Origin of the sequence: Microbacterium sp. 22303 (assembly GCF_052045265.1) — a bacterium.
Taxonomy (GTDB): Bacteria; Actinomycetota; Actinomycetes; order Actinomycetales; family Microbacteriaceae; genus Microbacterium.
Map to the genome: position 1 here is coordinate 1 of NZ_JBQEOQ010000001.1, position 112058 is coordinate 112058.

The 112058-nt window shown below is 68.9% G+C and carries 108 protein-coding genes (1 of these 108 running past the window's edge); 78 read left to right on the plus strand and 30 right to left on the minus strand.

What is annotated here, in order from left to right; translation table 11 throughout:
- Window positions 1-265 precede the first annotated feature (265 nt).
- The 6 genes from ACTJI8_RS00005 to ACTJI8_RS00030 all read left to right on the plus strand — a co-directional run bounded on the left by ACTJI8_RS00005 (window position 266) and on the right by ACTJI8_RS00030 (window position 4542).
- A complete protein-coding gene (locus ACTJI8_RS00005; protein WP_440731376.1) occupies window positions 266-778 on the plus strand; it encodes a sigma-70 family RNA polymerase sigma factor in 513 nt (170 codons plus the stop codon).
- A gap of 2 nt (window positions 779-780) precedes the next feature.
- Entirely contained in the window at window positions 781-1437 is a 657-nt protein-coding gene (locus tag ACTJI8_RS00010) for a hypothetical protein (protein WP_440731377.1), read from the plus strand.
- Complete coding sequence (locus tag ACTJI8_RS00015; RefSeq protein WP_440731378.1) at window positions 1434-2447, plus strand: ImmA/IrrE family metallo-endopeptidase; 1014 nt, start codon at window positions 1434-1436, stop codon at window positions 2445-2447. The genes ACTJI8_RS00010 and ACTJI8_RS00015 overlap by 4 nt, the downstream gene beginning before the upstream one ends.
- Before the next feature lie 67 nt (window positions 2448-2514).
- The gene (locus ACTJI8_RS00020; RefSeq protein WP_022894611.1) at window positions 2515-2670 is read left to right on the plus strand and encodes a hypothetical protein; all 156 of its coding nucleotides are present in this window, start codon (window positions 2515-2517) and stop codon (window positions 2668-2670) included.
- Between the two features lie 74 nt (window positions 2671-2744).
- Window positions 2745-3005 (plus strand): DUF3892 domain-containing protein, encoded by a 261-nt coding sequence (locus ACTJI8_RS00025; protein WP_440731379.1) that lies wholly within the window; start codon window positions 2745-2747, stop codon window positions 3003-3005.
- 277 nt (window positions 3006-3282) lie between these two features.
- Window positions 3283-4542: a hypothetical protein gene (locus ACTJI8_RS00030; protein ID WP_440731380.1), complete on the plus strand. Its 1260-nt coding sequence runs from the start codon at window positions 3283-3285 to the stop codon at window positions 4540-4542.
- A 1004-nt stretch (window positions 4543-5546) separates the two neighbouring features.
- On the opposite strand, the gene ACTJI8_RS00035 is transcribed toward ACTJI8_RS00030, so the two are convergent.
- The 4 genes from ACTJI8_RS00035 to ACTJI8_RS00050 all read right to left on the minus strand — a co-directional run bounded on the left by ACTJI8_RS00035 (window position 5547) and on the right by ACTJI8_RS00050 (window position 10067).
- Window positions 5547-6749, minus strand: a complete 1203-nt coding sequence (locus ACTJI8_RS00035; RefSeq protein ID WP_440731381.1) for an SGNH/GDSL hydrolase family protein — start codon at window positions 6747-6749, stop codon at window positions 5547-5549.
- Complete coding sequence (locus ACTJI8_RS00040) at window positions 6746-7534, minus strand: alpha/beta hydrolase (RefSeq protein ID WP_440731382.1); 789 nt, start codon at window positions 7532-7534, stop codon at window positions 6746-6748. Before ACTJI8_RS00040 ends, ACTJI8_RS00035 begins: the two co-directional genes overlap by 4 nt.
- A 34-nt stretch (window positions 7535-7568) precedes the next feature.
- The gene (locus tag ACTJI8_RS00045; RefSeq protein WP_440731383.1) at window positions 7569-8813 is read right to left on the minus strand and encodes an MFS transporter; all 1245 of its coding nucleotides are present in this window, start codon (window positions 8811-8813) and stop codon (window positions 7569-7571) included.
- 180 nt (window positions 8814-8993) lie between these two features.
- The gene (locus ACTJI8_RS00050; RefSeq protein WP_440731384.1) at window positions 8994-10067 is read right to left on the minus strand and encodes a LacI family DNA-binding transcriptional regulator; all 1074 of its coding nucleotides are present in this window, start codon (window positions 10065-10067) and stop codon (window positions 8994-8996) included.
- A 93-nt stretch (window positions 10068-10160) separates the two neighbouring features.
- Between ACTJI8_RS00050 and ACTJI8_RS00055 the strand changes: the two genes are divergently transcribed.
- The 5 genes from ACTJI8_RS00055 to msrA all read left to right on the plus strand — a co-directional run bounded on the left by ACTJI8_RS00055 (window position 10161) and on the right by msrA (window position 14353).
- Window positions 10161-10913, plus strand: coding sequence for a hypothetical protein (locus ACTJI8_RS00055; protein WP_440731385.1), 753 nt, complete (start codon window positions 10161-10163; stop codon window positions 10911-10913).
- 71 nt (window positions 10914-10984) lie between these two features.
- The gene (locus ACTJI8_RS00060; protein WP_440731386.1) at window positions 10985-11812 is read left to right on the plus strand and encodes an SDR family NAD(P)-dependent oxidoreductase; all 828 of its coding nucleotides are present in this window, start codon (window positions 10985-10987) and stop codon (window positions 11810-11812) included.
- Between the two features lie 120 nt (window positions 11813-11932).
- Window positions 11933-13207: an MFS transporter gene (locus ACTJI8_RS00065; protein ID WP_440731387.1), complete on the plus strand. Its 1275-nt coding sequence runs from the start codon at window positions 11933-11935 to the stop codon at window positions 13205-13207.
- A 112-nt stretch (window positions 13208-13319) separates the two neighbouring features.
- Window positions 13320-13799 (plus strand): peptide-methionine (R)-S-oxide reductase MsrB, encoded by a 480-nt coding sequence (msrB, locus tag ACTJI8_RS00070; protein WP_440731388.1) that lies wholly within the window; start codon window positions 13320-13322, stop codon window positions 13797-13799.
- The gene (msrA, locus tag ACTJI8_RS00075; RefSeq protein WP_440731389.1) at window positions 13796-14353 is read left to right on the plus strand and encodes a peptide-methionine (S)-S-oxide reductase MsrA; all 558 of its coding nucleotides are present in this window, start codon (window positions 13796-13798) and stop codon (window positions 14351-14353) included. The genes msrB and msrA overlap by 4 nt, the downstream gene beginning before the upstream one ends.
- A 108-nt stretch (window positions 14354-14461) precedes the next feature.
- Here the strand turns inward: msrA and ACTJI8_RS00080 are convergent, their stop codons facing one another.
- From ACTJI8_RS00080 to ACTJI8_RS00100, 5 genes are all read right to left on the minus strand, one after another.
- Entirely contained in the window at window positions 14462-14836 is a 375-nt protein-coding gene (locus ACTJI8_RS00080; protein ID WP_440731390.1) for a UBP-type zinc finger domain-containing protein, read from the minus strand.
- A gap of 20 nt (window positions 14837-14856) precedes the next feature.
- Window positions 14857-15330, minus strand: a complete 474-nt coding sequence (locus ACTJI8_RS00085; RefSeq protein ID WP_440731391.1) for a carboxymuconolactone decarboxylase family protein — start codon at window positions 15328-15330, stop codon at window positions 14857-14859.
- Window positions 15331-15423: 93 nt separating this feature from the next.
- Window positions 15424-16731, minus strand: coding sequence for an ABC transporter permease (locus ACTJI8_RS00090; protein WP_440731392.1), 1308 nt, complete (start codon window positions 16729-16731; stop codon window positions 15424-15426).
- Window positions 16728-17444, minus strand: coding sequence for an ABC transporter ATP-binding protein (locus tag ACTJI8_RS00095; RefSeq protein ID WP_440731393.1), 717 nt, complete (start codon window positions 17442-17444; stop codon window positions 16728-16730). The genes ACTJI8_RS00090 and ACTJI8_RS00095 overlap by 4 nt, the downstream gene beginning before the upstream one ends.
- Before the next feature lie 127 nt (window positions 17445-17571).
- The gene (locus ACTJI8_RS00100) at window positions 17572-18249 is read right to left on the minus strand and encodes a FadR/GntR family transcriptional regulator (protein ID WP_440731394.1); all 678 of its coding nucleotides are present in this window, start codon (window positions 18247-18249) and stop codon (window positions 17572-17574) included.
- A gap of 122 nt (window positions 18250-18371) precedes the next feature.
- Here ACTJI8_RS00100 and ACTJI8_RS00105 point away from each other — a divergent pair, with 122 nt between their 5' ends.
- From ACTJI8_RS00105 to ACTJI8_RS00135, 7 genes are all read left to right on the plus strand, one after another.
- Window positions 18372-19424, plus strand: a complete 1053-nt coding sequence (locus ACTJI8_RS00105) for an amidohydrolase family protein (RefSeq protein ID WP_440731395.1) — start codon at window positions 18372-18374, stop codon at window positions 19422-19424.
- Window positions 19425-19481: 57 nt separating this feature from the next.
- Window positions 19482-21125, plus strand: coding sequence for an ABC transporter substrate-binding protein (locus tag ACTJI8_RS00110; RefSeq protein WP_440731396.1), 1644 nt, complete (start codon window positions 19482-19484; stop codon window positions 21123-21125).
- A gap of 4 nt (window positions 21126-21129) precedes the next feature.
- Window positions 21130-22080 carry an ABC transporter permease gene (locus ACTJI8_RS00115; protein ID WP_440731397.1) on the plus strand — a complete coding sequence of 317 codons (951 nt, stop codon included), beginning with the start codon at window positions 21130-21132 and terminating at the stop codon, window positions 22078-22080.
- On the plus strand, window positions 22077-22964 hold the full coding sequence (locus tag ACTJI8_RS00120) for an ABC transporter permease (RefSeq protein WP_440731398.1): 888 nt from the start codon (window positions 22077-22079) through the stop codon (window positions 22962-22964). The genes ACTJI8_RS00115 and ACTJI8_RS00120 overlap by 4 nt, the downstream gene beginning before the upstream one ends.
- Window positions 22964-23815 carry an ABC transporter ATP-binding protein gene (locus ACTJI8_RS00125; RefSeq protein ID WP_440731399.1) on the plus strand — a complete coding sequence of 284 codons (852 nt, stop codon included), beginning with the start codon at window positions 22964-22966 and terminating at the stop codon, window positions 23813-23815. The genes ACTJI8_RS00120 and ACTJI8_RS00125 overlap by 1 nt, the downstream gene beginning before the upstream one ends.
- Window positions 23812-24642 (plus strand): ATP-binding cassette domain-containing protein, encoded by an 831-nt coding sequence (locus ACTJI8_RS00130; RefSeq protein ID WP_440731400.1) that lies wholly within the window; start codon window positions 23812-23814, stop codon window positions 24640-24642. The genes ACTJI8_RS00125 and ACTJI8_RS00130 overlap by 4 nt, the downstream gene beginning before the upstream one ends.
- A gap of 69 nt (window positions 24643-24711) precedes the next feature.
- On the plus strand, window positions 24712-25491 hold the full coding sequence (locus ACTJI8_RS00135) for a thioesterase family protein (protein WP_440731401.1): 780 nt from the start codon (window positions 24712-24714) through the stop codon (window positions 25489-25491).
- Between the two features lie 22 nt (window positions 25492-25513).
- On the opposite strand, the gene ACTJI8_RS00140 is transcribed toward ACTJI8_RS00135, so the two are convergent.
- Window positions 25514-26140 carry a GyrI-like domain-containing protein gene (locus ACTJI8_RS00140; RefSeq protein WP_440731402.1) on the minus strand — a complete coding sequence of 209 codons (627 nt, stop codon included), beginning with the start codon at window positions 26138-26140 and terminating at the stop codon, window positions 25514-25516.
- Between the two features lie 134 nt (window positions 26141-26274).
- On the opposite strand from ACTJI8_RS00140, the gene ACTJI8_RS00145 reads away from it, so the two are divergent.
- Together ACTJI8_RS00145 and ACTJI8_RS00150 are read left to right on the plus strand one after the other, a co-directional pair.
- Window positions 26275-26802 carry a flavin reductase family protein gene (locus tag ACTJI8_RS00145; protein ID WP_440731403.1) on the plus strand — a complete coding sequence of 176 codons (528 nt, stop codon included), beginning with the start codon at window positions 26275-26277 and terminating at the stop codon, window positions 26800-26802.
- A gap of 60 nt (window positions 26803-26862) precedes the next feature.
- A complete protein-coding gene (locus tag ACTJI8_RS00150; RefSeq protein ID WP_440731404.1) occupies window positions 26863-27240 on the plus strand; it encodes a hypothetical protein in 378 nt (125 codons plus the stop codon).
- Window positions 27241-27293: 53 nt separating this feature from the next.
- Here the strand turns inward: ACTJI8_RS00150 and ACTJI8_RS00155 are convergent, their stop codons facing one another.
- From ACTJI8_RS00155 to ACTJI8_RS00170, 4 genes are all read right to left on the minus strand, one after another.
- Entirely contained in the window at window positions 27294-30872 is a 3579-nt protein-coding gene (locus ACTJI8_RS00155; protein ID WP_440731405.1) for an error-prone DNA polymerase, read from the minus strand.
- Window positions 30872-32422 (minus strand): DNA polymerase Y family protein, encoded by a 1551-nt coding sequence (locus tag ACTJI8_RS00160; protein WP_440731406.1) that lies wholly within the window; start codon window positions 32420-32422, stop codon window positions 30872-30874. The genes ACTJI8_RS00155 and ACTJI8_RS00160 overlap by 1 nt, the downstream gene beginning before the upstream one ends.
- A complete protein-coding gene (locus tag ACTJI8_RS00165; protein ID WP_440731407.1) occupies window positions 32419-33195 on the minus strand; it encodes a hypothetical protein in 777 nt (258 codons plus the stop codon). The genes ACTJI8_RS00160 and ACTJI8_RS00165 overlap by 4 nt, the downstream gene beginning before the upstream one ends.
- Window positions 33196-33338: 143 nt before the next feature.
- Window positions 33339-33788 (minus strand): YybH family protein, encoded by a 450-nt coding sequence (locus ACTJI8_RS00170; RefSeq protein ID WP_440731408.1) that lies wholly within the window; start codon window positions 33786-33788, stop codon window positions 33339-33341.
- A gap of 112 nt (window positions 33789-33900) precedes the next feature.
- Here ACTJI8_RS00170 and ACTJI8_RS00175 point away from each other — a divergent pair, with 112 nt between their 5' ends.
- The 7 genes from ACTJI8_RS00175 (at window position 33901) to ACTJI8_RS00205 (ending at window position 39330) form a co-directional block, all read left to right on the plus strand.
- A complete protein-coding gene (locus ACTJI8_RS00175; RefSeq protein ID WP_440731409.1) occupies window positions 33901-34755 on the plus strand; it encodes a Rieske 2Fe-2S domain-containing protein in 855 nt (284 codons plus the stop codon).
- 79 nt (window positions 34756-34834) lie between these two features.
- Window positions 34835-35305, plus strand: coding sequence for a prepilin peptidase (locus ACTJI8_RS00180; protein WP_440731410.1), 471 nt, complete (start codon window positions 34835-34837; stop codon window positions 35303-35305).
- 78 nt (window positions 35306-35383) lie between these two features.
- Window positions 35384-35596, plus strand: coding sequence for a response regulator (locus ACTJI8_RS00185; protein WP_440731411.1), 213 nt, complete (start codon window positions 35384-35386; stop codon window positions 35594-35596).
- Window positions 35589-36203: a CYTH domain-containing protein gene (locus ACTJI8_RS00190; protein WP_440731412.1), complete on the plus strand. Its 615-nt coding sequence runs from the start codon at window positions 35589-35591 to the stop codon at window positions 36201-36203. The genes ACTJI8_RS00185 and ACTJI8_RS00190 overlap by 8 nt, the downstream gene beginning before the upstream one ends.
- A 125-nt stretch (window positions 36204-36328) precedes the next feature.
- Window positions 36329-37483 carry a type III polyketide synthase gene (locus ACTJI8_RS00195; protein WP_440731413.1) on the plus strand — a complete coding sequence of 385 codons (1155 nt, stop codon included), beginning with the start codon at window positions 36329-36331 and terminating at the stop codon, window positions 37481-37483.
- Entirely contained in the window at window positions 37473-38195 is a 723-nt protein-coding gene (locus ACTJI8_RS00200; protein WP_440731414.1) for a methyltransferase domain-containing protein, read from the plus strand. Before ACTJI8_RS00195 ends, ACTJI8_RS00200 begins: the two co-directional genes overlap by 11 nt.
- Window positions 38182-39330 (plus strand): FAD-dependent oxidoreductase, encoded by a 1149-nt coding sequence (locus ACTJI8_RS00205; protein ID WP_440731415.1) that lies wholly within the window; start codon window positions 38182-38184, stop codon window positions 39328-39330. The genes ACTJI8_RS00200 and ACTJI8_RS00205 overlap by 14 nt, the downstream gene beginning before the upstream one ends.
- A 73-nt stretch (window positions 39331-39403) precedes the next feature.
- Here the strand turns inward: ACTJI8_RS00205 and lpdA are convergent, their stop codons facing one another.
- Window positions 39404-40801 carry a dihydrolipoyl dehydrogenase gene (gene lpdA, locus ACTJI8_RS00210; protein WP_440731416.1) on the minus strand — a complete coding sequence of 466 codons (1398 nt, stop codon included), beginning with the start codon at window positions 40799-40801 and terminating at the stop codon, window positions 39404-39406.
- Window positions 40802-40916: 115 nt separating this feature from the next.
- On the opposite strand from lpdA, the gene ACTJI8_RS00215 reads away from it, so the two are divergent.
- The 3 genes from ACTJI8_RS00215 (at window position 40917) to ACTJI8_RS00225 (ending at window position 42748) form a co-directional block, all read left to right on the plus strand.
- Entirely contained in the window at window positions 40917-41393 is a 477-nt protein-coding gene (locus ACTJI8_RS00215) for an FHA domain-containing protein (protein WP_440731417.1), read from the plus strand.
- Window positions 41393-42070: a transcriptional regulator FtsR gene (ftsR, locus tag ACTJI8_RS00220; protein ID WP_440731418.1), complete on the plus strand. Its 678-nt coding sequence runs from the start codon at window positions 41393-41395 to the stop codon at window positions 42068-42070. Before ACTJI8_RS00215 ends, ftsR begins: the two co-directional genes overlap by 1 nt.
- Before the next feature lie 132 nt (window positions 42071-42202).
- A complete protein-coding gene (locus ACTJI8_RS00225; protein ID WP_440731419.1) occupies window positions 42203-42748 on the plus strand; it encodes a MerR family transcriptional regulator in 546 nt (181 codons plus the stop codon).
- Between the two features lie 86 nt (window positions 42749-42834).
- Here ACTJI8_RS00225 and ACTJI8_RS00230 read toward each other — a convergent pair whose 3' ends face one another.
- Entirely contained in the window at window positions 42835-43644 is an 810-nt protein-coding gene (locus tag ACTJI8_RS00230) for a ParA family protein (RefSeq protein WP_045252454.1), read from the minus strand.
- Between the two features lie 82 nt (window positions 43645-43726).
- On the opposite strand from ACTJI8_RS00230, the gene ACTJI8_RS00235 reads away from it, so the two are divergent.
- The 3 genes from ACTJI8_RS00235 (at window position 43727) to ACTJI8_RS00245 (ending at window position 49683) form a co-directional block, all read left to right on the plus strand.
- Window positions 43727-47140: a pyruvate carboxylase gene (locus ACTJI8_RS00235; RefSeq protein WP_440731420.1), complete on the plus strand. Its 3414-nt coding sequence runs from the start codon at window positions 43727-43729 to the stop codon at window positions 47138-47140.
- A gap of 126 nt (window positions 47141-47266) precedes the next feature.
- Window positions 47267-49192, plus strand: coding sequence for a nucleotide-binding protein (locus ACTJI8_RS00240; RefSeq protein WP_440731421.1), 1926 nt, complete (start codon window positions 47267-47269; stop codon window positions 49190-49192).
- Entirely contained in the window at window positions 49192-49683 is a 492-nt protein-coding gene (locus tag ACTJI8_RS00245; RefSeq protein ID WP_440731422.1) for a peptide deformylase, read from the plus strand. Before ACTJI8_RS00240 ends, ACTJI8_RS00245 begins: the two co-directional genes overlap by 1 nt.
- A 70-nt stretch (window positions 49684-49753) precedes the next feature.
- On the opposite strand, the gene ACTJI8_RS00250 is transcribed toward ACTJI8_RS00245, so the two are convergent.
- Window positions 49754-51610 (minus strand): AMP-dependent synthetase/ligase, encoded by a 1857-nt coding sequence (locus ACTJI8_RS00250; RefSeq protein ID WP_440731423.1) that lies wholly within the window; start codon window positions 51608-51610, stop codon window positions 49754-49756.
- Window positions 51611-51750: 140 nt separating this feature from the next.
- On the opposite strand from ACTJI8_RS00250, the gene ACTJI8_RS00255 reads away from it, so the two are divergent.
- Together ACTJI8_RS00255 and ACTJI8_RS00260 are read left to right on the plus strand one after the other, a co-directional pair.
- A complete protein-coding gene (locus ACTJI8_RS00255; protein ID WP_440731424.1) occupies window positions 51751-52455 on the plus strand; it encodes a lysophospholipid acyltransferase family protein in 705 nt (234 codons plus the stop codon).
- A 38-nt stretch (window positions 52456-52493) separates the two neighbouring features.
- Window positions 52494-53828, plus strand: coding sequence for a class II 3-deoxy-7-phosphoheptulonate synthase (locus tag ACTJI8_RS00260; RefSeq protein WP_440731425.1), 1335 nt, complete (start codon window positions 52494-52496; stop codon window positions 53826-53828).
- 98 nt (window positions 53829-53926) lie between these two features.
- On the opposite strand, the gene pknB is transcribed toward ACTJI8_RS00260, so the two are convergent.
- Both pknB and ACTJI8_RS00270 read right to left on the minus strand, forming a co-directional pair.
- Entirely contained in the window at window positions 53927-55855 is a 1929-nt protein-coding gene (gene pknB / locus ACTJI8_RS00265) for a Stk1 family PASTA domain-containing Ser/Thr kinase (protein ID WP_440731426.1), read from the minus strand.
- Between the two features lie 91 nt (window positions 55856-55946).
- Complete coding sequence (locus tag ACTJI8_RS00270; RefSeq protein ID WP_440731427.1) at window positions 55947-56969, minus strand: LysM peptidoglycan-binding domain-containing protein; 1023 nt, start codon at window positions 56967-56969, stop codon at window positions 55947-55949.
- Between the two features lie 173 nt (window positions 56970-57142).
- On the opposite strand from ACTJI8_RS00270, the gene ACTJI8_RS00275 reads away from it, so the two are divergent.
- Window positions 57143-57493, plus strand: coding sequence for an Rv2175c family DNA-binding protein (locus ACTJI8_RS00275; RefSeq protein ID WP_440731428.1), 351 nt, complete (start codon window positions 57143-57145; stop codon window positions 57491-57493).
- Between the two features lie 86 nt (window positions 57494-57579).
- Here ACTJI8_RS00275 and ACTJI8_RS00280 read toward each other — a convergent pair whose 3' ends face one another.
- The gene (locus ACTJI8_RS00280) at window positions 57580-58665 is read right to left on the minus strand and encodes a polyprenyl synthetase family protein (protein WP_440731429.1); all 1086 of its coding nucleotides are present in this window, start codon (window positions 58663-58665) and stop codon (window positions 57580-57582) included.
- Window positions 58666-58801: 136 nt separating this feature from the next.
- Here ACTJI8_RS00280 and ACTJI8_RS00285 point away from each other — a divergent pair, with 136 nt between their 5' ends.
- The 19 genes from ACTJI8_RS00285 (at window position 58802) to ACTJI8_RS00375 (ending at window position 77469) form a co-directional block, all read left to right on the plus strand.
- Complete coding sequence (locus ACTJI8_RS00285) at window positions 58802-59173, plus strand: DUF3040 domain-containing protein (protein ID WP_440731430.1); 372 nt, start codon at window positions 58802-58804, stop codon at window positions 59171-59173.
- Between the two features lie 263 nt (window positions 59174-59436).
- Entirely contained in the window at window positions 59437-59868 is a 432-nt protein-coding gene (mraZ, locus tag ACTJI8_RS00290; RefSeq protein ID WP_440731431.1) for a division/cell wall cluster transcriptional repressor MraZ, read from the plus strand.
- A gap of 108 nt (window positions 59869-59976) precedes the next feature.
- Window positions 59977-60930: a 16S rRNA (cytosine(1402)-N(4))-methyltransferase RsmH gene (gene rsmH / locus ACTJI8_RS00295; RefSeq protein ID WP_440731432.1), complete on the plus strand. Its 954-nt coding sequence runs from the start codon at window positions 59977-59979 to the stop codon at window positions 60928-60930.
- On the plus strand, window positions 60927-61502 hold the full coding sequence (locus ACTJI8_RS00300) for a hypothetical protein (protein ID WP_440731433.1): 576 nt from the start codon (window positions 60927-60929) through the stop codon (window positions 61500-61502). Before rsmH ends, ACTJI8_RS00300 begins: the two co-directional genes overlap by 4 nt.
- A gap of 59 nt (window positions 61503-61561) precedes the next feature.
- On the plus strand, window positions 61562-63340 hold the full coding sequence (locus tag ACTJI8_RS00305; RefSeq protein ID WP_440731434.1) for a peptidoglycan D,D-transpeptidase FtsI family protein: 1779 nt from the start codon (window positions 61562-61564) through the stop codon (window positions 63338-63340).
- 55 nt (window positions 63341-63395) lie between these two features.
- Window positions 63396-64808, plus strand: coding sequence for a UDP-N-acetylmuramoyl-tripeptide--D-alanyl-D-alanine ligase (locus ACTJI8_RS00310; RefSeq protein WP_440731435.1), 1413 nt, complete (start codon window positions 63396-63398; stop codon window positions 64806-64808).
- The gene (gene mraY, locus ACTJI8_RS00315; protein ID WP_440731436.1) at window positions 64805-65920 is read left to right on the plus strand and encodes a phospho-N-acetylmuramoyl-pentapeptide-transferase; all 1116 of its coding nucleotides are present in this window, start codon (window positions 64805-64807) and stop codon (window positions 65918-65920) included. The genes ACTJI8_RS00310 and mraY overlap by 4 nt, the downstream gene beginning before the upstream one ends.
- Window positions 65917-67473 (plus strand): UDP-N-acetylmuramoyl-L-alanine--D-glutamate ligase, encoded by a 1557-nt coding sequence (gene murD, locus ACTJI8_RS00320; RefSeq protein ID WP_440731437.1) that lies wholly within the window; start codon window positions 65917-65919, stop codon window positions 67471-67473. The genes mraY and murD overlap by 4 nt, the downstream gene beginning before the upstream one ends.
- Entirely contained in the window at window positions 67436-68668 is a 1233-nt protein-coding gene (locus tag ACTJI8_RS00325) for a peptidoglycan glycosyltransferase FtsW (RefSeq protein WP_440731438.1), read from the plus strand. Before murD ends, ACTJI8_RS00325 begins: the two co-directional genes overlap by 38 nt.
- Window positions 68665-69738 carry an undecaprenyldiphospho-muramoylpentapeptide beta-N-acetylglucosaminyltransferase gene (gene murG / locus ACTJI8_RS00330; protein WP_440731439.1) on the plus strand — a complete coding sequence of 358 codons (1074 nt, stop codon included), beginning with the start codon at window positions 68665-68667 and terminating at the stop codon, window positions 69736-69738. The genes ACTJI8_RS00325 and murG overlap by 4 nt, the downstream gene beginning before the upstream one ends.
- A gap of 67 nt (window positions 69739-69805) precedes the next feature.
- Window positions 69806-71206, plus strand: a complete 1401-nt coding sequence (gene murC / locus ACTJI8_RS00335; protein ID WP_440731440.1) for a UDP-N-acetylmuramate--L-alanine ligase — start codon at window positions 69806-69808, stop codon at window positions 71204-71206.
- Window positions 71207-71349: 143 nt separating this feature from the next.
- Window positions 71350-72240, plus strand: a complete 891-nt coding sequence (locus tag ACTJI8_RS00340; RefSeq protein ID WP_440731441.1) for an FtsQ-type POTRA domain-containing protein — start codon at window positions 71350-71352, stop codon at window positions 72238-72240.
- Between the two features lie 166 nt (window positions 72241-72406).
- Entirely contained in the window at window positions 72407-73570 is a 1164-nt protein-coding gene (gene ftsZ / locus ACTJI8_RS00345) for a cell division protein FtsZ (RefSeq protein ID WP_440731442.1), read from the plus strand.
- The gene (locus ACTJI8_RS00350; protein WP_440731443.1) at window positions 73567-74250 is read left to right on the plus strand and encodes a YggS family pyridoxal phosphate-dependent enzyme; all 684 of its coding nucleotides are present in this window, start codon (window positions 73567-73569) and stop codon (window positions 74248-74250) included. The genes ftsZ and ACTJI8_RS00350 overlap by 4 nt, the downstream gene beginning before the upstream one ends.
- Before the next feature lie 39 nt (window positions 74251-74289).
- Window positions 74290-74790, plus strand: coding sequence for a cell division protein SepF (locus ACTJI8_RS00355; protein ID WP_440731444.1), 501 nt, complete (start codon window positions 74290-74292; stop codon window positions 74788-74790).
- A 3-nt stretch (window positions 74791-74793) separates the two neighbouring features.
- Complete coding sequence (locus ACTJI8_RS00360) at window positions 74794-75099, plus strand: YggT family protein (protein WP_440731445.1); 306 nt, start codon at window positions 74794-74796, stop codon at window positions 75097-75099.
- A gap of 169 nt (window positions 75100-75268) precedes the next feature.
- Complete coding sequence (locus ACTJI8_RS00365; RefSeq protein WP_440731446.1) at window positions 75269-75844, plus strand: DivIVA domain-containing protein; 576 nt, start codon at window positions 75269-75271, stop codon at window positions 75842-75844.
- 9 nt (window positions 75845-75853) lie between these two features.
- Window positions 75854-76543, plus strand: coding sequence for a signal peptidase II (lspA, locus tag ACTJI8_RS00370; protein WP_440731447.1), 690 nt, complete (start codon window positions 75854-75856; stop codon window positions 76541-76543).
- A 2-nt stretch (window positions 76544-76545) separates the two neighbouring features.
- Window positions 76546-77469 carry an RluA family pseudouridine synthase gene (locus ACTJI8_RS00375; protein WP_440731448.1) on the plus strand — a complete coding sequence of 308 codons (924 nt, stop codon included), beginning with the start codon at window positions 76546-76548 and terminating at the stop codon, window positions 77467-77469.
- Between the two features lie 31 nt (window positions 77470-77500).
- On the opposite strand, the gene ACTJI8_RS00380 is transcribed toward ACTJI8_RS00375, so the two are convergent.
- Window positions 77501-78100, minus strand: coding sequence for a TetR/AcrR family transcriptional regulator (locus ACTJI8_RS00380; RefSeq protein WP_440731449.1), 600 nt, complete (start codon window positions 78098-78100; stop codon window positions 77501-77503).
- Window positions 78101-78219: 119 nt separating this feature from the next.
- Here ACTJI8_RS00380 and ACTJI8_RS00385 point away from each other — a divergent pair, with 119 nt between their 5' ends.
- From ACTJI8_RS00385 to ACTJI8_RS00400, 4 genes are read left to right on the plus strand one after another with little or no spacing between them, the layout of a single operon-like run.
- On the plus strand, window positions 78220-78834 hold the full coding sequence (locus ACTJI8_RS00385; RefSeq protein WP_440731450.1) for a DUF6230 family protein: 615 nt from the start codon (window positions 78220-78222) through the stop codon (window positions 78832-78834).
- 11 nt (window positions 78835-78845) lie between these two features.
- Window positions 78846-79394 carry a DUF6114 domain-containing protein gene (locus ACTJI8_RS00390; protein ID WP_440731451.1) on the plus strand — a complete coding sequence of 183 codons (549 nt, stop codon included), beginning with the start codon at window positions 78846-78848 and terminating at the stop codon, window positions 79392-79394.
- Window positions 79391-80110 carry a hypothetical protein gene (locus tag ACTJI8_RS00395; RefSeq protein WP_440731452.1) on the plus strand — a complete coding sequence of 240 codons (720 nt, stop codon included), beginning with the start codon at window positions 79391-79393 and terminating at the stop codon, window positions 80108-80110. Before ACTJI8_RS00390 ends, ACTJI8_RS00395 begins: the two co-directional genes overlap by 4 nt.
- 28 nt (window positions 80111-80138) lie before the next feature.
- On the plus strand, window positions 80139-80711 hold the full coding sequence (locus tag ACTJI8_RS00400) for a GNAT family N-acetyltransferase (protein ID WP_440731453.1): 573 nt from the start codon (window positions 80139-80141) through the stop codon (window positions 80709-80711).
- Window positions 80712-80733: 22 nt separating this feature from the next.
- Here the strand turns inward: ACTJI8_RS00400 and ACTJI8_RS00405 are convergent, their stop codons facing one another.
- Window positions 80734-81219 (minus strand): NUDIX hydrolase, encoded by a 486-nt coding sequence (locus ACTJI8_RS00405; protein WP_440731454.1) that lies wholly within the window; start codon window positions 81217-81219, stop codon window positions 80734-80736.
- Between the two features lie 191 nt (window positions 81220-81410).
- Between ACTJI8_RS00405 and dnaE the strand changes: the two genes are divergently transcribed.
- From dnaE to ACTJI8_RS00430, 5 genes are all read left to right on the plus strand, one after another.
- The gene (dnaE, locus tag ACTJI8_RS00410; protein ID WP_440731455.1) at window positions 81411-84929 is read left to right on the plus strand and encodes a DNA polymerase III subunit alpha; all 3519 of its coding nucleotides are present in this window, start codon (window positions 81411-81413) and stop codon (window positions 84927-84929) included.
- Window positions 84930-85075: 146 nt separating this feature from the next.
- Window positions 85076-86557, plus strand: a complete 1482-nt coding sequence (locus tag ACTJI8_RS00415) for a hypothetical protein (RefSeq protein WP_440731456.1) — start codon at window positions 85076-85078, stop codon at window positions 86555-86557.
- Between the two features lie 6 nt (window positions 86558-86563).
- A complete protein-coding gene (gene hisD, locus ACTJI8_RS00420; protein ID WP_440731457.1) occupies window positions 86564-87898 on the plus strand; it encodes a histidinol dehydrogenase in 1335 nt (444 codons plus the stop codon).
- A gap of 10 nt (window positions 87899-87908) precedes the next feature.
- The gene (nrdR, locus tag ACTJI8_RS00425; protein ID WP_440731458.1) at window positions 87909-88382 is read left to right on the plus strand and encodes a transcriptional regulator NrdR; all 474 of its coding nucleotides are present in this window, start codon (window positions 87909-87911) and stop codon (window positions 88380-88382) included.
- 45 nt (window positions 88383-88427) lie between these two features.
- The gene (locus ACTJI8_RS00430) at window positions 88428-89450 is read left to right on the plus strand and encodes a quinone-dependent dihydroorotate dehydrogenase (RefSeq protein WP_440731459.1); all 1023 of its coding nucleotides are present in this window, start codon (window positions 88428-88430) and stop codon (window positions 89448-89450) included.
- A 92-nt stretch (window positions 89451-89542) separates the two neighbouring features.
- Here ACTJI8_RS00430 and ACTJI8_RS00435 read toward each other — a convergent pair whose 3' ends face one another.
- Window positions 89543-90100 carry a DUF3043 domain-containing protein gene (locus ACTJI8_RS00435; RefSeq protein WP_440731460.1) on the minus strand — a complete coding sequence of 186 codons (558 nt, stop codon included), beginning with the start codon at window positions 90098-90100 and terminating at the stop codon, window positions 89543-89545.
- A gap of 54 nt (window positions 90101-90154) precedes the next feature.
- Here ACTJI8_RS00435 and ACTJI8_RS00440 point away from each other — a divergent pair, with 54 nt between their 5' ends.
- The 6 genes from ACTJI8_RS00440 to ACTJI8_RS00465 all read left to right on the plus strand — a co-directional run bounded on the left by ACTJI8_RS00440 (window position 90155) and on the right by ACTJI8_RS00465 (window position 95762).
- Entirely contained in the window at window positions 90155-91570 is a 1416-nt protein-coding gene (locus ACTJI8_RS00440; RefSeq protein ID WP_440731461.1) for a dipeptidase, read from the plus strand.
- A 117-nt stretch (window positions 91571-91687) separates the two neighbouring features.
- Entirely contained in the window at window positions 91688-92047 is a 360-nt protein-coding gene (gene erpA, locus ACTJI8_RS00445; RefSeq protein ID WP_233309172.1) for an iron-sulfur cluster insertion protein ErpA, read from the plus strand.
- A gap of 121 nt (window positions 92048-92168) precedes the next feature.
- Window positions 92169-93074, plus strand: coding sequence for an aa3-type cytochrome oxidase subunit II (gene ctaC, locus ACTJI8_RS00450; protein ID WP_440731462.1), 906 nt, complete (start codon window positions 92169-92171; stop codon window positions 93072-93074).
- 5 nt (window positions 93075-93079) lie between these two features.
- On the plus strand, window positions 93080-94807 hold the full coding sequence (gene ctaD / locus ACTJI8_RS00455; RefSeq protein ID WP_440731463.1) for an aa3-type cytochrome oxidase subunit I: 1728 nt from the start codon (window positions 93080-93082) through the stop codon (window positions 94805-94807).
- A 3-nt stretch (window positions 94808-94810) separates the two neighbouring features.
- Window positions 94811-95245 carry a cytochrome c oxidase subunit 4 gene (locus tag ACTJI8_RS00460; protein ID WP_440731464.1) on the plus strand — a complete coding sequence of 145 codons (435 nt, stop codon included), beginning with the start codon at window positions 94811-94813 and terminating at the stop codon, window positions 95243-95245.
- Window positions 95246-95387: 142 nt separating this feature from the next.
- Window positions 95388-95762, plus strand: coding sequence for a nuclear transport factor 2 family protein (locus ACTJI8_RS00465; RefSeq protein ID WP_440731465.1), 375 nt, complete (start codon window positions 95388-95390; stop codon window positions 95760-95762).
- Between the two features lie 70 nt (window positions 95763-95832).
- Here ACTJI8_RS00465 and ACTJI8_RS00470 read toward each other — a convergent pair whose 3' ends face one another.
- From ACTJI8_RS00470 to ctaE, 5 genes are all read right to left on the minus strand, one after another.
- Window positions 95833-96252 (minus strand): rhodanese-like domain-containing protein, encoded by a 420-nt coding sequence (locus ACTJI8_RS00470; RefSeq protein WP_440731466.1) that lies wholly within the window; start codon window positions 96250-96252, stop codon window positions 95833-95835.
- A gap of 85 nt (window positions 96253-96337) precedes the next feature.
- On the minus strand, window positions 96338-98149 hold the full coding sequence (qcrB, locus tag ACTJI8_RS00475; RefSeq protein WP_440731467.1) for a cytochrome bc1 complex cytochrome b subunit: 1812 nt from the start codon (window positions 98147-98149) through the stop codon (window positions 96338-96340).
- Window positions 98146-99219, minus strand: a complete 1074-nt coding sequence (gene qcrA / locus ACTJI8_RS00480) for a cytochrome bc1 complex Rieske iron-sulfur subunit (protein WP_440731468.1) — start codon at window positions 99217-99219, stop codon at window positions 98146-98148. The genes qcrB and qcrA overlap by 4 nt, the downstream gene beginning before the upstream one ends.
- A 33-nt stretch (window positions 99220-99252) precedes the next feature.
- On the minus strand, window positions 99253-100050 hold the full coding sequence (gene qcrC / locus ACTJI8_RS00485) for a cytochrome bc1 complex diheme cytochrome c subunit (RefSeq protein ID WP_440731469.1): 798 nt from the start codon (window positions 100048-100050) through the stop codon (window positions 99253-99255).
- 21 nt (window positions 100051-100071) lie between these two features.
- The gene (ctaE, locus tag ACTJI8_RS00490) at window positions 100072-100704 is read right to left on the minus strand and encodes an aa3-type cytochrome oxidase subunit III (protein ID WP_440731470.1); all 633 of its coding nucleotides are present in this window, start codon (window positions 100702-100704) and stop codon (window positions 100072-100074) included.
- Between the two features lie 181 nt (window positions 100705-100885).
- Here ctaE and trpD point away from each other — a divergent pair, with 181 nt between their 5' ends.
- Both trpD and ACTJI8_RS00500 read left to right on the plus strand, forming a co-directional pair.
- A complete protein-coding gene (gene trpD / locus ACTJI8_RS00495; RefSeq protein WP_440731471.1) occupies window positions 100886-101950 on the plus strand; it encodes an anthranilate phosphoribosyltransferase in 1065 nt (354 codons plus the stop codon).
- A gap of 20 nt (window positions 101951-101970) precedes the next feature.
- The gene (locus tag ACTJI8_RS00500; RefSeq protein ID WP_440732413.1) at window positions 101971-102957 is read left to right on the plus strand and encodes a PHP domain-containing protein; all 987 of its coding nucleotides are present in this window, start codon (window positions 101971-101973) and stop codon (window positions 102955-102957) included.
- A gap of 49 nt (window positions 102958-103006) precedes the next feature.
- On the opposite strand, the gene ACTJI8_RS00505 is transcribed toward ACTJI8_RS00500, so the two are convergent.
- On the minus strand, window positions 103007-103942 hold the full coding sequence (locus tag ACTJI8_RS00505) for a 5'-3' exonuclease (protein WP_440731472.1): 936 nt from the start codon (window positions 103940-103942) through the stop codon (window positions 103007-103009).
- Between the two features lie 311 nt (window positions 103943-104253).
- Between ACTJI8_RS00505 and rpsA the strand changes: the two genes are divergently transcribed.
- The 4 genes from rpsA (at window position 104254) to ACTJI8_RS00525 (ending at window position 108575) form a co-directional block, all read left to right on the plus strand.
- Entirely contained in the window at window positions 104254-105714 is a 1461-nt protein-coding gene (gene rpsA, locus ACTJI8_RS00510; protein WP_440731473.1) for a 30S ribosomal protein S1, read from the plus strand.
- A 205-nt stretch (window positions 105715-105919) separates the two neighbouring features.
- The gene (locus ACTJI8_RS00515; RefSeq protein ID WP_440731474.1) at window positions 105920-107149 is read left to right on the plus strand and encodes an MFS transporter; all 1230 of its coding nucleotides are present in this window, start codon (window positions 105920-105922) and stop codon (window positions 107147-107149) included.
- A gap of 35 nt (window positions 107150-107184) precedes the next feature.
- On the plus strand, window positions 107185-107793 hold the full coding sequence (gene coaE / locus ACTJI8_RS00520) for a dephospho-CoA kinase (RefSeq protein WP_440731475.1): 609 nt from the start codon (window positions 107185-107187) through the stop codon (window positions 107791-107793).
- Window positions 107790-108575: a GNAT family N-acetyltransferase gene (locus ACTJI8_RS00525; RefSeq protein ID WP_440731476.1), complete on the plus strand. Its 786-nt coding sequence runs from the start codon at window positions 107790-107792 to the stop codon at window positions 108573-108575. Before coaE ends, ACTJI8_RS00525 begins: the two co-directional genes overlap by 4 nt.
- 3 nt (window positions 108576-108578) lie before the next feature.
- Here the strand turns inward: ACTJI8_RS00525 and ACTJI8_RS00530 are convergent, their stop codons facing one another.
- Window positions 108579-109178: a DUF4126 domain-containing protein gene (locus tag ACTJI8_RS00530; RefSeq protein ID WP_440731477.1), complete on the minus strand. Its 600-nt coding sequence runs from the start codon at window positions 109176-109178 to the stop codon at window positions 108579-108581.
- A 306-nt stretch (window positions 109179-109484) separates the two neighbouring features.
- Here ACTJI8_RS00530 and ACTJI8_RS00535 point away from each other — a divergent pair, with 306 nt between their 5' ends.
- Together ACTJI8_RS00535 and uvrB are read left to right on the plus strand one after the other, a co-directional pair.
- The gene (locus ACTJI8_RS00535; RefSeq protein ID WP_440731478.1) at window positions 109485-110045 is read left to right on the plus strand and encodes a hypothetical protein; all 561 of its coding nucleotides are present in this window, start codon (window positions 109485-109487) and stop codon (window positions 110043-110045) included.
- A gap of 63 nt (window positions 110046-110108) precedes the next feature.
- Window positions 110109-112058 carry the 5' portion of an excinuclease ABC subunit UvrB gene (gene uvrB / locus ACTJI8_RS00540; RefSeq protein WP_440731479.1) on the plus strand. Its footprint extends 120 nt past the window's final position, so the window shows 1950 of its 2070 coding nt (coding positions 1-1950); its start codon is at window positions 110109-110111; its stop codon lies off the right edge, out of view.

The following is a 112058-nucleotide window of genomic DNA, read 5'->3' on the forward strand; positions in this document are numbered from 1 at the left end:
GGTGGCCTCGCTTTCGCCCGTCACTATGGCCTCGTTTTCAACCATCGCCGACAGCTTAGGCGCCTCGGCTCCGGCAGCTGCGAGCCGTTCAGCTCGGCGAGCTGCGCATCACGGCGAGGTGCACAGCGGACATGCGAACGCCACGTCACGACACGCCAACGCATCGCTAACTCTCCGCCGGTCTGTCCCGACTACATTTTGAAGCGACGACCATCGGCGCTGATGGAAGGTGAAGAGATGGGTGCAAGGGGCGAGGAGCCTGCGCATGGCTGACCCCTCTTACGACTGGGCGGCTCTGTATCAGAAGCATCGCGACGCGATGTACGGGGTCGCCTATGAAGTGCTGCGCGGAAGCGGACGAGTGGATCTGGCCGATGACGCGGTTCAGGCAGCGATGGTGTCCCTCATGAAGGCGCCGCCGCCGGAGCCGCCTCGCAGCTGGGAGGCACTGTTCGTGGTGACAGCGAAGCGCCGAGCGCTCGACATTGTTGGCTCGGCCGCCATGAAGAAGGGCGCCGAGTTCTCCGAGGAGTACGTCCCAGCTGCGAGACCGCCGGACGATGACGACGCGCTGGAGCGCCTCGAGAAGATGGCACGCGCGAGGCCGGTGATCGCGGGCCTCGATGCGCAGGAGCACGTTGTCCTGGCGCAGTACATCGTTCGGGATCGTCCGAGGGGCGACGTCGCTGCCGAGCTCGGCGTCACTCCGGGTCGCGTCAGCCAGATCAGTACGAGAGTCTTGTCAAAGATTAACGCAGCCGTGGAGGAAGGAGGGTGACCATGCATTCGGAAGACCGAAACCAGGAACTCGCGGACATTCTTGACGCGCGGGCAGGTCGGTCGGCGCTTGCCGCGGGCGCGGATGTGAATCGCTCCGAACTTCGCAAGCTGCTCGAGGCCGCTGATCTCACGTGGGTCAGTCAACAGACCGCTCCACCGCTTACTGATGATCCGGTCGCTGCAATGCTTGGCCTCGTGCCCGACTCGGAGCTGGAGCTCGACGGGAGGGTGCTGTCCAATGCCCGGAAACGTTCGGGTCTGACCGTGAGTGCATTGGCGAAGCGACTTTCCGATCGAGGGTGGGAGGTGACGGGCAGAGACATCTTTTCCTGGGAGAGTGGCAAGAACCTGCCCCGTATCCCGGCCCTGATCAACGCGCTTGCAGAGGAGGCCGGCGCGGACGCCGACAGGTTGCGACGTCCGTCTGGAACGGATCCAGAGCGCGCCCGGTTGGCGGCCGTCGTGGGATCCGAGACCTTCAAAGCGCTTGCGCAGCGTTGGGCGCGTCTTCAGGGAACGACCATCGCGTTGGCGTCGTCCGCGCTCGAGTCGAGAATGCTGGTCGCCGTGCATCGCGGTGGCGCACCTGAGTCAGAAGTTCTGCTTGAGTCACTTGAAGCGTTGGTGGACTCTGTCGAAGGCACCAAGGGCTCATGAAGGTTGGGCCGTGGATCGAGCGCGCCGTCAAGATTATCGATCCCGGGGTTCAGGAGCTGTTCGTCCTTGACCCGCTCGACGCGCTCACCAGCGGTATGCGGCTGACGGTGCGGGCGGTGGACTCGCTTTCCACCAGCCGTGGCGATGGCGGCTTCTGCGATGGGATGTCGTTTCTCGAAGACGGCGTCATCCTGTACGCACCGACGCCAAACAGTCGGCGTCAGAACTTCACCCTCGCGCATGAGCTTGGTCACTGGGTGGTCGAGCAAGATCAAGGCCTGTTCGACTGGATCGCTGATCAAGCGGATCCGCCCGCGCTGCTTGAAACGGTGTGCGATCATATCGCGCAACGCCTTCTGCTACCCGACGCTCTCACCAGCGAGATCGTCGGGGCGGATCTTGTCCGCGCGCAGCACGTGCAGGACCTATTCGACAACAGTCAGGCCAGCTATCAGGCATGTGCGATCGCGATCGCGCGGCGCATCCGTGGACTGGGCGCAGTCGTGCTTATCGATCGCTTCGACGGTCAAGTCGCGCACGCGAGTATCCAGCCTGAGCTTGACGATGGGTGGCCCGTCGTTTATCCATGGCACGGACAGATCCTTCCGCACGCCCATGCCCTCCTGCAGATCGCCCCGGGAGCGGTGTTCACGCGTCGGGTCACGTGGCGTGACTCGTGGGGGAGGACCGCCGACTTCTACGCCGACGCCATCGCCGATGACCGGCGAATCATTGCGGTACTGGCCGGACATGACATCTGGAAGGTCGACCCCGGCTACATGATCCAGCCGCGCGAGTTCGACACGCGCCCGCTATTGACCGTCTTCTGCTGCGGCCAGAGTCGAACATTCCGCGGCTTCCCCTGCCCCACGTGCGGCCAGGGATTCTGCCCCGCCTGCAAGAACTGTCAGTGCGACCGGGCTGCCAAGACCGAGGAAGCCTGCACCGGCTGCTACATGCTCTTCCAACGCCACCTGCTCGTCGACGGCCTCTGCGAAAGCTGCCGCTAACTCGATCGCCTCCTGCTCCGACTACTTCATGAGGGGCTGACCGTCAGTCCCAGAGATGGAGCCGGAAATGGCGAAGAACACGGGACGCGGCCACCGCGTCGGAGCGGTCAAGGGCCGCAGCGAGTTCCAGGTCGGTAAGACCTGGTTCAAGCGTGACACGTCGACGGGCCGCATCATGAACGGCAGCCCCAACCAGCACAAGGGCGTCCGCAACGAGAAGTGATCGAAGCGGAGCCGGTTTCGTGTCGGCTTCGCTCGTCACCGCTTCATCTCACCCTCATCAAGAGAGCAGGAATCATGGCAGATCGACGAGTAACCCATTCCCGCAAGAACCGCGACGGTGACATCACCGCCATCGGCACGCCCGGCCAGTCCTGGTCGCCGCGTGCGAAGGCGGACGCCGTCAGCGACATCGAGCTCCGCCTCCACACGTACTACGTGCAGTGGCCTGAGAAGCGCACGGAGATCCGCGTCGTGAACGGCACGACCGGCAAGTACCTCCGCACCGATCGCGACAACACGACCCGCAACAACCTGGACGACCCCCCGGACCTGTGACTGCGACGCCGAACAGGCGAAGGACCGCCCCGCCTGTGCGGGCGGTCCTTCACTTGTTGGGTGGCCGGGCGGCGAACGTTACGCTGTCTTCACTTTCGTCGGCGCACGCAGGACGACACCAGCTTTCCAGATGGTCATTCGCATCGTCTCCTGATTTACGTTGAGTCGTTTGGCGACTTGCGAGAGAGACAGCCCCGCCTCGTAGAGGTAGGGGCCACGCAAGTCGACGTAGAAGACGCAACGCGCTACCTACCCCGTCCGCGGTTGAATTGTCCTCGTGACTGAATCTGCGCCCACACCCCAGCCCGACGGCCTCGACGTGTACGTCATCACCTACGACGAGGAGGGGCACGAGCAGCGACTCCTCCCATCGGAAGTGACGGACACTGTCGTGGAACGGTCGAGGGATTTCGGTATCAACAAGGGGTCCTGGACGATCGACCGCATTAAGCACGGCCCGTTGATCGCCGCAGAGTCGCAGCTCCGGCTCGTGAACGTCGGTAGCCTTGCGCGAGCTATCGCCGGCAACTATTACGGCACCGCGCTCATCGTAGATCGGACACCTCCTCCGATCGACGAGGACGTCTACGACATCGACCGTCGCTACGACGTGGACGTCGTGGACGACGTAGTGGTGGCCGTCGTCACCCAGCGGCATCCGGCTCAACCTGACGAGACGGAGGCGGAGATCGCGGCCAGGCTGGCGCGTATCGCCGCCGCGTACGGGTGCCGGATTGTCGGAGTGAGCTTCGCCCTTCCTGGGGGCGGGACCCCGGAGGAGATGTTGTCCCATTGGCCCGAAGGCGAAGAGTGGTCCGAACGTTTCCGCGCGGAGACCATCGAAACTCTGGCTGGCATGGCGCACGACGTCAAGGTTTCCATCGCTACCGACGACAACGTCACCATGGCGACGTTGATGGACGGCGCCGCGGCAATGGCTGACTATCTCGGCGCAACACAGACCGGCCCCCTCGACGCCGCCGGGGTGCTCAATCTGCTGCGGGGCGGCCACTTCAACCTGCTCATCGGCGAGGCAGAGTCCGGCTACCTCGAGGTCAAGACCCAGATGTACCCCATCTCGGCGCCTGGTGACACGGGCAAGAAGGCGAAGGTCGAGCTTGCGCAGGACGTTGCCAGATTTGCCAACGGAGACGTCGATGCCGTCCTCGTCATTGGCTACAAGGAGGCACCTGGCGGGGCCAACACGATCGGGAGTCTCACCCCGGTCGCAGATTCCATTCTGAACACCGCGCAGATTCACGAGCTGCTGGACGCCCGTATCGTTCCACCCGTCGATGGGTTAATCATCGAGAAGTTCGTGGTGACCGCGACCGACAGCGTGCTCGCGATCTATGTTCCGAAACAACCGAGCGAGATGCAGCCCTACCTGGTTCACGGCGCAATCGCGGAAGGCAAAGTGGAAGGTGCGTTCTTTAGCATCGTGCGGCGCCGCGGCGAAGGATCGATCACGACTTCTGCTCAGCAGATCCACGCGTACATCGTTGCGGGGAAGCGGTACCTCCGTGGGAACGACTAATCGGCGCGCAGTCCGATGAACTCGGGAGCTGCCGTTCGCGTGCCCAAACACCCAAGCAACGGTGTCTGACGAGTGCTCTACCGTCTACCACTGAGAGAGTGGAGCGTCAGTGGCAAACAATGGCATTCCGTCAGGGCGGGTGATATCCGCGGATGAGGCAGCCTTCAGAAGCATGGCCTCGACGATTGCCGGTCTGCGTCCGGGGGAGACGCTGCTCGACTTCGCCGCCCGGGGGCCGGACGTCATTCGAGAGACCTCGCTGCGGTACGCGCGGCCGTCGAACAGTCCGATGCATTCGATGTCATCGAGCTGATGCGACTCCGAGAGACTCCGCTTATGCTCGACGGGTACCGCGAGAGCCTCGCAGATCATGGGCCCGCGGCAGAACCAAGCAAGAAGCTCCTCTGGGTGGCTAGACGATCCCAGGGCGGCCCTGCGGGACACCTGCGAGGGATGCGTCTGGCTGTTGGCTGGAGCGCTGCAAGGCTTCGCAGACCGCCAATGTGACGCTGTCACCGCCACGTACCTTTGGTTGTGTGAGCGGGGCAAGCTGCGGCTTTGAGGTTGTCGACTCGAGCCCGGTATGCCCACCAAGCGCCGGGACCTGCTCGGGACCTGATGCATGCAATTCATGCAAGTCATGACGTGAAACGGCGCCGTCTGAGGGGTAGAGATGCCCGGAAAATCAAGGAATCGGGTCGAAGCGTCTACCTGGGGGTCAAGGGGTCGCAGGTTCAAATCCTGTCAGCCCGACAAAAGACGAGAGGCTCGATCCGTGAGGATCGGGCCTCTCGTCGTCTCCTGAACGACGTGGTCGCTCGCGGTGCTGTCCTCGTGCGACCCGTCGGAGGCGGCGTCCCGTCTCTGAGAGGACGATCGCCGGCGTCGACCGAGATGTGGACCTGTGCGGTCGTTTCGCCGCCGCTTAGGGGCGCGCTGCGTCAACACAAGAGGAGGGCGCGGCCGGAGCCGCACCCTCCCGGGACGCCGCGTCCTGGTCGTCGTCACGCCTTCCGGTCGAGCGTTGCTCTCGGGTGGAGGCCTTCCTGGCCGAACACACGGTGGGCGAAGCGTCGGGCGATCTCCTCATAGAGCGCGGTGTCGGGGTGCAGGGAGTCGGGAAGAGGGTGACGGTCCACATCTGCCGGGCCGTAGAGCGTGAGCCCGTCCAGGTAGGAGATGTTCTCGCCCGCTTGGCGACGGACCTCGACGACATGCTCGATGTGCCGGCGGGATTCGGCGAGAGCCAGCGCACCCCTGCCGATGTCGGCGGGGTCGCCCGCGGTGAAGCAGCGGATGCCTCCGTCATCGAAGAACTCCACGTCGCTGGGTCCCGGGATCTCGTCGCTGCCAGGCCACAGGATCGATGAGCACAGCACGATCGGGGTGTTCGGATGACCGGCCCGGATCCGATCGATGAAGCCGTGCAGCGCAGGGGCGAAGGTGCGCTGATCCATCGATCGTGCGCCCACGATGTTGACGCCCACCTTCAGCGAGATGACGTCTGCGGGCGCGGCGGCGATCGCGTCCGCGACGAACGGGTCGAGCATGCACTGGCCGCCGAAGCCCAGGTTGATGACGTCGAGGTCGGTGAGCTCCGCAGCGAAGACCGGCCAGACGCTCGTGGGCAGATCGGCCTCCGCGCAATGACTGATCGAGCTTCCGTGATGCAGCCAGACCGGGCGATCACTCGGGGGAGCGGGCAGCACGGGGGCATCCCCGACGATGTCGACGAGGTCGACGGTCATGCCTTGGGGGAGGAACACCGTCACGACCTTCGGCCCAGCGGGAAGGGGCGCGAGCTCGACGGTCGAGGTCTCGCTGTGTGCGATCACGATGGCTTCGTCGGCAGCAGGCGAGATGTGCATCGTCTGCGTATCGGGCGCCCGAGCGACCGCCACCGTCGTCCCCTCGACCTGTGCGACGAAGACGTCGCCCGGACGTTCGGCCTCGCCGATCCGGATCCGCGTGCAGCGGACGCCGAGCGTCAACCGTGTGGCTTCCGTATGGACCCGCAGCCGCACTCCGCTCGCGTTCGACGCCATGGCGCGCAGGATCTCCCCGGCCGGAGGGAAGTGGCTCCACTGGCTCACAGGTATCCGCACCGGGCGGACGCCGTCCGCGGTTTCGATGAGATCGAGGTGGCCCTCCACACGCACGGTCCCGCTCGGAAGCGAGACGGTCGTTCCATGGTCTGTGCTGGTCATTCCGTCTCCGTCCGGTGGGTGTTCGCCTCGATGAACTCCGTCGTCCGCGAGAGCACGAGCTCCCGCTGGGGCACCTGTGCCCAGCCGTGGTCCGCTCCGTCCACGACGATCAGATCGGCCCGGTCGCCGTAGATCTCGAGGTAGCGCTCGGCGTACGCGACGGGGACGAAGTCCTCCGTGCCGTGGAGCAGGCGCACCGGCCCGGTGTAACCGGAGGCGCGACCGTAGACATCGAAGGACACCGCATCGTCGCGCATCGCCGGGCCCAGTCGCATGCCGAGGAAGTCGAAGTATCCGTCGGTGTCGAGCGCGTCGAGCGACCGGCCCTGCAGTGTGCCGCCGCGGATCTCGTCCGCGAACACTGCCGCCGTGGACCACATCGTCAGGGAACGCAACGGCAGTTCGGTCTCTGCGGCCAGGACCGAGGCGATCACCGCGCCGAGGCTCATTCCGACGAGATGGAGGTTGTCGGAATCGACCGTGTCGAGGCCGGCGATCGTTGCCAGGGCCTGGTGCGCGTGGCGGACGTCCAGCGACACGGAGGTGTCGTAGAACTCGCCGTCGCTCTCGCCGTGGCCTGCGCGGTCATAGGCGATGGAAGCGACTCCGACGGCTGCGAGGCGCCTCGCGAGCGCGACGAACGCCGACGAGAACTCCATGTGCGATGCCCCGAAGCCGTGAAAGAGGATCGCGGTGGGGAACGGGCCAGGACCCGCCGGTAGATACTGCGCTCCGCGGAGGGTGATCCCGTCGACCTGGGTCTGGAACGGGGCGATCGTCGTCATGCGGACTCCTTCTGGACGTGCTGGTGCCGGCGGGTCATGCTGTCGTCGCCTCTGTCCTGACCGCCGACGTGACGAGCTCCGACTCGAGGTCGAACTCGTTGCGCGTGTTCCTTCGGAACCCGAGCCACCCGATGAGGAACCCGGCTCCTGCGAGCACCGACACCCCGATGTACAGCATGCTCGGGTTGAGCAGGACGAGCGTCGGCGTCACGACATTGAGTGCGGCGGTGGCGAACCGGGAGACCGCGTAGATCGTGCCCTGCGCGGTCGCGCGGAGCATCGTCGGGAACGACTCCTGCGTCCAGACCTTCATGATCGTCTCGAAGCAGAACGCTCCGAAGAACACGGTCGCGACGGTGGCGATGATGATCGACGGGAGGGTGAAGTTCAGGATGACCGGAAGCAGGTTCGCGGCGACCACACCGATCGCCCCGATCACGTAGTAGGACATCCGCAGCCTGGTGTCCACCACGGCCATGAACCACAGCGCGCCGACGACGGCGGCGGGCATGGCGAGGATCGTCCAGGAGTTGTACTCGGCGATCGAGGAGTGGGAGACGTTGACGGCGACGAAGGTGCCGAAGCTGCCGGCCACGCTCGTCGCCATCGCGGCGAGCGTGTAGTAGCCGACCAGCGTCAGGAACGGGCGGCGGTAGGCCGCGCGCCCGAAGTCGCGGAGACGTCCGCGCTCGGCGCGCACCGTGTGGATGCCCGCGCGGCGCTCGTCCCGTGCGACGAGCCATGCCGTCGACTCGGGGATGGTGAGCCGCAGCCCCAGCACGACGAGGGCGATCGCCGCGAAGACGCCGAAGACGATCAGTCCGCCGCGAGGCCCGGCTGCGCCGAAATTGATCGCGAGGAGCACCGCCAGAAGGATCCCGAATCCGCCGAGCAGGTTGGAGAAGACCAGGATCTTGCCGCGATTGCGATCCTGAGCCGCTTCCGCGATCGTCGCGAGGGCGACGGGCAGGTCGGCGCCCACGCCGATCCCGATCAGGGCGATGCCGATCACGAGCATCGGCAGACCGAGGCCGAGCAACGGTGCGGCGGCGCCGAGCACGATGACGGCCATCGTCAGCAGGAAGACCGTGCGCCGCCCCCAGCGGTCGCCGAGCCGGCCGCCGAGGAGGGAGCCGATCGCGACGCCTGCCGTCAGGATGCCGGTGAGCAGGCCCACGTCGTTCGGCGTGAGTCCCGGCTGTCCGGCAGCGGGCGCCTGGAAGAGGACCAGAGCGATCGGGATCCCCGTCGTCACGCCGGTGTCGACGAATGTGGCCATGCCGCAGACGAATCCGACCCACCATGCGCTCAGGGAGCCTCTGTCGGATCTTGATGTGAACATGCGATTACTCCTTCGTAGCCGGGCGGCGGTCTCGCTCCTCGCAGATCCGCGTCACGTCATAGTGCTATACGGGTATAGCACCTGTCAATTCTTGATCAAGCGCGGGGCGTGAGGAGGTCAGCCGAGCGGAGCAGGAGCCGAGACGGATGCCCCCCGGACAAGGGGCATCGGCACGCGGACAGGAAGAGAGGGCCGAGCATCCTGCAGCAGCATCTCAGCCGCGATCCTGCCGAGTTCCTCATAGGGCAGCGCCACAGATGTCAACCGGGGGAGCACTGCCTGGGTCAACGGGCTGCCATCGAAGCCGATGACCGAGACGTGGTGCGGAACCCGCAGCCCTGCATCCGAGAGCGCGTGATAGGCGCCGACGGCGAGGGCGTCATTGGCGCAGATCAGCGCGGTCGGGACTCTGCCGGCGCTGAGGGTGCGCGTGACGGCCGCACGTCCGTTCTCGACGTCCCAATCGGTCTCGATCGGCATCGTGCCGGCGAGGGCGGTCCCGGCCTTGCGGAGTCTCGTCTCTATTCCGTCCAGCCGCTCGGTGAGGGCGAGCGGGCTCCAGCCGTTCCACACGGCGGCTCCGGTGAAGCCTGGGGGAAAAGATCCGACGAACCAGATCGCGTCGCGATGGCCGGCGTCGAGAAGTACGGATGCCGCCGTCTCACCCGCAGCGCGCTCGTCCGGGATCACCGCGGCGACGTCGGAGGATACGCAGTTCAGCAACACGAGCGGCGCGTTCCGGGTGAGCGGGGGAAGGTCGACGTGCCGGGTGAACATCGATGCGTACAGGAACCCGTCGACGTCCCGGTCCAGGAGGTTCTGCAGGAGTTTGGCCTCGACCTCCGGGTCGCCCTGCGTGTCGACGGTGTAGAGCAGGGTGTTCGCGGCGCGCAGAGTCTGCAGCGCCCCGCGCACCATCGCATTCGCGAACGATGTCGTGCCGATGAAATCCGAGATGAGAGCGACCGTGCCGGACTTCCCGGTGCGGAGTGTCTTCGCCGTGGTGTTGGGGCTGTAGCCGAGCTCTTCGGCCGCGAGCCTGACGCGCGCCGACGTCTCCTCGGAGATGCGCAGATCCGTCCGGCCGTTGAGGGCGAAGGAGGCCGCCGATCTCGACACGCCGGCGCGGCGGGCCACCTCGGTCAGCGTGACGCGCCGCGTACCGCCCTGGCCGTGACCGCTTGAGACCATGTGCCCCTCCTCGTCTCTTCAGGATAGGGCTGAGCCGAGTGAGGAGCGGTCGTCGCCCCTTCCGCCGTCCCCGCCGCGGTGGGACCATGGATCATGGCGACGGATGCCGGCGATGGCGCTGCCGACGCGGCACTGGCGCGCCGGCTGCAGATCCTCGCGACCGAGCACTGGGGGCTTCTCGCCGCGCGCAGCACGGCGCAGAGCGAAGTGCTCACCCGGATCACGATCTACCTGACGCTCGTCTCCGCGGGACTGGTCACGATCGGACTCCTCGGCCAGGCGTCGCACTTCGCGGACTGGTTCCCTGCGGCCGCTCTCGTGATCCTCGGCTTCCTCGCCACCGTCGGGCTGCTGACGCTGATGCGGGTGCTCGTGGTCTCGGAGGAGGACTTCATGTACGTCACAGCGATGAACCGGATCCGTGCCGGCTACGCGGACGTGGATCCGGCGGCCGCCGCCTACTTCCTCGCATCGACGCACGACGACGAGCTCGGCATGCGGGTGACCTACTCGTTCTTCCGGCATCGCAGCGGAATCGAGCAGATCCTGGGCTCATCGTTGATGCTGAGCGTGCTCGTGAACGCGACCGTGACCGGGATGTTCGTCGGGGGCGTGTGCACGACGCTCGGCGCACCCACGGCTGTCGCGGTCGTGGCCGGCGTGCTGATCGGGCTCTGCGTGGTGGCGCTGGCCGTCTGGTACGCCGGCTTCCGCTACGTCTCGGCCTGGCGCCAGTACGCCCCGCTCAGCCCGAGCGAGGCGCCGCCTCCGCACTGGGGTCCAGGGATCCCGGACCGCCTGCCCGGCGGGTACCCGCGAGGTGCGGCATCCCCACAGCGGGAATGAGCCTCGCCGGCCACGGACGGACGGCGTCAATCCGGTGTTCCGCGTGGGCGCAACGGGCATAGTGTTCTCGCATGACCGACGTCGCACTGATCACGGGAACCTCTTCCGGCATGGGGCTGCATGCCGCGATCGAACTCGCGCGCAGGGGGTTGCATGTGGTGGCGACGATGCGCGATGTGGGCCGCGCCGGGGAGCTGCAGGATGCGGCGGCGGCCGCCGGCGTCGACGTCGAGGTGCGCGCGCTCGATGTTGTGGACCATGCCGCCGCCGCACGGCTCGTCGCCGAGGTCGAGGCCGAACACGGCGGGATCCACGTGCTGGTGAACAACGCCGGCCGGGGCAGCGTCGCCACCGCCGAGCAGTTGAGCATGCAGCAGGTGCAGGACCAGCTCGACGTCAACTATCTGGCCCCGGTGAACCTCACCAAGCTGGTGCTGCCGGGCATGCGCGAGCGCGGCAGCGGGCGCATCCTCACCGTCACGAGCGTGGGCGGCACCGTCGGGCAGCCGTTCGCCGACGCGTACTGCGGCGCGAAGTTCGCGGTCGAGGGGTTCATGCAGTCCCTCGCCGTGGTCGCCGAGCGCTTCGGCGTCCGCGTCAGTGTCATCGAGCCCGCGGCCGTCGCCAGCTCTTTTGTCGCGAACGTCGTCCGGCCCGACGAAGGCGGACCCTACGCATCTCTTCTCGCGGCCTACGTCGCGCGCTCTTCGGGCGCGTTCGCGAATGCGCAGACCGCAGAATCGGCCGGTGCCGTGATCGCCGCGGCCGTGATGTCGGACGAGTATCGCTTCCGCTGGCAGAGCTCGGAGGGGGCGACCGCGTTCGTCGGCGTCTCGCTCGCCGACCTCGACGGCGAACGTGTGCTGGGCTTCACCCGCCCCTGGATCGCGGCCGGCTGACCCGCTGGGTTGACCCGCCGAGCTGACCCGCTGGGACGGTTCGGCCTGCCGCGGCTTTATTGGTCGCGCGGCGGTGCGGGCGAGCCTCACTGGCGCAGGACTCGATAGGGTGGCGCGGTGATGAGCGCTCAGGGTCAGGGTGACGCGGTGCGGATCGCGAATCCCGCGGGCCCGCCGTGGCGCGAGCCCGGCATGCCCGCACTTCTGGCGATGACGACGTTCGCCTTCGCGGGATTCGCGGTGATGCTGCCGGTGGCGCCCCTGCACATGGTCGCGCTCGGAGGTGACGAGTTCCTCGCAGGACTCGTCAACGCGGTGCTCATGGCGGCCACGATCCTCACCCAGCTCGTTGTGGAGCGGATGCGGTCGTGGATCGGGTGGCGGATCAGTCTCGCGCTCGCGTGTCTGCTGCTCGGACTGCCGGCGCTCGGCGAGATCGTCGCGACGACGCCGGGGCAGGTCCTGGCCCTCGCCGCCGTGCGCGGGATCGGGTTCGGCATCGTCACGGTGAGCGGATCCTCCGCGGTCGGCACACTGTTCCCGCCCGAGCGACGCGGACGCGCGATCGGCGCCTACGGGCTCGCGGTCGCCGGCGCCCAGCTCGTGCTCACCCCGGTCGCACCGTGGATCGCGGACGAGGCGGGCCTGCCGGTCGCCTTGGCCGTCGCGGCGCTGCCGCTCGTCGGGATCCCGTTCGCGATCGCCGCCGGCGCCGCGATCGCGAAGCATGCACGGGCTGTGGCAACGGCCGACATCCAGGACGCAGAACGACCGAGCCCGGCGCCGCACGAGAGCCGGAGCGAGGACCGTCGGGCACTGGTGCGGCTCGTACCGCCCATCCTCGCGTTGACCGCCGTCACCTGTGCGGGCGGGGCGATCACCACGTTCACGCCGCAGTTCGTGCCCGATGCGGTGCTCACCGTCGTTTCCCTGTTCCTCTACACCGCGGCCGCGACGTTCGCGCGCTGGTTCGTCGGGGGTCTCGCCGACCGGTACGGCGCAGATCGCTTCATCCTTCCGGGACTCGCGATCGCGGCGCTGGGGCTCGCCGCCATCGCGGCTGCGATCTCCGGCATCGTCGGGCTCGCCGGCCCGATCCTGCTCATCGTCGGCGCGGTCCTCGTGGGCACGTCGTTCGGCATCATGCAGAACGTGACCCTGGTTCGGGCGTTCGAGCTCGCCGGAGAGCATGCGAGAGGGGTCGCCAGCACCGCGTGGAACGTCGCGTTCGACGCCGGCACCGGCGTCGGCGCACTCGCGATCGGCGCTCTGGCCGCTGGAGCCTCGTTCACGCTCTCCTTCGTCGTGTTGACCGCCGTGTGCGTGGTGGCCGGATTCGCTGTGCTGCTCGCAGGCCGGCGCCCGGCGAGGGACGCGGTCGGCGCGAGCGACTGAACCGCGGACGCGAACTCACAGCAGCTGCATAGCTTCGCGGGACCAAAACCGCCGCGATCGTGGTTCTTCCTTATGACGCCGCAGCCAGCGGCGCCAGAGGAGGAGCATCACGATGAATCCCACCGACTACCGCAGGACCGATGAGGCGCTGAACGCGCTCACCGCTCACCAGTACGCGGTGACGCAGGAGGGCGGCACCGAGCCGCCGTTCCGCAACGCCTACTGGAACAACCATGATCCGGGCATCTACGTCGACGTCGTCTCGGGACAGCCGCTGTTCTCGTCGACGGACAAGTTCGACAGTGGGACGGGCTGGCCGAGCTTCACTCGGCCGATCGATGCGGACGCCGTCACCACCAAGACCGACCGCACCTTCGGCATGGTGCGCACCGAGGCGATCTCGGCCGGAGCCGGCAGCCACCTCGGCCACGTGTTCGATGACGGCCCGCGCGATGCGGGCGGGCTGAGATACTGCATGAACTCGGCATCTCTCCGGTTCATCCCCGCCGCCGAGCTCGAGGAGCAGGGCTACGGCGCGTACCGTGGACTGTTCGAGACCACCCCGCAGACCCCAGAGGAGAACGCATCATGACCAGCGGACCCGCCGATACCGGATCCATCGCCCGCGTCCCGGGCGCCGAGACCGCCGTGCTCGCCGGCGGCTGCTTCTGGGGCATGGAGGATCTCATCCGCCGCCAGCCCGGAGTGCTCAGCACGCGCGTCGGCTACACCGGCGGCAGCAACGAGCACGCCACCTACCGCAACCACCCGGGGCATGCCGAGGCGGTGGAGATCGTCTTCGACCCGTCGAAGACCACGTACCGCGACATCCTCGCGTTCTTCTTCCAGATCCACGATCCGTCGACCCTGAACCGCCAGGGCAACGACATCGGCACGAGCTACCGATCGGCGATCTTCCCGCTCAGCCCTGAGCAGGAGCGGGTCGCCCGTGACACGATCGCCGACGTCGACGCCTCCGGCCTGTGGCCGGCCAAGGCCGTGACGACGATCGAGCCCGAGGGCCCGTTCTGGGAGGCCGAGCCCGAGCACCAGGACTACCTGGTGCGGTACCCCGACGGCTACACGTGCCACTTCCCGCGCGCCGGCTGGGTGCTGCCGCGTCGGGACGAGGCCGTCGCGCAGTAAGCGCCACCCCACTCTTCGGGCCCGTCGGATCGCTCCGGCGGGCCCGAAGTCGTCTGAGCGACTGCGGCCGTGGCGAGGATCCGGTCTGTCCGAAGGATCCGGTCCGGTTCAGCCGGAACGACCGTCGCGTTCGGCCCGGGCGCGAAGGAGCTGATCCTGCCAGTCCGCGGGGACGCGCTCGGCCGGGCCCGGTGCGGATTGGTCCTCGGGGTGGCTCCGCGGCGGGGCGAGTTCCGGACCGTCGACCATCTGCGACGTGCGATAGTCCCAGAACCAGTCCTCGCCGGGCTCGTAGCTCTGGATGAAGCGGTGGCCGGTCCCGGTCGCATGCGCGGTGGCGTGCTGGCCGAGGGAGTCATCGCAGCAGCCCACGTGCCCGCACTGCACGCAACGACGCAGGTGGAACCACCACCCTCCGTCCCGCTCGCATTCCACGCAGCCTGGGCCTGATGGCGGCCGCCGTGTGTCGATTCCCTGGATCATGTCCCACCTCCGGGTGCGGATCAGCGGATGAGGTTGCCTTCGGCGTCGCGCGGGCGCACCGGGTGCTCGCTGAGGATGGAGAGCCGATTGAACATGTTGATGGTCAGCGCGACCCATTCCGCGGCCGCGAAGACGTCATCGCCCAGCAGCCCGCGGGCGGCGGCGAGATCGGCCTCCGCCTCCTCGCCGAGCGGCATCCGGGTCGCAGCCTCGGCGATCGCCAGCATGGCCTTCTCCCGCTCGGTGAAGAGGTCGGATTCGCGCCAGGCGGGCAGCACATCGAGCTTCTGCTGGGTGATGCCGGCGCCGCGCGCCTCTCGTGCGTGCAGGTCGAGGCAGAACGCGCACGCGTTGATCTGCGACGCGCGCACCTTGATGAACTCGGCCTCGGCGGTGCTGAGCCCGTGCGCTGCCGTCGCTCTCGCGACGGCGTCCGAGTACTCGGACGCGGCCTTCCACGCATCGGGGATCGCCTTGTCCAGGTAGGGGCGCATGCTGTTCCTCTCGGGCGTTCTGTTCGACGAGTTCACCGTATCGTGCAGCGCGACCTCTGCCCCACGGCGCCGGCGACGCCGCCGGTGCCCCGGCTACTCGTAGCGCAGCGACTCGACGGGATCCTGGCGAGCAGCCCGTGCCGCGGGGAGCGTGCCGGCGAGGAAAGCGATCACCATCACCAGCAGGATCACCGACACGATGGATCTCGCGTCGAACGCCACGAGCTGCAGTCCGGACAGATCCGACAGGAGCGTGCGCCCCAGGATCCGGCTCACAACGCTGCCGACCAGCATCCCGCCGAGGACGCCCAGCGCGCTGCCGAGGAAGCCGATGAACGTCGCCTCCAGGCTGAAGAGCCCGAACACGCGACCCGAACCCATGCCCATCGCCTTCATCAGGCCGATCTCGCGGGTCCGTTCCTGCACCGACATGTAGAGGGTGTTGATGATGCCGAAGCTCGCGGCGAGCAGCGCGATGATCGCGAAGGCGTTCAGGACCAGCACGATCCCGTCGATCACCGCCTTGAAAGTGCCGAGCTGTTGCGCGACCGTCGTCGAACTGAAGCCGGCTGTTGTGAGACGCTGCTGCAGTGCAGTCACCTGCGCGGGGGAGGACGAGGGTGCGAACCAGGCCCTGGCCTGTGTGTAACGGTTCTGCTGATCCGCGTGCACGCCCGTCTGCTGGGCGTCGTAGAGCGCGCCGGTCAGCGCATCGTTCGGCAGCATGCTCGCGGCGCCCCCGGTCAGGCTGAACGTCGATTCGGAGACGCCGGAGACCGTCGCCTCGATCATGTGCTGCGTGCGAGTCGCATCCGTCACCGCGAGCGTCACGGTCTTGCCGACGGCATCTGCGGCGCTCGAGAAGCCGAGCGGAGTGACGAAATCGGTGGGCAGCGCGAGCTGCAGATCACCGGTCGAATCGCTCGGCGCGGAGCCCGCGGCGAGCTTCACGGTCTGTCCTGCGACGAGACCGCCGGCGCTGATCACGTACTTCTTGCCGTCACCGAACTGCACGTAGTCGACCGAGACCGCGCGGACCGGCTTCACCGCGGTCACGCCCTTCACGCTCGCGAGTGCGTCCAGGTCACTCTGCGTCAGCACGGCGACGGTGCTGACGCCACCCCTCCCGCCACCCGTCGTCGCCGTGTTCGGGTCGTACTCCCTCGGGGCCGTGCTGCCGGGTGCGGTGCCGGCGTCGACCTTCTTGGTGACCGTCAGCACATCGCTCGCACCGAAGCCGGAGACGGTGTCGTCGATGTACTTGTTGATGCCGGTGCCGAGGCCGTTGGTGATGGTCAGAGTGAACGCGCCCACGAAGATCGCGAGGATCGTGAGCGTGGTGCGCGTCTTCGAGCGGAAGGTGCTCGAGATCGCGGTGCCGATGAGGTCGAGCGTCTTCATGCCGCCGTCTCCTCGATCAGCCCGTCCTTGATGTGCACGCGCCGGTCGCACCTCGCGGCGAGGTCCTCGTCGTGGGTGACGATCACCAGCGTGATCCCGTGGTCTCGGTTCAGGGCGAACAGGATGTCCTCGACGACAGCTCCGGTCACCGAGTCGAGGTTGCCCGTGGGCTCGTCGGCGAAGATGATGCGCGGGTCGTTCACCAGCGCACGGGCGATGACGGTGCGCTGCTTCTGACCGCCGGAGAGGTTCACCGCCTTGTTCCTGGCCTTGTCGGCGAGATCGAGCTGCGCCAGCGCGGCCATGCCGCGGCGCTTCCGCTCGCCCGCACCGATGCCGGCGATCTTCAGCGGCAGCACGACGTTCTCGAGAACGCTCTGATTCGGGGTCAGGAAGAACTGCTGGAAGACGAACCCGAAGGTCTTGTTGCGGATCCGGTTCAGCGCCGCCCCCTTCAACATCGCCGTGTCCTGGCCGCTCAGCGCTATGGCCCCCGAACTCGGTTCATCCATCAGCGCCATCAGGTGCATGAGCGTCGACTTGCCGGATCCGCTCTTGCCGATGATCGCGATGCTCTCGCCAGCCGCGATGTCCAGGCTCACCCCCTTCAGCGCGTCGAAACGACCGCTTCCTCGGCCGTAGGACTTGTGCACGTCGCGCACGGAGAGCACCGGCGCCGATGGTGCGGGGATCGTGGGGGCAGGACTCGTCATTCGCGCTCCAGGACTCGGTGGCGGATCCGCCGCGTTCAGCCTCGCTGATCGCCGGGGACCTCGCATCGTCTCACGGGATGAAGTGCGCGTACTCCGCACGCGGTATGCCGATGCTGCTGAGGCGGGGTCAGGCGTCCAGGAGCTTCTCCGACTGGTCCACGACGCCCAGCGCCGCCGCCTGGGCGGCATCCGGATCCTGGTTGCGGATCGCGTGGAACAGCGCCTCGTGTCGGTCGGCGCTCGTCGCCACGATCGCCATGGATCCTGGCGCGTTCGCGGTGACCGCGTTGAGCAACGAGGAGTCGAAGCTGACATATATCCCGGCGAGCAGCTCGTTGTGCGCGGCCATGGCGATGGCGAGATGGAACGCGACATCGTGCTGGATGAACACGTCCTGGTCGTCTCGGCGGGCAGCCGCATTCCTTGCGATGAGTTCGGTCTCGATGACCGTCAGATCGGCGGCGGTCCGGTTCTGCGCCGCCTCCCGGGCCGCGAGCACGTCGAGAGCACGGCGCACGCGCATGACCTCCAGGGCGTCGGCGTCGCGGAGGGTGCGACGCAGCGCCACCTCCGTGGGATCGCGTGCGATGACATAGGTGCCGTCGCCCTGTCGGCTCTCGAGGAGGCCGAGCTGCGCAAGAGCGCGCACGCCCTCGCGGACGGAGGGGCGACTGACGCCGAACTGGGCGACGAGCTCGGCCTCGCTGGGGATGCGCTGGCCGATTCCCCAGGTGCCGGCAGCGATCTCGGTCTGGAGGCGCTCGACGACGGTGTCGACCAGTGAACGGCGTTGGATCGGTTCCACGGTTCCATTGTGGGCCATGTTGGCCGTATGGTTGTCAGACGTCAGATAACCTGATGAATATCCACACGATGACCCCCGATCATCCGAGCCGGCGAAGACGCCGGACGAGGAGCAGGAGCACGATGGCAGCTGGTCCCGAGCGCAGTCCGCTCGTCGCGGCGGGTCTGGTCGACGCGCACATCCATCCGGACAAGACATCCTGGGGCGACCGGTGGATGACACGACGGCCGGCCGCGACGCTCGACGAGCTGATCCGCAACAACATCCTCGCCCTCTCGGAGTACGGCAAGAGCGTCGAGGACCGCGCCCACGCGCTGATGTCCCACGCGCTGCGCAACGGCACCCTGGCGATGCGCGCCCACGTCGATGTGGGCACCGCCGTAGGCCTCGCCCACGTCGAGGGGGTACGAGCGGCGGCCGAGCGGATCGGTCCGGATCTCACCGTGCAGATCGTCTGCTTCCCGCAGTTCGGCCTGCTCACCGATCCGGGCGCGCTCGACCTCATGGCGGCGTCGCTGGATGCGGGAGCGGACATCGTCGGCGGCATCGATCCGCTCGGCCGCGACGGCGATGTCGCCGGCCACCTCGACGCCGTGTTCGGACTCTCCGCCCGGTCCGGGCGCGACCTCGACATCCACCTGCACGACGGGGGAGAGGAGGGTCTGGCGCAGATCCGCGAGATCGCCGCCCGCACCCGCGCCACGAGCATGCAGGGCCGCGTCACGGTCAGCCATGCCTTCGCGCTGTGCGACGACACGCTCCCCTCGCTACGCGCCACGCTGGACGATGTCGCCGATGCCCGCCTCTGGATCACCACCTGCGCGCTGGGACCGGATCCCGTGCCCGACCTCGACCTGTTCGAATCCCATGGCGTGCAGCTCGCCGCGGGGTCGGACGGTGTGCGAGACAGCTGGAGCCCGTACGGCACCGGGAGCATGGTGGACCGCGCTCATCTGCTCGGCTACCGGACCGGAGCCATCACCGACGCCGATCTCGAGCGGTGCTACCGGATCGCCTCGACAGAGGGCGGTCGGATGCTCGGCATCCCGGACCTGGCCCTCGACACGGACGCCACGAGCGCCACCCGTCTCGAGTTCGACGCCCCCACCATCGCCCAGCTCGTGGTCGACCGACCTGCACCTCTCCGTGTCATCCGGCACGGCCGGGTGCTCTGACGCATCCCCCTCCATCCGCAACACCTCACCCGCAACCCGAAAACACAGGAGTTTCTCGTGGTCCTTCGCAAGACAGCACTCGGCGCCGCCGCCGTCGTGGCGGTCGCCGCTCTGGCTCTGGCCGGCTGCACCGGCACCCCCAAGGGGCAGACGTCCGGCCCGTCCGAGCTCTCGCTCGATCTCACCAAGCTCGCCACAACCACGCCCGCCGGCACCGAACCGGTGGACCAGCTGAAGTGGAATCTCCCGTACGAACCCTCGTCGATCGATCCGATCTTCACCTGGAACTATGCGGAGAACACCGTCACCGCGAACCTCTGCGAGAGCCTGATGCGGATCAAGCCGGACCTGTCCATCGAGCCGGGCCTGGCCAGCAAGGTCGAGACTCCTGACGACACCACGCTGGTGTACACGATCCGCGATGGCGTGACGTTCTGGGATGGCAACCCGCTGACGGCGGAGGACGTGGCCTACTCGCTGCAGCGCCAGATCGGCCCCGACACCAAGAGCTACTGGTCCGACTACTTCCACAACGTCGCATCGGCGACCGTCACCGGTCCGCTCCAGGTCACCGTCAAGCTCTCCAAGCCCGACGTGCTCTTCGCCCAGGCGATGAGCTCCGCCGCCGGCGCCATCGTGGAGAAGGCCGTTGTCGAAGCCGACGGACAGGCGTTCGGCACGCCGAAGGGCAACCTGCAGTGCACCGGCCCGTTCAAGGTCGGCGCTTGGAACTCCGGCAAGAGCCTGACGCTGGAGCGCAACGACGCGTATTGGGACTCCTCGGTGAAGCCGAAGGTGAAGGAGATCTCCTTCAGCTTCATCGCCGACGAGTCCACCGCCATCAACGCCCTGCGCACCGGCGATGTGGACGGCCAGTTCTTCTACCTGCCGCCGGCCGGTCTGTCTCAGCTGCAGAAGAGCGACAAGGTGACCACCACGTTCGGCAAGTCCTTCGTGTTCTGGACGCTCGCGGCGATCAACAAGGACGGCGCGATGGGGGACGAGAAGATCCGTCAGGCACTGTCGCTCGCGATCGACCGCAGCGCACTCACGAAGGTCGTCTTCCAGGGCGCGGGCATCCCGGCGCCGACGATCGCCGGCCCCGACATGTGGGGCTACGGCAAGGACGAGTTCTCCGCCGCGTACAAGAAGTTCGACGTGAAGCCTGATCTGGAGAAGGCGAAGAAGCTGGTCGAGGAGGCCGGCTCGCCGAAGACGCCGATCGTCCTCGCGGTGCAGGGCAGCTCGGCCGTGCACGAGCAGACCGCCAGTGTCATCCAGGCCGCGGGACAGGCGATCGGTCTGAACGTGCAGACGAAGGTGATCCCGGTCGAGCAGTTCGGCAACCTCTACTTCGACCCCACCGCGCGCAAGGGCCTGGACGGCTTCTTCACGACCAACTACGGCGATTTCGCGGATCCGCTCGGGGTGTACAGCTTCTTCGAGTCGACCAACTCCCACGACTACATCCAGTGGAACGGCGCCGACGAGCAGATCGCCAAGGCTCTGCAGACCACGGACGACGCCGAGCGGGCCAAGCTGGTCGTGGACATCCAGGAGAAGGTCACCCAGGGTCTGCCCTGGATCCCGCTCGCGTATGAGCCGACCACGATGATCCAGAACAAGCGGATCTCCGGCGCCGTGCCGTCCTTCGCCTACCTGTACTCACCGTGGGCGGTCGCGATCGGCGGGACGAAGTAGTCCCATGTCCTTCGCGTCCTTCCTGCTGAGGCGCATCGGGGGGCTGCTCCTGGTACTCCTGGTGACCTCGTTCCTCGTGTTCGGGTTGCTGTACCTGGCCCCGGGCAGCCCCCTCGCCTTCATCCTCGGTCCGCGCGGCGGCAGCGCCGCACAGATCGCCGCCGTCACGGCGCAGTACCACCTGAACGACCCCTTCGTCGTGCGCTACATCGCCTGGCTGGGCGATGTGCTGCACGGCGATCTGGGCCGCTCGATCGTGTACCGCCAGCCCGTGTCGGATCTGCTGGCCTCGCGTGCGGGGACGACGACGGCGCTCGTCGCCCTCGCCGCGGTCATCATCGCGGTCGTGGGCATCCTGGCCGGCACCGTCGCCGCCCTGCGCGGCGGGTGGGTGGACCAGGTCGTCTCGACCCTGTCCGCCATCGGCCTGTCCACGCCCGTGTTCGTGGTCGGCGTTGCGCTGATCAGCCTGTTCGCGGTCGGCCTCGGCTGGTTCCCCACCTTCGGTGTGGGATCCGGCGGGTTCGACACGCTCTGGCACCTGTTCCTGCCTGCCATCGCACTGAGCGTGGCCAGCGCTGCCTACCTGGCCCGCATCACGCGGGCCGCGGTCAACGAGGAGAGCGGACGTGAGCACGTGCAGACCGCAACTGTCCGGGGGCTCTCGCAGGGACTGATCGTGCGCCGCCACGTGCTGCGCAACGCGCTGATCCCGATCACGACCGTGCTCGGCCTCACGATCGCGACGCTCATCGCGGGCGCCGTGGTGGTGGAGAACGTGTTCGCCCTGGACGGCCTGGGATCGCTGCTGGTCAAGGCGATCCTGCAGCGCGACTTCGCCGTGGTGCAGGCGGTCGTGCTGGTGCTGGTCGTGGCCTTCGTCGTCGTCAACGCGATCGTGGACGTGCTGTACACGTTCATCGATCCGCGCATCACCCTGGGGAGCAAGCGATGAGCGCCGGAACGACGACCGCCATCGCGGTGGCGAAGGATGCCTCGGTGCGTCGGGGGGACAGCCTGCTGCGTCGCGTGTGGGATCGCCTCGGCGTGATCGGCTCGATCGCGGTGGTGCTGCTCACGGTCATCGTGCTCGCCGCCGTGTTCGCCCCCTGGGTCGCGCCGGCGGATCCGAACGCGCCCGACCTGCTCGCCGCGCTCGCGGGCCCGAGCGCCGGTCATCTGCTCGGCGCCGACGCCCTCGGCCGCGACATCCTGTCCCGGCTGATGTTCGGCGCGCAGGTGACCCTCGCTGGCCCCGGACTCGTGATCCTGCTCTCCACGATCGTCGGCACGGTGCTGGCGCTCGTGGCGGCGTGGTGCGGCGGTCGTGTCGATGCGGTGATCGTGTGGGTGCTGGACATCCTGTTCGCGGTGCCGGGGATCGTGTTCGGTCTCATCGCCGTCGCGATCTGGGGGCCGAGCCTGTTCACGGTCGTGTGCGGCCTCGCCATCGCCTACGTGCCGTACGCGGCCCGCGTGGTGCGCGGCGCCGCGCTGCGCGAGCGCAACCTGCCCTACGTGTCTGCCGCCTGGCTGCAGGGCCACTCGGGGTTCGGGATCACCACGACCCAGATCCTGCGCAACGTGCAGCCGATCGTGATCGCCCAGGCGGTCTCGTCGCTCGGCTTCGCGGTGATCGATCTCGCCGCCGTGTCCTTCCTCGGGCTCGGTGTGCAGCCGCCCACCGCCGACCTCGGCCTGATGGTCAAGAGCGGGTTCGATTCGACGCTGCGAGGGTACCCCGGCGAGGCGATCGCCGCGGGCGCCCTCATCGTCCTCATCGTCTGGTGCGTCACCGTCATCGGCGACCGCCTCGTCACCAACGCAAGGGGCATGTGATGACACAACCGCTTCTCCGGCTCGAGGACGTCACGGCCACCCTGCGCCTGCGTCGCAGCGAACAGACGCTGCTCAACGGCGTCTCGTTCGAGATCGGCGAGGGCGAGGCCCTGGGCCTGGTCGGCGAGTCAGGATCCGGCAAGTCGCTCACCACGCGGGCGATCACGCGCATGCTGGACCCGGCATTCCGGGTGTCCGGGACGATCGAGTTCGCGGGTGCCTCCGTGCTGGGCATGTCCGCCGCCGCTCTCCGCCGCTATCGGCAGACCGACGTCGGGATGATCTTCCAGGATCCGCGCGCACATGTGAACCCGGTCCACACGGTGGGGGACTTCCTCACCGAGGTGCTCGTGCGGGACAGGGGCGTGGATCGAAGAGATGCCGAGCGTCGTGCCGTGGCGCTGCTCGACGAGGTCGGCGTGCGCAATGCCGAAGCGCGCCTGCGGCAGTATCCGCACGAGCTCTCCGGCGGCCTGCTGCAGCGCGTGATGATCGCGAGCGTGCTACTGGCCGAGCCGCGGCTCATCCTCGCGGATGAGCCGACGACGGCGCTGGATGTCACGGCCCAGTCGGATGTGATGGCCATCCTGGATGAGCAGCGCAAGGCGCGCGGGCTCGCTCTGCTGTTCATCACGCACGATCTGGAGCTCGCGGCGGCCTGCTGCGATCGGCTGGCGGTGATGTACGCCGGTGAGATCGTGGAGCAGGGGCCGCACGTGTACGAGGATCCGCAGCATCCGTACACGATCGAGCTGCTGGGCGCGCGTCCGAGCATCGACGAGCGGGTCGCGCGGCTTCCCGTCCTCACCTACAACCGAGAGATCCACGAGCAGCGGAAGGCCTTCGCATGAGCGCCGGCGCAGAACCGATCATCGTCGCGAAGAACCTCCGCAAGGTCTTCCCGGCCCCGCGCGGTGGGAGGGGTGAGCCGATCGTCGCTGTCGACGACGTCTCGTTCGAGCTGCGGCCCGACGAGTGCCTCGCGATCGTGGGCGAGTCCGGCTCGGGCAAGACCACCGTGGCCAGGATGCTCGTGGGGCTGGAGTCCGTCACCGGCGGCGAGCTCGCCGTGCGCGGCGAGTCGCGCGCCAAGGGCGTGCGTCACCTCGCCGACCGGAGACGCTGGGCGCGCGAGGTGCAGTACGTGTTCCAGGATCCGTATTCGTCGCTCAACGGCCGGCAGCGGATCGTCGACATCATCTCCTCCTCGGTGGCCTTGCACGGGACGGCGAAGACCGGGACGCCGCGCGTCGCCGCGCAGACGATCCTGGAGAGCGTCGGACTCGGGGAGCGGTTCTGGGCGAAGTTCCCGCACCAGCTCTCCGGCGGGCAGCGCCAGCGCGTCGCGATCGCGCGAGCGCTCGCCGCGGATCCCGGCGTGATCGTGCTCGATGAGGCGGTCGCGGCGCTGGACGTGTCGATCCAGGCGCAGATCCTGAACCTGCTCGCCGACATCAAGGCCGAGCGCAGGATCAGCTATCTGTTCATCTCACACGATCTCGCCGTGGTCAACCAGATCTCGGATCGCATGATCGTGATGGAGCAGGGCGTCGTGGTCGACCAGGGCGTCACCGCCGAGATCCTCGCCGATCCGGTGCAGCGGTACACCCGGGCCCTGCGCGCCGCGGTGCCCCGCCCGGGCTGGAAGCCTGTGCGCCGGGAGCGGCTCGCGTCGTGAGCGCCATCCCGAACCGGCGGCCGTGAGCCGCCGGTTCGGGGACGATCGCGGTCGACGTAGGATCCGAACATGCCCGCCTACTTCGAGCGCGTCGATGCGTCCGCCTTTCTCCCGACCGCTGCCGTCGAAGGCGCGTGGAGCACCGAGGAGCAGCACATCGCGCCGTCGCTGGGCCTCATCGCGCATGCGATCGAACGGGAACACGCTGAGCGTCGGGGCGGCGATCTGCAGCTTGGACGGATCTCGTACGACATCCTCGGCACGATCCCGATCGAGCGCGTCGACCTCGACGTCCGGATCCTGCGTCCCGGCCGTACGATCGAGCTCGTGGAAGCGGTGCTGAGCCACGACGGGCGCGCCGCAGTCATCGCGCGAGCCTGGTTCATGCAGGCGGCAGACACCCGCGCGTTCGTCGGCAGTGCGCTGCCCGCGATGCCGGACCGCAACGAGCTCGACCCGTGGGAGATGGGCGATCACTGGCAGGGAGGGGCCGTGCGCAGCGTGGACTTCCATCGTGGACAGCGGCAGCCGGGGCACGCGTGGGCCTGGCTGAGGCCGCAGGTCCCGTTGCTGCAGGGCGAGCCGGTCGGGCCGATCTCGCGGCTGCTGGGCATGGTCGATTTCGCCAACGGACTCACGCTGCGCCTGGCGCCGACGGAGGTTGCGTTCCCGAACGTCGATCTCACCTGCCATCTCTTCGCTGCGCCCGAGGGCGACTGGATCGGCTTCGACACGACGGTCTCGATCGGCCCGACCGGGCTGGGTCTGACCGAGACCGTGCTGCACGATGAGCGAGGCCCGGTCGGGACGGTGCAGCAGATCCTGACCGTGCGCCCGATGCGCGGCTGACCAGCCACGGGGCTGCGCGTGATCAGGCGGGCGTCACGGGCTGGCGAAGGATCGTGCGGCGCTTCTCGGGAGCCACCCGGCGGGCGTCGCTCAGGTAGACCTCGTGATGCAGGCCCGCCAAGCGCAGGCCCTGCTCCGGGATCACCTCGTCATGCATCCGTGCGAGGAGCGGCGCCTCGTCATCGAAGGATCCGATGTGCAGAGTCTGCAGGCAGAGGCCTTCCGACAACGGGAGTATTCGCAGGTCGTCGAGCCGCACCGGTGCCTTCTTCGTGCGGACATCAGCGATCACAGCCTCCACGAGAGCGTCCTCGATCCATTCGGGGATGAGGATCAGCATCGTCCAGTCCCAGCGCGACTTGTCGCGGGCCGTCGTGAATGCGTCCATCTCGTCCGCCCACCACAGCCCCTCCAGCGGCGGGACGACGTAATCCTGGTCGAGCTCGCGCTTGCTGGCGAACTTGAGCGCGTACGCGACCGGATACAGCGCCTCGAGCGCCTCGGCATAGGCGGGAGCCGTGTTCGGATCCCCATGGCCGTCGATCGCGAGATAGCGGTTCGGCGGCAGATCGATGAGGCGGAACTCGCCGACGCGCGCGCGATAGCCGTCCAGGCGTTTGGTGAGATCGACCTTGGTCCCGGTTGCCATGGGGTGATTTCAGCATGAAGCGCGGACATCGCGATGACGGAGTGAGACGGGATCGCATCCGGCGCCCGAGAACAGGCATACCGTTGAGGGTGGGCGCGAACGCTGTGCCCACGGCAACGACAGAGAGAAGCACGATGAGCACCCCCGGTCTGGAAGAGGACGTCACCGAGAAGTTCAAGGGAGCGTTCCGGCATCACCCCGCCGGGGTCGCGCTGGTGACGGGAATCGCCCCGGACGGTCCCGTGGGCCTCACGCTGTCGAGCGTCGCCTCGGTGAGCGCCGACCCCGCCGTTCTCGTCTTCTCCGTCACACGTGCGACCGGAAGCGCGGGCGGGATCCTCTCCGCGCCCAGCGTGCTCGTGCACTTCCTCGTCGCCGGGCAGGAGCCCATCGCCGACGCGTTCGCCCGCTCGGGCCAGCCGCGCTTCACTCCGGAGCAGGGATTCAGGACGCTGCCCACGGGCGAGCCGTTTCTGCCATCGGCCAGGGTCGCGGTGCGCGGAACGATTCGTGAGACGCACCCGGTCGGGCCCTCGGCGCTGGTGCTGCTCGACGTGCTCGACGTCGTCGAGGGCACCTTCGGTGCACCGCTGCTCTATGTCGACCGGCACTACGACAGTCTCGTCTCGGCGAGCGCGCAGGCGCCGGCACCGCAAGGCTGAGGGCGTCCGGTCGGCGCGGAGACGCTTGCCCCTGCGGCCGTTCTGAACGAAGGTGGAGCCATGGCCGTGACCCTGATCCTCCCGCTGTCCGCGCCGCTCGCCGTCGGGCGCATCGTGGCGGTGGATGAGGAGTCCCGTGCTGTGCGGATCCGCGACCTGACCAGCGGTGTCGCCTACCGCGTGCCCGGTTCCGTCCTGCCCGAGCTCGGGGCGCTGCCCTGGCGCGGCCGGGTGGAGGCGTGCACGGTGCTGGCGACGGAGGAGGGCGTGGTCACGGAGCTCGTGCTCGATGCGGTCCCCGGCGGTGCGGTCGATCTCCGCGGATCCGCGATCGCGCTCGAAGGCGCCTCGCAGGCGGCCGCGGCCGCGAAGGCCCAGGCGGCCGTCTGGGGCGGCACCGACCGCCCGCCGCAGGAGGAGACGCCCCGCTTCTGGTGAGTGCGGGCACTCCGCCGCCGTCCCGTTCGGGAGCTCCGGGGCTGGATACTCGCTCATTGGAAGTCCCGGGAGTGGTGCGTCACACCCACCGCGAGCTGTTCGAACGCGTCGGCCAGCAGGTTGGTGACGCCCTCGGGGGAACGTTCCAGGACGCCGCGCACGATCAGCGCCGGTGACTCCCGGGCGATCCGGCGGTAGCGCAACCACACACCCTGGGTGCAGATGACGTTCACCAGGCCGTGCTCGTCCTCGAGGTTGAGGAAGGTCACGCCGCCCGCCGTGGACGGGCGCTGCCGGTGGGTCACGAGGCCCGCCGTCTCGACCCGCCGGCCGTTCTCGTGCGTGCGCAGCGCGGAGGAGGTCAGCACGCCGCGCGCGTCGAGCTGCGGGCGGAAGTGCGCGAGCGGGTGGTCATCGGTGGACACCCCGGTCGCCCAGAGGTCGGCGGTGAGGATCTCGTAGCTGGTCTGATCGCCGAACAGGGGCGGCTGCACGGCGACCACCGTGTCGGGCAGATACCGGGCGCGATCCTCCGCCGCGGAGCCGGCCAGCCAGATCGCCTCCCTGCGCTGCAGCCCGAGGGAGTCGAAGGCCCCGGCGGTGGCGAGGGCCTCCACCTGGGAGGCGGTGAGGTCGGTGCGGCGCACGAGATCGTTCAGGTCCCGGTACGGACCGCGGGACACGCGAGCGGCAACGATCCGCTCTGCCGTCTTCTCGCCGATCCCGGTGACGCCGGCAAGCCCCAGACGCACGGCGAAGCGGCCGTCCCTGCGGTGCGCCAGGGTCTCGTCGGGGGCCTTCGGGTCGAACGGCGCGGCCTTCACTCCGGGAGGCCGTGCGGGGAGCTGATGCGTGCAGGCATCCAGGCCGGTGAGCCCGGTCGCCGCCGGATCCACCGTCTCCAGGGTCTCCGTCGCACCGGACAGCCCGATGTCGGGGCGGCGCACCTCGACCCCGTGCCGCCGGGCGTCGCCGGTGAGGGTCGCTGCGGAGTAGAACCCCATGGGCTGAGAGCGCAGCAGGCCCGCGAGGAACGCGGCGGGGTAGTGCAGCTTGAGCCAGGAGCTGGCGTACACGAGCAGCGCGAACGAGAGCGAGTGCGATTCTGCGAAGCCGAAATCGGAGAACGCCTGGATCTGCGCGTAGATGCGGTCCGAGGTCTCCTCGTCCAGTCCGTGCCGGCGCATGCCCGTATACAGGCTCTCCCTGATGCTGTCGATCTTCTCCAGGCCCCGCTTGGATCCCATCGCGCGGCGCAGGGTGTCGGCCTCGTCGGCGGTGCAGTCGCCGAGCGTGGTCGCCATCTGGATGAGCTGCTCCTGGAACACCGGGATGCCGAGCGTGCGACTCAGCACCGGCTCCAGCTTCGGATGCGCATAGGTGACGGTCTCCTGGCCGAGCTTGCGACGAACGAACGGGTGCACCGCCCCGCCCTGGATGGGGCCGGGGCGGATGAGCGCGATCTGGATCGCGAGCTCGTAGAACTCCCGCGGCTGCAATCGGGGGAGCAACCCCATCTGCGCGCGGGACTCGACCTGGAACACCCCGATCGTGTCGGCGCGGCAGAGCATGTCGTAGACCGCCGGCTCCTCCTTCGGCAGGGAGTCCAGCGTCCACTCCTCGCCGGTGGCGTCGCGGACCAGGTCGAAGCAGTGCCGCAGCGCGGAGAGCATCCCGAGCCCGAGCAGGTCGAACTTCACCAGGCCCATCCAGGCCGCCGCGTCCTTGTCCCATTGGATGACGGTGCGCTTCTCCATGCGGGCGTGCTCGACGGGAACGACCTCGCCGACCGGGCGCCGGGTGAGCACCATGCCGCCGGAGTGGATCCCCAGGTGCCGGGGTGCGCGCAGCAGCTCATCGGCATAGGCGACCACTTGCTCGGGGATGTCGTGGTCGGGGACGGGGCTCAGATCCAGCCCCCAGCGCTCCACCTGGCGCGACCAGGCGTCCTGCTGCCCCGGGGAATGCCCCAACGCCCTGGCCATGTCGCGCACCGCGTTCTTCGGGCGGTACTGGATCACGTTCGCGACCTGCGCCGCGTTCTCCCGGCCGTACTCCTCGTACACCCACTGGATGATCTCCTCGCGCCGCCCCGAGTCGAAGTCGACGTCGATGTCGGGCTCCTCGGTGCGGGTCGTGGCGAGGAAGCGCTCGAAGGGCAGCCCGTACAGGATCGGATCCACGGCGGTGATGCCGAGCAGATAGCAGACCACGCTCGCCGCGGCCGATCCGCGGCCCTGGCAGAGGATCCCGCGGCGCTTCGCCTCGGCCACGATCCTGTGCACGATGAGGAAGTAGCCGGGGAAGTCCTTCTCCTCGATCACGTTCAGTTCTCGTTCGATGCGGCTCCGTCCCTCGGCGGTGAGCTCTTTCGGGGTGCCCGCGGGATAGGCCGATGGCGCCGCCGCCCACACCAGCGCCCGCAGATGGCTCATCGGGGTCTCGCCCGGGGGAACGCTCATCGTGGGCAGCGCAGGCTTGGCGCGGCGCAGCGGGAAGGCACAGGCCTCGGCGATCTCGAGGCCCGCTGCGATCGCCCCGGGATAGCGGGCGAAGCGCGCCGTCATCTCCGCCCCCGAACGCAGGTGCGCGGTGCCATGCGCGGGCAGCCAGCCCTCGAGCTCCCGCATGCTGCGGGTGGCGCGCACGGCGGCGATCGCCTCGGCGAGCTGGGCGCGTTCCGGCGCGGCGTAGTGCACATTGTTCGTCGCGACCATGGGCAGGCCGTACCGGAGCGCGAGGGCGGCGAGGGCATCGTTGCGCCGGCTGTCGAGCGGATCGCCGTGATCGATGAGCTCGACGGCGACCCGGTCCGTGCCGAACAGATCGACGAGGGTGAGCAGGGCCCGCTCCGCACCCTCCGGCCCCTCCCGCTCCAGGGCGCTGCGGACGCCGCCCTTGCGGCAGCCGGTGAGGATCGTCCAATGCCCCTCGGCGCGGTTCGCCAGCGACTCGATCTCGTAGAACGGCCGCCCCTTCTCGCCCCCGCGCAGCTGCGCCTCGGTGATCGCGGCGGAGAGGCGGTGGTAGCCCTCCTCGCCACGGGCCAGTACGAGCAGGTGCTCGCCGAGCGGATCCGGGAGGCCTCGGCGCTCCGGGGGAGGTCGCAGACCTGCGCTCCCGCGTGGTCCGGGCGCGCCGCGACCGTGCGCGTCGGGGCCGGGGAGCGACAGCTCCGCACCGAACACGGTCTGCAACGGCGGTCCGGGAGGCTCGGCGTCCTCCGGGGCCTCCGTTCTCGCGTTCTTCTCCGCTTGCGCCAGGGATTCGGCGGCCTCGGCGAAGCTCGCGGCGCCGTAGAAACCGTCGTGGTCGGTGATCGCGAGGGCCGTGAGGCCGAGCCGCTGCGCCTCGGCGATGAGGTCCTCGGGGGAGGAGGCGCCGTCGAGGAAGGAGTACGAGGAGTGCGCGTGCAGCTCGGCGTAGGGGACGGCGTTCTTCGGACGCTCGATCCCGTTCAGTCGGATGGGCGGGCGCTTGTGCATGCGGGAGGGTGCGTCGATCGCGATCTGCTGATGCAGTCGCCCGTCGCCGTCCGTGGCTTCGCCGTCGCGGGCTCCGTCGCGGGGGGCTCTGCCGCTGAGGGTGCGCTCCAGCGCGGCCCACGACATGTCGGGGTTGTGGAAGCCCATCAGTGATACCTTCCTTCGGCCCACCACTGGTCGCCCTGATGAAGCACCAGCCAGGCCCGCTCCTGTTCGTCGACGAGCTGCAGGCGCTCGCCGCGGAACGAGCCCGCCGGATCCCCGCGCCGATCCCGCACCGGCCAGGGCCCCGCCCAGGAGAGCACTGCGCACGCGTCGATGGCCGCCGGCTCGGCGGTGAGCAGCCCGCGACCGTCGATGTCGACCGCGCTGCCATCGGCGGTGGTCACCGCGATCGGCCGCGGGGGGACGAACACCTCGGCAGGCAGCGGATCCGGCAGCTGCCCGGGCCAGGGCTGGTCTGCGGGCCGGGACGGCACCACTCGCTCGCCCCAGGGCGTCAGCTGCTGCCGGTCGGCGACGAGGCGCCCGCCGGCCACGACGGCGGTGACCACGCCCTCATGCCCGAGCAGGGTCTGCACCCGGGAGACCGCGTGGTGCAGCCGCTCGTCGGTGCCGGATCCGAACAGGCCCGGCTGATGGTGCGCGGCGTCGTCGACGGCGACGGGGGCGATGCGCACCCGCACGATGCCGCGGAACCGGTGCGCCTCGTCATCGTCGCCGGTGGCGGTGGTCTCGGCTGCCAGCGACTCCAGCTGCCAGCGCACCCGGTCGACCAGGTCGGAGGCCTCGAAGCAGGTGGGGTGCAGCCAGGTGCGCGACGTCACCTGCTCGTCGTCGTCCGTGAGGTCGATGCGCACCTCGGTGCACACCAGCGAGGCCCTCGCGAGGGCGAGGATGACGGCGTCGGCACTCTGCCGGACGGCGAACGCGATCTGATCGGACTGTCCCAGGGGCGACTCGAACTCGACCTCCGACACGAGCTCCGGATCCGGCGGGCGCGGTACGACGGGGCGGGAGTCCGCGCCTGCCGCCAGGGCGTGCAGACGCGCTCCGTGCTCGCCGAAGCGGGCGCGCAGCCGTTCCGCACCGAGGGCGGTGAGTTCGCCGAGGGTGCGCACGCCGAGGCGGAGCAGCAGCGCGGTCACCTCCGGATCCTGCAGGGCCTGCACGGGCAGCGGGGCGAGGAAGGCGGCGGAGGCGCCTGCATCGACCACGAGCACCGGATCCGCGCCGCGCGCCGCGAGCTCGGCGGTGAACGGCCCGTCCGCGATCCCGATCCGCACCTCGGGGTGCCCCGCCTCGGCGAGCCGTGCGTGCAGGGCATGCGCCGCCTCTCCCTCCCCGCCGTGGAAGCGCGCGACACCGCGGGCCCGGAGCAGCGCGAGCCCCGGCCGGAGCAGCTGCGCCCCGGGGGCCTGCTCCTCGATCAGGCGCAGGACGGGCAGGAACGCCCGTTCGTCCCTGGCCGGATCCGCGGGCAGGATGCGCAGGCTCGGCAGCAGTCCCTGGGCCTCCCTGCGGCGCTGCCCGAGCCGCACGCCCTGCGCGCGTGCCGCCGCGCTGCAGGCGATCACCCTGTTCGCATGCAGGATCGCCGCGGGCTCACCCGCCTCGGCGCCCAGGGCCGCGCGCAGCGGCCAGTCCGGGAACCACAGCACGATCACCCGGACCGGCTCCCGTGGCGCGCTGCTCATCCCGCCACCGCCAGGAGCGCGGGTGCGTCGGCGAGCGGACGCGGGGCGACGTGCATGGACGGGAGCGGGATGAGGCGGGGCGCCGTGGGCGCGACGGCCTCGACCCTGCCGTGCATCCCCGGCAGGCGCACCCGCACGCTCTGCGGCGCAGGGGAGCGCCGGGTGCGCGCGGTGACCGTCACCTCGCACTCCTCCAGGGCGCCCCAGCCGGATCCGAGCCCTCGCCAGTGCGGATCGTGCACACGGAGGGAACCCTCGCTCTGCGGCCAGGCGAGGGGGGCGCCGGCGGCCCCGGAGACGACCAGCAGCGTGCAGCCGCGATCGCGGAGGCGTGCGCTCAGCCGGCTCAGCTCCGCATCCCGCACCGCGGAGGAGGGGCGGATCGCGATGAGCGGGATCACCTCGCTCAGTGCTGAGACGACGGAGAGCCAGCGCGGCCCAGGGGCGGGGACGAGGAGGAGGCGGTCCAGATCCACGCCATGCCCGGCCAGTGCCTCCACGCCCAGAGTGGGCATGCCGACGGCCGCGCACCACGCGCCGGTGCGCGAGGCACCGGCGAGCAGCGCCCCGATGAGCCCAGGGGAGGGAGAGAGTGCATACGTCGTGCCGACCTGCAGGCCTCCTTCGGGGAGGATCGGCTCGAGGGGAGGGGGCACCGGGATCAGCGGCAGGTCGCTCCGGCGGCGCTGCATGCGGGTGATCTCGCGGCGCAGTCTCAGCACATCCTCGGCGCGGGTGTCGGCGTCGGGGGCGATCATGGAAGCGAGCGTCATCCCCATGACTCCATTCTCGAAGATCTCTTCTAATACTGCAACAGCAGAGACGACGATAACTCGTACATCCGACATGGATGCCGAGAGCGGGAGAGGGGTCGGGACGGATCCGTCCGCAGTGAGGCAGACGGCGATCCGCGTCGTCAGACGACGGGGTGAGCGTCCTGGCGCACGTCCTCGTGCAGATGCGCGATGCGCAGCGAGCCGTCCGGCCGGCGCTGCAGCACGGCGGTGTTGCGGGAAAGCTCGGGGGAGACTGCGACACCGCGGGTGTCTGCGCCGTCCACCCGCAGCCACCAGGTCGCGATGACGACGTCGCCGACCTCACGCACGGAGAGATCCTCGATCGTCAGCGCCGTCTCCGTCCACGTCGATGACGATGCATCGGCCGGCGCGGAGACGCGCTTCCGACGAAGGACGGCGAGTTCCTCGAGCCCCGTCACCAGGGGTTCGGAGGCGGAGTCGAAGATCGTCACATCCTCCGCCAGCACGGCGTCGATCGCCGCGGAGTCGCCGCGCAGATAGTCGTCGTACATCCCCGTCAGCAGGCGATGCACATCGGCGTACGACAGGGAACGGGCGATCGGATCCATCGCGGCGAGGCTATCAGTTTGCGCAGCACAGCCCGCCTGTCAAGCCGTTGACCCTCGCTCAGCGCGAAGGTAGACAGGAGGCTTCGACGACACGATGCCGAGGAGAGATCCCATGCGAGTGACAGCGGCGATGCAGTCCCTGATCCGGACGATCGGGAAGACCAAGGGACTCGATCCCGCGGCGGAGAAACTGAGCGGCTGGGTCGACGCGGCCACCCGCTCCACGCCTGTGAAGAACGCGCTCTCCGGATCCTGGCTGGGCCATCAGGTCCATCCGATGCTCACGGATCTGCCGATCGGAGCATGGGGTGCGGCCACGGTGCTCGATCTCACCGGGGCGGACCCGGCGGCGTCCCGCCGCCTCGTCGGCCTCGGCATCCTCGCCTCCGCGCCGACGGCGGCGGCGGGCGCCTCCGACTGGTCGGCCCTGCACGGCCCCGCGAAACGGGTCGGGCTGATCCATGCCGCCGCGAACGCGACGGCCTCCGTGCTGCAGATCACGTCCTGGCTCGTGCGCCGGCGCGGCCACCACGGCGCGGGTGCGGCGCTCAGCCTGTTCGGGCTCGGCCTCACCCTGGGATCGTCGTACCTGGGCGGGCATCTCTCCTTCGTCCGCGGCGCCGGTGTGAACCATACGGCGTTCCAAGGCTCGGTGCGGCGCTGGACCGACGTGGGCGCCGACGCCGATCTCGCCGAGGGCGCCCGGTCACGGGTGCTGGTGGGCGGCGTTCCGGTGCTGCTCATCCGTGTGAACAGCGATCTGCACGCGATCTCCGCCGTCTGCAGTCACGAGGGCGGCCCACTCGACGAGGGCAAGCTCGGGGCGGACGGCTGCATCACCTGCCCGTGGCACGGCAGCAGGTTCCGCATCGAAGACGGCTCGGTGCAGCGAGGCCCCGCGAGCGTGCCGCAGCCGCGCTGGGAGGCGAAGGTCGAGGACGGGCGGATCCTGCTCCGCTCTGCCTGACCGGAGTCGCGCCGACGTTCTGGGCGGAGTTGTCCACAGCCCGCTCACGGGCATCGCGCCGATCTTCTACCGTCGGGGTGTGGATCCCACCGCTGTCGTCGTCGTGCTGGCGCATCTCGTGCTGCTCGGGATCGGGGTCTGGCTGATCGCCATCGACATCGCGACGCACCGGCTCCCCGACCGGATCGTGCTGCCGACGCTCGCGGGCGCCCTCCTGCTCGCGCTCGCCGGAGCGGTGTTCGCGGACGCGGGCGCGCGACTGCTCGGCGCGCTGTGGGGGATGCTGATCCTCGGCGGCTTCTATGCGCTGCTGCGGATGCTGAGCCGTGAGGGCATGGGCGGCGGAGACGTGAAACTCGCCGCACTCATCGGGGTGGTCCTGGGCTGGCACGGGTGGCAGGCGCTCCTCATCGGCGCGACGGCGGCCTTCGTGCTGGGCGCCGTGCACGCGCTCGGGCTCATCGTGCTCCGCCGGGCGACCGGCTCGACGCACATCGCGTTCGGGCCGTGGATGATCGTGGGCGGAGCACTCGGTGTGGCCGTGGCATGAGAACCTCTCGCGACCCCCGCGTGAACAACGCCGCACGAGGATCGCATCCGACGGGTGGCCGGGGATTAGGGTGAGCACATGGCACTCGCACGGCTTCACGGCGGCCCGCTGGACGGGCAGATCATCCCTCTCGGATCGGCGGACGACGAGATCGCCGTCCCCTACAGCGAGACGCTGCTCGTCTACAACCGGCGCGGCGAGCCGACGCACACCGGCGAGCACGACGGCCCGACCGAGTACCAGTACTGGTACCAGGGATCCCAGGACGACCTCAATCCCTCGGATGTCTGAGCCGTCCCGCACCGTCGAGGTCGAGCGCAAGTACGACGTCGACGACAGCACTCCGCTGCCGTCGTGGGATGCGGTCCCCGGTGTGGACATGGTGACGGAGGGCGAAGCCCGCGCTCTGGACGCCCGCTACTTCGACACGGCCGCGGGCGACCTCGCCCGCGCCGGCGTCGCCCTGCGGCGGCGCACCGGAGGGCCGGACGAGGGATGGCATGTGAAGGGTCCCCGCAGCGGCGACGGCCGCGTCGAGCTCGGCTGGCCGCTCGGCGAGGGGGACGAGATGCCGTCCGCGGTCGCGGAGATCATCGCCCAGTGGACGACGCATCCCATCCTCCCGCTCGCACGTATCGAGAACGCCCGCACCGCCTACCTGCTCATCGGTCGCGGCGGCGTGGTGGCCGAGTTCGTGGACGATCGCGTCCGCGGCACCGACCTGCGTCGGGGCGGTCAGCGGGAATGGCGCGAGTGGGAGATGGAGCTGGGCCCCGCGGCTCCGGCAGACGAAGAAGGCCGGCTGGCTTTCTTCCGGGCCGTGGAGCAGGCGGTCATCGCCGCTGGCGGCCGGAAGTCGCCCTCCGGATCCAAGCTCGGTCGCGCCCTCGGGTTCTGAGCGGAAGCGTGGCAGTTCTCCGGATCCGCTGAGACCTTCGTCCCCCGATCCGGGCGGTGTCGCAGAGTCCGAGCGGGATCCGCAAGACCCTTCCCGCGACGCGGACAGCATGCTTGAGTGGCACCATGAGCAGCCCCGCGGTGCTGAGGTCCCTGCAGACGGTCGTCCCGGACACGGTCCTTCATCAGAGCGAGGTGCGCGACGTCTTCGCCGCGCAACCGGGCCTGAGTCGGCTGGCCCGCCGCATCGTCACCGCCTCGTTCGACGGATCCGGCATCGACACCCGCCGCACCGTGCTCGGCGAGCTCACGCTGGCCGAGACGGACGCGGATCCGGTCTTCTTCGACCGCACCACCGGCGACCTGCTCTCGCCGGGCACCGGAACCCGCAACGACGTCTACGTCCGCGAAGCGACGCGGTTGTTCGTCGCTGCCGCCCGCGCCGCCCTCGACGCCGACCCCGAGATCGCCGCCGCCGACATCACGCACGTGGTCACAGTCTCCTGCACGGGCTTCCATGCCCCGGGCCCGGAGTACGAGATCGTGCGAGCGCTGGGTCTTCCGGAATCGGTGCAGCGCTACCACCTCGGCTTCATGGGCTGCTACGCCTCGATGCCGGCGCTGCGGGTGGCGAGCCAGTTCTGCGCCGCGGATCCGGACGCCGTGGTGCTGGTGGTCAGCGTCGAGCTGTGCACCCTGCACCTGCGTTCCTCGGAGAACCCGGACCTGATCGTCGCCTCCTCCCTGTTCGCCGACGGGGCGGCGGCCGGCATCGTCACGGCACGTCCGTCCGCCGCCGCCGGGCTGCGCCTGGACCGGTTCCACACCGCGATCGCCCCGCAGGGGGAGAAGGACATGGCGTGGACCATCGGGGACCACGGCTTCGAGATGATCCTCTCCACCGCGGTGCCGCAGATCATCGGAGAGACGATCATCGATGCGCTGCGTCCGCTGTACGCGGGGGAGCTGGAAGCGTCGTTCCAGGACGGCAGGATCGGCGAGGAGGTGCGGCACTGGGCCATCCATCCGGGCGGACGCAGCATCCTCGACCGTGTCCAGGACCGCCTCGCTCTCAGCGACGTGCAGCTGCACCCCGCCAGGGAGACGCTGCGGACGCACGGCAACATGTCCAGTGCGACGATCCTGTTCGTGCTGCGGCGGATCCTGGAGGAGGAGGGGGCGCATCACGGCGAACGCGTCTCGGCGATGGCTTTCGGGCCCGGCCTGACCGCGGAGAGCGCGCTGATGACGGTCGTCGGCGCCGAGGGCGATGGGCGCTGACCTGTCCGCACGCGCCGTCGGCCTGCGCGAGCTGATGGACGACCCGCGGGCGGATCCGCAGACACTGGAACGCACCTACCGGCGCTTCGGCGCGGTGAACGCCGTGGTGTCCCGCGTCGGTGCGCTGTATCGGCGCGACATCCGGCCGCGGGCCAGGGCAGGGCGGGTGCGGATCCTGGACGTCGGCGCGGGAGGCGGGGACCTCTGCCGCGCGCTCGCGGCGCGGCTCGCCCGAGACCGGCTCGCCGCCGAGATCATCGCGTTGGATGCCGATGAGCGGGCCACGGCCTGGGCGGCCGCGCAGGACGATGATGCCGGGGTGGTCTACCGGTGCGCGTTCGTCGCCGACCTGGTCAGGGCCGGAGAGTCCTACGACATCGTGGTGTCCAACCACATGCTGCACCACCTGGACCCGGCGGAGCTGCAGCAGATGCTCGCCGACACCGCGTACCTCGCCGGTGGGGCAGGGCTCGTGGTGCATCGAGACATCGCGCGCAGTCGTGCCGCGTACATCCTGTTCGCGGCGGGGACATGGCCCTTCGCCGGGAATCTGCTCGCGGGATCCTTCATCCGCGCCGATGGGCTGACCAGCATCCGCCGGTCCTACACGCCCGCCGAACTCGCGGCCGTCGCCCCGGCGGGCTGGATCGTGCGGCGCGGGCTGCCCGCGCGGCTGGAACTGCGCCGTGAGCCGGGCGATGTCCGATCCTGACGGGCCGCTGGTCAGGGCCACGCTGCACGATCATGAGGTCGTGATCGTCGGCGCCGGTCCTGTCGGGCTGCTGCTGGCCTGCCTGCTCGCCCAGGACGGCGCCGACGTGTTGGTCTGCGAACGCCGCCGCGGCGACGACCTGCGCAGCCGGGCGATCGGGATCCATCCGCCCGGCCTGGAGCTGCTCGACCGCGCAGGCGTGGGCGAGGCGGTCCGAGCCGAGGCCCTGACACTCGAAGGCGGCGACGTGCTCAGCCGCGGTCGGATCCTGGCGGCCCTGACCTTCCCCGAGTCGCGCCGCGTGCGCGTGCTCCCGCAGCAGCGCACCCACGCCCTGCTGCGGGATCGGCTGGAAACGCTGTCCGCCGGGACCCTGCGCTTCGGCTGCACCGCCGGTGCCGTCCGGGACGAGGGCGACTTCGTGCGGCTGGCGGTCGACCGGCCGGCCGGCCGCCAGGAGATCACCGCAGCGTTCGTGGTGCTCGCGGACGGCGTGCACAGCGCCCTGCGCCGAGAGCTCGGCCTGGGCTGGCGGCGCCGCCCGGGGCGCGCCGCGTACGCGATGGCAGACGTGCCCGATCTCGCGGGAGACGCCCGCGCGCGGCTGCACTGCGAGCCCGGCGGGCTCGTGGAGTCGTTCCCGCTGCCGGGCGGGATGCGGCGGTGGGTGCTGCGATCCGACAGCGTGCACACCGCGGCGGAGTTGCGTGCGGCGATCACGACGCGGATCGGGCAGGATCCGGAGATCGGCGACCACACCCCGCCGACCCGTTTCGTCGCGACCCAGCACCTGGCGTGCACGCTCGTCCGTGGTCGCGTCGCGCTGGTGGGCGACGCCGCGCACGAGGTCAGCCCGATCGGCGGTCAGGGGATGAACCTCGGCTGGGTGAACGCCGGTCGGCTGGCCGCGGCGCTGCGCGCGGCGCTGACCGAGGGCGGGGCTGACCTCGCCGACTACGCACGTCGCGCGGCCCGATCCGCCCGCACGGCCCAGCGGCGCAGCGCGTTCTACATGTCGATGGGCGCCCCCGCGCAGGGCGTTCCGCTCGGGACGAGGGAGATGCTCATCCGGACCCTGGGCTCCGCGCCGCTGCGTCCGTGGGCGGCCGGCCTGGTGACGATGCGCGGCCTCTGACCACACCGAGCGGAGACGACAGAGGGCCGGCCACGCCCATGGCGTGACCGGCCCTCTGTCCGATCGGATCCGATCAGAGGTTGATCATGTGGCCCGCGAGGCCGTGGAACGCCTCCTGCAGCGCCTCCGACAGCGTCGGGTGCGTGTGCACGTTGCGAGCGGCCTCGAGCGCCGTGAGGTCCCACTTCTGCGCGAGGGTCAGCTCGGGCAGGAGCTCGGACACGTCGGGGCCGATCAGGTGGCCGCCGATGAGCTCGAGGTGCTCCGCGTCCGCGATCAGCTTGACGAAACCGACCGGCTCGCCCAGGCCGTTCGCCTTGCCGTTCGCGCTGAACGGGAACTTCGCGACCTTGATCTCGCGACCCTCGGCCCTGGCCTGCTCCTCGGTGAGGCCGAAGCTGGCCACCTGCGGCTGGCAGAACGTGGCGCGCGGCATCATGCGGTAGTCGCCCAGGGTCATCGTCTCGGCCTTGCCGATGGTCTCGGCGGCGACGACGGCCTGCGCCTCGGCGACGTGCGCGAGCTGCAGCTTGGCGGTGACGTCGCCGATCGCGTAGATGCCCTCGACGTTGGTGCGCATGTGGTCGTCGATGTCGATCGCGCCGCGCTCGGTGAGCTTGACGCCCGTGTTCTCCAGGCCGTAGCCGTCGACGTTCGGAGCGAAACCGACCGACATGAGGACCTTGCCGGCGGTGATCTCGCCGGGCTGGCCGTCGCGGGTCTCGTAGGTGACGTGCACGGACGAGCCGTTGTCGGTGACGGTCTTCACCGCGGTCGAGGTGAGGATGTCGACGCCGAGCTTCTTGTACTGCTTCTGGATCTCCTTGGAGACCTCGACGTCCTCGTTGGGCAGCGCCCGGTCGAGGAACTCGATGATGGTGACCTTCACGCCGTAGTTGGTCAGCACGTAGCCGAACTCCATGCCGATCGCGCCGGCGCCGACGATGACGATCGACTCGGGCAGGTCGCGGCTGAGGATCTGTTCCTCGAAGGTGACGACGTTGTCGCTCAGCTGCACGCCCGGCAGCAGGCGGACGGTGGATCCGGTCGCGATGATGGCGTTGTCGAACGTGACCTCTTCGGTCGTGCCGTCGGACTTGGCCACGGAGATCGCCTTCGGGCCCGTGAAGGTGCCGCGGCCGTCGTACTCGACGACCTTGTTCTTCTTCATCAGGAAGTGGATGCCCTTGACATGGGTGTCCGCGACCTTGCGGCTGCGGTCGAATGCGGCGCCGAAGTCGAAGTGCACGTCACCCGAGATGCCGAAGAACTCGGCCTTGTGGTTGAACGTGTGCGCGATCTCCGCGTTCTTCAGGAGCGACTTCGAGGGGATGCACCCCACGTTGAGGCAGATGCCGCCCCAGTACTTCTCCTCGATGATGGCGGTGGAAAGGCCGAGCTGGGCGCTGCGGACGGCGGCGACGTAGCCGCCGGGGCCAGCGCCGAGGATGACGACGTCGTAGTGTGGCATGCTCCCAGCCTATCGCCCGCGCGAGCGGGCTCGGGCAGGTGAGACAGCCCCGGATCCGGCTCCCGGGGGCCGCGCGCTTCCGATAGGCTGGAACGCCAGAGGAGGGGGAGAAACAGTGACTGAGAACGACGTTCCCGAAGGCGCCGTCCGCCGCGGCGGTGAGCCCCTGCACGACACCACGCAGACGTTCGGGCACGACTCCGACCTGTCGTTCGTCCCGTTCGGCGCCGAGCTGACCGAGGTCGAGCAGGCGGCGATCGCCGCGCTCCCCTCGGGTTCCGCGCTGCTGCTGGTCCGTTCCGGCGCGCTCGCCGGTGCCCGCTATCTGCTCGACACGGCGGTGGCGACGGTCGGACGTCATCCTGAGGCGGACATCTTCTTCGATGACGTCACGGTCTCCCGGCGGCATGCGGAGGTCATCCGCACCGGCACCGCGTTCGAGATCGTCGATCAGCGTTCGCTGAACGGCACGTACGTGAACGGCGAGCGGGTCGATCGCAGCGAACTGCGCAACGGCTACGAGGTGCGCGTCGGCAAGTTCCGGCTGAACTTCTTCGCCTCACCCGTGGATCTCGCGCAGGCGAACGACTGATGGCGGCGTCGGCCGCCGAGCGTTCTGCCCCCACCGGGTTGCTGAGCATCGGCCAGGTGCTCGCACGTCTCACGCCGGAGTTCCCCGACGTGCGCGCCTCCAAGCTCCGGTTCCTGGAGGAGAAGGGGATCGTCAACCCCGTGCGCACCGCGTCGGGGTACCGCAAGTTCTCCGCCGCCGACCTGGAGCGGATCCGCATCGCGCTCACGCTCCAGCGCGACCAGTACCTGCCGCTCAAGGTCATCCGCGAGCACCTCGACGCGCTCGACGAGTCCGGCGGCTCGCCGGAGCTGCCCGCGTCGATCGTGCAGGGTCCGCGCCGGTACCGCCGCGACGAGCTGGTGCACGCGGCGGGTGCGTCGCACGCCCTCCTCGGCGACGCGGTGTCGAGCGGCATGCTTCCGGCTGCCGAGACCTACCCCGAGTCTGCGGTGTCGCTGCTGCGCGCGCTGGCGGCACTGGACGGCCACGGCATCGGGCCGCGCCACCTGAGGCCGCTGCGGCAGAGCGCCGAGCGTGACATCGCCCTGGTCCAGTCGGCGCTGTCCGCGCTGCTGCGCCGCACCGACACCCCGTCGCGGGCGCGGGCCAGCGAGATGGCCCCCGAACTGGCATCCCGCCTGGACGAGGTGCGTTCGCTCCTGGTCAAAGACGGCATCGGCCGGCTGCTGTCGTAACGAACTGATTGCGACACACCCCCTCGTCGGGACGGATGTCGTTGTCGGGGGGTCCACGCTGTTCTAGCGTGGAGTCATCGACTTTCAGGTTGTGGTTGAAGGATGCTGTGCCTTCAGGATGAGGAGGATGCCATGAGCGCCGAGGAACGGGGCGATGCACCGTCGTTCGGAGACGATCTCCTCTTCACCGACGGACTTCCCGCGATGGACGACGAGGTCGGCTACCGCGGCGCCGTGGCCGCCCGTGCGGCCGGTATCACGTACCGACAGCTGGACTACTGGGCGCGCACCGAGCTGGTGGTCCCGACCGTCCGCGGCGCGAGCGGGTCCGGATCCCAGCGCCTATACGGCTTCCGCGACATCCTCGTGCTCAAACTCGTCAAGGAGCTGCTCAACACCGGCATCTCGCTGCAGCAGATCCGCACCGCCGTCGATCAGCTCCGGGCCGCCGGCATCCGCGATCTGGCTGGCACCACCCTCATGAGCGATGGCGCCTCCGTCTACCTGTGCACCTCGAACGATGAGGTCATCGACCTCCTGAGCCGAGGCCAGGGCGTCTTCGGCATCGCCGTGGGCAAGGTCTTCCACGAGGTCGAGGCGACGCTGGTCGAGTTCGATGCGCTCGTCGCCGAGCCGGCCGACGACCTGGCCGCGCGCCGCGCCCGTCGCACCGCCTGACCGCACGGGAACAGCAACGGAAAGAGCCGGCCCCCTCGGGGACCGGCTCTCGTCGTATCGGGGCTCTTGCGAACCGCCGAGTCCGCTCAGACGCGGGTGTCGTCGGGCAGGGCGATGCGCCCGGTGCGGATCACCCTGTCCAGCAGCGTGTCGAAGTCGGCGGCGAGTTCCTGCGCGGAGTCGCCGGGCCAGATGTGCAGCGGCTTCGCGGCGCCCTGCGCCTGCTGCAGCGAGGTGCGCTCCGGCAGCTGCGGCGAGAGCACGAGCGGGCCGAACATGTCGCGCAGCTCCTTGATGCGGAACTGGTGCTCGATGGACTGCGGGCGCACGCGGTTGACCACGATGCCGAGCGGCTGCAGCCGGGGGGAGAGGCCGCGGCGGATCTCCTCGATCGCGCGCAGGGCGCGGTCCGCGGCGGCGACCGAGAACAGCCCCGGCTCGGTGACCACCATGACGCGATCGCTCGCGGCCCACGCGGTGCGGGTGAGCGCGTTCAGCGACGGGGCGCAGTCGATCAGCACGAGGTCGTAGTCGGCCTCGACGGCGGCCAGCGCCTCCTCGAGCTTCCACACGTCGCGCACGCTCGGGTGCGGGCCGTCGAAGTTGATCGCCGACGGGCTGCCGATGAGCACGTCGATCGTCCCGGGGTGCACCTTCGCCCAGCCGGAGGATGTGATGGCCTGGCGGACCACCTTCTCCTTGGGGTTGGCCAGGACGTCGGCGATGTTGAGCCGGCCGGCGACCTGGATGTCCATGCCGGTGGAGACGTCGGACTGCGGGTCGAGATCGACCACGAGGGTCCGGACGCCGCGGGCGAACGCCGCCGAAGCGAGGCCGAGGGTCACGGTCGTCTTTCCGACACCGCCCTTGAGGGAACTGACGCTGAGTACGTGCACGGACACCACGTTACCTTCCTCTAGGCTGAGGACACACTCAGCCCCCGATGCGCGTCGCTGCGCCCCCAGTGTTCGAGGTGCCATGTTCCAGAAGATCCTTGTGGCCAATCGTGGAGAGATCGCGATCCGGGCCTTCAGAGCCGCGTTCGAGGTGGGGGCGAAGACGGTCGCCGTCTTCCCCTGGGAGGATCGCGGATCCATCCACCGCCAGAAGGCGGATGAGTCGTATCAGATCGGGGAGGTCGGGCACCCGGTGCGGGCCTACCTCGACGTCGAGGAGATCATCCGCGTCGCGCGGGAGTGCGGCGCCGACGCGATCTACCCCGGCTACGGCTTCCTCTCGGAGAACCCGGAGCTCGCGGCACGCGCCGCCGAGAACGGGATCGCCTTCATCGGCCCGCCGGCGCACGTGCTGGAGATGGCCGGCAACAAGGTGACCGCGAAGCAGCATGCGGTCGCAGCCGGCGTGCCGGTGCTGCGTTCGACCGACGCGTCCGACGACGTCGACGAGCTCGTCGGACAGGCTGCCGACATCGGCTTCCCGATCTTCGTCAAGGCCGTGGCCGGCGGCGGCGGACGCGGCATGCGGCGGGTCGAGTCGATCGGGGAGCTGGCGCCGGCGCTGGCCGAGGCCATGCGCGAGGCCGGGAGCGCCTTCGGTGACGCGCGAGTGTTCCTCGAGCAGGCGGTGCAACGGCCCCGGCACATCGAGGTGCAGGTGCTCGCGGACGGCACGGGGCACACGGTGCATCTGTTCGAGCGCGACTGCTCGGTGCAGCGTCGTCACCAGAAGGTGATCGAGATCGCTCCGGCTCCGAACCTCGATGACGGAATCCGCACGGCTCTGCACGGCTACGCCGTCGCCTTCGCGAAGTCCATCGGCTACGAGAACGCGGGCACGGTCGAGTTCCTGCTGGAGACGGCAGGGGAGCGCGCGGGTGAAGTCGTGTTCATCGAGATGAACCCGCGGATCCAGGTCGAGCACACCGTGACCGAAGAAGTCACGGACGTCGACCTCGTGCAGTCGCAGATCCGGATCGCCGCCGGGGAGACGCTGGCGGATCTGGGCCTGGACCAGGACAGCATCCAGCTGCGCGGTGCCGCGCTGCAGTGCCGGATCACCACGGAGGACCCGGCGCAGGGATTCCGTCCCGACACCGGCCGGATCACGACCTACCGCTCGCCCGGCGGTGCCGGCATCCGCCTCGACGGCGGCACCACGGCCGCCGGCTCGCAGATCAGCCCGCACTTCGACTCGATGCTCGCGAAGCTGACCTGCCGTGGCAGGGACTTCCCTGCGGCGGTGGCCCGGGCGAAGCGCGCTCTTGCCGAGTTCCGGATCCGTGGCGTCGCGACGAACATCCCGTTCCTGCGCGCCGTGCTCAACGACCCGGCGTTCGTCGCCGGAGACGTGTCGACGCTCTTCATCGAAGAGCGGCCTGAGCTGCTCACGACCAACCCCTCGAGGGACCGGGCCACGCGTCTGCTGAACTGGCTCGGCGACGTCACCGTGAACAGGCCGTACGGCCAGAAGCCGTTGTCGCCCTCGCCCGGGAGCAAGCTCCCGAAGATCGATCTGAGCGTCGAGCCGCCCGCAGGAGCCCGTGAGCGTCTGCTCCGGCTGGGACCGGCCGGGTTCGCCCGCGCGCTGCGCGAGCAGACCGCGCTCGCCGTGACGGAGACGACCTACCGCGACGCGCACCAGTCGCTGCTCGCGACGCGGGTGCGCACCCGGGATCTGGTGCGAGTCGGCCCGCACGCGGCGCGCATGACGCCGCAGTTGCTCTCGATCGAGGCATGGGGCGGCGCGACCTACGACGTCGCGCTGCGCTTCCTCGCGGAGGACCCGTGGGAGCGCCTGGAGGCGCTGCGGAAGGCGATCCCCAACATCCCGCTGCAAATGCTGCTGCGCGGGCGCAACACGGTCGGGTACACGCCGCGGCCGGTCGAGGTGACGAACGCGTTCGTGCGCGAGGCCGCGACGACCGGGATCGACGTCTTCCGCATCTTCGACGCGCTCAACGACGTGTCGCAGATGCGGCCCGCGATCGACGCGGTGCTGGAGACCGGCACCGCGGTCGCCGAGGTGGCGCTCTGCTACACCGGCGATCTGCTGGACCCCGCGGAGCAGCTCTACACCCTGGACTACTACCTGCGCCTCGCGGAGCAGATCGTGGACTCCGGCGCGCACATCCTCGCGATCAAGGACATGGCGGGCCTCCTCCGCCCCGCGGCGGCGGCGCGCCTCGTGTCCGCGCTGCGCGAGCGGTTCGACCTGCCCGTCCAGGTGCACACGCACGACACCGCGGGCGGGCAGCTCGCGACGCTGCTGGCCGCCAGCGCGGCGGGAGCGGACGCCGTGGACGCCGCGGCGGCGCCGATGTCCGGCACGACGAGCCAGCCGTCGCTGTCGGCCCTCGTGGCGGCTCTCGCGCACACCGAGCGCGACACCGGGCTGGATCTGCAGGCGATCGGCGACCTGGAGCCGTACTGGGAGGGCGTGCGCCAGCTCTACCGCCCCTTCGAGTCGGGACTGGCCGCACCCACGGGCCGCGTGTACCACCACGAGATCCCCGGAGGGCAGCTGTCCAACCTGCGCCAGCAGGCCATCGCCCTGGGCCTCGCGGACGACTTCGAGCGCATCGAGGACATGTACGCGGCGGCGGACCGGATCCTCGGCCGGATCCCCAAGGTGACCCCCTCGTCGAAGGTCGTCGGTGATCTCGCCCTGGCTCTCGTCGCGGCAGGAGCGGACCCCGCGGACTTCGAGCAGAATCCGCAGAACTACGACATCCCCGACTCCGTGATCGGCTTCATGGCCGGCGAGCTGGGCGATCTGCCCGGCGGATGGCCGGAGCCGTTCCGCACGAAGGTGCTGGCGGGGCGGAAGGTCTCGATCGACGTGGTCCCGATCTCCGAAGACGAGCAGCGCGCACTCGACGGAGAGGGCCTGGAACGGCGGCAGACGCTGAACCGTGTGCTCTTCCCCGGGCCGGCCGCGGAGTTCGAGCGCAATCGCGCGGCATTCGGAGACCTGTCCGCGCTGGGCACGCCCGATTACCTCTACGGCCTCGTGCCTGGAGAGGAGCACGTCGCGGAGATCGACCCCGGGGTGCAGCTCTATGTGGGGCTCGAGGCGATCGGCGAAGCGGACGAGAAGGGCTTCCGCACGGTCATGACCACGCTGAACGGCCAGCTCCGGCCGGTGTTCGTGCGGGATCGCTCCCTCAAGGTCGATGTGCGCGAGGTCGAGAAGGCGGACACCTCCAAGCCGGGTCAGGTGGCTGCCCCGTTCTCGGGCGTGGTGACGCTGAAGGCCGAGGCAGGACAGGCGGTGAGCGCCGGCGAGGCGATCGCCTCCATCGAGGCGATGAAGATGGAGGCGGCGATCACGGCACCCGTGGACGGCGTCGTGGAGCGCCTTGCGATCGGCGCCACCCAGCAGGTCGACGCCGGCGATCTCCTGGTCGTGATCCGCCCGTCGCACACCGACTGAGAGCCGCCGAGGGCGTCCGCGATGGACGCCCTCCGGCCCGGTCCGCCGCGTGGGGGCGCGGCGATGTGCACTAACCTTGGGCGTTGTGATGCGCGCCGACAGGGCGTATCACGGGGGAGAAGCATCATGAGCACAGAACGCAGGAATACACAGAACGAAGAGGCCGAGGACGCTCTCGGCGTCCTCGACAGCACCGGCGCCATCGGCACGGCGGACATCGGGCTGCTCGGCGAGTCGACCGCACAGGTCCCCGTCGCGCTGCCGGTCCCGGACGACGATGATCTCGTCGACGACGACGTCACCGATGGGGAGGCGTTCGCCGACCTCGTGCTCGACGCCGATCCCGCCGACCTCGTCCGAGGGGACGACGGCATCGGGAGGATCCATCAGGGCGCAGGCATCTCGGACATCGTGATCGAGATCCCGGCGGTCGCGGCCGAGGAGGTCGTGGTCGCTGAGCTCGTCGAAGATGCAACGGCGCGGGACCATGACGTCGCCGGCGGGGTCGAGGGCGATGCCTCCGGGGCCGCGAATCCGTCGCCGCAGGCGGCGGCCTCCGACGAGCCCGCGGTGCAGGAGGACGCGCCTGCCGAGGAAGCAGCTGTCGAGGACGTGGCTGCCGAGGAAACGGTCGTGGATCCGATCGACGACCAGGTCGATGCCCCGGACTTCGACACCGCCTTCGACGGCACCGCCTTCGACGAGATCGCCGAGGACGTGAACGCCGGCGAGGTCGAGTTTCCGGTCGACGATGATGCGGAGGCGGTCGAGGTGGGCGAGCATGCCGAGCCTGTCGCCGACGTCGAAGCCGAGGAGGACACCGGCGCCGTCGCCGAAGACGGCATCGACGACGTCGCTGAGGACGACGCCCACGCTGTCGCTGACCACGAAAGCTCCGTCGAGCCCGTTGTCGCGTCGGTCGTGCCGGCGGAGCTGGTGCTCCACGCCGTGGACGGGACGAGCCCCGCGCCGGTCCGGGCGCTCGATGTGAACACCGCGCCGACCGTCGCTGCGGCGGCGACGGAGGAGGAGATCATGACCGACGACCACGCTCGCGCGTCCGAGCCCGACCTCACCTCGCGTCGGCTGGATCAGCTCGGCGACCGGGAGCGGGAGAGCGCGGACCTGCTCACTGCCGACCGGTTGCTGGATGCGAGCAGGCTCGCGGGCCCGGAGCCGGAAGGGCTGTGGAGCCACCTGCTCTACACGGTGTCCGGCCGCCGTATCAACCTCGGCGACGGCAAGCGCGCCCAGCAGCGCAAGGCGCTGAGCGCGCGCATCGCCTCGCCGCTGTCCGGGACGGCCCGGTTCGTCCCGGTGCTGAGCCGAAAGGGCGGCGTCGGCAAGACCACGGTGACGGCGCTGCTCGGAATGGCACTCGCCGATGCGCGGGAGGACAGGGTCATCGCCGTCGACGCGAACCCCGACCGCGGCACCCTCGCCGATCGCATCGCGCGCACCAACAGCAAGACCGTGCGTGACCTGGTGCGCATCCACGATCAGGTCACCGGCTATCACGACATCTCCGCCGTGGTATCGCGAGACGCCACCCGCCTCGATGTGCTGGCATCGGACGCCGATCCCCGGGTCTCCGAGGCGTTCAATGACGAGGACTACGACCAGGTCGCCTCGGTCGCGGCGCACTACTACTCGCTCGTGCTCACCGACACCGGCACCGGCATCGTCCATTCGGTGATGGGCGCGATCCTGGATCGCGCGGACACGCTCGTGATCGTCGCCGGACTCAGCGTCGACGAGGCGCGGCTCGCATCCGAGACGCTCACCTGGCTCGAGGCGAACGGCTATGCCGCCAAGGTCCGCGAGGCTGTCGTGGTGCTCAACCAGTCCACTCCGGGGACCCCTATGGTGCGTCTGGGCGAGCTGGAGGCGCATTTCCGCACTCGAGTCGCGCACGTGCTGCGCCTCCCGTACGACGCCCGCATCGCGGCGGGAAGCGCGATCACCTTCGCAGCGCTGCAGCCGGAGACGCGCCAGGCGGCGCGGGAGCTGGCCGCGATCGTGGTCGAGGGCCTGAGGGCGCAGGCGGCCTGATGGCGGTCCGTGAGATCCGGCTGTTCGGAGACCCCGTGCTGCGCACGGTGTGCGCCGAGATCGGCACCATCGACGACGGCGTGCGCGCTCTCGTCGCCGACCTGGTCGACAGCGTCGAGCTCCCCGGGCGCGCCGGGGTCGCCGCCCCTCAGATCGGCGTGGCGCTGCGTGCGTTCAGCTACAACATCGACGGCGACATCGGCTACGTGCTGAATCCCGTGCTGGTCGAGGTGCGCGGCGACCCGGTGCCCACCGGCGAGGGCTGCCTGTCCGTGCCCGGCCTCTGGCACGACGCGCTGCGCCATCCGTGGGCGCGCGTCGAGGGGATCGACCTCGACGGCGAGCCCGTGGTGCTGGAGGGGGAGGGGCTCCTCGCCCAGGCTCTGCAGCACGAGACCGACCACCTGGACGGCAAGGTGTACCTCTCCCGGCTGGATCCGGAGACCCGCAAGATCGCCATGCGCGAGGTGCGCGAGAGCTCCTGGTTCTGAGAGCACCTGGTTCTGAACGCATGAGGAAGGGCCCCGGGAAGCCCCGGGGCCCTTCCTCATGCGCCTGCCGTCAGCCCAGCGGCACCGTCGTGGTCGCGGTGGTCTCGTTGTAGATCGCGGCGACCTGCGGGGCGAAGTCCTTCATGATGACGTTGCGCTTGATCGAGAGCTTGGGCGTGAGGTGCCCGCTCGCCTCGGTCCACTCCGAGGGCAGGATCGTGAACTTGCGGATCGACTCGGCACGGGACACGCGGGTGTTGGCGACGTCGATCGCGCGCTGCACCTCGGCGCGGACCGCGTCGTTCGTGGCGGCGTCGGCGAGCGACATGTCCGCGGGGAGCCCGTTGTTCGCCAGCCAGGTCGGCAGCATCTCAGGATCGAGCGTGACCAGTGCCGCGATGAACGGCTTCTGGTCGCCGACGACGACCACCTGGCCGACGATCGGGTTGGCGCGGATCGGATCCTCGAGCGCGGCGGGGGAGACGTTCTTGCCGCCCGCGGTGACGATGATCTCCTTCTTGCGGCCGGTGATCGTCAGGAACCCCTCGTCGTCGAAGGACCCGAGGTCGCCGGTGCGGAACCAGCCGTCGTGGAACGCGGCCTCGGTGGCCTCGGGGTTGTTCCAGTACTCCTTGAAGACGTTGACGCCGCGCACCTCGATCTCGCCGTCGTCGGCGAGGCGGATGCCGACTCCGGGCAGCGCGGGACCGACAGTGCCGATCTTCGACTTGTCCGCCAGGTTGACCGTGGCGGGGGCGGTGGTCTCGGTGAGGCCGTAACCTTCCAGGATCACCACGCCGAGGCTGTGGAAGAAGTGGCCCAGGCGTGCGCCGAGCGGCGCGGATCCGGAGATCGCATACTGGATGTTGCCGCCCATCGCCTCGCGCAGCTTCGCGTAGACGAGCTTGTCGAACAGCGCGAACTTGATCTTCATGCCGAGCGGGATCTTCGCCCCTTCCTCGACGAGGCGGGAGTGCTCGACCGCGGTCGCCGCAGCGGCGCGGAAGATCTTGCCCTTGCCGCCGGCCTCTGCCTTCTGCTCGGCGGAGTTGTACACCTTCTCGAACACGCGCGGCACGGCGAGCAGGAAGGTGGGCTTGAAGGACCCGAGCGCCGGGAGCAGCTGCTTGGTGTCGGGCTGATGCCCCGTGCGCACGCCGGCGTGGATGTCGAGGATCGAGATGAACCGGGCGAACACGTGCGCCGTGGTGATGAACAGCACGGTCGAGGCGCCCTGGATGGAGACGACGTCGTCGAGCGACTTCGCGGCGTTGCGGGACAGCTCCACGAAGTTGCTGTGCGTGAGCACGCAGCCCTTGGGCCGCCCGGTCGAACCCGAGGTGTAGATGAGGGTGGCGATGTCCGCGCCGTTCGCGATGACGCGGCGGCGTTCGATCTCCTCGTCGGGCACCTCGGTCCCCTTGGCGGTGAGCTGGGCGATCGCACCGAGGTGCATCTGCCACACCTCGCGGACCAGCGGCAGGTCTCCGCGCACCTCGTCGAAGCGGGTGAAGTGCTCGGGCGACTCGACCATGAGCGAGATCGCTGCCGAGTCCTCCATGATCCACTGGATCTGCGACGGGGAGCTGGTCTCGTAGATCGGAACCATGACGGCACCGGCGTAGAAAAGCGCGAAGTCCACCAGCGTCCACTCGTACGTCGTGCGGGCGAGGAAGCCCACCTTCTCGCCGGGCTGGATTCCGGCGGCGACGAATCCCTTCGCGAGGGCGATCACGGCGGTGCGGAACTCGGCCGCGGTGATGTCGCGCCACCCGGCGCCGTCCGGCACGGAGAACAGAGCGAGGTTCGGGGTCTTCTGCACCCGCTGCTCGAGGAGGTCGGTGATGTTGTCCTCGGGTGCGGCTTTCACGATCGCGGGGACTTCGAACTGGACCACGGCAACTCCTTCGGGGCCGGACGCGTACATGCTTCCCAGGAGTCTATGCCATGCGGCGCCTGGGGTCCGGGCATCATGCGTGAGATTCAGTCGCACGATTGGTGAAACTGCGTCGCAGGCAAAGAACCCGCCTCTCGTCCTCATCCCGGTAGCGGGATAGACTGCGGGCGATGATCTACTGGTTCATGAAGTACATCGCCATCGGCCCCCTGGTGAAGGCGATCTTCCGTCCGTGGATCGTCGGCAGAGCGCATGTGCCGGTGACGGGCGCCGCGATCATGGCGAGCAACCATCTGTCCTTCTCCGACTCGATCTTCCTGCCGCTGATGCTGGATCGGAAGATGTCCTTCCTCGCCAAGAGCGACTACTTCACAGGCCGCGGGCTCAAGGGCTGGGCGACGCGGATGTTCATGAAGGGCACGGGACAGCTGCCCATCGACCGCTCGGGAGGCAAGGCCTCCGAGGCCTCACTGAACACCGGGCTGGGGGTGCTCGGGCGCGGCGACCTGCTGGGGATCTATCCCGAGGGCACCCGCAGCCCCGACGGCAAGCTGTACCGCGGCCGCACCGGCATCGCGCGGATGGCACTGGAGGCGAAGGTCCCGGTGATCCCCGTGGTGATGGTCGACACCGACATCGCAATGCCGACCGGGCAGCGCATCCCAAAGATCATGCGCGTGGGCATCGTCATCGGAGAGCCGCTGGACTTCTCCCGATACGCAGGCATGGAGAACGACCGCTACATCCTGCGCTCGGTGACGGACGAGATCATGATCGCCCTGCAGCGGCTCGGCGAACAGCACTACGAGGACGTCTACGCCTCGACCGTCAAGGACCGCCTCGCCGCACAGGCGTCATCCGCGCGGGCTTCATAGAGCGATCCGCACCCGTCCTCGCACCCTAGGATGGGGGGATGCCTCAGCCTCTCGACCTCGACTCGTGGCGCGCCCTCCCGATCAAGCAGCAGCCGCAGTGGCCTGACGCCGAGCGCGTCGCCGAGGTCTCCTCGCAGATCGCGGCGCTCCCGCCGCTCGTGTTCGCCGGCGAGGTGGACAACCTCCGCGAGCGCCTCGCCCGCGCGGCGTCCGGGCAGGCGTTCCTGCTGCAGGGCGGCGACTGCGCCGAGACCTTCGCCGGCGCCACCGCCGACCAGATCCGCAACCGCATCAAGACCGTGCTGCAGATGGCGGTCGTGCTGACGTACGGTGCGTCCATGCCCGTGGTGAAGATGGGGCGCATGGCCGGGCAGTTCGCCAAGCCGCGCTCGAGCGACACGGAGACCCGCGGCGACGTGACGCTGCCCGCATACCGCGGCGACATCGTCAACGGCTACGACTTCACCGAGGGCTCCCGCGAGGCGAACCCGGCGCGACTGCTGCAGGGGTACCACACCGCGGCGTCGACGCTGAACCTGATCCGCGCGTTCACCCAGGGCGGCTTCGCGGATCTCCGCGAGGTGCACTCCTGGAACCAGGGTTTCGCGAAGAACCCGGCCAACCAGCGCTACGAGCGCATGGCGGCCGAGATCGACCGCGCGATCAAGTTCATGGAGGCGGCGGGCGCCGACTTCGACGAGCTGAAGCGCGTCGAGTTCTTCACCGGCCACGAGGGCCTGCTGATGGACTACGAGCGGCCGATGACGCGCATCGACTCGCGGACCCTGACGCCGTACAACACCTCCGCGCACTTCCTCTGGATCGGTGAGCGCACCCGCGAGCTGGATGGCGCGCACGTCGACTACTTCTCCAAGGTCCGCAACCCCATCGGGGTGAAGCTCGGTCCCACCACGACGACCGACACGGCGCTGGCCCTCATCGACAAGCTCGACCCGAACCGCGAGCCCGGCCGGCTCACGTTCATCACCCGCATGGGCGCCGGCAAGATCCGCGAGGCGCTGCCGCCGCTGCTGCAGGCCGTGAAGGATTCCGGTGCGCAGCCGCTGTGGGTCACGGATCCGATGCACGGCAACGGCATCACCACGCCGACCGGGTACAAGACCCGTCGCTTCGACGACGTGGTCGACGAGGTCCGCGGGTTCTTCGAGGCGCACCGCGCCGTCGGCACCTTCCCCGGCGGCATCCACGTGGAGCTCACCGGCGACGACGTCACCGAGTGCCTGGGCGGATCCGAGCAGATCGACGAGGCCGCCCTCGCGACCCGGTACGAGTCGCTGTGCGACCCGCGCCTGAACCACATGCAGTCGCTCGAGCTGGCCTTCCTCGTCGCCGAGGAGCTCGAGAAGCGCTGACGCCCGTTCGAAGGCCCGGCCACCGCGCAGCGGTGCCGGGCCTTCGCCGTGCCGGCGGACTGTCCCGCGGACCGCGTGCCTCACGGGTGTCGTCCGGGTCAGCCGGAGACCTTCACCCGGATCGTCGAGTTCTTGTCGACGCTGACGCCGGCCTTCGGATCCGTCCCGGTCACCTGGAACAGGCTCCACACGACCTCCGGCACGCTCGTCTGCGGGTTCAGTCCCGCATCGGTGAGCGTCTTCATGGCATCGGCGAGGTTCGCCCCCACCACGTCGGGCACGGTGACGGGCTCCGGTCCCTTCGACACGTTCAGCACGATCGTGTCCCCGGGGCGCCAGTTGCCGCCGCCGTCGCGGTCGCCGATGCCGATCACGCGGCCCTTCGGCACGCTGTCGCTGTACGAGGAGACCGAGCCCGAGTCGACGCCGAGCCCTACGGCCTTGAGCTTGCTGGTGGCATCGTCCACCGTCAGGCCCGACACGTCCGGAACCGGGCCCAGGGACGTCAGGAGGCGGATCTGATCGCCCTCGAAGATGCTGCAGCCCTCGCCGCACTCGTATCCTGCAGCGCCCGAACGAGGCGTGACCTCGGCGTTGATCACCAGGCCGCTGTCGGCGCCGGAGAACAGCGCCACGGAGTCCTGCATCTTCAGGTGGAACGGCGCGAGCGCCTTCTTCGCCTGATCCTCGGTCATCGCGTCGAGCTTCGGGAGGTCGTGCTTGGCGGGACCGGCGGAGATCAGCACGCTGACGCGAGCCTTCTTGTCCACGCGAGAGCCTGCCGCCGGATCCGTGCGGATCGCCTGCCCCTGCGGCACATCGAGAGAGTTCTCACTGCCCTGGACAGGGGTGAGCCCCTCCTTCGTGATCGCCGCCGCGGCGACCTCCCAGGTCTTGCCTGCGACCTCCGGCACCGAGATCTTCGAGCCGGGACCGGATCCGAACCACCAGCCGGTGCCGCCGGCGAGGACCGCCAGCAGCAGCACGAGCACCAGCAGCAACGCACCGCGCGAGCGCCGGTGCGCGGTGCGGCGACGGAGCAGCGTGGCATTGTCCAGCGGCGCCTCCGCGGCGGGAACCGCAGCCGTCGTGGTGGGGATGCCCGGCAGCACCAGGGTCTGATCCCCGGTGTCGCGCATCGGCACGACCGTGGTCTTCGCCGTCGTCGGGGCGGGGGCGACGCCCAGTTCCCGCTCGATCACGCGCAATCGGTCGAGCATCGCCTGTGCGTCGTCCGGGCGCTCGTCCGGCGTCTTCTCGGTCGCCCACAGCACGAGTTCGTCGAGCTGCTCCGGCACACCGGGATTGCGCACGCTGGGGCGCGGTACCGAGTCGGTCGCGTGCTGGAACGCGATCTGCATGGGCTGTTCGCCCTTGTAGGGCTGCTCGCCGACGAGCATCTCGTACAGCATGATGCCGAGCGCGTAGATGTCGCTGCGGGCGTCCGCTGTGCCGCGCGTGACGAGTTCGGGTGCGAGGTAGGCGATCGTGCCCATCAGCTGCGCGCCGGAGGCGGTGTTCGCCGTTGTCGCGCGGGCCAGGCCGAAATCGCCGATCTTGATGCGGCCGTCCTCTGCGAGCAGCACGTTCTCGGGCTTGACGTCGCGGTGCACGATTCCGGCGCGGTGCGCGGCGGCGAGGCCCGAGAGCACCGCGTCCATGATCGTGATGGTCTGCGGGACGGTGAGCCGGCGCTGCTCCCGCATGAGTTCGCGCAGCGTGATCCCGGGCAGGTACTCCATCACCAGGTAGGCGAGTTCGCCGTCCTGGCCCTGGTCGAAGACGTTGACGACGTGCGGGTCGGCGAGGCGCGCGGCCGCGCGCGCCTCCTGGATGAAGCGGCTCTGGAACACGGAGTCGTCGCTGAGGTGACCGTGCATGACCTTGAGCGCGATGCGCCGTTCGAGCCGCAGGTCGGTGGCGACGTACACGGTGGCCATGCCGCCACGCGCGATCCGTGCGCGGACCCGGTAGCGACCGTCGACGAGCCGCCCGATGAGGGGGTCGGCTTGTTGGCTGGTCGTCACGACAAGAGTCTATGGAGAACTCGCTGAGAGCCCGGGGAACGGCTCGCGTGCGCGTGCTTTTCCATTCGTCGGGAGCGGATCCCGCGGTGACTCAGCCGAGTGCGGCGAGCCAGCCGTCCGCCTGGGGCTCCCACAGCCCGTAGCGGGCGGGGAACGCGGAGATCTGCACGTCCTGCGCGGCTTCGCTGAAGCCGAGACCCTCCCAGCCCGGGATGTCCAGCAGCCCATTCGTGTGCGGGGTGCCCAGGTAGAAGGCCCTGATCGCGTAGTCCGCATCGGCGATCTGCTCCGGCGTGCCCCAGCCCGTGCTCGGGCGCTGCTGGAACAAGCCGATCGAGTCGCGATCCCCGGACGGCGTGTTCACCAGGCCGGACTCGACCATCGCCGTGGCCAGGGCGATGGCGATGCCGCGGTCGCTCACGCCCAGCTCACGACCGACGCGGATGATGTGCTGCGCGTTGGCCGTCTGCACGTCGTCGAGCACGACCTGCGGGGCGGTGTAGGTGTCCGCTGCGGGCTGGGGTGCGGGATCGACCGCAGCGGGAGCCGGCGCGGGGGCGGAGAAGCGCAGCGTCTGGCCGGGGTAGATGATCGAGTCGGGGGAGAGGCCGTTCGCCGCGTAGAGCTCGGCGAGCGTGATCCCGTGCTCGTGCGCGATCGACCACAGCGTGTCGCCGGCGACCACGTCGTAACCGGGGCCGGTGGTGTCCGCCGCGGGGGCGGGCGTCGCCGACTCGGCCACGGCAGGGGCAGGCGCCGGCGCCGTTCCGCCGAGGGAGAGCACTTGGCCGGGGTAGATGATCGAATCGGATCCGAGCCCGTTGGCCGCGTACAGGGCGGCGACGGTGGTTCCGTGGGCCTGAGCGATGTCCCACAGGGTGTCCCCGTCCTGCACGGTGTAGGAGGTGACAGGCACGAGTTCGGCCGGCGCCGTCCTCGCGGCGAGGGCAGCCGCGACCGCGCCGGTCGGCAGCGCGGTCAGCGGAGGCAGAGGGGTGCGAGCAGGCGTGTGAGCCTGGGCCGGCGCCGCCACGAGTGCGGTCGCCACGGTGGTCAGCAGCACCGTCGGCACAGTGAGGCCGAGAGCGCGGCGCGGACTGGATGTGGTCGTCATGGATCCCCCGATTCTGACGTCTGGTGCCGGTGCGCCACGTCGCGCATCGGCCCTACGACGGTGTCACGGATGTATATCCAAGTCAACTGAAGTGATGAATGTTAAAGGTGAGATCAACCGGGGAATCGAAGCCCGTGGCCGCCGTCCGGCCGCGGGGATGAGAACATTGCTGAGTGTCTGAAACGGAAACAGCGGCCCCGACGGCCGAATGGCTGACCCTCCCCGAACTCGTCGAGATCCTCGGTGAGCCGCTCGGGCGTGTGCACCGGCTCTTCGACGAGCAGCATCTCGTCGGATCGCGGCGCAACGGACCGCTTGCGGTTCCGGCCGTGTTCCTGAAGGATGACCAGCCGATCGGATCGCTGCGCGGCACGATCATCGTGCTCAGGGACGCCGGGTTCAGCGACGACGAGGTGATCGACTGGCTGCTCGCCGAGGAGGAGTCGATCGGTCGCGCCCCGATCGCCGCTCTGCGCGACGGCCACAAGAGCGAGGTGCGCCGGGTCGCACGCGGTCTGGCCTGATCCCACGGGCTTGCGTTCGGCCGCCCGCGTACTGATCTCGGTCGACGCGGTGGTCGGCGGGATCGTCGGGCAGCACCCCGCCGGAATCAGGCCGTGCGCTGGGTGGCGTCGCGGGCGAGTCCGCGCAGCAGCTCGAGCGCTCCGGCATCCAGTGGCGCTTCCTGCAGCGCCGCTTCGCCCGCCTCGGCGTACTCCACGATGAGCTGCTCCATGCGAGCGAGCGCTCCGGATTCCATGATGATGGCCTGCAGGCTCGCGATCTGATCCGCGGTGAGCTGCGGGTCTCCCAGCAGCTCGTCGACGAGACGCCGCCCTTGCGGCGCCAGAGCCTGGCGGGTCCATGCGATGAGCAGGGTGCGCTTGCCCTCGCGCAGGTCGTCGCCGGCCGGTTTGCCGGTGACCCGCTCGTCGCCGAAGACGCCGAGCACGTCGTCGCGCAGCTGGAACGCCATGCCGAGCGGATGCCCGAACGCGCGCAGCGCGGCCTGCTGCGCCCGATCGGCACCGGCGATCACCGCCCCGATCAGCAGCGGCTGCTCCACGCTGTATCGCGCCGCCTTCAGCGAGACGACGCGCAGGGCGCGTTCGGAATGGCCGTCGTCGGCGTTCACGCTCCATGCCGACTCCTCGGCGATGTCCAGGAACTGTCCGATCGTGACGTCGCGGCGCATCCGGGCGTATTCCGTGCGGACGGCGTCGGCGTGCGGACTCGCGGAGATCCCCGCCTCCAGCAGGTCGTCGCTCCACGCCACGAGCAGATCGCCGAGCAGCACGGCGGCGGCGCGGCCGAATTCCACGGCGCTGCCGCTCCACCCCTGTCCGACGTGCGCGGCCTCCAGCGCTCGATGTGCGGACGGCCGGCCCCGGCGGGTGTCGGAGTTGTCGATCAGGTCGTCGTGCACGAGCGCGGCCGACTGGAACACCTCGAGTGCCGCGCAGACGTCCCAGAGCGCGGTCGGCGCAGCGTCGATCCCGTTGAGGCCGGCGACCGAGGCCCATCCGGCATGGCAGAATCGCGCACGCAGGCGCTTGCCCCCGCGCAGCGTCGCCTCGGCGGATGAGACGAAGGCTGCGGCATCGGGGCCGTACGTCGCGGTCTCCTCGCGCACCTGGGCGACGAAGGCGTCGAGACGAGCGGAGACCTGGTCGATCACAGCGGTTGAGGATGCCACTGGATCAGCCTACTCAGCGCCACCGTACGGAACCGGACCGCATTCTGCAGGGTGATGCCCAACTCCCAGGCGAATCCCTACCCTGGGGCATCCCGGCACGCGTAGACTGGGTGGAAGACCACCCGAGGGGGATGAAATGCCACTCTCCGAACAGGAGCAGCGCCTGCTCGATGAGATGGAACGCCATCTCATGCAGAACGACGCCGACGTCGTTTCCGCGCATGCAGGAGACCGCGCGCTCAGCTATCGCAATCTCATCTACGGAGCCGTACTGCTGCTCGCCGGCGTCGGCGGCCTGATCGTGGGCGTCGTGGTGGGCAACATCGGCGGGATCATCATCGGCGTGGTGGCGTTCGCCGCCATGCTCGGCGGACTGATGCTCGCCCTGACGCCGGTCCACCACAGCGTCGGAGACGACGGGGCGCCCGGCACCAAGAGCAAAGAACCGTCCCCGTCGTTCATGGATCGCATGAACGATCGGTGGGACCGTCGGCACGAGGAGCGCTGACCTCGTCACCATGACCTTGTGAGGGTCCGGACGCCTCGGCGTCCGGACCCTCTGTCGTCCCCCCGGCTGTCCATTCGCCCGGAGTCCTCCTCTTTCCTCCACCATCCCCTCCACTTCGCTCCACAGGCCCTCGCTCCGCATGATCTCGCGGATCGGGGGCCTTCTTCGTGCTCTGCCCCTTGCTTTCCGAGACAGGAATAGGTATCGAAATGGAGGGAAGTGGAGTAAAGTGGAGGAAACGGCGGCGAAAGGGGGATAGGCGCATGTTGCTCGGCACGCATTCCCCCAAGCTCGACGACAAGGGCCGCGTCATCCTCCCCGCCAAATTCCGCGAAGATCTGGCCGGCGGCATCGTCGTCACCCGCGGACAGGACCGCTGCCTGTACGTGTTCAGCACCGCCGAGTTCGAGAGCGTGCACGAGCGCATCCGTCAGGCGCCGCTCGCGAACAAGGAGGCACGCGCCTTCCTGCGCATGTTCCTCTCGGGAGCGAGCGCCGAGATGCCGGACAGCCAGAACCGCATCACCATCCCCGCCCACCTGCGCACCTACGCAGGCCTCGGCAAGGAGCTGGTGGTCACCGGCGTCGGCGCGCACGCCGAGATCTGGGACGCGGCCGCGTGGAACGCGTACGCCGAGGGGCACGAGGACGCCTTCGCCGAACTCGAGGAGGAGGTGATCCCCGGCCTGTTCTGAGCCGACCCCTGACTGTGACTCCCAGCCGCTCCCGCCCCGGCGCACCTTCCCCGGTGCCGGGTCGAGCGGATGGGGATCAGGGTCAGGGACCGGAAGGCCGAAGGAACCATGGACATCCGTCGCATACACACCCCGGTGATGCTCGAGCGCTGCGTCGAGCTGCTTGCTCCTGCGCTGCAGCACGACGGGGCGGTCCTCGTCGACGCCACGCTCGGCATGGGCGGGCACTCCGAGGCGTTCCTCGAGCGCCTGCCCAACATCCGGCTGGTCGGCCTCGACCGCGACACCGACGCGCTGCGCATCGCAGGGGAGCGGCTGGCCCGCTTCGGTGATCGCGTGACTCTCGTGCACACCGTCTACGACGCGATCGGCACTCACGCCCAGGGTGCGTCGGGGATCCTGTTCGACCTCGGTGTCTCCTCGCTGCAGCTGGATGAGGCCGAGCGCGGCTTCGCCTATGCCAAGGACGCGCCGCTGGACATGCGGATGGATCAGTCGAGCGGCGTCACCGCCGCCGAGGTGCTCGCCACCTACAGCGAGGGCCAGCTGCGCCGGATCTTCGAGCGCTACGGCGAGGAGAAGCTCGCCGGACGCTACGCCCGGGCGATCGTGCAGGCACGCCAGACTGCGCCGCTGGAGCGCTCGGGACGCCTGGTCGAGGTGCTGCAGGACGCGACCCCTGCTGCGGTGGCGCGCGCAGGGCACCCGGCGAAGCGCGTGTTCCAGGCGCTGCGCATCGAGGTGAACCGCGAACTGAACGTGCTCGCGGACGCGATACCCGCCGCCATGGACGCCCTCGTCCTGGGCGGGCGCATCGTCGTGATGTCGTATCAGTCCCTGGAGGACCGGCTTGTCAAGCAGGCGTTCGCCGCCGCCTCCGCCTCGACGGCTCCCGCCGGACTGCCGGTGGAGCTGCCGGAGCACGCACCGCGGTTCAAGACCTTGACCAAGGGTGCGGAACTCGCCGACGAGGAGGAGCGCGCCGCCAACCCCCGTGCCATCCCGGTGCGCCTGCGCGCTGCAGAACGTGTGAGAGACGATCAGAGGAGGGCCGCGCGATGAGCCTGGCCGAGAACGCCCTGCTGCAGCCCGAGTTCGACGAGCCGCAGCGCTCGCGGCACCTCCAGGCGATCGAACGCCCCTCCCGACGCCGCCGTCCGCGTCTGGCGTACGCCATCGTCGCCCTCGTCGGAGCGGCCCTCATCGCCGGCGCGCAGATCGCCCTGACCATCGCGACCACGCAGGATTCGTTCGCGGTCGCGAAGCTGACCCAGGAGAACAAGCAGCTCACCTGGCAGGCGCAGGCCGCCGCGCAGGACCTCGACGGGATCAGCTCGCCGCAGTCCCTCGCCGCGGAGGCGAGCAAGCTCGGGCTCGTGGTCGGCGGCAGCGCGAGCTATCTGCGGCTGAGCGACGGCGGAGTCATCGGCGCCGCCGGGGCTGCGCCGTGGGCCTCCACGGTCAACCCCACCGGCTCGAACGCGGTGCCGAACGCCCTGGTCCACGACACGCCGCCCGCCACCGCGACCAAGCCCGGGGGTGCAGGCGTAGAACCGAAGGCACAGGAGACCGCTCCCGTGCAGGCGGAGGCTCCGCCGACGGCCGAAGGCTTGCCGAGCCCGACCATCCGCTGACCGAGCCGCCGGCTCTCAGCCCAGACGATGACAGACCGCGAGCCCCGGACGGAGATCCGATGACACCCCGAGCCAGCCGGACCCCGCGCCGGCGGACCGTCCTCGCCCTCGCTGTGATCCTCGCGGTCATGTGCGGCTTCCTGGTGCGCCTCGTCGACATCCAGGTGGTCAGCGCGTCCGCCACGGTCAAGCAGTCGGTGAAATGGAGCCTCGGCAGTACGCGAGAGATCGACGGGGCCCGGGGGAAGATCGTCGACTCCAACGGCACCGTGCTCGCTGAGAGTCAGCTCGTCTACGACCTTCAGATGGATCCCTACACGATGACGCAGCTTCAGGAAGCGAAGACCAGGCCCAAGCTGCCCTGGGCCAAGGCTTCCGACAAGATCGCTGCCATCATCGGCGAGAGCGGTGACGCGATCCGCAAAGAAGTAGCGGATGCACTGAAGGCGAACCCGGAATCGCAGTACGTGATGCTGAAGCGGGGACTCAGCACGGACCAGTTCCTCAAGCTTCGTGCCCTCGACCTGGCCTATCTCTGGCCGATGCCGCGGTCCGTGCGGGTGTATCCGAACGGCGCCGTCGCGGGCAACCTGATCGGCTTCATCGCAGGCAATGGCGACAAGGAGGGTCTCGAGGAGGCCCAGAACCAGTGCCTGAGCGCGACGAAGGGCCAGGAGACCTACCTGCAGGGCAAGGACGGCGTCGTCATCCCCGGTAGCCAGAGCGAGACCCCGGCGGTCGACGGCGGGACCGTGCAGCTCACGATCAACACCGAGCTGCAGTGGTATCTGCAGCAGATGATCTCCGAGGAGGTCAAGGCGCAGGCGGCGAAGGCCGGCACCGTGACTGTCGTCGAGGTCGGCACGGGCAAGATCCGCGCCGCCGCCGAGTTCCCGACCGTCGACCCCAACGACCCCGGCGCCGCGAACCCCGAAGACCGCGGATCGCGGATCTTCTCGACGAGCTTCGAGCCCGGATCCACATTCAAGGCCATCACGGCGGCTTCTGTCATGGAGTACGCGAACGCGAACGCCTCGACCAGGATCACGGGCGCCTCCAGCCACGAGGAGTTCCCGAACGGCGCGGTGATCAACGACGCGTTCGAGCACCCGGCCTACGACTACACGCTCGCGGGTGCCCTCATCGACTCCTCGAACGTGGCGCTGTCGAAGTTCGGCGACATGGTCACCGACCAGCAGCGCTACGACGAGCTGGTCAAGTTCGGAGTGGGCAGCAAGACCGCGATCGACTTCCCCGGTGAGACTTCCGGAGTCATCCACCCGGTCAAGGACTGGGACTACCAGTCGCACTACACGACCACGTTCGGCCAGTACTACACCGTCACCGCTCCGCAGGTCGCGAGCGCATACCAGGCCATCGCGAACGGCGGGGTGAAGGTCCCGCTGTCCCTGGTGGAATCCTGCACCGACGCGTCGGGCAAGGTCACCGAAGCGCCCGCCCCGAAGCCGCAGCGCGTCTTCGATGCGGCCAAGGACGCCGAGCTCAGCCGCATGATCGAGAACGTGGCCGAGCAGGGCAGCGTCTCGGACCTGATCAAGGTCCCCGGCTACCGCATCGCCGCCAAGACCGGAACCGCCCAGAAGCCCGATCCGGAGACCGGCGCTTACAAGGAGGGGATCTACTTCACCAGCATGGTGGGATACGCCCCTGCCGACCACCCGGAGTACGTCGTCGTGGTCACCCTCGACGAGCCCACTAGGGTAACCTCGTCTGCGGCCACCGCGCCCGCCTTCCAGAAGGCGATGACGCAGGTGCTGAAGACCTATCGCGTGCAGCCCTCCACCACACCCATGGAACCGCTGCTGCCCAAGTACTAATGATGGCCGTCGTCGCTTCGGAGCGATGGCGTCGCCCTCGGAGGATCCCATCCCCATGATCGCTCTGTCTCTCGCGGAGATCGCCGAGATCGTCGGCGGCGACCTGCGCCCCGCCGCAGGTCACGATCCCGCATCGATCGTCTCCGGCGTCGTCGACACCGATTCTCGTCAGATCTCGCCCGGCGGCATCTTCGTCGCCAAGCCCGGTGAGCAGACCGACGGCCACCGGTTCGTGGGCGCCGCGATCGAGAACGGCGCCGTGCTGGCGCTCGTCGAGCACGCCGTCGACGAGGCGATCTCGCAGATCGTCGTGCCCGATGTCGTCGACGCCATCGCGGAACTGGCCCGTGCGGTCGTCGCCAAGGTGCGGGCGGCAGGCGACCTGCGCATCGTCGGCGTCACCGGATCCAACGGCAAGACCACCACGAAGAACTTCCTCGCACGGATCCTGCAGGACGAGGGCGAGACGATCGCGCCGATCGCCTCGTACAACAACGAAGTCGGCGCGCCGCTCACCATGCTGCGGATCACCCCCACCACCCGCTTCCTGGTGTGCGAGTTCGGCGCCAGCGCGCCGGGCGAGATCGCGCGCCTGGCCGGGCTCGTGACTCCCGACGTCGTGATCGAGCTCATGGTCGGACTCGCGCACGCGGGCGGTTTCGGCGGCATCGAGGAGACGGCACGGGCCAAGGCCGAACTGGTCAAGGCTGCGGCCCACGGTGGCACCGCCGTGCTGAACCTCGACGACCCGCGCGTAGCGGGCATGGCGCCGCTCGCCGAGGAGCGCGGCCTGCAGATCGTCGGCTTCGGCCAGACCCCCGCGGCAGACGTGCGCGCGGCCGAGATCGACGTCACCGCATCCGGGACGTCCTGCATCGTGCACGTGGACGGGCAGGCGCTGCCGCTGCGTCTGCAGGTGCTCGGCGCGCACCACGTGAACAACGCGATCGCGGCGATCGCTGCGACCGGCGCACTCGGCGTCGCGCCTGCCGACGCCATCGCGCGCCTGGAGACCGTGCAGCTCGCCGAGCGGTGGCGCATGCAGCCCATGGGCGGCGCCGACGTGCGCATCATCAACGACGCGTACAACGCGAGCCCCGACTCCATGGCGGCCGCGCTGCGCACCCTCGCGCAGATCACCGGTCCGGACGAGCGCACCGTCGCCGTGCTGGGCGCGATGAGCGAGCTCGGCGAGACGGCCGGCGACGAGCACGACCGGATCGGGCTGCTCGCCGTGCGCCTGAACATTCAGCGCATCGTCGTGGTCGGCGCGGAGGCGCGCCGGCTCTACCTCGCGGCTGTGGGCGAGGGCTCGTGGGACGGTGAGGCCGTGCATCTCGCCGACGCCGACGCCGCCTTCGAGTACCTCCGGGGTGAGCTGCGCCCCGGCGATCGCGTGCTCGTGAAGTCGTCCAACTCCGCCGGACTCCGGTTCCTCGGCGATCGTCTGGGAGAATCGTTCTCGTGAGATCCCTGCTTACCTCCGCCGCGATCTCCCTCGCGTTCACGCTCCTGCTGACGCCGGTGTTCCTCCGGCTGTTCCGGAAGTGGGGCTGGGGACAGGTCATCCGCACGCCGGAGTCGATCAGCAACCCCAGCCATCAGGCCAAGCGGGGCACGCCGACCATGGGCGGCGTCATCTTCATCCTCGGCACCGTCGTCGGCTACGGCGTCGGCACCTTCACCGGCGGGAGCTATCCGACGGCCTCCGGGCTGCTCGTGATCTGGCTCATGCTGGGCTTCGGCGCGGTCGGCTTCATCGACGACTACATGAAGCTGCGCCGGCGCAACAGCCTCGGGCTCTCGGGCTGGCGCAAGATCGTCGGGCAGGTGCTGGTCATGGTGCCGTTCGGCATCGTCGCGCTCACGGTGCGCAGCCCCTCCGGCAACACCCCCGCGAGCGGTTTCGTCTCGCTCTTCCGCGACATCCCCGTGCTGTGGCTGTTCGCGCTGGGCCCCATCGTCGGCTGGTTGCTGTACCTGCTCTGGATCTCGCTGATCGGCATCGCGACCTCCAACAGCGTCAACCTCACCGACGGCCTGGACGGCCTGGCGGCCGGCTGCGCCGTGTTCGTGATCGGCGCCTACAGCCTCATCTCGTTCTGGCAGTTCAAGCAGTCCTGTGCCGCCGAGTCGCTGTCGCCGTCGTCACTGGCAGGCTGCTACGACGTCGCGCATCCGTTCGACCTCGCCGTGATCTCGGCGTCGTTCGTCGGCGCGCTGATCGGCTTCCTGTGGTGGAACGCGCCCAAGGCGAAGGTCTTCATGGGCGATGTCGGATCCATGTCCATCGGCGGCGTGATCGCGGCGCTCGCGATCCTCACCCGCACCGAGCTGCTTCTCCTGCTCCTGGCGGGCGTCTTCATCATCGCCTCCGGTTCGGTGATCGTGCAGCTGGCCTACTTCAAGCTCACCCGCGGCAAGCGCCTGTTCTTGCAGAGCCCGTTCCACCATCACCTCGAGATGCGCGGCTGGCCCGAGGCCACGATCGTGGTGCGGATGTGGATCATCGCCGGTCTGCTCTCCGTGTCGGCGTTCGGCCTGTTCTACGTCGAGTGGCTGCGGCTGACCAGCTCATGACCCGTGATCTCGATGTCCTGACCAGCTGGCACGCCGACTGGCGGGGCCTGCGGGTCGCCGTGCTCGGCCTGTCCGTGACCGGGTTCTCGGTCGCCGACACCCTGACCGAGCTCGGCGCGGAGGTCCTGGTGCTTTCCGAGAGCGCCACCGAGGAGTACGAGCGCCTGGTGCCGCTGATCGGCGCCCAGCTGTGGATCGGCGATCTCGGATCCGTTCCGGAACAGCTCGTCGAGTTCGCGCCGGAGATCGTCATCGCCTCGCCGGGCTTCGCGCCCGCACATCCCGTGATCGCGTGGATCCGCACGCAGCCGATCGCTCTGTGGGGCGACATCGAGCTCGCCTGGCGCGTGCGGGACAAGGTCCTCCGCGACGACGGCACACCCGCGGAGTGGGTGCTGATCACAGGGACCAACGGCAAGACCACCACGACCCAGCTCACTGCGACGATGCTCGTCGCCGGCGGTCTGCGCGCCGCCCCGTGCGGCAACATCGGCGTGCCCGTCCTCGACGCGGTGCGCGACCCCGGCGGCTTCGACGTGCTCGTGGTCGAACTGTCCAGCCACCAGCTCTGGTACCTCGGGCGCTCCGACCCCGCAGGGCAGCCGGTGCCGTGGGCGGCCACGTGCCTCAACCTCGCGGACGACCACCTCGTGTGGCACGGCAGTGCCGAGGCGTACCGCGATGCCAAGGCGGTCGTGTACCGCAATACGCGCGTCGCCTGCGTGTACAACAAGGCCGACGCGGCCACGCAGCGCATGGTCGAGGACGCCGACGTCATCGACGGCGCCCGCGCGATCGGATTCGGGCTGGGGATCCCGGGGCCCAGCGACCTGGGCGTTGTCGAGGGCATCCTCGCCGATCGCGCGTTCCTCGACGACCGCCATCACAGCGCCCTCGAGCTCACGACCGTGGCGGATCTCGCCGCGCACGGATTGAACGCCCCGCACATCGTGCAGAACATCCTCGCCGCGGCGGCGCTCAGCCGGTCGCTCGGGGTCGAGCCCACCGCGATCAGAACGGCGCTGGACGGATTCCGCCTCGATGCGCATCGCATCGAGGTCGTCGCGCGTTCCGCGGGGATCACCTGGGTGGATGATTCCAAGGCCACGAACCCGCACGCCGCCCAGTCATCGCTGCGGGCGTTCCCCGGGGCGATCTGGGTCGTCGGCGGGGATCTGAAGGGCGTCGACCTGTCGGAGCTGGTGGCCGGCGCGGGCGCGACCGCTCGGGCGGCCCTCGTGATCGGCGTCGACCGGACGCACCTGCTCGAGGTGTTCGCGCGACACGCGCCCGCGGTGCAGGTGCTGGAGGTCGTCCCCGGCGACACTGAAGAGGTCATGACCCGCGTCGTCGAATTGGCTGCGGGCATCGCCCGGGAGGGGGACACCGTGCTCCTCGCTCCGGCGGCGGCGTCCTTCGACCAGTTCGCGAGCTATGCGGATCGCGGCCACCGCTTCGCCGAGGCGGTGCGGCAGTGGATCGATCAGGGACGGTCGAGCGAGCAGGGGAGCGCCGATGACGCAGGTGGCACCACGCCCGACGCCGGCTCCTGAGCCTCGCGTCGACGGACTCGCCGCGCGCGTCCGTCTGGGGCGGGTCTTCCGCCCCGTGTCCACCGAGTTCGCGCTGATCGCCTCGACGTCGCTGCTGCTGACGGTGTTCGGCCTGGTGATGATCCTCTCGGCATCGAGCGCGAACGCGGTCGAGGGCGGCCAGGATCCCTTCGCGATCGTCATGACGCAGGCCCTCGTCGCGGCCATCGGCGTCCCGCTCATGTTCCTGATGAGCCGGTTCCCCATCACGTTCTGGAAGCGCACGGCCTGGCTCATCCTGATCGGTGCTGTAGGGCTGCAGATGCTCGTCTACACGCCGCTCGGGTATGCGAACGACGGCAACACGAACTGGCTGAGGATCGCGGGCCAGGTGGTGCAGCCCTCCGAGTTCATCAAGCTCGCCCTCGCCGTGTGGGCCGGCTTCATCCTGTGGCGCAAGCAGGACCTGCTCGGACGCTGGAAGCACGTGTTCATCCCGCTGATCCCGGTCGGCTTCCTCGCCATCGCCGCCGTGCTCGGCGGCAAGGACCTCGGCACCTCGATGATCCTCTTCCTGATCATCCTCGGAGCACTGTTCTTCTCAGGGGTGCGGCTGCGGCTCTTCATCCTGCCGCTGCTGATATCCCTGGCCGCGGTGCTCGGATTCGCCTTGGCCGACGAGCGGCGGCGCGCCCTGATCCTCGGCGTCTTCGATGCTTCGAACGACACGAGCTGCTATCTGAGCACCTGCTATCAGCAGGTGCATGCGATCTGGGGCATGGCGAACGGCGGCATCTTCGGCCTGGGGCTCGGCAACTCGCGCGAGAAGTACGGATGGCTCCCTGCCGCCTCGAACGACTACATCTTCGCGATCGTGGGCGAGGAGCTGGGCCTGATCGGCTGCGGGCTCGTGCTCGCCCTGTTCGTCCTGTTCGCCGTCGCCGTGTTCCGCATGGTGCGCAAGACCGACGACCTGTTCGTCCGCGTCACCTCCGGCGGCATCGTGGTGTGGATCCTCTCGCAGGCACTCATCAACGTCGGCGTCGTGCTGCGCATCTTCCCCGTGCTGGGCGTTCCGCTGCCGTTCATGTCGCAGGGCGGCACCTCGCTGCTGTCCGTGCTGCTCGCCTGCGGCGTGCTCCTCTCCTTCGCCCGCACGCTGCCGGCGCCCGCGCAGAGGCCGGCCGCAGGCCGGTCCGGTACGCTCCTGAAGTGACCACGTATCTTCTGGCCGGCGGCGGGACCGCGGGCCACGTCAATCCGCTGCTCGCCGTCGCCGACGGCCTGCACGCTCGTGATCCCGAGTCGTCCGTGCTGGTGCTCGGCACCCGTGAGGGCCTGGAATCGCGGCTGGTGCCGCAGCGCGGTTACGACCTGCTCACGATCGACAAGGTGCCGTTCCCGCGCCGCCCGAACGGCGCAGCGCTGGCCTTCCCGGTGCGGTTCTCGCGCGCCGTGAAACAGGTGCGCTCCTATATCCGCGAGCACGGGGTGGACGCGGTGATCGGCTTCGGCGGATACGCCTCGGCACCCGCGTACGTCGCGGCGCGGCGCGAGCGCGTCCCCTTCGTCGTGCACGAGGCCAACGCCCGCCCCGGCATGGCGAACGTGCTGGGCGCCCGCACCGCGGCGGCCGTCGGCGTCGCCTTCCCCGGCACGCCCCTGCGCCGCGGCGAGGTCGTCGGCATGCCACTGCGCCGGGAGATCGTCGACCTGAACCGCTCCGCCCTCCGCACCGAGGCCGCGGCGGAGTTCGGGCTGGATCCCGATCGCCCTGTGCTGCTCGTGTTCGGCGGCTCGCTCGGCGCACAGCGCCTGAACGAGGCGATCGCAGGATCCTGGCAGGACGTCCTCGACACGGGGTGGCAGATCCTGCACGCGACCGGCGATCGTTCCGAGATGTCGGATCCGGGTGCTCCCGGGTACACCATGCGCCGCTACCTGGACCGGATGGATCTCGCGTTCGCCCTGGCGGATCTGGTCCTCTCCCGCTCCGGCTCGGCGACCGTGAGCGAGATCAGCGCCCTCGGCATCCCCGCGATCTACGTGCCCTACGCCGTCGGCAACGGCGAACAGCGGCTGAACGCCGCAGCCGCGATCGATGCGGGCGCCGCCGTGCTGATCGAGGACGGGCAGCTCACTCCCGAGCGCGTGCGGAGGGAGGTGGTCCCGCTGCTGCGGGACACGGATCGCCGTGCGGAGATGAGGCGGGCGGCCGAGAGCGTGGGATCGCGCACCGGGACCGAGGACCTCATCGCCCTCGCCGACCGCGCGCTGGCGCGCTGAGCCCCTCCAGCCCTGACCCGGCGAGCCGGGCGCCGCCCCGCTCGCCCCGACTTAGGATTATTCAGTCATGATCAGACCCGACCTCTCCCTGCCGATTCCGGACGACATCACCGCCGCGCACTTCATCGGCATCGGCGGCTCCGGCATGTCCGGACTCGCCCGGATGTTCCTCGATGCGGGCATCCGCGTCTCCGGCAGCGATCGCGCGGACAGCGCCAACCTGCGGGCGCTCGCCGACCTCGGTGCCGAGGTGCACGTGGGTCATGACGCGGCGAACCTGGGCGACGCCGACACCGTCGTGCACACCGGCGCGATCTGGCCGGAGAACCCGGAGTTCGTTCTCGCCAAGGAGCGGGGACTGCATGTGATCCACCGGTCGCAGGCGCTGCACTGGCTGATCCGCGGGCGCCGCCTCGTCTCCGTGGCGGGCGCGCACGGCAAGACCAGCTCGACGGGCATGATCGTCACCGCGCTGCGCGAGCTCGGCGCCGATCCGAACTTCGTCAACGGCGGCGTGATCGAGCAGCTGGGCACCTCCAGCTCCTCCGGCGCCGACGATCTGTTCGTGATCGAGGCCGACGAGTCCGACGGCACGTTCCTGCTCTACGACACCTCGGTCGCCCTGATCACGAACGTCGACCCGGATCACCTGGACCACTACGGATCCGACGAGGCCTTCCACGAGGCGTTCGTGACCTTCGCGAACGCGGCGGGCGAGGCCGTCGTGATCTCGAGCGATGACGCCGGCGCCCTCCGCGTGCGAGCGGGGATCACGCATCCGAATGTCATCTCGTTCGGGCTCGCGGAGGACGCGGACCTGCGGGTCACCGACATCGTGACCGACGGTCCGGTCGCCGCGACCCTGACCTTGCGCGGCGCCTCCGCCCGCATGCAGCTCGCGGTGCCCGGCGTGCACAACGCGATCAACGCCGCGGGTGCCGTCGCCGTGCTCACGACGCTGGGGTACGAGCTGGCCGACGCCGCTCGCGCCGTCGAGGGCTTCGCGGGGACCGTGCGCCGGCTCGAGCTGCACGGCGTCGCCCGGGGCGTGAGCGTCTACGACGACTACTCGCACCACCCGACCGAGGTGCGCGCTGCACTGGATGCCATGCGCACGATCGTCGGCGACGGCCGCATCATCGCGATCCAGCAGCCGCACACCTATTCGCGTACTCAGCACATGTACCGCGAATTCGCCGAAGTGCTCGAGACCGGTGCCGACCACACCGTCATGCTCGACGTGTACGGAGCCCGGGAGGATCCGGTTCCGGGAGTCACCGGTGAACTGGTCAGCGGCGCCTTCGCGGACCCGGATCACGTGCACTACGTCGCGGACTGGCAGCAGGCCGCCGACTACACGGCGTCCGTCGCGCGCGAGGGCGACTACGTGATCACGCTCGGCTGCGGCAACGTGTATCAGATCATCCCGCAGGTGCTGGATGCGCTGCGCGCCACCGCCGAGGGCTGACCGTGCGCCGGCCGTCCGCGATCCCCGCTTCGGCGCCTCCGGTCGAGCCGGAGCGTCCCGTTTCGGCAGAGCCGTCAGACGGCCCGTCGGCGCGTGCGTGGGGGCGGCAGACGGAAGTCGGGATCGCCGCGGCGGAGCCTGAGGTGACGTCGACGACGTCGGCCGACCGGAACGCGAAGTCGTTGATCCCTCTCGAGCGGGGAGGGACCGCCGAATCCTCGACGGTGCAGGACCGCGCGGTGGAAGCCGACCGGTCGGCGATGCAGGACGAGGCGCCGCTGACCGCGCGCGACCTCTGGCAGGCGACCCGGGCACGCCGGAAGGCGCTGCGCACGGAGATCCGCCGCTTCACCCAGCGTTCCCGGCGACGCCGCATCGGCTGGATCATCGGCGCCGCCCTCGCACTCCTCATCGTGGGCGGAAGCGTCGGCGCGGCGTACAGTCCGCTGTTCGCGGTGCAGACGATCACCGTCGAGGGGACGAGTTCACTCAAGGCGGGAGACGTGCAGAAGGCACTGTCGGGGCAGGTCGGCCGGCCGCTCGCGCTCGTCGACGCCAGCGCCGTCAAGGCCGCTCTGGTCAGATTCCCGCTGATCGAGACCTACCGTCTGGAGGCGCACCCTCCGCACGACCTCGTGGTTCGGATCGTTGAGCGCACGCCTGTCGGCGTGATCCAGCAGAGTGACGGGCGGTTCACGGTCGTCGATGTCGCAGGGGTCGTGCTCTCGACCAGCGAGGAGCAGCCTGCCGGATACGCGTTGATCGACGTCAGCGGCGGCACGGCGTCCAAGGCGTTCGCGGCGGTCGGCACGGCACTGCGAACACTGCCCGCCGAGCTGCGCGGCCAGGTCGCCGGCGCCGCCGCGTCCACTCCGGATGACATCGTGCTGCAGCTGAACGGCGGCGCCAAGGTGGTGTGGGGGAGTGCGGAGCAGTCCGCACTCAAGACTCGGTCCCTGCAGGCGCTGATGAAGGCGAATCCGGACGCGGCGTCGTACGACGTGTCCTCTCCGGGCGTCGGCATCGTCGGCTGAGCACGAATATCCGAAACGATCGCGCGCAGGCGCGTGTCGCTTGGCTCCTGCGCGCCGTGTGCCGCTTACCTTCGATCAAAGAGAAAGCAATACCGGGAAATACTTTAACCTTCTGCTTGAGGTTTAAGGTTTCCGGCCCGGGGCTCGACATACATCGGAGGACGGGATGAGCCAGAACCAGAACTACCTTGCCGTGATCAAGGTCGTCGGTGTCGGCGGTGGTGGCGTCAACGCCGTCAATCGCATGATCGATCTCGGCCTGCGCGGCGTCGAGTTCATCGCGATCAACACCGACGCGCAGGCGCTGCTCATGAGCGACGCGGACGTCAAGCTCGACGTCGGTCGTGATCTGACCCGCGGTCTCGGCGCCGGCGCCGATCCCGAGGTCGGACGTCGGGCCGCGGAGGACCACGCTGAGGAGATCGAGCAGGCGCTGACCGGCGCCGACATGGTCTTCGTGACGGCGGGAGAGGGCGGCGGCACCGGAACGGGCGGCGCCCCGATCGTCGCGCGCATCGCGAAGTCGATCGGCGCGCTGACGATCGGCGTCGTCACCAAGCCGTTCTCCTTCGAGGGCCGCCGTCGCCAGTCGCAGGCCGACGCGGGCGTGGCCAAGCTGAAGGAAGAGGTCGACACCCTCATCGTGGTGCCGAACGACCGTCTGCTCGAGATCAGCGACCGTGGGATCTCGATGATCGAGGCGTTCGCGACGGCGGACCAGGTGCTGCTCGCCGGTGTGCAGGGCATCACCGATCTGATCACCACTCCCGGTCTCATCAACCTCGACTTCAACGACGTCAAGTCGGTCATGCAGGGAGCGGGATCCGCGCTCATGGGCATCGGCTCGGCGCGCGGCGCGGACCGCGCGATCAAGGCCGCCGAGCTCGCGGTCGAATCGCCTCTGCTGGAGGCGTCGATCGAGGGCGCGCACGGCGTGCTGCTGTCGATCCAGGGTGGATCGAACCTCGGCATCTTCGAGATCCACGACGCCGCGGATCTGGTCAAGGAGGCCGCGCACCCCGAAGCCAACATCATCTTCGGAACGGTCATCGACGACACCCTCGGCGACGAGGTGCGCGTCACGGTGATCGCCGCCGGCTTCGACAGCGGTGAGCCCACGCTGCGCCTGGACCCGCAGATCTTCTCGCGCACGACCACTCCTGCGGTCGCCGAGAAGCCTGCCGTCGAGGAGCGCGAGGATTCGGCGCAGGCCGAGGAGGCGCCGCGCGAGACCGTTTCGGTGTCCGCGCCGTCGATCCCTCCGGTGCACACGAGCATCGAGCCGGCCTTCGACGAGAGCGACCTCGACATCCCCGAGTTCCTGAAGTGAGCTCGGTTGCCGAGCGGCTGTCCGCGATCGATGCAGCGATCGCGGACGCCGCACGGCTCGCGGGACGGGATCCCGCGGAGATCACGCGCATCGTCGTGACGAAGTTCCACCCCGCGTCGCTCGTGAGCGAGCTCTACGGTCTCGGCGTCCGAGAGGTGGGGGAGAATCGCCAGCAGGAGCTCTCCGCGAAGACGGAGGCCCTTGCGGGGCTGGATGATCTGCGCTGGCATTTCATCGGGCAGGCGCAGACGAACAAGGCCGGTGCGATCCGCCGGGCGGCGCAGGTCGTGCACTCGGTGGACCGCCTGCGACTCGCGGAGGCGCTCGATCGTGCGGCGACCGACGACGTGCTGCTCGATGTCCTGCTGCAGATCAACCTCACCGACGACCCGGGCCGCGGGGGAGTCCCGCCGGCGGAGATCGAGCGGCTCGCCGAGCAGGTGCTCGCGCTGCCGACGCTGCGTTTGCGCGGCGTGATGGCCGTCGCGCCGCTCGACGAGGACCCGGCTGCGGCGTTCGCCCGAGTGCATGAGTCCGCGCAGCGCCTGCGCACGGTCGCGCCGGGAGCCGCTTGGATCTCGGCCGGCATGACCGGCGATTTCGTCGAGGCGATCGCGGCAGGCGCGACACACCTACGCATCGGCACCGCAATCACGGGGGCACGACCCGCACAGGGTTAGCCTCGACACAGAACCACCCCTACACGTTCGGAGGACACGATGGGGAACCCGCTGAAGAAGACCATGGTGTACCTCGGCCTCGCCGATGAGGAAGAGGTCTACGAGGAGACTGCTCCGGCCGCGCACAGCGCTCGCCAGGAGCAGGTCCGGCACGAGCCCGTCCGTCGGGAAGAGGTGCGTCGTGAGCGTGATGAGGCCAAGCCGGCTCCGGTCACGCCGCTGCGTCGCCCGACCGCGGTGCGTCAGCCCGCTGCGGGCGTCGTGAACGAGATCCTCACCGTGCACCCGAAGCAGTACCGCGACGCCCAGGTCATCGCGGAGAGCTTCCGTGACGGGATCCCGGTGATCATCAACCTCTCGCAGATGAGCGACGCCGACGCGCGCCGTCTGATCGACTTCGCAAGCGGGCTGTCTCTCGGCCTCTACGGCCGCATCGAGCGCGTGACGAGCAAGGTCTTCCTACTGTCGCCGGAGAGCATCGCGGTGTCGGGGCAGGGCGGGATGGCCGGGGGCGACGAGCCCGCGCTCGCGCACTCCTGACACGTGGTGGTGCCGCCCGCGGTCTCCGTGATCGCAGCGATTCTGAACATACTGCTGCTGCTGTACCTGCTCACGCTGTTCGCTCGGCTGATCCTGGACTACATCCCCATCTTCAACCGCTCATGGCGCCCCCGTGGTGCCGGACTGATCGCGGCTGAGATCGTCTACACGCTCACCGACCCGCCGATCAGGATGTTCCGACGCCTCATTCCTCCGCTGAGGATCGGACCCGTCTCGCTGGACCTGGGCTTCACGCTCACGATGATCATCGTGCTGATCCTGATGTCGATCACGCGATCCTTCATCTGATCGTCTGTCGCTGTTCATCTGATTGTTCCTTGCCCCCCATCTGATCGTCTGTTGCCGCGTGCCGTCGCTGCACAGGGATCGGACGGCTATGCTTTTCTGAAGGTGCACGCCGAGGGGCAGGCGCCATTTCCACCCGGCCACCGAGAACTCATCGAAAGAGGAGCCACCCATGGCACTGACCCCGGATGACGTCGTCACCAAGCAGTTCCAGCACGTCCGTTTCAAGGACGGCTTCGACCCGGACGAGGTCGACGACTTCCTCGACGAGGTCGTACTCGAGTGGCGTAAGGCCCTCGACGAGAACGCGGAGCTGAAGGCCAAGCTGGCCGCCTACGAGTCCGGCGAGAAGGCTGCGCCCGCGGCCGAGGCGCCGGTCGCTGCGGCACCCGCTCCCGTCGCCGCGCCGGTCGCGGAGACCGGTGCTCCTGCGGCCGCGACCGCCGGCATCATCGAGCTGGCGCAGCGCCTGCACGACGAGCACGTCGCCGAGGGCAAGTCCCAGCGCGACCAGCTCATCGCGGACGCCAAGGCACAGGCGTCGAAGATCCTCGCGGACGCCGAGCAGAAGCAGCGCGAAGAGACCGCCCGTCTCGAGCGCGAGCGCAACGTGCTCGAGAGCAAGATCAGCGAACTGCACACGTTCGAGCGGGATTACCGCACGCAGCTTCGCAGCTACATCGAGGGTCAGCTCCGCGACCTCGACGAGAAGGGCGGCCCCAACGGGGACGCCTCCTCCGCGCAGTAAGGAGCCCCGTTGACCCGGCGTCAACCGCTTCACGGTTCGGCGGCCGGCGCGATCATTGCGATTCTCGCAGTGCTCGTGCTGGCCGCCGATCAGTTTGTGAAGCATCTCACCATCACGAACCTCCCGCTGGAGCAGACGGTCCCCGTTCTCGGCGGCTTCCTGCAGCTCTTCTACGTCCGCAATTCCGGGGCCGCGTTCTCCATCGGCGCCGGTTACACGTGGATCTTCACCATCGCCCTCGCCGTCGTCGCGTGCGTGATCGTGTGGAAGGCGTTCGCGGTGCGCGCACGCCTGTGGGCCGTCGTGCTCGGGGCACTCCTCGGCGGTGTGCTCGGGAACCTCACCGACCGCGTCTTCCGTGAACCGGGCTTCGGCGTCGGACACGTCGTCGACATGATCTCGATGCCGTGGATGCTGCCGGCGATCTTCAACGTCGCGGACATCTTCATCGTCAGCGGCATGATCTCGATCGCCTTGCTGATCATCACAGGCCTCCGCCTCGACGGCACCCGTGAGCGGGATCACAAGGCTGAGTCGGCCGCTGAACCGTCCGACCATGACACATCGGGATCCGACCGCATCGACGATGACTCCGCCGGGACCGAAGGCGCATCTGCCGACATCGCTGCCCAGGACGTGGCGACGAGTGCCGATCCGCAGAGCCCCGCTCGGCGCGACGGTGCAGGATCCGAGGCCTGATCGTGGAATCGCGCTCTCTTCCGGTCCCGGACGGACTGGACGGTGTCCGTGTCGATGCGGCGCTGGCGAAGATGCTCGGGTTCTCCCGCACGTTCGCGGCAGAGGTCGCCGAGGCCGGGGGAGTGGCGCTCGATGGTGTCGTCCTGGGCAAGTCGGACAAACTGCGCGCCGGCGGCTGGCTCGACGTGGAATGGGCGCCCAAACAGGAGCTCCGGATCGAACCCATCGCGGTGCCGGAGCTCGGCATCGTCTATGACGACGACGACATCGTGGTGGTCGACAAGCCCACCGGGGTCGCTGCGCACCCGTCCGTGGGCTGGGAGGGCCCGACGGTCGTCGGCGCTCTCGCCGCAGCAGGCTTCCGGATCGCCACCAGCGGGGCGCCCGAGCGTCAGGGCGTCGTACATCGCCTCGACGTCGGAACCAGCGGCCTCATGGTGGTTGCGAAGACCGAGGCGGCCTACTCCGCACTCAAGCGGGCCTTCAAGGAGCGCACGGTCGAGAAGATCTACCACGCGGTCGTGCAGGGGCACCCGGATCCGCTCGCAGGCACGATCGACGCTCCGATCGGGCGGCATCCGAACCACTCCTGGAAGTTCGCGGTGATCCCTGACGGCAAGCCGTCGGTCACCCATTACGAGACGCTCGAGGCGTTCCCCGGCGCATCGCTGCTGGAGATCCACCTCGAGACCGGCCGGACGCACCAGATCCGCGTGCACATGGCCGCGCACAGGCACCCGTGCGTGGGGGACCCGCTGTACGGTGCCGACCCGACCCTGTCGGCGCGGCTGGGCCTGACGAGGCAGTGGCTGCACGCGCACCGGCTCGGTTTCGCGCACCCCACCACCGGGGAGTGGGTCCAGACGGAGTCTCCGTACCCCGCCGATTTCCGGCACGCGCTGGACGTGCTCCGCGGCGAGGACTGAGTCTTCGGCATCCGCGTTCGGATCCGAGGGATCAGAGTGGCAGCTCGCCTGTCGCCGACACCACGCCTTCAAGCGTCGCCTCCAGGAACCGGACGACCACCTCGGGGTCCTCGTCGCGGTCGATGACGAGGCTGATCAGTGTCTCCTCGGTGAAGGAGACCCAGGCGCGCAGGGCGACGCGGAGCCCCGGGGTGTCCGGCGTGCCGAGTTCGGTGAACGCGTCGAGAAGACGCGCGGCGTTGAGGTCACGCGACTCGTCGACCACGCGCCGGACGGCGGGGTCGCCGCTCGCGATCCCGCGCACCAGAGAGTGGAACGTGCCCTGATGCTGGCGCACGAACTCCGTGATGCGCAGCAGAGTGTCGCGCACTCGCGCCCGCGGCTCCAGGTCATCGCGCGGCTCGGAGGCGAGCAGCAGACTGTCCCTCGCCATGGTCACCACCGCGAGGTGCATGCCCTGCCTGGTCTCGAAGTAGTGGAACAGGAGAGGCCGTGACACTCCGGCGCGCTGGGCCAGCACGTCCATCGTGAGTTCGTCCAGGGAATGCTCGGCGAGGAAGTTCACCCCGGTCGCGACGAGCTGCGCACGACGCTCCTCAGGAGTGAGTCTGGCGCGTCGCAGGTCGGGCATGCCCCGAGCCTAGCGGGATGCGCAGCGATGGCCGTGTCCGGTATTGACTCTGAGTCAACGGGCAATATACTCGACCAGGTGAACGCCGCCATCGCAGCCGGCGCACTGGAGGAGGATCGATGAAGTTCCCGAAGTCCGACCGTGTCCGCAAGTTCGGGTCATCCCACGCAGGCCGTATCGCCCTCGTCGCCATTCCGGCGGGCGTGGTCGCCGCAGCGCTGATGGGCGGCGTCGCCCAGGGCGCGGTACCCGTGTCGTTCGCCGTATCGGGGAGCCAGTTCCAGATCGGCGCCTCCCAGCTCGAGGGCACCGGTTTCTCGCAGTACGCCGGTGTCGCGAAGGACACGGAGGGCAAGGAGCACACCGTCGCCATCGCGAACATCAAGAGCGCCACGCTCAACGACCTCTGCCAGTCGGTGATCACCGACACGCCGCTCGGCAAGGTCGGCGTGCTCATCAAGGCGGGTGGCAACGGCAACCCGGCGTCTGCCAGCGATCTGCAGATCGGCATGACCGGCCTCAAGGGCGACGCCTCCTTCGGTGCGATCCGCATCGGCGTGGACGCCTCCACCGTCAACACCGAGGCGAAGGGCTCCGCCGGTGACTTCGCTCAGGACGCCGACACCGTCTCGATCAAGAACCTGCAGCAGACGGCCTGGAGCACTCAGGCCTCGGTGTTCACCCTCACGGGCATGACGCTGGAGCTGACGGACGGTTCGCAGGGATGCTTCTGAACGAGGCCACGATGACCGACGAGACCAGCGCATCCGGATCCGCACGGCGTGATCGTCGGGATGCCGCGGCTCCCGTGCTGCGGCCGGTGCGCAACGGGGCAGAGTCCGCGCCGGCCGTCGTCGCGGGTGGCGTCGACCACACCGTCGATGCGAGCGCCGCGCCGGAGGTGATGTCGTCCGCGCGAGGATTCCGGCACTGGCGGCGGCAGCGTCCGTTCATCGGGGGACTGCTCGTCGCCGTCGGCGGAATCGAGATGTTCTTCTCCGGTCAGCTCGACATCGGGCATCTGCACGTCCAGCTGGGCATCGAGGGGCTGCAGGCGACGATCATCCCGATCGCGCTGCTGCTGCTCGGGATCCTCGGGATCACGATGCCCGCGCACCATGTCTTCTACGGCATCCTGGCCCTGGTCGTCGCCATCTACTCGCTGATCGGAGTGAACCTCGGCGGCTTCATCGTAGGGATGCTCCTGGCCGGGACCGGGGCGGTGCTCGTCGTCGCCTGGATGGGGCCGCGCGATCCCGTGGTCGCGGGCGGATCCGAGGAGGCGGCATCGTGAAGGCGCAGCGCCGCCACGGTGCCGTACTCCTGGCATCGCTCGCCCTCGTCGCGCCGATGATGCTCGGCGCCGCCGCTGTTCCGGGGTCGCAGCCGGCTGGGCTGTGCATCCCGCTGCTGTGGTGCCCCTCCCCGAGCCCGACGCCGACGACGCCCCCGCCGACATCCGGCCCTTCCGTGCCAGGGCTCCCCGCCGTGCCGGGAGCTCCGACGACCCCCGGCGCCACGACGCCGAGCGTTCCAGGAGGTGCCGCGCCGACGCCCGCTCCGACCCCTGTCGTGGCGGCGGAGGACGAGGGCGCTCCGATCTTCACGAAGACCCCGGCCTCCATGGGGTCGCAGGGACTGTCGTTCACCGGGCTGAGCGGCATCGCGATCGTGGACGTGCCGACGATCGACGGCGGCACGGTTCGCACCCTGAAGATCTCGGCGGACTCGATCACGATCTCCGGGTTCTCGCTCACGGTCCGCCCGCCGGACAAGGCCGGACTCGTGACGAACGCCGACACGATGACCCTCACCGGCCACGTGAGCGTGTATCTGGGCTCGATCACGGCGACCACCCAGGACGGCCGTGGCCTGACCCTGGGAACCGACACACCACCTCCTCTGGACGATGTGAAGCCCGGCCTGCTGCGTGTCACGATGGGCCTCGTGGGCACCGTCGCGGACTCGATCAGCTATACGAACACGGACCAGCGCATCGTCGAACCGTGATGTCTGCCCTCCGGGGCAGACTGGGGACATGAGCATCGAGGTTCGCCCCGCCACCGTCTTCGACGACGTCGCGACGGTCGTGGGGCCGAAGAACCCGACATCGCAGTCCTGTTTCTGCCTGAGCTATCGGATCCCCAGCAAGGAGAGCCAGGCGCTGCGCGGCGAGGCCAGAGCGGCGAGGGTTCGCGAGCTGTGCGAGCAGGATCCGGCGCCGGGAGTGATCGCCTACCTCGACGACGAGCCGGTGGGGTGGGCGGCGGTGCACCCGCGGTGGGATACGAGCTTCGCGCGCAACAAGCTGATCCCACTCGTCGACGACCTCGACGTATGGTCGCTGTGGTGTCTGCGTGTGCGACCGGGGTACCGGAAGCAGGGCATCACGCACACGCTGATCGACGGAGCCGTCGCCTATGCGCGGGACAGCGGCGCGCCGGCGATCGAGGGGTACCCGGTAGACAACCGGGGTGCGAAGGTCGATCTGACGATGGCCTATGTCGGCACGCGGTCGCTGTTCGAGTCGGCCGGCTTCACAAAGGCTGCGGACACCGGATCCGTGATCAACGGGTTTCCTCGGGTGCTGATGCGTCTGGATCTGCGCTGAGCACCCGAGCAGCAGCGGGCTCTCAGGTCTGCGGCGGTCGCCCGCCGCGGAAGTGCGCAGGGTCGTCCTCGGCCACGGCGAGGGCGATCTTGCGGACGTGGGTATCGTCGACGTCGCCCATCGCGGCGAGGTCGTAGAAGCCGACCTCGGTGAGTTCGCCGTCGGCAGGATGCGGTTCGCCCGAGATCCAGGCGCAGCGGAACACCAGATCCAGGTAGTCGACCTCGTCGCCGTTCGTATAGGTCACCCGAGGGAGCTGCTGCACGAGGGCGAGCCGCTCGACCTTCACGGCCACGCCCGCCTCCTCGAGGCACTCCCGCGCGGCCGCGTCGGCGGGTTCTTCGCCCGGCTCGACGATTCCGGACACCGCCTGCCAGGCGCCGTTGTCGGCCCGCCTGCCGAGCAGCACCTTCTCGTCGCGGAATACGATCGCGGTGACGCCGACGAGGCTCAGCGGGGCGTGGCCGATGTGCTTCCGAAGCGCGAGGACGAAGTCGGGAGTGGTCATCGGATCAGGGTACCGGGCGTCTCCTGAACCGAATGGCTGGAGGAATACCGTTCGGCTGGTGGAATCGGGTGGAATCGCCCGCCGGCTGGCATCTCGCCAGCCAGATGGATGCGGGCCCAAAGGAAGTGATGGTGACGCCCATCGGCGGGCGCGGCACCTCGATGTCCCACCCAGAAACGTAGACTCGAAGCATGGCATCAGACTCCTTCGTCCACCTGCACGTGCACAGCGAGTACTCGATGCTGGACGGGGCCGCGCGCATCGGGCCGCTGGTGCAGGAGGCCGTCGCGCAGGGCATGCCGGCGGTCGCTGTCACCGACCATGGCAACACTTTCGCCGCATTCGAGTTCTACAAGGCGGCCCAGGCCGCCGGCGTCAAGCCGATCATCGGCATCGAGGCCTACGTCACCCCGGGAACGCACCGCAGCGACAAGTCGCGCGTGCAGTGGGGCTCTCCCGAGCAGCGCCGCGATGATGTCTCCGGATCCGGTGCCTACACGCACATGACGCTGCTCTCGGAGACCACCGAGGGCATGCACAACCTGTTCCGCCTCTCCTCGACCTCGAGCCTGGAGGGCTACTACTTCAAGCCGCGCATGGACCGCGAGATCCTGCAGAAGTACTCCAAGGGTCTGATCGCGACGACCGGATGCCCCTCGGGTGAGATCCAGACCCGCCTGCGCCTGGGCCAGTACGACGCGGCGCGTGCGGCGGCCGCGGAGTTCCAGGACATCTTCGGCAAGGAGAACTACTTCGCCGAAATCATGGATCACGGCCTCGAGATCGAGCGCCGCGTCACCGGCGACCTGCTCAAGATCGCGAAGGACCTCGGGATCCCGCTCGTCGGCACGAATGACCTGCACTATACGCACCAGCACGACTCGACCAGTCACGCGGCTCTGCTCTGCGTGCAGTCGGGCTCCACCCTCGACGACCCGAACCGGTTCAAGTTCGACGGCGACGGCTACTACGTGAAGTCCGCAGCGGAGATGCGCCAGGTGTTCCGCGATCACCCCGAGGCGTGCGACAACACGCTGCTCATCGCCGAGCGCTGCGACGTCTCTTTCAACACCGGTGCCAACTTCATGCCGCGCTTCCCCGTCCCGCAGGGAGAGACGGAGGAGAGCTGGTTCATCAAGGAAGTCGAGAAGGGCCTGCAGTACCGATACCCGGGCGGTATCCCGGACGCGGTGCGCAAGCAGGCGAACTACGAGGTCGAGGTGATCTCGTCCATGGGGTTCCCGGGCTACTTCCTCGTCGTCGCCGACTTCATCAACTGGGCGAAGGACAATGGCGTGCGTGTGGGCCCCGGACGTGGGTCCGGTGCGGGCTCCATGGCGGCCTACGCGATGAGGATCACAGACCTCGACCCGCTCGAGCACGGCCTGATCTTCGAGCGGTTCCTCAACCCCGATCGCGTCTCCATGCCCGACTTCGACGTCGACTTCGACGACCGTCGTCGTGGTGAGGTGATCCAGTACGTGACCGAGAAGTACGGCGACGAGCGCGTCGCGCAGATCGTCACGTACGGCACGATCAAGGCGAAGCAGGCGCTGAAGGACGCGGGCCGTGTGCTCGGCTTCCCGTTCAGCATGGGGGAGAAGCTCACCAAAGCCATGCCGCCGCCCGTGATGGGCAAGGACATGCCGCTGGACGGCATGTTCGATCCGCAGCACCCGCGGTACAAGGAGGCCAGCGAGTTCCGCGTCGTGATCGAGTCCGATCCCGAGGCGAAGACCGTGTTCGACACGGCCCTGGGCCTGGAGAATCTGAAGCGCCAATGGGGTGTGCACGCCGCCGGCGTGATCATGTCCTCGCATCCGCTGATCGACATCATCCCGATCATGAAGCGCGAGCAGGACGGCCAGATCGTCACGCAGTTCGACTACCCGTCCTGCGAGTCCCTCGGCCTCATCAAGATGGACTTCCTGGGGTTGCGCAACCTCACGATCATCTCCGACGCCCTCGCGAACATCCGGATGAACCGGGGCGAGGAGCTCGTACTCGAGGACCTCGCGCTCGACGACCGGCCGTCCTACGACCTGCTCACCCGCGGCGACTCACTGGGCGTGTTCCAGCTCGACGGCGGTCCGATGCGTGCGCTGATGCGTCTGATGAAGCCGGACAACTTCGGCGACATCTCGGCCCTCATCGCGCTGTACCGCCCGGGCCCCATGGGCGCCAACTCCCACACGAACTACGCGCTCCGCAAGAACGGCCTGCAGGAGATCACCCCGATCCATCCGGAGTTCGCCGAGTCGCTCAAGGACATCCTGGAGGAGAGTTACGGCCTCATCATCTACCAGGAGCAGGTGATGGCGATTGCGCAGCGCGTGGCCGGGTTCTCCCTCGGCCAAGCCGACATCCTGCGGCGCGCGATGGGCAAGAAGAAGAAGTCGGAGCTGGACAAGCAGTTCGAGGGCTTCCAGGCCGGCATGCACGCGAACGGATACTCGGACGGCGCCGTCAATGCGCTCTGGGAGATCCTGCTGCCGTTCTCCGACTACGCCTTCAACAAAGCGCACTCCGCCGCCTACGGTGTCATCTCGTACTGGACGGCGTACCTCAAGGCGCATTACCCCGCGGAGTACATGGCCGCGCTGCTCACGAGCGTCGGCGACTCCAAGGACAAGATGGCGCTCTACCTGAACGAGTGTCGCCGCATGGGCATCAAGGTGCTGCCGCCGGACGTGCGCGAGTCGATCAACTTCTTCGCCGCCGTCGGCGAGGACATCCGCTTCGGTCTCGGCGCTGTGCGCAACGTCGGATCCAACGTCGTCGAGGGCATCGTCCAGGGGCGTCAGGAAGAGAACTTCACCTCCTTCCACGACTTCCTGAAGAAGGTGCCACTGCACGTGGCGAACAAGCGCACGGTCGAGTCGCTGATCAAGGCCGGAGCCTTCGATTCGATGGGCGACACCCGGCGCGCGCTCGTGGAGATCCACGAGGACGCCGTCGAGGCGTCGGTGGGCCAGAAGCGCAACGAGGCGCAGGGCGCGATCGGCTTCGATTTCGACAGCCTGTACGACGAGATCGAGGAGGTCGCTCCGCCCAAGGTGCCGGTCCGTCCGGAATGGACGAAGAAGGACAAGCTCGCATTCGAGAGAGAGATGCTCGGCCTGTACGTGTCCGACCATCCGCTCGCCGGTCTCGAGGTGCCACTGGCGAAGCATGCCTCGATCGGGATCAACAGCCTGCTGGAGTCCGAAGACCTGCAGGACGGCGACCAGGTGACCGTCGCCGGGCTCGTCACGAGCGTGCAGCACCGCGTCGCCAAGGCCAGCGGCAACCCCTACGGCATGATCACCGTCGAGGACTTCGGCGGCGAGATCACCATCATGTTCATGGGCAAGACGTATCTGGAGTTCCAGAGCACGCTGCAACAGGACACGATCCTCGCGGTGCGCGGTCGCGTCTCCCGTCGCGACGACGGAATGAACCTGCACGCGCAGTCGGCGTTCACGCCCGACGTCGGATCCTTCGACGCCGCGGGTCCGCTGTCGCTGTTGGTGCCCGAGCAGCGCGCTACGGAGCGGGTGATCGAGGATCTCGCGGACGTTCTGCGCCGGCATGCGGGCGAGACCGAGGTCATGCTGAAGATGCATCGCGGCGGCCGCGCCAAGGTCTTCGAAGTGCCCATGCCGGTGACCGTCACCGCGGACCTGTTCGGCGACCTGAAGTCGCTGCTCGGCCCGCAGTGTCTGGGCTGAGCAGGGCGCCGCTTTCCTCTCTTCCCTGCCCGCGCTTCCCTCAGGTACGCGAGTGCCGCACAGGGGCTCCCCACCGCCGCCAGGTAGTATCTGGTCCCGTTCGACGGCCGAAGTCCCCAGCGGCCGCACGACGAAAGGAAGTACTGATGACCGGCGACGTCCCCTCCGCTGAGATGGCGCAGGACGAACAGGATCCGACATCGAGCCCCCTCGCCTCGTCTGACACGGAAGTCGACGATGGACCGCTGCCCGCTGCCGCCCCGCAGCAGGGCTGGTTCGGCTTCACGCTGCGCGAGCTGATCGTCATCGCGGCATGGGTGATCGCGTTCGCGCTGTCCTTCGTGCCGGGTGCCGGGAGCGTCCTGGACGCCTCCGCAACGGTCTGGACGATGAACGGCGCCTGGGCACTGGCGATCGGCGTGCCCACCGCGGCCGTGTTCCTCGTCGTACTGCGACGGCTGTCTCCCGAGGGGATCCGCCGGGTCGGATCCCTCGGCATCGACCAGTTCGCTTCGGTCGCCTTCTCCGTCGCCCTGGTCAGTTGGGTCGTGCTGCTGTGGCAGCAGCTGGATCTGGTCGCCGCGACACGACGGTCCGCGCTGGTCACCTGGCCGCTGTGGCTGGAGATCCTGCTGGCGCTGGTCCTCGTCGCCGTCACGGTGTTCGCAGCCCTCATCCCCGGGATCCGCGAGGACTTCGAAGACCGCATCGAGACGCTCGCGCACCGCAACGCGAACCCCGTGCGACCGGTGTTCTCCCGGCCGCGTCCCGTGCGTGCGCGGGGGAGCATCTCCGACCCGCAGAACGAGGACGATGTGGATCCGGGACTGCTGCACGAGAACGAGGTCGGAGCCGCAGGACATCTCTCCGCCACCGGGGTCACCGGTGCAGTGGTGCAGGGCGAGGCGGGCTACGTACCCGAGCATCACCGGGAGTCCTTCCTCGCATCGGAGGAGTACGACGGATCCGCGCCCGCATCGGCGGAGAACCCCTCTGGCGCGGGGATGCCGAGGGTCGCAGACGACGCCCCCTTCGACGTCGTGCCTGCGGAGGATGCGCCGACCGAGGCGATCCTGGAGGCATCGTCCGAGACCCGCCAGGACGCGGTCCCCGAGACCCGGCAGGACGCCGAGACACGGACCTCGACCACGGACTCGCCGGATGACGAAGGCGAACCCGCCACTCGCACGGACGCCCGCCGTGCCGCCGATGTAGAAGCGTCGCCGGCATCGGGGCCCGACGCGGACGCCGGCCACGGATCCGCCGATGAGCAGGATGCAGCGGCCGCGCCGCACGACCTGTCCGACACCATGACCCAGGTCCTCGGCGATCTGCTCGAGCCCTCGCCTGCGGACGAAGTGGCCACGCACGCCGTCGACGTCGTGCCGCAGGAGCGCAACCGGGGCGGTGCCGCAGGATCAGCGGCGCGGGATGAGCAGCCCCAGCCGTTCTGGGCGCTCGCGCCCGACACCCGGGCCGTGCATGACGCACGCGGTGACACGATTTTCACAATCGGACCCGAAGCATGGATCCTAGTTCTCGAGGACCGCGGCGGCGCCTTCGTGGTGCGCCACGACGACGGTCGCGTGGGCTACCTGCACGACACCGAGAACATGACCCGAGGCTGAGGACGCATGCAGACGATCGACCTGAGGGGACGCTCCCTCTCCACCGCTGAGATGCTGGCCGTCGTGCCACGCGCGACCGCCGCCCGCGCCGAGGCGCTGGCGACCGCGACCGCGATCGTGGAGGACGTGCGCGTCCGCGGTGAGGAGGCACTGCGTGAGCAGGCCGAGCGTTTCGACAAGGTCAGCGGGCACGCGATCCGGGTTCCTCGCGAGCACCTCGACGACGCTCTCGCCGGTGTCGACCCGCAGGTGCGGGACGCGCTGGAGGCGGCGATCGAGCGGGTGCGCCGGGGCTCCGCCGCGCAGGTGCCCGCGCCGCAGGTCACCGAGATCGAACCGGGCGCCCGTATCGTGCAGCGCTGGCAGCCGGTCGGACGGGTCGGCGTCTACATCCCCGGCGGGAAGGCTCCCCTCGCCTCGAGCGTCGTGATGAACGTCGTGCCCGCTCAGGTCGCGGGCGTCGAGAGCATCGCCCTCGCCTCCCCGCCGCAGGCGGCAGAAGACGGCCGGATCCACCCGACCATCCTCGCCGCGGCCGCCCTGCTCGGCGTGGACGAGGTCTACGCGATCGGCGGTGCAGGTGCGATCGGCGCTCTCGCGCACGGTGTCGCGGCGATCGGACTCGACCCGGTCGACGTCATCTCCGGACCGGGCAACAACTACGTCGCTTCCGCGAAGCGCGCCGTTGCCGGCGTCGTCGGGACGGACTCCGAGGCAGGGGCGACCGAGATCCTCATCGTCGCCGATGCCGCAGCTGACGCTCGTCTTGTCGCCGCGGATCTGATCAGCCAGGCCGAGCACGATGAGCAGGCCTCCGCTGTGCTCGTCACGGACTCGGCCGAACTCGCGGACCGTGTGGCGGCCGAGGTCGCGACGGCCGCAGCCGCCACTCGACACAGCGCGCGTGTGCAGACCGCGCTGGACGGTCCGCAGTCGGCGATCGTGCTGGTCGACGACCGTGCCGCCGCCGTGGCGTTCAGCAATGCCTATGCCCCCGAGCACCTCGAACTGCATCTCGTGGACGCCGAGGAGGCGGCCGCGGTCTTCACGAGCGCCGGTGCCGTGTTCGTCGGAGATCAGACGCCGGTGAGCCTGGGCGATTACATGGCGGGCAGCAACCACGTGCTTCCGACCGGGGGACAGGCGCGCTACGCCTCCGGCCTCGGCGCCTACACGTTCCTCCGCCCGCAGCAGGTGATCTCGTACGACCGCGATGCGCTGGCGCGCGCCCGCAAGGGCGTCGTGGCACTCGCCGACGCGGAGATCCTGCCGGCGCACGGCGAGGCCGTCCAAGCCCGGTTCGCAGGAGCGCCGGAGCCCGCCGCGGCGACCGGGGCGTAGGCTTTCACGAATGCACTGCCCGTTCTGCCGCCACCCGGACTCCCGCGTCATCGACTCGCGCACGAGCGATGACGGCCTGTCGATCCGTCGACGCCGTCAGTGCCCGGAGTGCGGCGGGCGGTTCACGACCACCGAGACCGCGAGCCTGAACGTCATCAAGCGATCCGGTGTGATGGAGCCGTTCAGTCGCGAGAAGGTCATCTCCGGCGTCCGCAAGGCCTGCCAGGGGCGCCCCGTCACCGAGGCGGATCTGGCGATCCTCGCGCAGCGCGTCGAGGAAGCGGTACGGCAGACCGGCGTCTCGCAGCTGGACACCAACGAGATCGGCCTGGCCATCCTGGGCCCGCTGCGGGATCTGGACGAGGTCGCCTACCTCCGCTTCGCGAGTGTGTACCAGGCGTTCGACTCACTTGAGGACTTCGAGGCGTCCATCGCCGAACTGCGCGCCGACCATCAGAGGGCGGCCGAGCAGACGGCGCTCTGAGCGACGGGTCGGTATCAGGGGCCTGACCCCGGTAGCCTGGCAGGAATGTATGCCCTGCTCTTCCGCCTCGTCCTCGCGCGCTTCGATCCCGAATTCGCCCACCATGCCGGCATGGTCGTGGTGCGGATTCTCGGAGTGCCTCCGTTCTCCTGGGTCGCGCGTGCGCTGACCCGGCCGGCGGCGGGCGATGAGGTGCGGGCACTGGGGCTCACATTTCCGACTCCGTTCGGTATCGCGGCGGGGTTCGACAAGAACGCGGTCGGCGTGCGCGGGTTGTCCGCGCTCGGCTTCGGACATGTCGAGGTCGGTACGATCACGGCCATCCCGCAACCGGGCAACCCCAAGCCGCGCCTGTTCCGGCTCATCCCGGATCGCGCCGTGGTGAACCGCATGGGCTTCAACAACGCTGGTGCCGAGGCCGCGGAGAAGCGACTCTGGAAGCTCCGCCGCCGCAGGCCGGCCGCCGTCATCGGGGTCAACATCGGTAAGAGCCGCGTGGTCGCCGTCGAGGACGCGACCGCCGACTACGTCGCATCGGCCGTGCGCCTCGCGCCGCTCGCGGACTACCTCGCGATCAACGTCTCGTCGCCGAACACGCCGGGCCTTCGGGGGCTGCAGGCCGTCGAGACCCTCGCACCGCTGCTGCGCGCTGTGAAGGCCGCGGCCGGTGCGACCCCGCTGCTGGTGAAGATCGCCCCGGACCTTCCCGACGACGAGGTCACGGCGATCGCTGAGCTCGCCGTCGCCGAGGGGCTCGACGGACTCATCGCCACCAACACCACGATCACCCGCGACGGTCTCGTCACGGATCCGGAGAAGGTCGCCGCGGCGGGGGAGGGCGGCCTCTCCGGCGCCCCGCTCAAGGAGCGCTCGCTCGCCGTCCTCCGCCTCGTGCGCGATGCCGTGCCCGCCGACTTCTGCGTCATCTCGGTGGGCGGGGTCGAGACGGGGGCCGAGGTGCGGGAACGGCTCGACGCCGGTGCCACGCTGGTGCAGGGCTACACCGCGTTCCTCTATCGCGGGCCGCTCTGGGCGCGCCAGATCCGCGCGGGGCTGCGTCGCCGCTGAGCCGACGCGGAGGAGCGGCGCATCAGGCCGTACACGAAAAAGGATCCCGGCGCCTTGCGCACGGGATCCTTCTTCTCGTCAGGGGATCCGGATCAGTCCGGGTACTGCCCGCGCTTGACCTGCGGCTTCGGCAGACGCATGAAGCGCATCTGCAGAGATCGCATCGCGGCGTACCAGGCCAGTCCGCGCTCGCGCTTGTCCTTGCCGAACTTGTCGGCGATCCGGCGGTTCACGCGGATGCCGAGGAAGACCATGTCGATGATCGCGATCGCGATGAAGCCCCACAGGCCGATGAACGCCCAGTAGGCGACCAGGGTGTTCGGGATCAGCGAGACCACGATCACGACGACCATGAGGGCCATGATCCACTCGCTGACATGCCAGCCGGCGTCGACGTAGTCGCGCACCCAGCGCCGCTGCGGCCCGCGGTCACGGACAGGGAGGTACTTCTCTTCGCCGTTCGCCATGCCGACGCGCTGCCGCTCCTGACGGAGGCGCAAGTCGGCGCGAGCCTGCGCCTTGGCCTCTTTGGTGTCCGGCACGAGCGGTCGGCGTCGAGCGGCCTCCTGCTCCGCGCGCGTCGGCGTGCGGCGCCCCTTGCCGTTCGCGTCGGCTGAGTCCTCTGGTGCGGGGGTGGGAGTGCTGGGCACGAAGGCTCCTGATGTCGAGAGAGCGGGAAACGGGTGTTCTCTAAGATTACCTGTATGACTTCTCCCTCCTCCTCGGTCACCGCACCCGGTGACGTCGAAGCCGCCGTCACCGCCGCCGTGAGCACCGGGATCCCCGCTGCGCTCAGCGATCTCGGTGCTCTCGTGCGCATTCCCGGGGTCGCGTGGCCGGCGTTCGATCAGACCCAGCTCGTGCGCAGCGCCGCCGCCGTCGCCGAGCTCGCCGAGGGTACAGGCGTGTTCGACAGCGTGCGCGTGCTGCGTGCGGCGATCCCCGGCACCGACGAGGTCGGCCAGCCCGCGATCCTGGCGCGTCGGGCCGCACGCAACGGCAAGCCCACGATCCTGCTCTACGCGCACCACGACGTCCAGCCCCCCGGGGACGACGAGCTGTGGGACACGCCGCCGTTCGAGCCCACCGTCCGGGACGGGCGTCTCTACGGTCGAGGGGCCGCCGACGACAAGGCCGGAATCATGGCGCACATCGCGTCCATCCGTGCGGTCGCGGAGGCGCTCGGCGACGACCTCGACCTCGGGATCGCGATGTTCATCGAGGGCGAGGAGGAGTACGGATCCCGCTCGTTCGGGCAGTTCCTCAGCGACAACGAGGACGCCCTGCGCGCCGATGCGATCGTCGTGGCCGACTCCGGCAACTGGGACTCCGTCACACCGGGTCTCACGGTGTCTCTGCGTGGCGCGGTGCGCTTCACCCTCACCGTGCGGACTCTCGACCACGCCTCGCACTCCGGCATGTTCGGGGGAGCGGTGCCCGACGCCATGCTTGCGACCATCCGCCTGCTGAACACGCTCTGGGACGAGAACGGATCCGTCGCGGTCGAGGGACTGACCGTGCGCGATGCGGAGACGCCCGAGTACAGCGAGGGGACGCTGCGCGAGGAGACCGGGCTGCTGCCCGGCGTCACGCCCATCGGTGACGGCACGATCCTCAGCCGCATCTGGAACAAGCCCTCGGTCACCGTGATCGGGGTGGACGCAACTTCCGTGGCGGCCGCATCCAACACGCTCTCGCCGGAGACGACGGTCGTGCTGAGCTGCCGCATCGCGCCGGGGCAGAGCGCGGACGACGCGTACGCCGCGCTGCAGGCGCACCTGCGTGCTCATGCGCCCTTCGGCGCGGAGCTCTCCTTCTCCGACGTCGACCTCGGCAACCCGTTCCTGGTCGACACGAGCGGCTGGGCGGTCGGGCTGACGCGCGGAGCCATGAAGGACGGCTACGGCACCGCACCCGTCGACCTCGGTATCGGCGGATCCATCCCGTTCATCGCGGACCTGGTGGAGCGCTTCCCCGGCGCGGAGATCCTCGTGACCGGCGTGGAGGACCCGCACGCGCGGGCGCACAGCCCCAACGAGTCGCTGCACCTGGACACCTTCCGCCACGCCGTGGCGACGGAGGCGCTGCTGCTCACCCGGATGAACGAGATCACCCTCTGACGAGGCAGGGCGCATCGATCGCGGTCATGACCGGCCGCGCTCGATGCCGCCCTCGTGCGCGGCGGTAGACTCGAAGCACGGGAACCGTGCCGGTGCACGGCCGATCCAAGGAGCGACATGAGCGACATCACCCTCACCCCCGAGACCACCGCCCACGGCGTGAAGCTCACCGACGCCGCCGCGGCGAAGGTGAAGAGCCTGCTGGAGCAGGAGGGCCGCGACGACCTCCGCCTGCGCGTCGCCGTGCAGCCCGGCGGCTGCTCCGGCCTGATCTACCAGCTGTACTTCGACGAGCGCTATCTCGAAGGCGACGAGACCGTCGATTTCGATGGCGTCGAGGTGATCGTCGACAACATGAGCGTGCCGTATCTCGACGGCGCGGCGATCGACTTCAAGGACACCATCTCGGAGCAGGGATTCACGATCGACAACCCCAACGCGCAGGGTTCCTGCGCCTGCGGCGACAGCTTCCACTGAGCCGCGAAATCCCTTCTCCCACCCCTGCGCCATCCACGCCGAACCTGCGTGGATGGCGTGAATCGGGTGTGAGCTTGCCCTAGACTGGGGTAGCCCACGTCCGTGATCTGAAAGGTGCATCGTGCCCTCGAAACGCCGCCTTCGTTGGGCCGCACTCCCCCTGGGAGTAGCGGCAGCCGTGGCCCTCTCGGGATGTGCCCCGCTCATGGAGCGCGGCTTCCTGCCCGGCTTCGACGACGGCACTCACGCGACGAATCAGACCGAGCGCGTCACGTCGCTCTGGGTCAACTCGTGGATCGTCCTCCTCATCGTCGGCCTCATCACCTGGGGTCTCATGGGCTGGGCTGCGATCGCCTACCGGCGTCGCAAGGGACAGACCGGCCTGCCGGTGCAGCTGCGCTACAACATGCCGATCGAGATCTTCTACACGCTCGTTCCGCTGATCCTGATCTTCGGCATGTTCGCCTTCACGGCGCGCGATCAGACGATCATCGAGACCCAGTACGGCCCGGGCAATGAGCCCGATGTCTCGATCACCGCGATCGGCAAGCAGTGGGCGTGGGACTTCCAGTACGACGGCACGGAGAAGGACAACTCCGACGCCGTCTGGACCATGGGTGTCCAGGCCCAGCCCGACAAGGCCGGCAACATCGATCAGGCCGCCCTGCCCACGCTGTACCTGCCGGTCGACAAGAAGGTGAAGATCACCCTGCAGTCGCGCGACGTGATCCACTCCTTCTGGATCATCGACTTCCTGTACAAGAAGGACATGTACATCGGCAAGGACAACTCCTGGTCGTTCACGCCGACCCGTGAGGGCACCTACCAGGGCAAGTGCGCCGAGCTCTGCGGCGAGTACCACTCGATGATGCTCTTCAACGTGAAGGTCGTCAGCGACGCGGAGTACCAGTCGTACTTGACCAAGCTCAAGGACGAGGGCAACACGGGCGACATCACCGACGCCTACGACCGCCTCACCAACTTCCCCGGCACCGGGAAGCCCGCGACTGACTCGGAAGCGAAGTAAGCAGAATGACGAGCACTCTTCCCGACATCTCCGAGGCCGGCGCGCGTCCGACGACGATCCCGCCGCGACAGGCGGCTCTGCTCAGCTCGACCCGCGTCGAGCAGAAGGGCAACATCGTCGTCAAGTGGATCACCTCCACCGACCACAAGACGATCGGATACATGTATCTGATCGCCTCGGTGCTCTTCTTCCTCCTCGGCGGCGTGATGGCCCTCATCATCCGTGCTGAGTTGTTCTCGCCGGGCATGCAGATCGTGCCGACGAAGGAGCAGTACAACCAGCTGTTCACGATGCACGGCACGATCATGCTGCTGATGTTCGCGACCCCGCTGTTCGCGGGCTTCGCGAACGCGATCCTCCCGCTGCAGATCGGCGCCCCCGACGTGGCGTTCCCGCGTCTGAACGCCTTCGCGTTCTGGCTGTTCCTGTTCGGTTCGACCATCGCGGTCGCGGGCTTCCTCACGCCGCAGGGCGCGGCCTCGTTCGGGTGGTTCGCCTATCAGCCACTCGCGAGTGCGTCGTTCACTCCGGGTGCCGGCGGCAACCTGTGGATGCTCGGACTCGGCATGTCGGGTTTCGGCACGATCCTCGGCGCCGTGAACTTCATCACCACGATCATCACGATGCGCGCCCCGGGTATGACGATGTGGCGCATGCCGATCTTCTCGTGGAACACGCTGATCACCAGCCTGCTCGTCCTGATGGCGTTCCCCGTGCTGGCCGCCGCCATGCTGGCCGCCGCGGCCGACCGCGTGCTCGGTGCGCACATCTACGACCCCGCCAACGGCGGCGTGCTCCTCTGGCAGCACCTGTTCTGGTTCTTCGGCCACCCCGAGGTCTACATCATCGCCCTGCCGTTCTTCGGCATCGTCTCGGAGATCTTCCCGGTGTTCAGCCGCAAGCCGATCTTCGGATACAAGACCCTGGTCTACGCGACGATCTCGATCGCCGCGCTGTCCGTGGCCGTGTGGGCGCACCACATGTACGTGACCGGCGGTGTCCTGCTGCCCTTCTTCGCACTGATGACCATGCTCATCGCCGTCCCGACGGGCGTGAAGATCTTCAACTGGATCGGCACACTGTGGCGAGGATCCGTGACGTTCGAGACGCCGATGGTGTTCGCGCTCGGCTTCCTGGTGTCGTTCGTCTTCGGCGGTCTGACGGGAGTCATCCTGGCGTCCCCGCCGCTGGACTTCTTCCTCTCCGACTCGTATTTCGTGGTCGCGCACTTCCACTACGTGGTGTTCGGCACGGTCGTGTTCGCGATGTTCGCCGGTTTCTACTTCTGGTGGCCGAAGTGGACCGGTCGGATGCTGAACGAGCGCCTCGGCTACGTGCACTTCTGGATGCTGTTCATCGGCTTCCACATGACGTTCCTCATCCAGCACTGGCTGGGCGTCGACGGCATGCCGCGTCGCTACGCCGACTACTCGGCCTACGACAACTGGACGTGGGAGAACCAGGTCTCGACGATCGGCGCCATCATCCTGGGCGCGTCGATGCTGCCGTTCTTCCTGAATGTGTGGCTGACCGCGCGTAAGGCACCGAAGGTGACCGTGAACGACCCGTGGGGCTACGGCGCTTCGCTCGAGTGGGCGACGTCCTGCCCGCCGCCGCGACACAACTTCACCTCGATCCCGCGGATCCGCAGCGAGCGTCCGGCGTTCGACCTCAACCACCCGGAGGCCGCCGAGCATCCGGTTGCTGCGGCCGCCGACGGAAAGGCCCACTGACCCATGCGCGACAACATCGTTCTGTGGTGGATCCTCACCGCATTCTTCGCCCTCATGGGCGTGACCTACACGGTCTGGAACCTCATCGCACACGCCGGTGAGCCTCCCGTGAGGGCGATCGAGTGGGTCGGCACGGTCGCACTGTTCTTCACCGCATTCATGGGCGCGATGATCGCGTTCTACCTCGACCGCACGCACAAGGCACAGGGCGGCACCCTCCCCGAGGACATCCTCACCAGCGACATCGATGACGGTGACCCGGAGCTCGGCGAGTTCAGCCCCTGGTCCTGGTGGCCGATCGTCCTCGCGGGCGCCGCGGCGGTCGGCATGATCGCTCTCGCCGTGGGCGTGTTCCTCTTCCCGGTCGCGCTGGCAATCTTCGTGGTCGCGATCGTCGGCTGGGTCTACGAGTACTACCGCGGTCACTTCGCCCGCTGAGCGGAGATCCCCGCGAGAAGGCCCTGGAGCAACGCTCCAGGGCCTTCTCCGTATGTCCGCGCCAGGCGTTCGTCGTCGGCGATCGTGGAACGGGTGGTGAGGTCGGAGTCGTGGGCCCGGTAGAAGCTAATAGCCTGGTTACATGACGGCAGTTGCGCTTCTGAGTGGTTTGATGTCGGCGATTGATGATCATCGCTGGAGCGATCTGCATGACTATCTTCACGAGGACTTCTCCTGCCGATACGTTCATACCGGTGAGTCCTTCGACCGTGGCTCCTGGACTCGCCTGAACGCGGAGTATCCCGGATTCGAGCACTTGCGCGTCGAAGAGATCGTTGGGACGTCGGATCGCGCGGCCTGTCGTTCCCATGTCACCGCAAGTGGCCGCGCGGGCGTGGATCATTTCGAGTGTGCGACGTTCGTCCGAGTGCGGGATGGACTGATCGATCAGATGACCGAGGTCTGGACAGATGTATCGCAGACCGCGCCCGTCGGAACCCGGCCAGAGGCTACCTGACCCTCTGCGGTGACCGCCATGAGCCTGGCGGGCGCCGCACGGGAGAAGGCGCGGAGAAGCGGCGACGTCGTCAGGCGTGTGTGCGGACGCGGGCGATGCCCGTGAGGGGATCCACCGGGCGCCGGTGCACGCCATCGGCGTCTTCGACGGGGTAGCCCTCACGTACCCAGTACTCGAAGCCGCCGATCATGAGCTTCACGTCGTATCCGAGCTTGGCGAACTCCAGGGCGCCCTTGTCACCTGCGTTGCAGCCGGGGCTCCAGCAGTAGACGACCACGGGGGTGCCCAGGGGGATCTCCTGCGGCGCCCTTGCTGCGATCTCGCTGTAATGCATGTGGATCGCATCGACGATGCGCCCTTGGGCCCAGGCGTCGTCGCTGCGGACGTCGACGACGGCGAGCTGTTCGCCGGCCTTGCGGGCGGCGTGCACGTCGCTCGCATCGGTCTCGTGGGTGAGCTTCGCGGCGAAGTGGTCCATGGCGGAGGTCATACCGCCAGGTTACTCCGGCGCAGTGACAGGCAACGACGAAGGCCCCGTCTTGTGACGGGGCCTTCGATCGAACTGGGGGAGCGGCCTACTCGCCGCCCTCCTTCGCCTGCAGGGATTCCGGGGCGAGCGCCGAGCTGGGCGTGTTCGGAGTCTCGCTGACGTGGCCCGTGTCGACCGGTGCGATCTGGTCCTCGCTCACACCGGCACGGGTGTGCGACGCCACGATCTCGTCGTGAGCGGCCTCGTTCGTGTCGTGCAGCGCGTGACGCTGGTGCGCGTCGGCTGCGGCGATCTCGGCCTGCGTGAGCGGCGACAGGCGGTCCTCGAAGAACCAGCGCGACATCGAGGAGCGCAGGTTCTGCGTCCACGGAATGCGGCCCTTGGCATTCGGGCGGACCACCAGCGGCTCGTACACCTCGGTGTCGATGAGCTTCCAGCGGTCGTACACGTCGACCGGCTTGTGGACCTCGATGAACTCGCCACCCGGAAGGCGCACGATCCGACCGGACTCGTAGCCGTGCAGCACGATCTCGCGGTCCTTCTTCTGCAGCGCGATGCAGATGCGCTTCGCGATGAAGTAGCTGAGGACCGGACCGATGAACAGTGTCGCCTGGAGGGTGTGGATCACGCCCTCCATCGTCAGCGAGAAGTGCGTCGCGATGAGGTCGGATGCCGCGGCCGCCCACAGCGTGGCGTAGAAGACCATGCCGGCCACGCCGATCGCGGTACGAGTGGCCGAGGTGCGGGGACGCTGCGCGATGTGGTGCTCGCGCTTGTCGCCGGTGATCCAGGCCTCGATGAAGGGGTAGATCGCCACCAGGACGATGAACAGGCCCAGTACCAGCACCGGGATGATGATCCCGAACGACCAGGTGTGGTCGAGGAACACGACATCGAGGTTCGACGGGGCAAGACGCAGCGCGCCGTCCGCGAAGCCGATGTACCAGTCCGGCTGCGTACCCGCCGACACGGGGGAGGGGTCGTACGGGCCGTAGTTCCAGATCGGGTTGATCTGGAACAGCGAGGCGATCAGTACGATCACACCGAACGTGATGAACAGGAAGCCGCCCATCTTCGACATGTAGATCGGCATCATCGGGTAGCCCACGACGTTCTCGTCCGTGCGGCCGGGGCCGGCGAACTGCGTGTGCTTGTTGATCACCATCAGCATGAGGTGCAGCACGACCAGGCCGATCACCAGGAGCGGCAGGATCAGGATGTGCAGCGTGTAGAGGCGCCCCACGATCTGGTCGCCCGGGAACTCGCCGCCGAACAGCATGAACGAGGTCCAGGTGCCGATCAGCGGGAGGCCCTTGATCATGCCGTCGATGATGCGCAGACCGTTGCCCGAGAGCAGGTCGTCGGGGAGCGAGTAGCCGGTGAAGCCCTCGGCCATGGCGAGGACGAACAGCACGAAGCCGATCACCCAGTTCAGCTCACGGGGCTTGCGGAACGCGCCCGTGAAGAACACGCGCAGCATGTGCACGCCGATGCCGGCCACGAAGGTCAGCGCCGCCCAGTGGTGGATCTGGCGGACCAGCAGGCCGCCGCGCAGATCGAACGAGATGCGCAGCGTCGAGTCGAGGGCCGCGGACATCTCCACACCGCGCATGGGCGCGTAAGCCCCGGCGTAGTGGGTGGGCACCATCGACGCCTGGAAGAAGAACGTCAGGAAGGTGCCGGACAGCAGCACCACGACGAAGCTCCACAGTGCGATCTCGCCGAGCATGAACGACCAGTGATCGGGGAAGATCTTCCGGCCGAGCTCCTTGACGAAGCCGGAGAGGCTCGTCCGCTCATCGATGTAGTTGGAGAGACCGCCGACGAATCGGCCGCCCAGGGGCGCCTCCGAAGGCTTCTCCGAGGACTTCTGCTCGGTAACAGTTGCGGTGCTCAATGACGCTCCCAGAAGCTCGGACCGACGGGTTCGTGGAAATCGCTCTGCGCGACGAGGTAGCCCTCGTCATCGACGGTGATCGGCAGCTGCGGCAGCGGGCGTGCGGCCGGTCCGAAGATCACCTTCGCGTGCTCCGTGACGTCGAACTGCGACTGGTGGCACGGGCAGAGCAGGTGGTGGGTCTGCTGCTCGTACAGCGCAACAGGGCAGCCGACGTGCGTGCAGACCTTGGAGTAGGCGACGATGCCGTCGTAGGACCACGTCTTGCGCTCCTCGGACTCGATGAGCTGCTCGGGGAGCAGACGCATCAGCAGGACGATCGCCTTGGCCTTCTCTTCGAGGTAGCCCTCCTCGTGGCCGACCTTGCTGAGCGGCTCCGGGATCACGTGCACGGCCGAGCCGATCGTGATATCGGCGGCGCGGATGGGCGTTCCATCGGGGTCGTGCGCAAGGCGCATGCCCTTCTCCCACATCGTGTGCTTGAGCAGCTGCACCGGGTCGCCCGCGATCGGGTTCTCCGGGGTGCTGTGCGGGGCGAGACCGCGGAAGAGCGCGAGACCGGGGACGACCGAGGCGACGACCGCGGCGATGAGCGAGTTGCGGATCATCACACGGCGCCCGAACCCGGACTCCTCGTTCGCGTCTGCGAAGGCCTTGATCGCGGCCTCGCGGGTGGAGTCGCGGCCACGGGTGGGGTGGCGGTATTCGATGTGCTCGTGGTCCGCCATGATCGCCTTCGACCAGTGGATCGCACCGAGACCGAGTGCGAGCAGGGCGAGGGCGATTCCGAGGCCGATGAACAGGTTGTTGTAGCGCACGTCGATGAGCGAGCCGCTCTCGATCGGGAACAGCATGTAGGCGGCGACCGCCCAGATGCTGCCTGCGAGCGAGAGGTAGAAGAGCGTGTAGACCGTGCGGACAGCGGCGTTCATCGCCTTCGGGTCCTGGTCGGTGACGCGCTCGCGGTGCGCGGGCAGCCCCGGGTTGTGCGCGGGGTCGCTGACGTCGACGCTCAGCCCGGCCGGTGCCTGATAGGTCCGGTCAAGAGCGTGCGGGTCGTCGTGTGCCATGGTTCTCCTCGTACGTTCTTCGATATGTCGGCGTCAGTTGGACTTCGCCGTGATCCACACGGTGATGGCGACCAATGCGCCGATTCCGAAGATCCAGATGAACAGACCCTCCGAGACGGGTCCGAGGGATCCGAGGTCCATACCGCCGACCTGGGTCGCGTTCTGCTGGAAGAGCAGCGCGGAGATGATGTCGCGCTTGTCTTCGGCCGAAAGGTTCATGTTGCCGAAGACCGGCATGTTCTGCGGACCGGTGACCATGGCGGCGTACATGTGCAGTGCGCTGGTCTTCATCAGGCCCGGGGCGTACTTGCCCTCGGTCAGAGCGCCACCGGCGCCCGCGACGTTGTGGCACATCGCGCAGTTGATGCGGAACAGCTCGGCACCGTGCGCGACATCGCCCTTGCCGTCGAGGATCTTCTCCTCGGGGTAGGTCGGGCCGGGCGCCACGGACTGGACCCAGGCGGCGACGTTCTTGATCTGCTCTTCGGAGAACTGCGGGTGCTTCTGCGGAGCCTGGGGGCCCTGCATCTGCAGCGGCATGCGCCCGGTGGACATCTGGAACTCGACCGCGAGCTCGCCGACGCCGTACAGGCTCGGTCCGGTGGCGGTGCCCTGCAGGTTCATGCCGTGGCAGGTGGCGCAGTTCGCCTGGAACAGCTTCTGCCCGTCCTCGGTCGAGACCGCGGCGGTGACGGACGCCGGCTCGGTCGCGGCGAACGCCGCACTCGCGCCGGCGTAGACGCCGCCGGTGATCATCAGGCCTGCGCCGATCAGAGCCGCAGCGGCCAGGGGGCTGCGACGGCCACTACGGCGCTTCTTCTCACGTGCCATGTCGGGAATCCGCTCCGCTTCTTACTTGAGGAAATAGATGACGAAGAACAGCACGATCCAGACGACGTCGACGAAGTGCCAGTAGTAGGACACCACGATCGCGGTCGTCGCCTCCTTGTGCGTGAAGTTCTTGACGGCGAAGGCGCGGCCGAGGGTCAGCAGGAACGCGACCAGACCGCCGGTGACGTGCAGAGCGTGGAAGCCCGTGGTGATGTAGAACGCGGAAGCGTAGGAGTCGGCCGAGATCGGCATGCCCTCCGCGACCAGCTGCGAGTACTCCCAGACCTGGCCGGACACGAAGAACGCGCCCATGGCGAAGGTCAGCCAGAACCACGGCACCATGCCCCAGCGCTTGCGTCCCTTGTCGTTCACCGACGTGTAGGGCTGCATGCGCTCCGCGGCGAAGACACCCATCTGGCAGGTGAACGAGGACGCCACCAGGACCAGGGTGTTGATCGCGGCGAACGGCACGTTCAGGCTCTCTGTGCGTGATGCCCAGAGCTCCGGAGAGGTGCTGCGCAGGGTGAAGTAGATCGCGAAGAGTCCCGCGAAGAACATCACCTCACTGCCGAGCCAGACAATGGTTCCCACAGCCACCGGGTTGGGGCGCTTGATCGTTCTCGCCGCCGGGGCATACGTCGCTGAGGTCGTCACCCGTCCATTATGGCCGATCCGAGACGCCGATTGTCGCACCGGCGGCGGCGGTTCAGCCCGTCCGGGCCTCGGTGTGGCCTCGGAACCAGCCGCGAATCCCCTGAGAGACGCGGGCTTGCGGGCGGGTCGCCGGGTGCCGGAGCGGGGATCACGACTGCATCACATCGCTAGGATCGCTGGCATGGCGGATGTTCTGACCTGGCCCGATGTCCTCTCCACGCTCCTCGCCGGGCGTGACCTGAGCGTCTACGAGTCGACCTGGGCGATGCGTCAGGTGATGCGCGGGCAGGCCACCCAGGCGCAGCTGGCCGGCTTCCTCGTCGGGCTGCGCGCCAAGGGGGAGACGATCGACGAGGTGGTCGGCTTCCGCGACGCCATCCTGGAAGCGGCCGTGCCGCTGCCCGTGTCCTCGGATGTGCTGGACATCGTGGGAACCGGGGGAGACCGGATCGGGACCGTGAACGTGTCCACCACCGCCGCCATCATCATCGGCGCGACCGGCATCCCGGTCGTCAAGCACGGAAATCGCGCGGCCAGCTCCGCGTCCGGATCCTCCGACGTGCTCGGCGCGCTCGGCCTCCAGCTCACCCTCGACCCGCAGGCCGTCGCCGAGATCCTGGACCGTACCGGCATCACGTTCGCCTGGGCGGGGGCGTTCCACCCCGGGTTCAAGAACGCGGGCGCCGTCCGCGCAGAGCTCGGTGTGCCGACCGTGTTCAACATGCTCGGCCCGCTGTGCAACCCGGCGCGCGCCGAAGCGAATGCGGTGGGCGTCGCCCAGCTCGACCGGGTGCCGCTCATCACCGGCGTGTTCCGCACCCGCGGCGCCACGGCTCTCGTGTTCCGCGGTGACGACGGACTGGACGAGCTCACGACGACAGGGCACAGCCGTATCTGGGAGGTCACCCGCGGAGACATCCACGAGCACGACCTGGATCCGCGCGACCTGGGCATCCCGCTCGCCGATCTCGCCGACCTCATCGGCGGTTCCCCGGAGCACAACGCGGGCGTGCTGCGCCGCACGCTGGAAGGCGAGCGCGGCGCCGTGCGCGACATCGTGCTGCTGAACGCGGCGGCCGGTATCGTCGCCTACGAACTGTCCCACGACGCGTCCCAGGCGCAGGTGCCGATCGTGCAGCGTCTGCGCGCCGCCCTGGGCCTGGCCGAAGCAGCGGTCGACGACGGGCGCGCGCTCGCGAAGCTGGACGCGTGGGTCGCGGCATCCAAGGAGCTCGCCGCGAGCTGAGCGGCGCAGGGACGGTCGGCATGGATCCGCAAGAGGCGCTGCTCGAGATCGCCAGGCTGCTCGAGCGCGAGCGGGCGTCGCGCTATCGGGCCAAGGCGTTCCGCGCCGCCGCGGCGACCTATGCCGAGCTCCCCGAGGACGCACGGTCGGATCTGAATCGGATCCAGCAGGCGAAAGGGATCGGATCCTCGACGTTCGAGGTCATCCGGCAGGCACTCGACGGGCAGACGCCGTCTTACCTCGTCGAGCTTCGTGGCGAGGTCGAACCGGAGATCGTCTCGGAGCTGCGTTCCCGGCTGCGCGGCGATCTGCACGCGCACACCGAATGGTCGGACGGGACGACCCCGATCGAGGCGATGGCGGACGCCGCCCGCGCCCTGGGGCACGAGTACCTCGCGATCACCGACCATTCGCCGCGACTGCGCGTGGCGCGCGGCCTGACCGCTGAGCGGCTGCGCCTGCAGCTGCCGCAGGTGCGTGCGCTCAGCGGTGAGGGCTTCACGATGCTCACCGGGATCGAGGTCGACATCCTCGACGACGGGCGCTTGGACCAGGAGGACCGGCTGCTCGGCGAACTGGATGTCGTGGTCGCATCGGTGCATTCCAAGCTCGCGATGGAGCCGGGGCCGATGACCCGGCGCATGGTCGCCGCGGTCTCGAACCCGCGTGTCAGCGTGCTCGGACATGTCACTGGTCAACTCGTGCAGGGGGAGCGGGGCACTCGCCCGCCCTCGAGGTTCGACGCCAGGGCCGTGTTCGAGGCGTGCGCCGAGAACGGCGTCGCCGTCGAGATCAACTCGAGACCGGAGCGGAATGATCCGCCGGACGGGCTCCTCGCACTCGCGCTCGAGATCGGCTGCCTGTTCTCGATCGACTCCGACGCGCACGCGCCTGGGCAGCTGTCGCTGCTGGACCACGGAGCTCAGCGCGCCGAGCGCGCCGGCGTCCCCGCAGAGCGGATCGTGACGACCTGGGGGCTCGACCGGCTGCTGCGCTGGGCCGGTTGAGTCGCACCGAAGACGGGCCGTTCGAGCCTTGGGAGGGACGGGCGACGGCTCAGGCGGTGCGGCTGAGCGCCTCCAGCGCACGTGCCATCGACGTGCCGAGGTTCCAGCGTTCCGCGACCCCGACCGCGGTGGCGGTCTCGGCGGCGTCGAGCGGCCGCAGGGCCTCGGCGGGAACGGCGATCGGCAGCGCGGTCGCGACGCGCACCACGGTGGGAGCGACGTCGAGATAGTCCGACGCGGCGAGGATCTTCTTCGCCACGCTCGCCGACATCCCCTCCGCACCCTCGGCGGCGGTGCGGATCGCCGCGAGGTCGCCGTGCACGGCGAGGAGGTTCGCCGCGGTCTTCTCCCCGACGCCCGCGACTCCGGGCAACCCGTCGGAGGCGTCGCCGCGCATCGTGGCGAAGTCGGCGTACTGGCTGGGCAGCACACCGTACTTGCGCACCACGGTCTCCTCGGTGACGTCCTCGAGATTGCTCATCCCGCGGGCGGTGTAGATCACGCGGACACCACGGCCGTCGTCGACGAGCTGGAACAGGTCGCGGTCTCCGGTGATGATGTCGACGGGCATGTCGGACACGGTCGCCAGGGTGCCGATCACATCGTCGGCCTCGTGCTCCGCGACGCCGATGATCGGGATCCGCAGCACGCCGAGCGCCTCGCGGATGATCGGGATCTGTGCCTCGAGCGGGTCCGGAACCTCCTCGACATCCGCGCCGCCCGGGACCACCTCGACGACGCGGTGCGCCTTGTAGCTCGGGATGAGGTCGACGCGCCACTGCGGACGCCAATCATCGTCCCAGCAGGCGACGAGGTGCGTCGGGCGATACGCGGACACGAGCTTCGCGATCATGTCGAGCAGCCCGCGGGCCGCGTTCACCGAGGTGCCGTCCGGCGCCTTGACCGCGTCGGGCACGCCGTAGAACGCGCGGAAGTAGAGGCTGGCGGTGTCCAGGAGGAGCAGCTTGGGAGCGGCGTCGGTCATGCCCACAGTCTGCCAGTGCCTTCGTCGAAAGGGCGGCCGTCGAAACCGCGGGGAGCACCCACGCGGATCCGCGGGAACATCGCGAGATCCCGTGGCGTTGAACATCTGCTGTGCAGGACGCTCGGCGGCCAGGGGCCGCAGGAACGCGGACAGCGGAACCCTCAGCGACCTGATAGCATGAAGTGTCACCCGTGGGGGCATCCTCTCGCGTGCGTGACGACCAAGACACATTCATTCGCCGCGGGGCGATCCCATGCTCTGATGAGCGCGCGCCGCAGCCCGAGTATCCATCAACAAGGACAACCCACTACATGACTACCGCAACGGCCGCCCCGGCCACCAAGCAGGTCGCGATCAACGACATCGGATCTGCCGAGGACTTCCTGGCTGCGGTCGAGAAGACCCTGAAGTTCTTCAACGACGGCGACATCATCGAGGGCACGATCGTCAAGATCGACCGCGACGAGGTCCTCCTCGACGTCGGCTACAAGACCGAGGGCGTCATCCCCTCGCGCGAGCTGAGCATCAAGCACGACGTCGACCCCAACGAGGTCGTCTCCGTCGGCGACCAGGTCGAGGCCCTCGTTCTCCAGAAGGAGGACAAGGAAGGCCGTCTGATCCTGTCCAAGAAGCGCGCCCAGTACGAGCGCGCCTGGGGCGATGTGGAGAAGATCAAGGAGAACGACGGCGTCGTCACCGGATCGGTCATCGAGGTCGTCAAGGGTGGACTCATCGTCGACATCGGCCTCCGTGGCTTCCTGCCGGCCTCGCTCATCGAGCTGCGCCGCGTCCGCGACCTCACGCCGTACCTCGGCCAGGAGATCGAGGCCAAGATCCTCGAGCTGGACAAGAACCGCAACAACGTCGTGCTCTCGCGCCGCGCCCTGCTCGAGCAGACGCAGTCCGAGTCGCGCACCACGTTCCTCAACAACCTGCACAAGGGCCAGGTCCGCAAGGGCGTCGTGTCGTCGATCGTGAACTTCGGTGCGTTCGTCGACCTCGGCGGTGTGGACGGCCTCGTGCACGTCTCCGAGCTGTCCTGGAAGCACATCGAGCACGCCTCCGAGGTCGTCGAGGTGGGCCAGGAGGTCACCGTCGAGATCCTCGAGGTCGACCTCGACCGCGAGCGCGTCTCCCTGTCGCTGAAGGCGACGCAGGAGGACCCGTGGCAGGTCTTCGCCCGCACCCACGCCATCGGCCAGGTCACGCCGGGCAAGGTCACCAAGCTGGTTCCGTTCGGTGCGTTCGTGCGCGTCGCGGACGGCATCGAGGGCCTCGTGCACATCTCCGAGCTGTCCAGCAAGCACGTCGAGCTGGCTGAGCAGGTCGTCTCGGTGGGCGAAGAGGTCTTCGTCAAGGTCATCGACATCGACCTCGAGCGCCGTCGCATCTCGCTGTCGCTGAAGCAGGCCAACGAGTCGGTCGACCCCTACGGCACCGAGTTCGACCCGGCCCTGTACGGCATGCTCGCCGAGTACGACGAGAACGGCGAGTACAAGTACCCGGAGGGCTTCGACGCCGAGACCGGTGCCTGGAAGGACGGCTTCGACGCTCAGCGCGAGGCTTGGGAGCAGGAGTACGCGGCTGCCCAGGCTCGCTGGGAGGCGCACAAGGCTCAGGTCATCAAGGCCGCCGAGGCCGAGGCTGCTGCGGGCGACGACTTCGGCGCGGCCGCGCAGTCGTTCTCGAGCGACTCCGCCGGTGCCGGCACGCTGGCCGACGACGAGGCTCTCGCGGCTCTGCGCGAGAAGCTCTCGGGCGGCAACGCGTAAGCAGCATCACCCTTCGGAACGGGCCGTCGCCTCGCCTTCGGGCGGGGTGGCGGCCCGTTCTGCGTACCCGGATGGATGCCGGAAGGGCGACTGAGCCCGCAGCGGTGGTTCGCCGTGAATCATGGCCGCGCGGACGTGTGAGGATGGAGACCATGGATGCGGTCGCTCTGGGTGCTCGCGATGCGCACGGGCGGATCCGCGTTCGGTGACGTTCGTCGGTCACGCCCCGAGATCCTCCGCGTACCGGAGGCTCATCCTCGGACTTTTCTTTGCGGGCATCGCGACGTTCGCGCAGCTGTACGCGCCGCAGGCCGTGCTGCCGCAACTGGCCCGCGATCTCGCCGTGGACCCGGCGACCGCCGCACTGAGCGTCTCCGCGGCCACGCTGGGTCTTGCGGCCTCGGTTATCGGCTGGTCGGTCGTCGCCGACCGGATCGGGAGAGTACCGGCGATGGCGGTCGGGGTGATCACGGCCACCGCGCTGGGGCTGCTCGCGCCGTTCAGCGGAGACATCGGCGTCCTGCTCGCCCTGCGGTGCGCCGAGGGGGTCGCACTGGGCGCCGTGCCCGCCGTCGCCCTCGCCTACCTCTCCGAGGAGGTCGGCCCTCGCCATGCGGCCGCTGCCGCGGGCAGCTACATCGCCGGCACCACGGTCGGCGGGCTCGCAGGCCGGATCGTGTCGGGCCTGGTCGCCGAGGTCGCGGGCTGGCAGACGGGCGTGTGGGCAGCGACGGGACTCTGCGCCGTCGCCGCCGCGTTGTTCCTCTGGCTTGCGCCGCGGTCGCAGGGCTTCGTGCCGCTGCGGCGACGTGCCGACCGCGGCTCCGGCGTGCTGGCGCGGATCCTCGGCCTGCTGCGATCGCCCCGCCAGCTCGCACTCTACGCTCAGGCGTTCCTGCTGATGGGCGCCTTCGTGGCGGTGTACAACTACCTCGGGTTCCACCTCGCCTCGCCGCCGTTCGCGCTGCCCGTCTGGTTCGTGACGCTGCTGTTCCTCGCGTATCTGGCGGGCACCGCGTCTTCGCCGTGGGCCGGCGTCCTCGCGTCGACGGCCGGACGCTTCCCCGTGCTGCTGGGTTCGGTCGCGGTGATGGCTGGGGGAGCCGCCCTCATGCTCGCGCCGCTCACGATCATCGTGCTCGTCGGCCTGCTGCTCTTCACCGCGGGATTCTTCGGCGCGCACGCGGTGGCGTCCGGCTGGACGCCGGTCGCTGCCTCCGCGGAGAGCCGTGCGCAGGCGTCGTCGCTGTATTACTTCGCGTACTACGCGGGATCGAGCCTGTTCGGGTGGGCACTCGGGATCGCTTTCGGCCCATGGGGTTGGGCGTGGTTCGGGGGGATCGTGATCGGGATGTGCGCTCTGGCTGCCCTGGCGGCCGTGGTCGCGTTGCGTGCGGCGGATCCGTCTTCCCAGGGAGGGAGCAGTCGGCCCTGACGGCGAGCAGCGGATCCCCGTGCAAGACTGGCAGCATGCCCCTCATCGCGCTCACCGGCGGTATCGCGTCGGGCAAATCCACGATCGCGGCACGGCTCGCCGAGCACGGCGCCGTCGTCATCGACGCCGATCGGATCGTCCGCGACGTGCAGGCACCGGGCTCACCAGTGCTCGCGCGCATCGCGGCCGAATTCGGCGCCGAGATGATCCAGCCCGACGGCGCGTTGGATCGCGCGAGGCTCGGAGCACGGGTCTTCGGCGACGCCGAGGCGCTCGGCCGTCTGAACGCCATCGTGCATCCCGCCGTGAAGGCCGAGTCGCAGCGCCGGTTCGCGGCGGCCCTGGCGGCGGATCCCGCCGCTGTCGTGGTCTACGACGTCCCGCTGCTGGTGGAGGCGCGGGTGGACGATCCCTGGGATCTGATCGTCGTCGCCGACGCCCCGGCCTCTGTGCGCGAGGACCGGCTGGTGACGGAACGAGGTCTCGACCGAGACGAGGCGCGCAAGCGGATCGCCTCGCAGGTGCCGGACGAGCGCCGTCGCGAGATCGCGGACGTGCTCGTCGATACGGCGAGCTCGCTCGCGGACACCCTCCGCCAGACGGACGAGCTGTGGCAGCGGCTGCGGACCGAGGCGCGGGCGTGACGGATCTGCTGGCGGCATATGATCTGCAGCTGCGCGGAGAGGCGGAGTTGGCAGGTGCCGCGGATGTGCGGAGCATCGGCCCTGTCTCGGTCGGTCTCTTTCCCGGCGGTGCCGGATTCGCGAGCTACGTCGATCTCGCAGGCCTGGGCGAGCGGCGGATCCGAGCGCTCGTGCGGGAAGTGCGTGCTCACTTCGAGGTGCTGCCGGAGGTGTGCTCCGCGGAGTGGAAGACGCGCGGACACGACGTCGCTCCCGGCCTCGAGGAGGCGTTGCGCGATGCGGGTTTCGTACCGCAGGAGGCGGAGTCGGTGATGCTCGGCGAAGCGGCTGCCCTCGCCGGCGCGGTGCCGGTGCCCGAGGGCGTGGTGCTGCGCGAGATCCGGGACGAGACGGACATCGTGGAGATGGAGCGGATGCAGGCGGCCGTCTTCGGGCACGGCGATGGCGCCGAGAGGGCGCAGCGCACGATCGCGCGTGTCGCGGCCGGCGACGACGTCGTGCTGTGGATCGCGGAGGCCGAAGGGCGCGTGATCAGCGGAGGCCGCCTCGAACCCGTCGCCGGCACCGCGTTCGCCGGGATCTGGGGCGGCGCCACCGTTGCGGAGTGGCGCGGGCGGGGCGTGTACCGCGCGCTGACGGCGAAGCGGGCGCAGGCAGCCCTGCATCGCGGGCTGCGATATCTGCATTCCGACTCCACCGAGTTCTCCCGGCCGATCCTGGAGCGCTCCGGGATGCGCAAGGTCACGACCACCACGCCGTACGTCTGGACGCGCGGAGGCTGACGGCTACTCCGCGTGAGTGCGTGCGCGACGTCGCAGGGACCGTCGCCGCATGACGACGATGATTGCGACGATCAGGACGACCAGCAGGATCGCCGCGACGACGGGGACGAGGATCGCGGCCGCGCTCAGAACGAAGGCGGCGATGTCCTCCGTCGTGCTGAGCACCGGGGCGGCAACGCCCGCCGTGGCTGCGTTCGCCGCGACCCGCCCAGTGGCCTTGGCGGCGTGCACGGCGAGCGCGATGACGATCCCGACGACGATGGGGATCCAGGTGTGCTCGGAGAAGAACGCGCCGGGATCATCCACGGCGACAGTCCGCGCGCTCGCGCCGGCGCCGAAGGCGATGCCGCCGGCGGCGGGTCGGATGATGCTGTGCACGACGTCGTTCAGAGAATCCAGAGCGGGGATCTTGTCCGCCACGATCTCCAGCACCAGAAGGACGCCGATGATCCAGAGGGCGACGTCACTGCCCAACCAGGACCAGCCGGCGGGGAGGGCGACGGCGGGCAGGAGCTTCGCCGCCAGGCCGAGCAGGAACAGCGGTATCCAGGCGTTCAGGCCGGCCGCCGCAGCCAGGCTGGATCCGATCACGAATTCGAGCACGGCACCACTGTAGGTGAGCGACCGGGGTTTGCCGCCTGCTGCCCCCTGAGCCGGAATGACAAGGGGGCGACAGCGGGGAGCGCTGATCGATCGCGCGGTTTGTTCGTATGGTTTGCAATATTCGATTGGATCGTATATGTTCGCTCGCGGGGCAGTGCGGGGAAGCGCTGTGGGGACAATGGGGAAAGCTCTGGGGAGTATCTGGGTGCTGGACGTGCGGCGTCTCCGTCGTGCGCGTCGACCCTGTGACGTGCGCGATCTCGGTTTCTGAGCCTCTCGCTCAACCGATATCTGGAGTGCAGAATCATGACCGACGTCAAGAGCGGCCTCTCGCGCCGTACCGTGATCAAGGGCGCCGCGTGGTCGGTGCCCGTCATCGCCGTCGCGGCGGCCGCGCCGTTGGCTGCCGCGAGCACGAACACCAACCCGACGAGTGTCGGATCGCTCGTCGAGTCCTCGCCGAACGTGAAGGACAGCGTGCTGTCTGCGTCCTCGTCGCGCGTCGAGGCGTGCTTCCCCAACGACACCTTCTCGACCCCGTTCAACCTGATCGCCACGATCACCTTCGACAACAGCGACCCGGCATTCTCCCTCGCCGGGGCCACTGTCACGTCGGCCGGGAACGTCTGGACCGTCGCCAGTCGCACGGCGACGTCGGTGACGCTCACAGCGACGCAGACGGTGACCTGCTACGCCGGTATCACCGGGTTTGACCTGGCGTACAACGCCGGATCCGCCGTGCCTCCGCTGAATTCGCTGACTCTGAACATCTCGGGGGTGAGCACGGACGGGACGCGAAAGATCGATGGTCTGATCTCGGCCCTCGACAACGGTCCGGTCGTGGGGCCCAAGGTCCACGACGCCTGATCCCTTGGGATCCATCGAGGAGCCCCCGACGCCAATGTCGGAGGCTCCTCGTAGTGTTAAGGGATGCAACCCACGCGTTCGGTCCGGCCGTTCGAAGTCGTCTCGGAGTACGTGCCCGCCGGTGATCAGCCGCAGGCCATCTCCGAGCTCGCGGCGCGCATCAACGCGGGTGAGACCGACGTGGTGTTGCTCGGCGCGACCGGAACCGGCAAGTCCGCGACCACGGCGTGGCTCATCGAGCAGGTGCAGCGCCCCACGCTGGTGCTCGCGCACAACAAGACGCTGGCCGCACAGCTGGCGAACGAGTTCCGCGACCTGATGCCGAACAATGCCGTCGAGTACTTCGTCTCGTACTACGACTACTACCAGCCCGAGGCCTACGTCCCGCAGACGGACACCTTCATCGAGAAGGACTCGTCGGTCAACGCCGAGGTGGAGCGGCTGCGTCACTCCACGACGAACTCGCTGCTCAGCCGCCGCGACGTGGTGGTCGTCTCCACGGTGTCGTGCATCTACGGGCTCGGCGCGCCGGAGGAGTACCTGCGGGCGATGGTCGCGCTGCAGGTGGGGGAGCGCTACGACCGCGATGCGCTGATCCGGCAGTTCATCGCCATGCAGTACAACCGCAACGATGTCGACTTCTCCCGCGGCAACTTCCGCGTGCGCGGCGACACGATCGAGATCATCCCCGTCTACGAGGAGCATGCGATCCGCATCGAGCTGTTCGGTGACGAGATCGAGGCGCTGTACTCGCTGCATCCGCTCACCGGAGAGGTGATCGCCAAGCTGGATTCCGTGCCGATCTTCCCCGCCTCGCACTATGTGGCCGGCACCGACGTCGTCCAGCGGGCGATCGGCCAGATCGAGGAGGAGCTCACAGAGCGGCTCGCCGAGCTCGAACGCCAGGGCAAGCTGCTCGAGGCGCAGCGGCTGCGCATGCGGACATCGTTCGACCTGGAGATGCTGCAGCAGCTCGGCTTCTGCTCCGGCATCGAGAACTACTCGCGGCACATGGATGGCCGCGAGGCGGGCGAGCCCCCGCACACGCTGCTGGACTTCTTCCCCGACGACTTCCTGCTCGTCATCGATGAGTCGCATGCGACGGTGCCCCAGATCGGAGCCATGTACGAGGGCGATGCATCCCGCAAGCGCACCCTCGTCGACCACGGCTTCCGGTTGCCCAGCGCGCTGGACAACCGCCCGCTGCGGTGGGATGAGTTCAAGAACCGGATCGGGCAGACCGTCTACCTCTCTGCGACCCCCGGCAAGTACGAGATGGGCATCGCCGACGGCGTCGTCGAGCAGATCATCCGGCCGACCGGGCTCGTGGATCCGGAGATCGTCGTGAAGCCCTCGAAGGGGCAGATCGACGACCTGCTCGAGGAGATCCGGCTGCGGGTCGAACGTGATGAGCGCGTGCTCGTCACCACGCTCACGAAGAAGATGGCGGAGGAACTCACCGACTTCCTCGGGGAGCACGGGGTCAGGGTCCGCTACTTGCACTCGGACGTCGACACTCTGCGCCGCGTCGAGCTGCTCACCGAGCTGCGGGCGGGTGTCTACGATGTGCTCGTCGGCATCAACCTGCTTCGCGAGGGCCTCGACCTGCCGGAGGTGTCGCTGGTCGCGATCCTCGATGCGGACAAGGAGGGGTTCCTCCGCAGCGGCACGTCACTCATCCAGACCATCGGCCGAGCGGCGCGCAACGTGTCCGGTCAGGTGCACATGTACGCCGACAACATGACCGACTCGATGAGCAAAGCGATCGAGGAGACCGAGCGCCGACGTGAGAAGCAGATCGCGTACAACACGGCGAACGGCATCGATCCTCAGCCGCTGCGCAAGCGCATCGCGGACATCACCGATGTGCTCGCGCGCGAAGGGGCGGACACCGCCGAGATGCTCGCCAAGCGCACCAAGTCCGGGCGAGGCAAGTCGCCGACTCCGAACCTGAGGCGCGTGGGCATCGCGGCCGAGGGTGCGGAGCAGCTCGAGGAGACGATCGCGGATCTG

Excerpts from the sequence above, each read along its gene's own strand:
- hisD (WP_440731457.1), top strand. The coding sequence starts at position 86,564 with ATGCAGACGATCGACCTGAGGGGACGCTCCCTCTCCACCGCTGAGATG.
- qcrC (WP_440731469.1), bottom strand. The coding sequence starts at position 100,050 with ATGGCACGTGAGAAGAAGCGCCGTAGTGGCCGTCGCAGCCCCCTGGCC.
- ftsZ (WP_440731442.1), top strand. The coding sequence starts at position 72,407 with ATGAGCCAGAACCAGAACTACCTTGCCGTGATCAAGGTCGTCGGTGTC.
- ACTJI8_RS00500 (WP_440732413.1), top strand. The coding sequence starts at position 101,971 with ATGGATCCGCAAGAGGCGCTGCTCGAGATCGCCAGGCTGCTCGAGCGC.
- ACTJI8_RS00155 (WP_440731405.1), bottom strand. The coding sequence starts at position 30,872 with ATGGGCTTCCACAACCCCGACATGTCGTGGGCCGCGCTGGAGCGCACC.
- ACTJI8_RS00260 (WP_440731425.1), top strand. The coding sequence starts at position 52,494 with ATGCCTCAGCCTCTCGACCTCGACTCGTGGCGCGCCCTCCCGATCAAG.
- ACTJI8_RS00015 (WP_440731378.1), top strand. The coding sequence starts at position 1,434 with ATGAAGGTTGGGCCGTGGATCGAGCGCGCCGTCAAGATTATCGATCCC.
- ACTJI8_RS00065 (WP_440731387.1), top strand. The coding sequence starts at position 11,933 with ATGAGCGCTCAGGGTCAGGGTGACGCGGTGCGGATCGCGAATCCCGCG.
- ACTJI8_RS00415 (WP_440731456.1), top strand. The coding sequence starts at position 85,076 with ATGACCGGCGACGTCCCCTCCGCTGAGATGGCGCAGGACGAACAGGAT.
- ACTJI8_RS00020 (WP_022894611.1), top strand. The coding sequence starts at position 2,515 with ATGGCGAAGAACACGGGACGCGGCCACCGCGTCGGAGCGGTCAAGGGC.
- ACTJI8_RS00200 (WP_440731414.1), top strand. The coding sequence starts at position 37,473 with ATGGGCGCTGACCTGTCCGCACGCGCCGTCGGCCTGCGCGAGCTGATG.
- ACTJI8_RS00380 (WP_440731449.1), bottom strand. The coding sequence starts at position 78,100 with ATGCCCGACCTGCGACGCGCCAGACTCACTCCTGAGGAGCGTCGTGCG.
- ACTJI8_RS00430 (WP_440731459.1), top strand. The coding sequence starts at position 88,428 with ATGTATGCCCTGCTCTTCCGCCTCGTCCTCGCGCGCTTCGATCCCGAA.
- ACTJI8_RS00080 (WP_440731390.1), bottom strand. The coding sequence starts at position 14,836 with ATGATCCAGGGAATCGACACACGGCGGCCGCCATCAGGCCCAGGCTGC.
- ACTJI8_RS00245 (WP_440731422.1), top strand. The coding sequence starts at position 49,192 with ATGGCGGTCCGTGAGATCCGGCTGTTCGGAGACCCCGTGCTGCGCACG.
- ACTJI8_RS00440 (WP_440731461.1), top strand. The coding sequence starts at position 90,155 with ATGACTTCTCCCTCCTCCTCGGTCACCGCACCCGGTGACGTCGAAGCC.
- ACTJI8_RS00195 (WP_440731413.1), top strand. The coding sequence starts at position 36,329 with ATGAGCAGCCCCGCGGTGCTGAGGTCCCTGCAGACGGTCGTCCCGGAC.
- nrdR (WP_440731458.1), top strand. The coding sequence starts at position 87,909 with ATGCACTGCCCGTTCTGCCGCCACCCGGACTCCCGCGTCATCGACTCG.
- rsmH (WP_440731432.1), top strand. The coding sequence starts at position 59,977 with ATGGACATCCGTCGCATACACACCCCGGTGATGCTCGAGCGCTGCGTC.
- ACTJI8_RS00175 (WP_440731409.1), top strand. The coding sequence starts at position 33,901 with ATGCGAGTGACAGCGGCGATGCAGTCCCTGATCCGGACGATCGGGAAG.
- ACTJI8_RS00305 (WP_440731434.1), top strand. The coding sequence starts at position 61,562 with ATGACACCCCGAGCCAGCCGGACCCCGCGCCGGCGGACCGTCCTCGCC.
- lpdA (WP_440731416.1), bottom strand. The coding sequence starts at position 40,801 with ATGCCACACTACGACGTCGTCATCCTCGGCGCTGGCCCCGGCGGCTAC.
- ACTJI8_RS00250 (WP_440731423.1), bottom strand. The coding sequence starts at position 51,610 with ATGTACGCGTCCGGCCCCGAAGGAGTTGCCGTGGTCCAGTTCGAAGTC.
- ACTJI8_RS00465 (WP_440731465.1), top strand. The coding sequence starts at position 95,388 with ATGACGGCAGTTGCGCTTCTGAGTGGTTTGATGTCGGCGATTGATGAT.
- murC (WP_440731440.1), top strand. The coding sequence starts at position 69,806 with ATGATCAGACCCGACCTCTCCCTGCCGATTCCGGACGACATCACCGCC.
- ACTJI8_RS00310 (WP_440731435.1), top strand. The coding sequence starts at position 63,396 with ATGATCGCTCTGTCTCTCGCGGAGATCGCCGAGATCGTCGGCGGCGAC.
- ACTJI8_RS00010 (WP_440731377.1), top strand. The coding sequence starts at position 781 with ATGCATTCGGAAGACCGAAACCAGGAACTCGCGGACATTCTTGACGCG.
- ctaD (WP_440731463.1), top strand. The coding sequence starts at position 93,080 with ATGACGAGCACTCTTCCCGACATCTCCGAGGCCGGCGCGCGTCCGACG.
- ACTJI8_RS00040 (WP_440731382.1), bottom strand. The coding sequence starts at position 7,534 with ATGACGACGATCGCCCCGTTCCAGACCCAGGTCGACGGGATCACCCTC.
- ACTJI8_RS00085 (WP_440731391.1), bottom strand. The coding sequence starts at position 15,330 with ATGCGCCCCTACCTGGACAAGGCGATCCCCGATGCGTGGAAGGCCGCG.
- ACTJI8_RS00270 (WP_440731427.1), bottom strand. The coding sequence starts at position 56,969 with ATGACGACCACATCCAGTCCGCGCCGCGCTCTCGGCCTCACTGTGCCG.
- ACTJI8_RS00095 (WP_440731393.1), bottom strand. The coding sequence starts at position 17,444 with ATGACGAGTCCTGCCCCCACGATCCCCGCACCATCGGCGCCGGTGCTC.
- qcrA (WP_440731468.1), bottom strand. The coding sequence starts at position 99,219 with ATGGCACACGACGACCCGCACGCTCTTGACCGGACCTATCAGGCACCG.
- ACTJI8_RS00235 (WP_440731420.1), top strand. The coding sequence starts at position 43,727 with ATGTTCCAGAAGATCCTTGTGGCCAATCGTGGAGAGATCGCGATCCGG.
- ACTJI8_RS00035 (WP_440731381.1), bottom strand. The coding sequence starts at position 6,749 with ATGACCAGCACAGACCATGGAACGACCGTCTCGCTTCCGAGCGGGACC.
- murD (WP_440731437.1), top strand. The coding sequence starts at position 65,917 with ATGACCCGTGATCTCGATGTCCTGACCAGCTGGCACGCCGACTGGCGG.
- ACTJI8_RS00145 (WP_440731403.1), top strand. The coding sequence starts at position 26,275 with ATGAGCACCCCCGGTCTGGAAGAGGACGTCACCGAGAAGTTCAAGGGA.
- ACTJI8_RS00090 (WP_440731392.1), bottom strand. The coding sequence starts at position 16,731 with ATGAAGACGCTCGACCTCATCGGCACCGCGATCTCGAGCACCTTCCGC.
- ACTJI8_RS00225 (WP_440731419.1), top strand. The coding sequence starts at position 42,203 with ATGAGCGCCGAGGAACGGGGCGATGCACCGTCGTTCGGAGACGATCTC.
- ACTJI8_RS00460 (WP_440731464.1), top strand. The coding sequence starts at position 94,811 with ATGCGCGACAACATCGTTCTGTGGTGGATCCTCACCGCATTCTTCGCC.
- ACTJI8_RS00115 (WP_440731397.1), top strand. The coding sequence starts at position 21,130 with ATGTCCTTCGCGTCCTTCCTGCTGAGGCGCATCGGGGGGCTGCTCCTG.
- ACTJI8_RS00045 (WP_440731383.1), bottom strand. The coding sequence starts at position 8,813 with ATGGCCACATTCGTCGACACCGGCGTGACGACGGGGATCCCGATCGCT.
- ACTJI8_RS00205 (WP_440731415.1), top strand. The coding sequence starts at position 38,182 with ATGTCCGATCCTGACGGGCCGCTGGTCAGGGCCACGCTGCACGATCAT.
- ACTJI8_RS00325 (WP_440731438.1), top strand. The coding sequence starts at position 67,436 with ATGACGCAGGTGGCACCACGCCCGACGCCGGCTCCTGAGCCTCGCGTC.
- ACTJI8_RS00255 (WP_440731424.1), top strand. The coding sequence starts at position 51,751 with ATGATCTACTGGTTCATGAAGTACATCGCCATCGGCCCCCTGGTGAAG.
- ACTJI8_RS00135 (WP_440731401.1), top strand. The coding sequence starts at position 24,712 with ATGCCCGCCTACTTCGAGCGCGTCGATGCGTCCGCCTTTCTCCCGACC.
- ACTJI8_RS00285 (WP_440731430.1), top strand. The coding sequence starts at position 58,802 with ATGCCACTCTCCGAACAGGAGCAGCGCCTGCTCGATGAGATGGAACGC.
- ACTJI8_RS00385 (WP_440731450.1), top strand. The coding sequence starts at position 78,220 with ATGAAGTTCCCGAAGTCCGACCGTGTCCGCAAGTTCGGGTCATCCCAC.
- trpD (WP_440731471.1), top strand. The coding sequence starts at position 100,886 with ATGGCGGATGTTCTGACCTGGCCCGATGTCCTCTCCACGCTCCTCGCC.
- ACTJI8_RS00130 (WP_440731400.1), top strand. The coding sequence starts at position 23,812 with ATGAGCGCCGGCGCAGAACCGATCATCGTCGCGAAGAACCTCCGCAAG.
- ACTJI8_RS00050 (WP_440731384.1), bottom strand. The coding sequence starts at position 10,067 with ATGGTCTCAAGCGGTCACGGCCAGGGCGGTACGCGGCGCGTCACGCTG.
- ACTJI8_RS00105 (WP_440731395.1), top strand. The coding sequence starts at position 18,372 with ATGGCAGCTGGTCCCGAGCGCAGTCCGCTCGTCGCGGCGGGTCTGGTC.
- ACTJI8_RS00025 (WP_440731379.1), top strand. The coding sequence starts at position 2,745 with ATGGCAGATCGACGAGTAACCCATTCCCGCAAGAACCGCGACGGTGAC.
- ACTJI8_RS00140 (WP_440731402.1), bottom strand. The coding sequence starts at position 26,140 with ATGGCAACCGGGACCAAGGTCGATCTCACCAAACGCCTGGACGGCTAT.
- ACTJI8_RS00165 (WP_440731407.1), bottom strand. The coding sequence starts at position 33,195 with ATGACGCTCGCTTCCATGATCGCCCCCGACGCCGACACCCGCGCCGAG.
- ACTJI8_RS00470 (WP_440731466.1), bottom strand. The coding sequence starts at position 96,252 with ATGACCTCCGCCATGGACCACTTCGCCGCGAAGCTCACCCACGAGACC.
- ACTJI8_RS00125 (WP_440731399.1), top strand. The coding sequence starts at position 22,964 with ATGACACAACCGCTTCTCCGGCTCGAGGACGTCACGGCCACCCTGCGC.
- msrB (WP_440731388.1), top strand. The coding sequence starts at position 13,320 with ATGAATCCCACCGACTACCGCAGGACCGATGAGGCGCTGAACGCGCTC.
- ACTJI8_RS00120 (WP_440731398.1), top strand. The coding sequence starts at position 22,077 with ATGAGCGCCGGAACGACGACCGCCATCGCGGTGGCGAAGGATGCCTCG.
- ACTJI8_RS00185 (WP_440731411.1), top strand. The coding sequence starts at position 35,384 with ATGGCACTCGCACGGCTTCACGGCGGCCCGCTGGACGGGCAGATCATC.
- ACTJI8_RS00390 (WP_440731451.1), top strand. The coding sequence starts at position 78,846 with ATGACCGACGAGACCAGCGCATCCGGATCCGCACGGCGTGATCGTCGG.
- dnaE (WP_440731455.1), top strand. The coding sequence starts at position 81,411 with ATGGCATCAGACTCCTTCGTCCACCTGCACGTGCACAGCGAGTACTCG.
- msrA (WP_440731389.1), top strand. The coding sequence starts at position 13,796 with ATGACCAGCGGACCCGCCGATACCGGATCCATCGCCCGCGTCCCGGGC.
- ACTJI8_RS00150 (WP_440731404.1), top strand. The coding sequence starts at position 26,863 with ATGGCCGTGACCCTGATCCTCCCGCTGTCCGCGCCGCTCGCCGTCGGG.
- ACTJI8_RS00055 (WP_440731385.1), top strand. The coding sequence starts at position 10,161 with ATGGCGACGGATGCCGGCGATGGCGCTGCCGACGCGGCACTGGCGCGC.
- ACTJI8_RS00505 (WP_440731472.1), bottom strand. The coding sequence starts at position 103,942 with ATGACCGACGCCGCTCCCAAGCTGCTCCTCCTGGACACCGCCAGCCTC.
- coaE (WP_440731475.1), top strand. The coding sequence starts at position 107,185 with ATGCCCCTCATCGCGCTCACCGGCGGTATCGCGTCGGGCAAATCCACG.
- ACTJI8_RS00160 (WP_440731406.1), bottom strand. The coding sequence starts at position 32,422 with ATGAGCAGCGCGCCACGGGAGCCGGTCCGGGTGATCGTGCTGTGGTTC.
- ftsR (WP_440731418.1), top strand. The coding sequence starts at position 41,393 with ATGGCGGCGTCGGCCGCCGAGCGTTCTGCCCCCACCGGGTTGCTGAGC.
- ACTJI8_RS00060 (WP_440731386.1), top strand. The coding sequence starts at position 10,985 with ATGACCGACGTCGCACTGATCACGGGAACCTCTTCCGGCATGGGGCTG.
- ACTJI8_RS00190 (WP_440731412.1), top strand. The coding sequence starts at position 35,589 with ATGTCTGAGCCGTCCCGCACCGTCGAGGTCGAGCGCAAGTACGACGTC.
- ACTJI8_RS00170 (WP_440731408.1), bottom strand. The coding sequence starts at position 33,788 with ATGGATCCGATCGCCCGTTCCCTGTCGTACGCCGATGTGCATCGCCTG.
- ACTJI8_RS00365 (WP_440731446.1), top strand. The coding sequence starts at position 75,269 with ATGGCACTGACCCCGGATGACGTCGTCACCAAGCAGTTCCAGCACGTC.
- erpA (WP_233309172.1), top strand. The coding sequence starts at position 91,688 with ATGAGCGACATCACCCTCACCCCCGAGACCACCGCCCACGGCGTGAAG.
- ACTJI8_RS00005 (WP_440731376.1), top strand. The coding sequence starts at position 266 with ATGGCTGACCCCTCTTACGACTGGGCGGCTCTGTATCAGAAGCATCGC.
- ACTJI8_RS00535 (WP_440731478.1), top strand. The coding sequence starts at position 109,485 with ATGACCGACGTCAAGAGCGGCCTCTCGCGCCGTACCGTGATCAAGGGC.
- ACTJI8_RS00400 (WP_440731453.1), top strand. The coding sequence starts at position 80,139 with ATGAGCATCGAGGTTCGCCCCGCCACCGTCTTCGACGACGTCGCGACG.
- mraZ (WP_440731431.1), top strand. The coding sequence starts at position 59,437 with ATGTTGCTCGGCACGCATTCCCCCAAGCTCGACGACAAGGGCCGCGTC.
- ACTJI8_RS00355 (WP_440731444.1), top strand. The coding sequence starts at position 74,290 with ATGGGGAACCCGCTGAAGAAGACCATGGTGTACCTCGGCCTCGCCGAT.
- ACTJI8_RS00300 (WP_440731433.1), top strand. The coding sequence starts at position 60,927 with ATGAGCCTGGCCGAGAACGCCCTGCTGCAGCCCGAGTTCGACGAGCCG.
- ACTJI8_RS00240 (WP_440731421.1), top strand. The coding sequence starts at position 47,267 with ATGAGCACAGAACGCAGGAATACACAGAACGAAGAGGCCGAGGACGCT.
- ACTJI8_RS00405 (WP_440731454.1), bottom strand. The coding sequence starts at position 81,219 with ATGACCACTCCCGACTTCGTCCTCGCGCTTCGGAAGCACATCGGCCAC.
- rpsA (WP_440731473.1), top strand. The coding sequence starts at position 104,254 with ATGACTACCGCAACGGCCGCCCCGGCCACCAAGCAGGTCGCGATCAAC.